The organism is Fructilactobacillus ixorae (genome assembly GCF_024029915.1).
Classification (GTDB): Bacteria; Bacillota; Bacilli; order Lactobacillales; family Lactobacillaceae; genus Fructilactobacillus; species Fructilactobacillus ixorae.
The window spans coordinates 115,343-230,685 of the sequence record NZ_CP097478.1 but is presented as its reverse complement, the minus strand read 5'-3'; the positions used below and the strand labels follow the sequence as shown (position 1 = coordinate 230,685).

General features: G+C 46.6%; 111 protein-coding genes, 2 tRNA genes and 1 CRISPR repeat array (2 of these 114 running past the window's edge). Of the genes, 19 read left to right on the top strand and 94 right to left on the bottom strand.

Annotated features, from left to right (window positions below; genetic code table 11):
- The 5 genes in view from pstB (M8332_RS01055) to M8332_RS01035 are tightly spaced (at most 15 nt apart) and all read right to left on the bottom strand, a layout consistent with a single transcriptional unit that may run on beyond the window.
- Positions 1–728: the 5' portion of a phosphate ABC transporter ATP-binding protein PstB gene (pstB, locus tag M8332_RS01055; RefSeq protein ID WP_252780335.1), read on the bottom strand. Its footprint begins 40 nt before the window's first position; only the first 728 of its 768 coding nucleotides appear in the window; the start codon lies at positions 726–728; its stop codon lies beyond the left edge, outside the window.
- A 10-nt stretch (positions 729–738) separates the two neighbouring features.
- Positions 739–1,527: a phosphate ABC transporter ATP-binding protein PstB gene (gene pstB / locus M8332_RS01050; protein ID WP_252780331.1), complete on the bottom strand. Its 789-nt coding sequence runs from the start codon at positions 1,525–1,527 to the stop codon at positions 739–741.
- A 15-nt stretch (positions 1,528–1,542) separates the two neighbouring features.
- Positions 1,543–2,448 (bottom strand): phosphate ABC transporter permease PstA, encoded by a 906-nt coding sequence (gene pstA, locus M8332_RS01045; protein ID WP_435370794.1) that lies wholly within the window; start codon positions 2,446–2,448, stop codon positions 1,543–1,545.
- A complete protein-coding gene (gene pstC / locus M8332_RS01040) occupies positions 2,445–3,368 on the bottom strand; it encodes a phosphate ABC transporter permease subunit PstC (RefSeq protein ID WP_252780330.1) in 924 nt (307 codons plus the stop codon). Before pstC ends, pstA begins: the two co-directional genes overlap by 4 nt.
- An 11-nt stretch (positions 3,369–3,379) precedes the next feature.
- On the bottom strand, positions 3,380–4,246 hold the full coding sequence (locus tag M8332_RS01035) for a phosphate ABC transporter substrate-binding protein (protein WP_252780329.1): 867 nt from the start codon (positions 4,244–4,246) through the stop codon (positions 3,380–3,382).
- 110 nt (positions 4,247–4,356) lie between these two features.
- On the opposite strand from M8332_RS01035, the gene M8332_RS01030 reads away from it, so the two are divergent.
- A complete protein-coding gene (locus M8332_RS01030) occupies positions 4,357–5,079 on the top strand; it encodes a winged helix-turn-helix transcriptional regulator (protein WP_252780328.1) in 723 nt (240 codons plus the stop codon).
- Between the two features lie 5 nt (positions 5,080–5,084).
- Here M8332_RS01030 and M8332_RS01025 read toward each other — a convergent pair whose 3' ends face one another.
- Entirely contained in the window at positions 5,085–5,549 is a 465-nt protein-coding gene (locus tag M8332_RS01025; RefSeq protein ID WP_252780327.1) for an NUDIX hydrolase, read from the bottom strand.
- A 138-nt stretch (positions 5,550–5,687) separates the two neighbouring features.
- Here M8332_RS01025 and M8332_RS01020 point away from each other — a divergent pair.
- Positions 5,688–5,761, top strand: a tRNA-Asn gene (locus tag M8332_RS01020).
- 93 nt (positions 5,762–5,854) lie between these two features.
- Here the strand turns inward: M8332_RS01020 and M8332_RS01015 are convergent.
- The 4 genes from M8332_RS01015 to M8332_RS01000 form a co-directional block, all read right to left on the bottom strand.
- Complete coding sequence (locus M8332_RS01015; protein ID WP_252780326.1) at positions 5,855–6,529, bottom strand: ABC transporter ATP-binding protein; 675 nt, start codon at positions 6,527–6,529, stop codon at positions 5,855–5,857.
- A gap of 2 nt (positions 6,530–6,531) precedes the next feature.
- Positions 6,532–7,593, bottom strand: a complete 1,062-nt coding sequence (locus tag M8332_RS01010) for an ABC transporter permease (protein ID WP_252780325.1) — start codon at positions 7,591–7,593, stop codon at positions 6,532–6,534.
- Positions 7,594–7,605: 12 nt separating this feature from the next.
- Positions 7,606–8,112, bottom strand: a complete 507-nt coding sequence (locus tag M8332_RS01005) for a TetR/AcrR family transcriptional regulator (RefSeq protein WP_252780324.1) — start codon at positions 8,110–8,112, stop codon at positions 7,606–7,608.
- A 677-nt stretch (positions 8,113–8,789) separates the two neighbouring features.
- On the bottom strand, positions 8,790–10,223 hold the full coding sequence (locus M8332_RS01000) for a CoA transferase (RefSeq protein WP_252780322.1): 1,434 nt from the start codon (positions 10,221–10,223) through the stop codon (positions 8,790–8,792).
- 325 nt (positions 10,224–10,548) lie between these two features.
- Between M8332_RS01000 and M8332_RS00995 the strand changes: the two genes are divergently transcribed.
- The gene (locus tag M8332_RS00995; RefSeq protein ID WP_252780320.1) at positions 10,549–11,409 is read left to right on the top strand and encodes a hypothetical protein; all 861 of its coding nucleotides are present in this window, start codon (positions 10,549–10,551) and stop codon (positions 11,407–11,409) included.
- A 34-nt stretch (positions 11,410–11,443) separates the two neighbouring features.
- Here the strand turns inward: M8332_RS00995 and M8332_RS00990 are convergent, their stop codons facing one another.
- From M8332_RS00990 to adhP, 17 genes are all read right to left on the bottom strand, one after another.
- A complete protein-coding gene (locus M8332_RS00990; protein WP_252780319.1) occupies positions 11,444–12,511 on the bottom strand; it encodes an acyltransferase family protein in 1,068 nt (355 codons plus the stop codon).
- 191 nt (positions 12,512–12,702) lie between these two features.
- The gene (locus M8332_RS00985) at positions 12,703–13,356 is read right to left on the bottom strand and encodes an NAD(P)-dependent oxidoreductase (protein ID WP_252780318.1); all 654 of its coding nucleotides are present in this window, start codon (positions 13,354–13,356) and stop codon (positions 12,703–12,705) included.
- Between the two features lie 87 nt (positions 13,357–13,443).
- Positions 13,444–13,692 (bottom strand): hypothetical protein, encoded by a 249-nt coding sequence (locus tag M8332_RS00980; protein WP_252780317.1) that lies wholly within the window; start codon positions 13,690–13,692, stop codon positions 13,444–13,446.
- A gap of 23 nt (positions 13,693–13,715) precedes the next feature.
- Positions 13,716–13,949 (bottom strand): hypothetical protein, encoded by a 234-nt coding sequence (locus tag M8332_RS00975; protein WP_252780316.1) that lies wholly within the window; start codon positions 13,947–13,949, stop codon positions 13,716–13,718.
- A 17-nt stretch (positions 13,950–13,966) separates the two neighbouring features.
- Positions 13,967–14,398, bottom strand: coding sequence for a hypothetical protein (locus M8332_RS00970; protein WP_252780315.1), 432 nt, complete (start codon positions 14,396–14,398; stop codon positions 13,967–13,969).
- Between the two features lie 2 nt (positions 14,399–14,400).
- Positions 14,401–14,841 carry a hypothetical protein gene (locus tag M8332_RS00965; protein ID WP_252780314.1) on the bottom strand — a complete coding sequence of 147 codons (441 nt, stop codon included), beginning with the start codon at positions 14,839–14,841 and terminating at the stop codon, positions 14,401–14,403.
- An 8-nt stretch (positions 14,842–14,849) separates the two neighbouring features.
- Positions 14,850–15,155: a hypothetical protein gene (locus tag M8332_RS00960; protein ID WP_252780313.1), complete on the bottom strand. Its 306-nt coding sequence runs from the start codon at positions 15,153–15,155 to the stop codon at positions 14,850–14,852.
- Between the two features lie 62 nt (positions 15,156–15,217).
- A CRISPR array of direct repeats spans positions 15,218–17,365; the repeat unit is 36 nt; unit sequence GTTCTTAATCTCATTGAAATGACATACTTCTAAAAC.
- A gap of 20 nt (positions 17,366–17,385) precedes the next feature.
- Complete coding sequence (csn2, locus tag M8332_RS00955) at positions 17,386–18,051, bottom strand: type II-A CRISPR-associated protein Csn2 (protein WP_252780312.1); 666 nt, start codon at positions 18,049–18,051, stop codon at positions 17,386–17,388.
- On the bottom strand, positions 18,048–18,353 hold the full coding sequence (cas2, locus tag M8332_RS00950) for a CRISPR-associated endonuclease Cas2 (protein WP_289847035.1): 306 nt from the start codon (positions 18,351–18,353) through the stop codon (positions 18,048–18,050). Before cas2 ends, csn2 begins: the two co-directional genes overlap by 4 nt.
- Positions 18,331–19,236 (bottom strand): type II CRISPR-associated endonuclease Cas1, encoded by a 906-nt coding sequence (gene cas1 / locus M8332_RS00945; RefSeq protein WP_252780311.1) that lies wholly within the window; start codon positions 19,234–19,236, stop codon positions 18,331–18,333. Before cas1 ends, cas2 begins: the two co-directional genes overlap by 23 nt.
- Positions 19,237–19,445: 209 nt before the next feature.
- Positions 19,446–23,477, bottom strand: a complete 4,032-nt coding sequence (cas9, locus tag M8332_RS00940) for a type II CRISPR RNA-guided endonuclease Cas9 (RefSeq protein WP_252780310.1) — start codon at positions 23,475–23,477, stop codon at positions 19,446–19,448.
- Positions 23,478–23,605: 128 nt separating this feature from the next.
- Positions 23,606–24,388, bottom strand: a complete 783-nt coding sequence (locus M8332_RS00935; RefSeq protein ID WP_252780309.1) for an alpha/beta fold hydrolase — start codon at positions 24,386–24,388, stop codon at positions 23,606–23,608.
- A gap of 15 nt (positions 24,389–24,403) precedes the next feature.
- Positions 24,404–24,661 carry a hypothetical protein gene (locus M8332_RS00930; protein ID WP_252780307.1) on the bottom strand — a complete coding sequence of 86 codons (258 nt, stop codon included), beginning with the start codon at positions 24,659–24,661 and terminating at the stop codon, positions 24,404–24,406.
- Positions 24,662–24,775: 114 nt separating this feature from the next.
- Complete coding sequence (locus M8332_RS00925) at positions 24,776–25,153, bottom strand: hypothetical protein (protein ID WP_252780306.1); 378 nt, start codon at positions 25,151–25,153, stop codon at positions 24,776–24,778.
- A gap of 10 nt (positions 25,154–25,163) precedes the next feature.
- The gene (locus M8332_RS00920; protein WP_252780305.1) at positions 25,164–25,601 is read right to left on the bottom strand and encodes an MFS transporter; all 438 of its coding nucleotides are present in this window, start codon (positions 25,599–25,601) and stop codon (positions 25,164–25,166) included.
- 134 nt (positions 25,602–25,735) lie between these two features.
- Positions 25,736–28,354, bottom strand: coding sequence for a bifunctional acetaldehyde-CoA/alcohol dehydrogenase (gene adhE / locus M8332_RS00915; RefSeq protein ID WP_252780303.1), 2,619 nt, complete (start codon positions 28,352–28,354; stop codon positions 25,736–25,738).
- An 81-nt stretch (positions 28,355–28,435) separates the two neighbouring features.
- Positions 28,436–29,464: an alcohol dehydrogenase AdhP gene (gene adhP / locus M8332_RS00910; protein WP_252780301.1), complete on the bottom strand. Its 1,029-nt coding sequence runs from the start codon at positions 29,462–29,464 to the stop codon at positions 28,436–28,438.
- Positions 29,465–29,860: 396 nt separating this feature from the next.
- On the opposite strand from adhP, the gene M8332_RS00905 reads away from it, so the two are divergent.
- Positions 29,861–32,710 (top strand): MucBP domain-containing protein, encoded by a 2,850-nt coding sequence (locus M8332_RS00905; RefSeq protein WP_252780299.1) that lies wholly within the window; start codon positions 29,861–29,863, stop codon positions 32,708–32,710.
- Between the two features lie 96 nt (positions 32,711–32,806).
- Here the strand turns inward: M8332_RS00905 and M8332_RS00900 are convergent.
- The 6 genes from M8332_RS00900 to M8332_RS00875 form a co-directional block, all read right to left on the bottom strand.
- Positions 32,807–32,880 (bottom strand) — tRNA-Pro (locus tag M8332_RS00900).
- Between the two features lie 111 nt (positions 32,881–32,991).
- Positions 32,992–33,627: a DNA-3-methyladenine glycosylase gene (locus M8332_RS00895; protein WP_252780297.1), complete on the bottom strand. Its 636-nt coding sequence runs from the start codon at positions 33,625–33,627 to the stop codon at positions 32,992–32,994.
- Positions 33,628–33,664: 37 nt separating this feature from the next.
- Positions 33,665–34,111: a universal stress protein gene (locus M8332_RS00890; RefSeq protein WP_252780295.1), complete on the bottom strand. Its 447-nt coding sequence runs from the start codon at positions 34,109–34,111 to the stop codon at positions 33,665–33,667.
- An 85-nt stretch (positions 34,112–34,196) separates the two neighbouring features.
- On the bottom strand, positions 34,197–35,786 hold the full coding sequence (locus tag M8332_RS00885) for a BCCT family transporter (protein WP_289847034.1): 1,590 nt from the start codon (positions 35,784–35,786) through the stop codon (positions 34,197–34,199).
- A gap of 155 nt (positions 35,787–35,941) precedes the next feature.
- Positions 35,942–36,514 carry a sugar O-acetyltransferase gene (locus tag M8332_RS00880; protein ID WP_252780293.1) on the bottom strand — a complete coding sequence of 191 codons (573 nt, stop codon included), beginning with the start codon at positions 36,512–36,514 and terminating at the stop codon, positions 35,942–35,944.
- Entirely contained in the window at positions 36,504–37,208 is a 705-nt protein-coding gene (locus M8332_RS00875; protein ID WP_252780291.1) for a ribonuclease H family protein, read from the bottom strand. Before M8332_RS00875 ends, M8332_RS00880 begins: the two co-directional genes overlap by 11 nt.
- A 101-nt stretch (positions 37,209–37,309) precedes the next feature.
- Between M8332_RS00875 and M8332_RS00870 the strand changes: the two genes are divergently transcribed.
- The gene (locus tag M8332_RS00870; RefSeq protein ID WP_252780290.1) at positions 37,310–37,765 is read left to right on the top strand and encodes a hypothetical protein; all 456 of its coding nucleotides are present in this window, start codon (positions 37,310–37,312) and stop codon (positions 37,763–37,765) included.
- 20 nt (positions 37,766–37,785) lie between these two features.
- Here the strand turns inward: M8332_RS00870 and M8332_RS07185 are convergent, their stop codons facing one another.
- The gene (locus M8332_RS07185; protein WP_274706348.1) at positions 37,786–37,911 is read right to left on the bottom strand and encodes a hypothetical protein; all 126 of its coding nucleotides are present in this window, start codon (positions 37,909–37,911) and stop codon (positions 37,786–37,788) included.
- Positions 37,912–38,011: 100 nt separating this feature from the next.
- On the opposite strand from M8332_RS07185, the gene thiD reads away from it, so the two are divergent.
- A complete protein-coding gene (thiD, locus tag M8332_RS00865; RefSeq protein ID WP_252780288.1) occupies positions 38,012–38,815 on the top strand; it encodes a bifunctional hydroxymethylpyrimidine kinase/phosphomethylpyrimidine kinase in 804 nt (267 codons plus the stop codon).
- A gap of 49 nt (positions 38,816–38,864) precedes the next feature.
- Here the strand turns inward: thiD and M8332_RS00860 are convergent, their stop codons facing one another.
- Both M8332_RS00860 and M8332_RS00855 read right to left on the bottom strand, forming a co-directional pair.
- A complete protein-coding gene (locus M8332_RS00860) occupies positions 38,865–39,047 on the bottom strand; it encodes a hypothetical protein (protein WP_252780287.1) in 183 nt (60 codons plus the stop codon).
- A 2-nt stretch (positions 39,048–39,049) separates the two neighbouring features.
- Positions 39,050–39,748: an NAD(P)H-dependent oxidoreductase gene (locus tag M8332_RS00855; RefSeq protein ID WP_252780285.1), complete on the bottom strand. Its 699-nt coding sequence runs from the start codon at positions 39,746–39,748 to the stop codon at positions 39,050–39,052.
- Between the two features lie 246 nt (positions 39,749–39,994).
- Here M8332_RS00855 and M8332_RS00850 point away from each other — a divergent pair, with 246 nt between their 5' ends.
- The gene (locus M8332_RS00850; protein ID WP_041817938.1) at positions 39,995–40,198 is read left to right on the top strand and encodes a cold-shock protein; all 204 of its coding nucleotides are present in this window, start codon (positions 39,995–39,997) and stop codon (positions 40,196–40,198) included.
- A 92-nt stretch (positions 40,199–40,290) separates the two neighbouring features.
- Here M8332_RS00850 and M8332_RS00845 read toward each other — a convergent pair whose 3' ends face one another.
- The 15 genes from M8332_RS00845 to M8332_RS00775 form a co-directional block, all read right to left on the bottom strand.
- The gene (locus tag M8332_RS00845) at positions 40,291–40,830 is read right to left on the bottom strand and encodes a TetR/AcrR family transcriptional regulator (protein WP_252780283.1); all 540 of its coding nucleotides are present in this window, start codon (positions 40,828–40,830) and stop codon (positions 40,291–40,293) included.
- Positions 40,831–40,851: 21 nt separating this feature from the next.
- Positions 40,852–41,607 carry a biotin--[acetyl-CoA-carboxylase] ligase gene (locus tag M8332_RS00840; RefSeq protein WP_252780282.1) on the bottom strand — a complete coding sequence of 252 codons (756 nt, stop codon included), beginning with the start codon at positions 41,605–41,607 and terminating at the stop codon, positions 40,852–40,854.
- A gap of 3 nt (positions 41,608–41,610) precedes the next feature.
- The gene (gene fabI, locus M8332_RS00835) at positions 41,611–42,378 is read right to left on the bottom strand and encodes an enoyl-ACP reductase FabI (protein ID WP_252780280.1); all 768 of its coding nucleotides are present in this window, start codon (positions 42,376–42,378) and stop codon (positions 41,611–41,613) included.
- A gap of 81 nt (positions 42,379–42,459) precedes the next feature.
- Positions 42,460–43,230 carry an acetyl-CoA carboxylase carboxyltransferase subunit alpha gene (gene accA, locus M8332_RS00830; RefSeq protein ID WP_252780279.1) on the bottom strand — a complete coding sequence of 257 codons (771 nt, stop codon included), beginning with the start codon at positions 43,228–43,230 and terminating at the stop codon, positions 42,460–42,462.
- Positions 43,223–44,062 (bottom strand): acetyl-CoA carboxylase carboxyltransferase subunit beta, encoded by an 840-nt coding sequence (locus M8332_RS00825; RefSeq protein ID WP_252780277.1) that lies wholly within the window; start codon positions 44,060–44,062, stop codon positions 43,223–43,225. Before M8332_RS00825 ends, accA begins: the two co-directional genes overlap by 8 nt.
- The gene (locus tag M8332_RS00820; protein WP_252780276.1) at positions 44,049–45,422 is read right to left on the bottom strand and encodes an acetyl-CoA carboxylase biotin carboxylase subunit; all 1,374 of its coding nucleotides are present in this window, start codon (positions 45,420–45,422) and stop codon (positions 44,049–44,051) included. Before M8332_RS00820 ends, M8332_RS00825 begins: the two co-directional genes overlap by 14 nt.
- 9 nt (positions 45,423–45,431) lie before the next feature.
- Positions 45,432–45,845: a 3-hydroxyacyl-ACP dehydratase FabZ family protein gene (locus tag M8332_RS00815; protein WP_252780274.1), complete on the bottom strand. Its 414-nt coding sequence runs from the start codon at positions 45,843–45,845 to the stop codon at positions 45,432–45,434.
- A gap of 1 nt (position 45,846) precedes the next feature.
- On the bottom strand, positions 45,847–46,275 hold the full coding sequence (locus M8332_RS00810) for an acetyl-CoA carboxylase biotin carboxyl carrier protein (RefSeq protein ID WP_252780272.1): 429 nt from the start codon (positions 46,273–46,275) through the stop codon (positions 45,847–45,849).
- Complete coding sequence (fabF, locus tag M8332_RS00805) at positions 46,275–47,516, bottom strand: beta-ketoacyl-ACP synthase II (protein WP_289847022.1); 1,242 nt, start codon at positions 47,514–47,516, stop codon at positions 46,275–46,277. The genes M8332_RS00810 and fabF overlap by 1 nt, the downstream gene beginning before the upstream one ends.
- 26 nt (positions 47,517–47,542) lie before the next feature.
- Positions 47,543–48,280, bottom strand: coding sequence for a 3-oxoacyl-ACP reductase family protein (locus M8332_RS00800; protein ID WP_252780271.1), 738 nt, complete (start codon positions 48,278–48,280; stop codon positions 47,543–47,545).
- Entirely contained in the window at positions 48,277–49,200 is a 924-nt protein-coding gene (locus M8332_RS00795; RefSeq protein WP_252780270.1) for an ACP S-malonyltransferase, read from the bottom strand. Before M8332_RS00795 ends, M8332_RS00800 begins: the two co-directional genes overlap by 4 nt.
- Before the next feature lie 24 nt (positions 49,201–49,224).
- Positions 49,225–49,482 carry an acyl carrier protein gene (locus tag M8332_RS00790; protein ID WP_252780269.1) on the bottom strand — a complete coding sequence of 86 codons (258 nt, stop codon included), beginning with the start codon at positions 49,480–49,482 and terminating at the stop codon, positions 49,225–49,227.
- A 29-nt stretch (positions 49,483–49,511) separates the two neighbouring features.
- Complete coding sequence (locus tag M8332_RS00785; protein ID WP_252780268.1) at positions 49,512–50,489, bottom strand: beta-ketoacyl-ACP synthase III; 978 nt, start codon at positions 50,487–50,489, stop codon at positions 49,512–49,514.
- Between the two features lies 1 nt (position 50,490).
- Complete coding sequence (fabZ, locus tag M8332_RS00780; protein ID WP_252780267.1) at positions 50,491–50,934, bottom strand: 3-hydroxyacyl-ACP dehydratase FabZ; 444 nt, start codon at positions 50,932–50,934, stop codon at positions 50,491–50,493.
- Positions 50,935–51,172: 238 nt separating this feature from the next.
- Complete coding sequence (locus M8332_RS00775) at positions 51,173–51,343, bottom strand: hypothetical protein (RefSeq protein ID WP_252780266.1); 171 nt, start codon at positions 51,341–51,343, stop codon at positions 51,173–51,175.
- Positions 51,344–51,539: 196 nt separating this feature from the next.
- Here M8332_RS00775 and M8332_RS00770 point away from each other — a divergent pair, with 196 nt between their 5' ends.
- Complete coding sequence (locus M8332_RS00770; RefSeq protein WP_252780265.1) at positions 51,540–52,553, top strand: YczE/YyaS/YitT family protein; 1,014 nt, start codon at positions 51,540–51,542, stop codon at positions 52,551–52,553.
- Positions 52,554–52,591: 38 nt separating this feature from the next.
- On the opposite strand, the gene M8332_RS00765 is transcribed toward M8332_RS00770, so the two are convergent.
- Complete coding sequence (locus M8332_RS00765) at positions 52,592–53,974, bottom strand: class II fumarate hydratase (RefSeq protein WP_252780264.1); 1,383 nt, start codon at positions 53,972–53,974, stop codon at positions 52,592–52,594.
- Positions 53,975–54,077: 103 nt separating this feature from the next.
- Entirely contained in the window at positions 54,078–55,376 is a 1,299-nt protein-coding gene (purB, locus tag M8332_RS00760) for an adenylosuccinate lyase (RefSeq protein WP_252780263.1), read from the bottom strand.
- A 320-nt stretch (positions 55,377–55,696) separates the two neighbouring features.
- Here purB and M8332_RS00755 point away from each other — a divergent pair, with 320 nt between their 5' ends.
- A complete protein-coding gene (locus M8332_RS00755) occupies positions 55,697–56,965 on the top strand; it encodes an adenylosuccinate synthase (protein ID WP_252780262.1) in 1,269 nt (422 codons plus the stop codon).
- Positions 56,966–57,013: 48 nt separating this feature from the next.
- Here the strand turns inward: M8332_RS00755 and M8332_RS00750 are convergent, their stop codons facing one another.
- The 9 genes from M8332_RS00750 to pyrF all read right to left on the bottom strand — a co-directional run bounded on the left by M8332_RS00750 (position 57,014) and on the right by pyrF (position 67,375).
- Positions 57,014–58,309: an MFS transporter gene (locus M8332_RS00750; protein ID WP_252780261.1), complete on the bottom strand. Its 1,296-nt coding sequence runs from the start codon at positions 58,307–58,309 to the stop codon at positions 57,014–57,016.
- 238 nt (positions 58,310–58,547) lie between these two features.
- The gene (locus M8332_RS00745; RefSeq protein WP_252780259.1) at positions 58,548–59,126 is read right to left on the bottom strand and encodes a 4'-phosphopantetheinyl transferase family protein; all 579 of its coding nucleotides are present in this window, start codon (positions 59,124–59,126) and stop codon (positions 58,548–58,550) included.
- Between the two features lie 20 nt (positions 59,127–59,146).
- Positions 59,147–59,404 carry an acyl carrier protein gene (locus tag M8332_RS00740; protein ID WP_252780258.1) on the bottom strand — a complete coding sequence of 86 codons (258 nt, stop codon included), beginning with the start codon at positions 59,402–59,404 and terminating at the stop codon, positions 59,147–59,149.
- Positions 59,405–59,483: 79 nt separating this feature from the next.
- Positions 59,484–60,368, bottom strand: a complete 885-nt coding sequence (locus M8332_RS00735; protein ID WP_252780257.1) for a hypothetical protein — start codon at positions 60,366–60,368, stop codon at positions 59,484–59,486.
- A 103-nt stretch (positions 60,369–60,471) separates the two neighbouring features.
- The gene (locus M8332_RS00730; RefSeq protein ID WP_252780256.1) at positions 60,472–61,356 is read right to left on the bottom strand and encodes an aldo/keto reductase; all 885 of its coding nucleotides are present in this window, start codon (positions 61,354–61,356) and stop codon (positions 60,472–60,474) included.
- A gap of 44 nt (positions 61,357–61,400) precedes the next feature.
- Entirely contained in the window at positions 61,401–62,591 is a 1,191-nt protein-coding gene (locus tag M8332_RS00725) for a DUF998 domain-containing protein (protein WP_252780255.1), read from the bottom strand.
- Positions 62,592–62,707: 116 nt separating this feature from the next.
- Positions 62,708–65,860 (bottom strand): SH3 domain-containing protein, encoded by a 3,153-nt coding sequence (locus tag M8332_RS07180; RefSeq protein ID WP_289847021.1) that lies wholly within the window; start codon positions 65,858–65,860, stop codon positions 62,708–62,710.
- Between the two features lie 134 nt (positions 65,861–65,994).
- On the bottom strand, positions 65,995–66,630 hold the full coding sequence (gene pyrE / locus M8332_RS00710) for an orotate phosphoribosyltransferase (RefSeq protein ID WP_252780765.1): 636 nt from the start codon (positions 66,628–66,630) through the stop codon (positions 65,995–65,997).
- Between the two features lie 16 nt (positions 66,631–66,646).
- A complete protein-coding gene (gene pyrF / locus M8332_RS00705) occupies positions 66,647–67,375 on the bottom strand; it encodes an orotidine-5'-phosphate decarboxylase (RefSeq protein WP_252780254.1) in 729 nt (242 codons plus the stop codon).
- Positions 67,376–67,611: 236 nt separating this feature from the next.
- Between pyrF and M8332_RS00700 the strand changes: the two genes are divergently transcribed.
- Positions 67,612–68,835, top strand: a complete 1,224-nt coding sequence (locus tag M8332_RS00700) for an MFS transporter (RefSeq protein ID WP_252780253.1) — start codon at positions 67,612–67,614, stop codon at positions 68,833–68,835.
- Between the two features lie 85 nt (positions 68,836–68,920).
- On the opposite strand, the gene M8332_RS00695 is transcribed toward M8332_RS00700, so the two are convergent.
- From M8332_RS00695 to M8332_RS00655, 9 genes are all read right to left on the bottom strand, one after another.
- The gene (locus M8332_RS00695; RefSeq protein WP_252780252.1) at positions 68,921–70,342 is read right to left on the bottom strand and encodes a basic amino acid/polyamine antiporter; all 1,422 of its coding nucleotides are present in this window, start codon (positions 70,340–70,342) and stop codon (positions 68,921–68,923) included.
- A gap of 206 nt (positions 70,343–70,548) precedes the next feature.
- Positions 70,549–71,478, bottom strand: coding sequence for a DMT family transporter (locus tag M8332_RS00690; protein WP_252780251.1), 930 nt, complete (start codon positions 71,476–71,478; stop codon positions 70,549–70,551).
- An 11-nt stretch (positions 71,479–71,489) separates the two neighbouring features.
- Positions 71,490–71,816 (bottom strand): DUF7671 family protein, encoded by a 327-nt coding sequence (locus M8332_RS00685; RefSeq protein ID WP_252780250.1) that lies wholly within the window; start codon positions 71,814–71,816, stop codon positions 71,490–71,492.
- A 3-nt stretch (positions 71,817–71,819) separates the two neighbouring features.
- The gene (locus M8332_RS00680; RefSeq protein WP_252780249.1) at positions 71,820–72,761 is read right to left on the bottom strand and encodes a DMT family transporter; all 942 of its coding nucleotides are present in this window, start codon (positions 72,759–72,761) and stop codon (positions 71,820–71,822) included.
- Positions 72,762–72,878: 117 nt separating this feature from the next.
- Entirely contained in the window at positions 72,879–75,566 is a 2,688-nt protein-coding gene (locus tag M8332_RS00675; RefSeq protein WP_252780248.1) for an MMPL family transporter, read from the bottom strand.
- On the bottom strand, positions 75,559–76,188 hold the full coding sequence (locus M8332_RS00670; RefSeq protein WP_252780247.1) for a TetR/AcrR family transcriptional regulator: 630 nt from the start codon (positions 76,186–76,188) through the stop codon (positions 75,559–75,561). The genes M8332_RS00675 and M8332_RS00670 overlap by 8 nt, the downstream gene beginning before the upstream one ends.
- A 102-nt stretch (positions 76,189–76,290) precedes the next feature.
- Positions 76,291–77,205, bottom strand: coding sequence for a DMT family transporter (locus M8332_RS00665; RefSeq protein WP_252780246.1), 915 nt, complete (start codon positions 77,203–77,205; stop codon positions 76,291–76,293).
- Positions 77,205–78,200: a UDP-glucose 4-epimerase GalE gene (gene galE, locus M8332_RS00660; protein WP_252780245.1), complete on the bottom strand. Its 996-nt coding sequence runs from the start codon at positions 78,198–78,200 to the stop codon at positions 77,205–77,207. Before galE ends, M8332_RS00665 begins: the two co-directional genes overlap by 1 nt.
- A gap of 6 nt (positions 78,201–78,206) precedes the next feature.
- Positions 78,207–78,479 (bottom strand): GNAT family N-acetyltransferase, encoded by a 273-nt coding sequence (locus M8332_RS00655; protein ID WP_252780244.1) that lies wholly within the window; start codon positions 78,477–78,479, stop codon positions 78,207–78,209.
- A gap of 169 nt (positions 78,480–78,648) precedes the next feature.
- Between M8332_RS00655 and M8332_RS00650 the strand changes: the two genes are divergently transcribed.
- From M8332_RS00650 to M8332_RS00630, 5 genes are all read left to right on the top strand, one after another.
- Positions 78,649–80,397, top strand: a complete 1,749-nt coding sequence (locus M8332_RS00650) for a phospho-sugar mutase (protein ID WP_252780243.1) — start codon at positions 78,649–78,651, stop codon at positions 80,395–80,397.
- Positions 80,398–80,621: 224 nt separating this feature from the next.
- On the top strand, positions 80,622–82,004 hold the full coding sequence (locus tag M8332_RS00645; protein ID WP_252780242.1) for an AAA family ATPase: 1,383 nt from the start codon (positions 80,622–80,624) through the stop codon (positions 82,002–82,004).
- 53 nt (positions 82,005–82,057) lie between these two features.
- On the top strand, positions 82,058–82,825 hold the full coding sequence (gene proC / locus M8332_RS00640; protein WP_252780241.1) for a pyrroline-5-carboxylate reductase: 768 nt from the start codon (positions 82,058–82,060) through the stop codon (positions 82,823–82,825).
- Positions 82,826–82,875: 50 nt separating this feature from the next.
- Positions 82,876–84,294 (top strand): MFS transporter, encoded by a 1,419-nt coding sequence (locus M8332_RS00635; RefSeq protein ID WP_252780240.1) that lies wholly within the window; start codon positions 82,876–82,878, stop codon positions 84,292–84,294.
- Entirely contained in the window at positions 84,287–84,424 is a 138-nt protein-coding gene (locus M8332_RS00630; RefSeq protein WP_252780238.1) for a hypothetical protein, read from the top strand. The genes M8332_RS00635 and M8332_RS00630 overlap by 8 nt, the downstream gene beginning before the upstream one ends.
- A gap of 189 nt (positions 84,425–84,613) precedes the next feature.
- Here M8332_RS00630 and M8332_RS00625 read toward each other — a convergent pair whose 3' ends face one another.
- The 4 genes from M8332_RS00625 to M8332_RS00610 form a co-directional block, all read right to left on the bottom strand.
- Positions 84,614–85,654: a GbpC/Spa domain-containing protein gene (locus tag M8332_RS00625; protein WP_289847032.1), complete on the bottom strand. Its 1,041-nt coding sequence runs from the start codon at positions 85,652–85,654 to the stop codon at positions 84,614–84,616.
- Positions 85,655–85,669: 15 nt separating this feature from the next.
- Positions 85,670–86,653 (bottom strand): hypothetical protein, encoded by a 984-nt coding sequence (locus tag M8332_RS00620; RefSeq protein ID WP_252780236.1) that lies wholly within the window; start codon positions 86,651–86,653, stop codon positions 85,670–85,672.
- 299 nt (positions 86,654–86,952) lie between these two features.
- Positions 86,953–87,612 (bottom strand): histidine phosphatase family protein, encoded by a 660-nt coding sequence (locus M8332_RS00615; protein WP_252780235.1) that lies wholly within the window; start codon positions 87,610–87,612, stop codon positions 86,953–86,955.
- Entirely contained in the window at positions 87,606–90,203 is a 2,598-nt protein-coding gene (locus M8332_RS00610; protein ID WP_252780234.1) for a YfhO family protein, read from the bottom strand. The genes M8332_RS00615 and M8332_RS00610 overlap by 7 nt, the downstream gene beginning before the upstream one ends.
- A 132-nt stretch (positions 90,204–90,335) precedes the next feature.
- On the opposite strand from M8332_RS00610, the gene M8332_RS00605 reads away from it, so the two are divergent.
- Positions 90,336–90,857, top strand: coding sequence for an HdeD family acid-resistance protein (locus M8332_RS00605; RefSeq protein WP_252780233.1), 522 nt, complete (start codon positions 90,336–90,338; stop codon positions 90,855–90,857).
- Positions 90,858–91,080: 223 nt separating this feature from the next.
- Here M8332_RS00605 and yjeM read toward each other — a convergent pair whose 3' ends face one another.
- The 7 genes from yjeM to M8332_RS00570 form a co-directional block, all read right to left on the bottom strand.
- A complete protein-coding gene (gene yjeM, locus M8332_RS00600) occupies positions 91,081–92,547 on the bottom strand; it encodes a glutamate/gamma-aminobutyrate family transporter YjeM (RefSeq protein ID WP_252780232.1) in 1,467 nt (488 codons plus the stop codon).
- Positions 92,548–92,578: 31 nt separating this feature from the next.
- Positions 92,579–93,094, bottom strand: coding sequence for a methylated-DNA--[protein]-cysteine S-methyltransferase (locus tag M8332_RS00595; protein WP_252780231.1), 516 nt, complete (start codon positions 93,092–93,094; stop codon positions 92,579–92,581).
- 58 nt (positions 93,095–93,152) lie between these two features.
- Positions 93,153–94,952 carry a putative glycosyltransferase family protein gene (locus tag M8332_RS00590; protein WP_252780229.1) on the bottom strand — a complete coding sequence of 600 codons (1,800 nt, stop codon included), beginning with the start codon at positions 94,950–94,952 and terminating at the stop codon, positions 93,153–93,155.
- An 85-nt stretch (positions 94,953–95,037) separates the two neighbouring features.
- Entirely contained in the window at positions 95,038–95,250 is a 213-nt protein-coding gene (locus M8332_RS00585) for a hypothetical protein (RefSeq protein WP_252780228.1), read from the bottom strand.
- Positions 95,251–95,268: 18 nt separating this feature from the next.
- Positions 95,269–95,874 carry a nitroreductase family protein gene (locus M8332_RS00580; protein WP_252780227.1) on the bottom strand — a complete coding sequence of 202 codons (606 nt, stop codon included), beginning with the start codon at positions 95,872–95,874 and terminating at the stop codon, positions 95,269–95,271.
- 11 nt (positions 95,875–95,885) lie between these two features.
- Positions 95,886–96,878 (bottom strand): NAD(P)-dependent oxidoreductase, encoded by a 993-nt coding sequence (locus M8332_RS00575; protein ID WP_252780226.1) that lies wholly within the window; start codon positions 96,876–96,878, stop codon positions 95,886–95,888.
- Between the two features lie 13 nt (positions 96,879–96,891).
- Complete coding sequence (locus M8332_RS00570) at positions 96,892–97,890, bottom strand: NAD(P)-dependent oxidoreductase (protein WP_252780225.1); 999 nt, start codon at positions 97,888–97,890, stop codon at positions 96,892–96,894.
- Between the two features lie 162 nt (positions 97,891–98,052).
- Here M8332_RS00570 and M8332_RS00565 point away from each other — a divergent pair, with 162 nt between their 5' ends.
- Positions 98,053–99,072: an acyltransferase gene (locus M8332_RS00565; protein ID WP_252780224.1), complete on the top strand. Its 1,020-nt coding sequence runs from the start codon at positions 98,053–98,055 to the stop codon at positions 99,070–99,072.
- Positions 99,073–99,133: 61 nt separating this feature from the next.
- Here the strand turns inward: M8332_RS00565 and M8332_RS00560 are convergent, their stop codons facing one another.
- The 12 genes from M8332_RS00560 to M8332_RS00505 all read right to left on the bottom strand — a co-directional run bounded on the left by M8332_RS00560 (position 99,134) and on the right by M8332_RS00505 (position 111,397).
- Entirely contained in the window at positions 99,134–100,165 is a 1,032-nt protein-coding gene (locus M8332_RS00560) for a glycosyltransferase (RefSeq protein ID WP_252780223.1), read from the bottom strand.
- Positions 100,166–100,176: 11 nt separating this feature from the next.
- Positions 100,177–101,166 (bottom strand): glycosyltransferase family A protein, encoded by a 990-nt coding sequence (locus M8332_RS00555; RefSeq protein ID WP_252780222.1) that lies wholly within the window; start codon positions 101,164–101,166, stop codon positions 100,177–100,179.
- Positions 101,167–101,184: 18 nt separating this feature from the next.
- Positions 101,185–102,234 carry a glycosyltransferase gene (locus M8332_RS00550; protein ID WP_252780221.1) on the bottom strand — a complete coding sequence of 350 codons (1,050 nt, stop codon included), beginning with the start codon at positions 102,232–102,234 and terminating at the stop codon, positions 101,185–101,187.
- A gap of 23 nt (positions 102,235–102,257) precedes the next feature.
- Positions 102,258–103,220, bottom strand: a complete 963-nt coding sequence (locus M8332_RS00545; protein ID WP_252780220.1) for a glycosyltransferase family 2 protein — start codon at positions 103,218–103,220, stop codon at positions 102,258–102,260.
- Between the two features lie 11 nt (positions 103,221–103,231).
- Positions 103,232–104,017 carry a DUF4422 domain-containing protein gene (locus M8332_RS00540; protein WP_252780219.1) on the bottom strand — a complete coding sequence of 262 codons (786 nt, stop codon included), beginning with the start codon at positions 104,015–104,017 and terminating at the stop codon, positions 103,232–103,234.
- Between the two features lie 62 nt (positions 104,018–104,079).
- Entirely contained in the window at positions 104,080–104,733 is a 654-nt protein-coding gene (locus M8332_RS00535; protein WP_252780218.1) for a sugar transferase, read from the bottom strand.
- 216 nt (positions 104,734–104,949) lie between these two features.
- On the bottom strand, positions 104,950–105,783 hold the full coding sequence (locus M8332_RS00530; RefSeq protein WP_252780217.1) for a GT-D fold domain-containing glycosyltransferase: 834 nt from the start codon (positions 105,781–105,783) through the stop codon (positions 104,950–104,952).
- Positions 105,784–105,869: 86 nt separating this feature from the next.
- Positions 105,870–107,303, bottom strand: a complete 1,434-nt coding sequence (locus M8332_RS00525; RefSeq protein WP_252780216.1) for a flippase — start codon at positions 107,301–107,303, stop codon at positions 105,870–105,872.
- A 5-nt stretch (positions 107,304–107,308) separates the two neighbouring features.
- Entirely contained in the window at positions 107,309–108,427 is a 1,119-nt protein-coding gene (gene glf, locus M8332_RS00520) for a UDP-galactopyranose mutase (RefSeq protein ID WP_252780215.1), read from the bottom strand.
- Positions 108,420–109,589, bottom strand: coding sequence for a hypothetical protein (locus tag M8332_RS00515; RefSeq protein ID WP_252780214.1), 1,170 nt, complete (start codon positions 109,587–109,589; stop codon positions 108,420–108,422). The genes glf and M8332_RS00515 overlap by 8 nt, the downstream gene beginning before the upstream one ends.
- Before the next feature lie 45 nt (positions 109,590–109,634).
- On the bottom strand, positions 109,635–110,390 hold the full coding sequence (locus tag M8332_RS00510) for a hypothetical protein (protein WP_252780213.1): 756 nt from the start codon (positions 110,388–110,390) through the stop codon (positions 109,635–109,637).
- 17 nt (positions 110,391–110,407) lie between these two features.
- Positions 110,408–111,397, bottom strand: a complete 990-nt coding sequence (locus tag M8332_RS00505) for an LCP family protein (protein ID WP_252780212.1) — start codon at positions 111,395–111,397, stop codon at positions 110,408–110,410.
- A 281-nt stretch (positions 111,398–111,678) separates the two neighbouring features.
- Between M8332_RS00505 and M8332_RS00500 the strand changes: the two genes are divergently transcribed.
- The gene (locus M8332_RS00500) at positions 111,679–113,826 is read left to right on the top strand and encodes an ATP-dependent Clp protease ATP-binding subunit (RefSeq protein ID WP_289847020.1); all 2,148 of its coding nucleotides are present in this window, start codon (positions 111,679–111,681) and stop codon (positions 113,824–113,826) included.
- A 143-nt stretch (positions 113,827–113,969) separates the two neighbouring features.
- Positions 113,970–115,343, top strand: the 5' portion of a protein-coding gene (locus M8332_RS00495; RefSeq protein WP_252780211.1) for an acyltransferase family protein. It continues 504 nt past the right edge of the window; the window shows 1,374 of its 1,878 coding nt (coding positions 1–1,374); it begins with the start codon at positions 113,970–113,972; its stop codon lies beyond the right edge, outside the window.

Genomic DNA, 115,343 nt, shown 5'->3' with positions numbered 1-115,343 from the left:
TTTTCCGGATTCAAAAAGATGTGCTTAGTGGCGCCCACTTCGACTAAATCCCCGTTGAGCATAAAGGCCGTCCGATCAGAAATCCGCGAGGCCTGTTGCATACTGTGCGTCACAATGATGATGGTGTACTGATCCTTGATTTTTAACAGGGTTTCTTCAATTTTGGCACTAGAAATTGGGTCCAGGGCACTCGTCGGTTCGTCGAGCAAAATCACTTCTGGTCGTACCGCTAACAAGCGGGCAATGCAAATCCGTTGCTGCTGACCGCCGGAAAAAGCCAGGGCGTTTTTGTGTAAATCGTCTTTGACTTCATCCCAGACCGCGGCTTGGCGCAGACTCGCTTCCACCCGCTCATCGAGGACGTGCTGGTCTTTGATGCCCTGCACCCGAAGTCCGTAGGCCACGTTATCGTAAACCGAGAACGGAAAGGGATTCGGCTGTTGAAAAACCATGCCCACTCGTTTGCGCAATGCAACCACATCCTGTTTGGGGCTGTAAATGTCTTGCCCGTCTAAGCGAAAGCTCCCCGTGATTGCTACTCCGTCCACCAGATCATTCATCCGGTTTAGACACCGCAGGTAGGTTGATTTTCCACATCCCGACGGACCAATTAAAGCAGTAATTTCGTGTTGAGCAAAATCAAGGTTAATCCCGTGTAACGCCTCGTGTTCTCCATAGTAAAGGCGCACATCATTTGTTGTTAAGAGCGGTGTTTTGGTGCTTGTCATGCGTTCCTCCTTAACCAAAGTGCCCGGAAATGTAAGCTTCCGTTGCCTGCATGCGGGGGTTAGTAAACAGTTCCGTCGTTTTATTAAACTCAATCACATGCCCAAGGTGAAAGAAGGCCGTGAGATCACTGGCCCGAGCCGCCTGTTGCATGTTATGAGTCACAATGATAATCGTATAGTGGGTTTTGAGCGTTTGCATCATGGTTTCAATTTTTCGACTCGAGATCGGGTCTAGGGCACTGGTGGGTTCGTCCATCAGTAAAATATCGGGCTTCACGGCAATCGCGCGGGCGATGCACAACCGTTGTTGCTGACCTCCCGACAGGGATAGCGCGCTCTGGTGCAGCTTATCCTTAACCTCGTCCCACAGGGCCGCGTCCTTGAGGCTCGTTTCCACCTGTTCATCAATGTGTTCCGTCATCCCGTTTTCTCGGAGCGCAAAGGCAATGTTTTCGTAAATGGACTTTGCAAACGGATTCGGGTGTTGAAAGACCATTCCAATGTTTTTCCGCACCTCGTAAACGTTAATCTGGGGTTGGTTAATGTCTAAACCCTGGTATTCGATTGCTCCTTGAACGGTGGCGACGTTATCATTTAACCGGTTCAAGCTGCGTAAAAAGGTCGATTTCCCCGAACCAGATGCCCCGATGAGAGCGGTAATCTTATTCTTTGGAAACTGCAGGTTGGCGTCAAAGGTCGCCTGCTTGGCGCCGTAAAAGACATCCAAATGTTTGGTTGCAAGCGCCACGGGACCGTGAACCGGCAGTAAGTAGTGCTCCTCTAAATTATAAGTTGCCACAAGCGTTCCTTTCTCCTACTTGGTTCCACTTAGTTTCCGGTAGCAGTAGTTGCCGAGGTACCGGGATAACAAGATGATTAACAGAATAACAATGATTAAGACGGCCGAGGCCCCACTCGAGATCTGGTCGGCATCCGGCGTAATCCCATCCGTATTGAGCTTCCAGATGTGGACTGCCAGGGTTTCAGCCGGGCGCATCGGGTTTAAAAAGCTTGTGGGACTAAGGGGATTCCAATCACTATAACTCACCACTGGGGTACTTTGACCCGCGGTAAAGATCAGAGCGGCAGCTTCTCCAAAAATCCGGCCGGCACTTAAAATGACTCCCGTTATTAACCCGGGCACCGCGGCCGGTAAAATAATCTTGGTAATCGTGCGCCACTGGGATAACCCCAGAGCCCACCCGGCTTCCCGCTGGGCGTGAGGCACGGCGGTGAGGGCTGCTTCCGTGTTCCGCGTAAGTAAGGGCAGGTTTACAAACATTAACGCACAGGCCCCCGAGATAATCGAGAAATCAAATTGAAACTTGACCACTAGGACAAGGTACCCAAACAATCCGATTACAATCGATGGCAACGAACTCAACACCTCGATCAGCGTCCGGACCGTACGGGTTAACCACGACGGTTCAGCAAATTCAGACAGATAAATCCCCGCGCCGAGCGCCAACGGACAGGAAATCACCAGGGTGAGGAGTAAAATGTAAATCGAATTAAATAACTCATTTGCAATCCCCCCGCCGGACCCAAACTCCTTAGAAGCGGACGTTAAGAAGTGCCAGGACACGTGGGGCAACCCCGTGATCAGAATGTAACCCAATAGAGCAATCAGGATTAATACCACGATTGCGACCATACCCTGTATGCCTAACAGGGCGAACCGGTTGTTACGGTTGGCTTTGGTCGTCGTTGTTTCGTTCATTTTTTCAGCTCCCCTCGACTTCCGATGAGTTTCACTAGGACGTTAAAGATGACAGACATGAGTAACAGCACGAGGGCTAGGGACCACAAGGCGTTGTTGGGCAAGGTTCCCATGATGGTGTCCCCCATTTGAGACGTTAACTGACTGGTTAAGGTCGCCGTTGGTGAGACCAAGTTGGTAGGTGTAATAGCCGCGTTGCCAATTACCATTTGCACAGCTAAGGCCTCGCCAAAGGCCCGCGCCATCCCAAAGACCACGGCCGTCATAATTCCCGGCAGGGCCGCCCGTAAAATCACCTTATAGATCGTCTGCCATTTAGTCGCACCAAGCGCGAGCGACGCATCCCGGTAATCGCTGGGCACCTGCTTCAAACTGTCAATCGTCAGCGACGTAATCGTCGGCAGAATCATGACAAAGAGGACGATGGCCCCAGCTAATACACCAAACCCGGTTCCGCCAAAGACGGACCGAATGGCCGGAACCACCACGACTAAACCGATAAACCCGTAGACGACCGACGGAATTCCGACTAACAATTCGATGACGGGTTGTAACATCCGGGCCCCGCGCTTAGGCGCCAACTCGGTCATATACACGGCGACCGCCACCGCAAACGGCGTGGCAAACAACGCCGCCAGCAGCGTGACTGCGAAGGACGCAACAATCATTGCCAGGGCACCCACTTCTGGCTTGCCATTCGGTCCCACTTGTCCCGGATTCCAATCACTTTTAGTTAAAAAGTCCCACACGGAGATGTGGTTCTGGGTAAAAGTGGCTAGCCCGTGAATGGCGATAAACCCAATGATGGAAACCGTTAAAACCATGATAAAACTCACGCAGATAAAACTGATGAGGCGCCCCCGCCGGTCCTGATGGGTCGCCGCACTCGGTTGCACTAATTTCTTTTGAATGTTATTCATCTGTTCCTCCTTTATTGGTTCCCAGGAAGTACCCGATTATCGGGAGTCATGTGCACCTGCATATCATGAATGCTGACATAGCCAGCTTCCTTGACTAATTTAGCCTGAACCGGTTTCGACATGAGGTACGCCAGAAACGCTTGGGTTGCTTTGCTAGGGTGCTTATTAGTATACATGTGTTCATACGACCAAATTTTCCACTTGTTCGTCGTAATGTTGTGCGGGGTGGGGGCGATTCCATCCACCTTGACCGTTTGCAGCTCACGGTTTAAGTAGGGCAGCGATAGGTAACTAATCGTGCCCGGCGTGTTTTGGACAATCTTTTTAACCGTTCCGTTGGAATCCTGTTCCTGACTTTTAACCGGTTGTTGCCCCTGCAAAACCTTAGCTTCAAAGGTTTTACGGGTTCCACTCCCCTGGGCCCGGTTAATCACAATGATGGGCAGGTCTTTACCGCCCACTTCCTTCCAGTTTTTAATCTTGCCCGTAAAGATGCCCGTCAGCTGGCGTTGCGTCAGGTTGTTGACCCCGTTTTGTTCGTTACTAACGGGTGCGATCCCCACGACAGCCACCCGGTGATCCTTGAGTCGATCCGCGCGAATCCCGTCCTTTTGCTCCGCAAAGATGTCTGAATTACCAATGTTAACCGCGCCAGTTTCCGCCTGGCTCAGTCCGGTTCCAGAGCCGCCCCCCTGGACGGTCACCGTATACTGTTTATGTTGCTGTTGAAAATCACTCCCCGCCTTTTGTACCAACGGTTGCATGGCCGTCGAGCCCACGGCAGTCACAGCGTGCTCCTGATTTTTGGTGCCACAACCACTTAACAACAACATGCCTAGCGCCGTTAATCCGACGACGAGTCCCTTTCTCAATCGCATCCGTGCCTCCACCTCGTTTCTGCATTTCGTTACAAAACCAAGTATAATATCCTTATGTAAAGGTGTTGTGTGCTTTATGTAAAGATTAGGTAAATAATTGAGGTGAGTCTGTGCAACACATCACGTTAGTAACCAACCAACTCCGGTTAGCCATTGAACTAAGTCAGGCCTTTAATGACCAGCAGTACTTTGTCGATACCACTGACGACCCCCGGCAGGTTTATTCGGTCATGCACCAAAAACAAAGCGTTGGGTTGTTGTGGGATCTGACGGCCTTCCCCTTTACCCAATACCAGGCCGTACTTAGGGACCTGCGGCACCACTACCAAGTCCCCATCCTCAGCCTAGCCGACGGACTGGTCGACCCTACCCCAATTTTTCAAGCTGGGTTAGACGACTACGTCCCCGCTCCCTGGCCGGTACCGGAGCTCGTCGCCCGGTTTGAACAAAAACAACACCTTTACGAACGCCTGACACCCCTACACTCAACCCAGCCGCCAACCAAAGACCGCGTGCAGTTTGCGGACGTAGTGATTGACCGCCAAAAATACAAAGCCTTTCGCAACGACCAGGACTTAGGCTTGACTCCCAAAGAATTGAAACTCTTGCTCTACCTGATTGAACATGCGCCCCAGGTTTTAAGCCGTTCACAACTCCTCGCCGGAGTTTGGGGTGATCAATACGACATTTCCGAAACCTCCCGGATGGTCGACATCCACATCAGTCACCTCCGCGATAAAATTGAAGCTGATCCTAAGCACCCCGATTACATTCAAACGGTCCGGGGCTTTGGGTATCACTTTGTCGCTGATGCCTCCCCTTCTACGGATTGAGCGCCTCACCCCAAACGGTGGTTCACGTAGCCCTGGACGGCCTGCGCCATCTTCTCGGATTGCTGGTTAAAAAACGGGGGCAACGCGGTTAAGGGAAAATACCGCAAGGCGCTGGTTTCTGCGGTCTGATGGCGTAGTAAATGCCCGCCGGTCTGCCGAACTAAGTAAAAGTGCGTAATGCACTGAACTTCATCACCATTGGGATATTTAAAACAATCGCCATCAAAAATGTGCAACAACCGCACCGGGGCAACCGCAAGCCCGGCATCTTCTTTAAATTCTCGTTGCAGGGTCGCCACGATTCGTTCGCCATCTTCCATGTAACCACCCGGAAAACACCAATCATTGTGCCCCGTTCGTTCCTGCAGTAAGACTTCCTGCCGTGCATTTAATAAGGTGCCAGTCGCGGTTGTCAAAATCAACGGTCGGTGCCCCACCAGTTGCCGTAGTTCGTGAATGTAATCTGCCATTGCAATCCTCCTTCAAATAATCACTAACATTTTTAATTAAGATGGCACTAAAAACCCTAATTGACGAATAATTACACATTTTTACCATTTAGATGTTGCAAAAACCGAAATAAATTGTTAAACTAAGAAAAACTTTCTTGCTGTGTAGTTCAGTTGGTAGAAACACCTGACTGTTAATCAGGATGTCGCTGGTTCGAGCCCAGCCACAGCAGTCCTCACCAAGTCCTGCTTTAGCAGGACTTGTTTGCTTTAAAAATCAAAAAGGATTTACACCCATTACGGTGTAAATCCTTAATCAACGTTAACTATCGTTGCTTGGTCAACTGGCCATCCACCAGTTCATAAATATGATCTGCATACTGGTGCATTCGTTCATCATGAGTAACCACTACTACCGCTTGGTGTTGTTCTTTAGCGGCCGCAGCCAACAGTTCGCAGACCCGAAAGACCCGTTTTTCATCTAATGAAGCCGTCGGTTCATCCGCTAAGATAATCGCCGGCTGCGTATACAGCCCCCGCGCAATAGCCACCCGTTGACTCTGCCCCCCAGATAGTTCTGCTGGATACTGGTTTAGCAGTTGACTCACGTCTAGGGTCGCTAACAACTGCTGGAACTGCTGGCCTTTTAGGTTGCCCTGCGGTTTTACTTGATCAACCAATTGAAACTGATCGTTAACCGTCAAAAACGGAACCAGTGTGTGGGCCTGTAAAATAAAGCCAATTTTTTCTAACCGAAAATGATCTTGTTCCTGGCTACTTAATTGATCAACTTGAGTACCATCGAGCCAGACTTCTCCCGCATCCGGATTGCGCAGGGCGCCCATAATCGTTAACAGGGTACTCTTGCCAGAACCAGAAGGACCAGTAATAATCGTTACTTCACCGGAGTTGCTAGTAAAGTTCACGTCATCTAAAACTCGATCACGGTTATCTTTTGTGCCGAAACTTTTGGTAATCTGCTTTAATTCAATCTTTGCCATCGTTATCCTCCAATCGCATCTGCGGGATTAATGCGTACAATTAGCAATGCTGGTAACAATGATCCGAGCATCGATGTCAGTAAGAGACCGATAACCGTCCCCAACATAATGGGGAAGCTAAAGGCCACCGGCACCGCACTAGGTAGCACTACGAAGGTCAGTCCCATTAAGACGAACCCAGCAATGATGCCACTGGCTACTAAAATCAGTGTTTGTGCTAACGTCGCTTTAACTAACTTAGTCGCTGGAATTCCTTGTGCCCGTAAAACGGCATAATTGGGTAATTTTTGCATCGTTAGGATGTACAGGAACACCGCAATAATAATTAAGGAAATCATCATCAAGAATCCAATCATCAGGGTAAAGGTCAGATTTTGCGCCGTGTAGCCAGGAAGGTTATTAATCACCGTTTGGGTCGCATATGAATGCAACTGGTGGTTGGTAATTTTAAAGTGCGCCCGTTTACTCAAAATGGCGCTCCCGGCAAACCGCTGATCAAGGTTCCGCAAGGTATGCCAAGTTGGTAGTGATCCGTACACCACTGGAGCAATATTAAACTTAGCGTTCTTCACAAACCCAACGATTTCGTATTGCTCATTGGATGAATTAAACCGCAGTTGGTCGCCCAAATGATAGCCCGATTGCTGAAACTTTTGGTCAACAACCACTTGGTGTTGATTCCGCGCTTTATGGCCACTGGTTAGCTGTAAATTTTTAGCCACGTACTGATTCGGATCCAAGCCAATAAACTGGGACGAAACCTTTTCGTGCTTACCGGTTGCGACCACCGGTGTTGCGCCAATCAGGGCTTCCTGGTTGGGATTCAACTGCACCTTGTTTAGATCGCTCTGCATAATTAGCGACTGACTAACATTAACATTCGCATTCTGGTTCAAAACAATCCGCGTGGGATTCCAGCTCTTAATTGCTTGGGTGTTTTGGGACGCAAGCCCCACCGCCAAACTAGTCAAAATAAAGATTAAATAACTAATCAAGAGAATCATCGTGATAATCAGACCATAGCGTAGTTTCGAATACTTGATTTCTCTTAGTGCCAAAAACATCGGTGCCCCTCCTTAGTGAAATAATTGTTGCAGCACCCGTTGTAAGCGGGCTAAATTCTGTTTCTGAGTTGCGGGGTTTAGCAAAATTTCTTTTATGCTTTGGTGAATCAAAACTGAGCTAGCCCACTCTAGTTCCGTAGGTGTTTGTGGTGAAATATTCGTTGGTAACAAATACTGATTCCGTTGGTAATAGAGCCGCATAAATTCTCGATATTCACTGTGATTACTCTCCGAAACAAACCGATCAACCATCGCAACCATGTCGGCAACGTTAACAGGCGAAGCTCCCTGTTTAAACGGTGCATGTAGGTCAGCCATAACCTGGCTAAACTCATACCGATACGCGTCAGAGATGTCGTTGAAATACTTATAAAATGACCCTCGTGAAATTTCTGCATCAACAACAATTCGAGCCACTTGGGCTTCTGCCAATGAATAAGCGGAAAACTCCTTTAACAAGGCCGCGTTAATTCGGGCTTGTTTTTCCTTAGTTAATTTTTCAAATGTCTTGGTTGGCATTTAAGTTCCTCCTTTGGCTACCTTGGTTTATAGGTAATTTGTAGTAGTGACATCGTGTCAACATCTTTAATTTAACATGCCAGTGACATCGTGTCAACATATTAGTAAAAGAAAAAGGCTCAGCCATTTTGGGTCCTGATGAACTCAGCCCCACACCAACTAATCGATCCAATTCCCAGCAGAAATGGGAGCTTATTGGCGGATTATTTTCTAAGCTCTTCGGCTTTCGCTAGCACCATCGTTAAAACCGTAGTTTTATTCTCTTCCGACCATGGCACAATCAAACGGGGCTTGCTCCAAGTTCAGATTTCCGGGTGTTAACCAGATCCCACATGGCCTTAAATACAGAACGAATTAAAATTATACAACCGGATGGCCGTAATCCCCCTGAACATCGCCAATTAAAAAATTTATCCAAGTTGCTTTTCAAACAACTATTTCTCAAAGAATTATAAAAAAAGGCGACAGAATCCGTTAAGGATCCCATCGCCTAGGGTCAGACGCATTGATTAAATGATCTTCTCATCCGTACCGTTTGACAAAAAACCAAGAAAAAGCAGCCGGGTTTCCCCAGGCTGATTTTCAGTTTGTGTTAGTGCACTTTCTCAACGGTCAATGGTACCAGCAAAGTTAGACCCCTTATGCGGTAAGTTAATCAGAGTCGGCGCATTTCAAAATTATAATGTAAAACGCGATGATCCACGAGGAATCAATGCTGTTTCACTCCAATAAGGCTGGGTTTCTGACAGATTAATCTCAGCCTTGAGTCGCTTATACATTCCTAATGGGGTCTGTAAAATTAATGGATCTGGAATGCCTAGGGTATGTTGTGCATCTGAGTTAACCATCTTGTTCACATAGTCTTTGTCAAAAAATCCTAAGCTATTATAATACTCTGTACAACGTGATAGTGACACTTCAACCTTATAACTTCCACCTTCCGTTGCTCGGCGCAATAAAGCTGCTTGTGCACCAGCCGCCGCTAAAAATCCAGCGGTAAAATCATTAAACACCTCTGTATATGGGAGTTTAGGTTCCTCCGCGGTCCCCTCTACGTAGCAATATCCCGAGTTAGATACCGCATGCATATCAAATCCAGGTAAATCAGCTTTGGGGCCATCATGGCCGTAACAGCGAATTGAAACATTCACGATTCCTCTACTACTGTTTTTAACCAAATCCTCAGGCGTGATTGCTAGTTCTTTTAACAGTTTACCGTGAACATTTTCAACAAAAACATCTGCTTCTTTTAGTAAGTTAAATGTTTTCTTTCTATCCACGTCATTTTTTAAATCTGTGAATCCAGAACGGACCCCGGCATTTGCAAGATAATAAGTTAGTTCCTCTTCGGTACTTTCTTTCCCCCATAAGTTAAAACAGTCGGCTCCTTGTTCAGCCAGAGTCCGCAACACCGTGGGACCAGCCAATACATGCGTTAGCCCCATTGCTTTAATCCCAGCTAGTGGCCGATCAAAGTTTGGCAGTGGTACTGGATTCCCATCTGCAATTTTAGTAATTTTAACTAATGGAGCTCTTTTTATATACGGAGTTTGGGGGTCATTATCGTATTCTTCCTGTGTTTTAACAATCGTTCCAGGGAGGTCAAGTTTATCAAAAGCGGCTTGTAAATCATCTGCGTTCCATTTACTAATCGCTGCTTGAACCGAGTCATGATCAAATGAGCAACCTAATAATTTTGTTAGCTTCTCAATGGCTTTAGGATAGATTGCGGTGGGTAAGAACCAGCGAGAATCTTTTGTCTTGTACATGGTCATACTGATATTTTGAGTCAGGGGGTCTGACTCAACTTTTCGTCCATTCATCTCTACCCCTAAACTTCCAGGGAAAAAGGGGCTCATATCAAACAAAGTTTTTCTCAAATCTACGGTAATATCTTGTCCCCGACCCGTCTTTTTTTGCCAAATTAATGCTGACAGATATGCGGGCAAGGCACGAGTTAGCGCACTAATGGCGCCGGCATGTGCCACCGTGGGTAAAATTGGGTCTTGACCTAAAAAGGTGACTTTGCCATTTAACGCACGGGGGTCAATCCCAATCCCATCAAGTAACTTATTGAATTCATTATTTAAATTTAAAGCAGCATCACTCATAAGATCATTCCCCTATATATAAAAAGACATTTACAGGGTAATTATAAAATTAAAAGGAGCCACTTACAATCTATTTAAGCTAAAAAATATATTTAAACAGTTTCCTGCTAAAAATTAGTTCCTTTTTCATAAAATAAACTCCCATCCTGACCGAATTATTGCACAAGGAGGCTAACTTTTCTGGTCCCATTTATCAGCATAGAAGCAAACGTTGCTTGCACATCTGATTCAAATGATCTGTCTAATCTCCAAGCAACGTTTCTCGCCCCCAACCGTGCGCCATTCGGTATAATAAATGTACTATCAATGAAAGTGAGAAGTTTCCATGTCCCAATCATTTTTCCTCACCTGGGCCTTACAAACTGGCAAGTTAACGGTCTTTTTAAGCCTTATTTTAATCGGCTGGCCCCTACTGGTGGGCTGGCTCACCGCCCACTTGGCCCGCCGGGTGCAACGAACCCTCGTCACAAACTTTAGTGAACACGCACAATACTGGGTTGGCGGGCTCGGCGTGATTATCCACGAACTGGGGCACCTGCTCTTGGCGCTCGTCTTCATGCATCACATCAGTTCTTTGAACCTCTTAAACCTCTCGGGAAATCGAGATGGATCCTTAGGAAGCGTTGCCTCTAGTTATAACCCCCGAAATTGGTACCAGGCGGTGGGTAATTTTTTCATCGGGCTGGCCCCGATGTTCAGTGGCATCTTTGTCCTTGGCTGGTTGGTTAAGGTGCTTTGCCACCCAAACTGGTCCCCCATTCAAGCGCCCGCATTTATTAACCAAGCCCATCCCGTTACAGACTACGCAAGCTTTGCCTGGCAGACCTGTCTCACTTGGCTTAGCGAAACGGCGCAGGCCGTTTTAGCCAGTGCTGGCTGGCAACAAGTCGTGCTCATCCTGTTAATCGGCATGATTAGCACAACCACCTTTAGCCTCTCTTCTGCCGACCTAACGAGTTCGTTACAGGGCGCTAAAACTTACCTAGTGCTCGTCATGATCCTCAGCCTAATCATCATGGGAATCGCCATCATCAGACCGCAACTGACCAATCAGCTGGACCAATTGGTATTAAGGAGCGCCGCCGGATGGCTAGTTTTATTGATTCTCATCAGTCTGTGTCTCGTAATTAGTTGGCTAGAAATCACGCTGGTCGCAGTACTGTTGAAAATCCTGCAGCTAAAATAAGCCTGCTCATCTAATTAGAATGAGCAGACTTATTTTAGTTAGTGGTAATTTTAAAGCCAAACTGCCGGTGTAAATAAACATTTCGTAACCCTGGAATTTGGGGGATTACAATAATCATTAGCGCGATGACCACTAAATGAAGTGCGACAACTGCGACTACCCCCACGAGACTAAATCCAGCCGTACTTAAAAGGGCAAAAACCCGATTAGGTAGACTAAAATTATCTAAATCAACATCGTGAAAACACATGGCAATTAACGAATACTTACCTAACTTCGTTAACATTGTCAGTCTGGTTACATGAGCTACTGTCCACTTGGCAATCACAATCAAAGCGTAACTTCCGCCCATGCCTCCCAGCACTGCCAACAAAGGATTTGTTGCAAAGGCAACGTTCATAAAGAAAAAACCAGCACAGGTTGAAATTACCCACAGGACAATTCCAACAATAAAATAGTAGCTAGTTCCATTTTCAACTAAATCATAGTGGCGCAATGCATAGCCAAACCAATAAAAAATTGGACTAATTAGTGCCGCATTAATGGACCATGGTAAGATCAGTGCTTTTGCCGTCGTAAAACCAAGCAGGGCTGTGATCATACTTAGAACCAACGTCAAAATCATTGAGTATCGGGTCAGCTCCGCCAGCCTTACAATGCCATTGAACAGCAGATTACCGATTAACATTGCTAACAAGAACCAAATGGCACCAATTGCAGGAATAAACAACTGAAAAGCACCTAGATTAAGCGTGGTCGGACTACCAATTCCATATCCGGCCGCTAGTAACATTTGTTTACCACTGCCCGGAGATTGTAAACCCTTTAAGTGCGGAAAGTGCACGGCAATTATCGAGAGTATGACAATGATAAGGGCGGTTCCAATGTAGGGTAACAAAAGATTATCGAGACCCCCACGGGCAACCTTCCCCAACGGTTTGACCTTGAATAGGTATCCCGATAAAACAAAGAAGATGGGAACGTTGACGGCAAAAACTGCCTTCGAAAAATCAGAATTAGTATAGTTCATTAGGGAATGTCCAATAACAATTAGCAACATTCCAATTCCTCTCGTCACATCAATCCATTCAATTCTTTTCATGATTGGACCTCTCCCTTGTTAAATTAATCGCTTGTCTACCTCTAAGCATACCAAAAATGGTAGGTTAAAACATTGGAAACTTGATTTTTTCGGATCAGCACAACCGCAACCTAGGATTTAAATAACTAAAAACCACTTAAATGGAAATCTCCATTTAAGTGGTTTTTTGGCTAAATCAAGCAGCTAAAGCATTATCCGTTAATCACCGTAAACCGCTGGTTCACATGTTCTGGGTGAAGTACTTCTTTAATCACACTGGCGGCCATTGTTCCCGCCGTGGTTGCTGAAACATGATCGTTATTAAACAGCAAATCGTCGGTCCCTTCCAGGATCTGCGCTGCTTTAGGTCCCGGTCCAAAGTTAAAGCCAGGCGAAACCCCAAACCAGTTCACGTTTTTCACATTTTGTAAGAACTCCAACTCATAAAGTTGATTTTCGGGAATTGCCCGCCAGGAGGCCGTCGCTGGATCAGCTTTGATATCATCATAAGCCACGCGCTGATGTGTTTGATCAGTGTATAAACTTCCGGCGCCTAAAATGAAGCCTAGGCGCTTGTTACTGTTTCGAAACATCGCGATTAGTTTCGTTGCTAAATCAACGTGTAAATACGCCTGCTTTGGCGTGGTGGCAAACGCATCAATAATTACATCCACGTCGGCAAAGTCAGCTGGTTCCAACGCGAACGCATCCTTGGTCAAAACTGTAATTTCTGGAAAGTCCGCTTGTAAGTCCGCTAACTTGTCGGCCTTGCGTGCATTAGCGACGACCTGAATCTGCTTGGACACGGCTGCTGCAACTAGTTCTTTACCAGTCATTCCAGTGGCCCCAATAATCATCATTTTCATTGCTTGACCTGCTTTCTATTTACTCAGCATTAATACTAACGATTACATGATCATCGTAACACTCATCATTAAAATCACCTAGGGATTCTACTGATGATGGTCGTTAAAAAAGGTGCCGATGAATAGAATCTCAAGGATATTGGGAATCGCCGCTAGGCACCCCACAAAGATTAAGCCTAACGCTAACCAGAGGGAACCCATGATGATCGATAAGAACCCTAGGACGACAATAACGATTAAAACCGTCTTAATCAGCTTAGAACGTTTGGCTCGTTGCACTGACTGCTTTTTTTCCAATTCTGCCCGTTTTTGCGCTTGCCATTTTTCATAATCCATCGTAGTGCTACCTCGTCCACATTTTAAAACTTACTGCCAAATATCAAAATAACAATCCCAGAAATAAAAATATATGGATTAAATAGGGTTACCAATAATTCAAATGTAAAAATTGGATGGATTAGGAAAACTAATCCGACTACTGCTAATATTACTTGCCAGCCCCGCTTTTTATACCAAGGTTTATTCCGCTCCAGGTTAATTGCTCGTTGCTTAGCATCTTTAGCTTTCTTATTCTGATAATCTTGATAGTTCATTTTTCATTCTCATCTACTTATAAATATTTAATTCCATCATCAATACTTTCAATCAGTTTTCTCCCGTCCAGTAATACCGGTTCATTAAGCACGTGGGAATCGTTCCCTGCCTTATTCCCTAGGTACACCGGTAATTGTCTCCAATTAACTCCCTTAAATAACCTCAATAGTTCATCTAAATAACTAAAGGAAATCCCCCAACTTTTAAAGCTACGCTCTCCACTGTAATCAAGCAGGAAGTCACTTAACAGTTGTTGGCGAGCCCGTTCAAGGGTATAAAACTTATCCCAGTAACTAGGATCTAACTCGTTGTAAATCGCATATAAATTCAACCAGGCCGCCCCAAGCTGTGGTTTATATTTTTGTTCCAACGACCAAACATCCACGTCTACCAAACCATTTGAATGCTTTCGTAGTTGGCGTAATTGATTTAACTGTGTCTGCTCCATCGTTAGTACTCCGTTTTAATTTCCGTAATTACCTTTGTGAGTAATGCTGCTAAATGCTGATTATCTAAAGCTGCTCCATTTAGAGTATTAAACAGCATTTTGCAATGATCATATTTACTACAATATTTAATATAATCTAACCCAAAATTAGCGATTGCATGAATCAAGTCATTCTGTAATTTTTCCATTTCTTGTTGCGATTCGTTTTTGTCATTTACCATAAAATAATTATGAGTTAATTTATCTACACTTTCTCTAATTTGCAGAAAGCCAACATAGCCATAATTAGCAAAATCAATCTCAACTCCAGCGTCCTGCAAAGCTTGAGTGACATTCGCAATAATTTCTTCAATTTCCTGGCTGTTTTTCGCTTGTTGTGCTTGGTTAATAAAAACCGAACAGGTGTCTAATAATTTGTTTTTTTCAATCTTAGATAGTTGCATCGTTTTCCCTACTGTATAATTTTCCCGCTAATATCAATTGGAAGTCCTAATTGATTAGAAACATTATAATCATCATCTTCTAAAAAATAAAATTCAAAATTATCCTTATATTTTGATTTTACACTCCAATTAATTTGGCTGGCTAGCAGCGGATTATTTGTGTCAATCGTATAATTATTGACAAAATAAATGTTAATTTGAAATTTACCTTGGGGATTTTCCATTGTATTAAATATCCAATCTTCAAAGGATAAATTATTCTTATCTAAGAATTGTTTACTTAGTTGGATTGTTGGATTAAATAATCGTTCCACTCCAGTCGATCCTTTCCAAATTGTTTCATTGGTTTAGTTCCAGTTATTTGTTTAAATGCTAAGTTTTTAGTGTCATTGAAATGACATACTTCTAAAACAAAAAAGATTTAAGAATGGTCCTAAGCGTTGTTCTTAATCTCATTGAAATGACATACTTCTAAAACTCGGTGAATAGTCGGTGGTTTTCACGGGTCGTTCTTAATCTCATTGAAATGACATACTTCTAAAACGACGTTGACTTGATGAAAAACATTGTGTCAGTTCTTAATCTCATTGAAATGACATACTTCTAAAACTCAATATCAATTTTCAATTTGGCAAACATTGTTCTTAATCTCATTGAAATGACATACTTCTAAAACAGTAATTCACGTTCCTTTCCTTTGATTGAAGTTCTTAATCTCATTGAAATGACATACTTCTAAAACGAGGCTAGCAAACAATACGCAAAGCTGATTGTTCTTAATCTCATTGAAATGACATACTTCTAAAACTATCCGTGGAACTAATTTCTTATTTATGGCGTTCTTAATCTCATTGAAATGACATACTTCTAAAACGACTGTGCCCCTTTTTCGTCCTGAATTTTTGTTCTTAATCTCATTGAAATGACATACTTCTAAAACTCAAGTCTAAGTTATACGGTAGCATGTCAGGTTCTTAATCTCATTGAAATGACATACTTCTAAAACCAAGACAAGCTGGAACAAAAATACGTAGATGTTCTTAATCTCATTGAAATGACATACTTCTAAAACTTCAAATCTTGAGCGTTGTCAATATTAGTAGTTCTTAATCTCATTGAAATGACATACTTCTAAAACTAGTCTGTGCGTTGTAGATGTCGGCTAGCTGTTCTTAATCTCATTGAAATGACATACTTCTAAAACTTCTGGGTCGGTTGATTTTTCCGAATTTTTGTTCTTAATCTCATTGAAATGACATACTTCTAAAACTGCCACCTAAGTCCGATTTTCCTACGTCGGGTTCTTAATCTCATTGAAATGACATACTTCTAAAACCAAAAAATCCCGGTTCGCTTTTTCATATTAGTTCTTAATCTCATTGAAATGACATACTTCTAAAACTTCACTTTTTTTGTTGAACAGCAAGAACAGGTTCTTAATCTCATTGAAATGACATACTTCTAAAACTGCATAACTGCTGTTAAACTCAATGATTCAGTTCTTAATCTCATTGAAATGACATACTTCTAAAACTGATTGCGATCCTTGGTCGGACTGTGCTTTGTTCTTAATCTCATTGAAATGACATACTTCTAAAACGGATCGTAAGCGTCGGCTTTTTCAATTCCGGTTCTTAATCTCATTGAAATGACATACTTCTAAAACGGTCTGACAATCCTAGTTGCACAACCTCACGTTCTTAATCTCATTGAAATGACATACTTCTAAAACCGACTGGCGACGAAACTGATGGGTCCCGTAGTTCTTAATCTCATTGAAATGACATACTTCTAAAACGCGTCCGTGTCTAGTTTTTCACTGCTCATTGTTCTTAATCTCATTGAAATGACATACTTCTAAAACCTTTGTAGCAGAACTCACTGTAAAGTGGGTGTTCTTAATCTCATTGAAATGACATACTTCTAAAACTGGCAGGTTGAGCTTGGTTCACCTTAACGAGTTCTTAATCTCATTGAAATGACATACTTCTAAAACTAGGAAAGTCTAATGAAAATACATCAAAAAGTTCTTAATCTCATTGAAATGACATACTTCTAAAACCTTATATTCATTGAAAGACCTGAATCCATCGTTCTTAATCTCATTGAAATGACATACTTCTAAAACTGCTGGCAATACTTTAAAGCCTGCTTTAGCGTTCTTAATCTCATTGAAATGACATACTTCTAAAACTACAAGCTGCTAAAGATGACGTCACTAACGGTTCTTAATCTCATTGAAATGACATACTTCTAAAACCGGGGTTTCAATTGTGTTAAGCTAAGGTTGGTTCTTAATCTCATTGAAATGACATACTTCTAAAACAATAGGCCTTGTTAGGAGCCCGTAGTGGGCGTTCTTAATCTCATTGAAATGACATACTTCTAAAACTAAAATAATCAATTTCCTTATTAGGTCTAAGTTCTTAATCTCATTGAAATGACATACTTCTAAAACTTACCAACGTTTAAGCCGCGCAAACCAGTTGTTCTTAATCTCATTGAAATGACATACTTCTAAAACCGTCTGTAATATTTCACTAACTAGCGCTCAAAGATCACAAAATCCTTGTCAACGCTGTAATAACGGCATTCTTCTAGCAATTGGGAATATGGTTGCCCAGAAAAATCTAATAGTAAGACCTGCAATTCCAACTGTTTAATTAATTGAAATAGCTGAAGCTGTTGGGCTTCTTCCAAATAATTAAAGAGAGCATCAAGAACCAGTAGTTTTTTAGCATTAAATTGATAGTATAAGTTAAGAACTTCCCTAATTATATCATAAGGAGTTGCTTGCGTGTCATGCAAAAAGTTAATCCCACAGTACTTATACTGCTTCTTCACATCCCATTCGTCATTAACCGTTAAGGGAAAATCCTCTAAATAAGCAGAACCTAAGAAAATGCTTTTAAGCTCGCAATCCAATTGATATAAGCGTTGTCGTTCCTTTTCATTTAAATTCTCTAGAATTTCCCGTTCGATTTTCAGTTTAAACGGGCTAAAGGGATCGGGATTGGTCACCACATTCCCCACGAATTCTAAATAATCGTTCGTTTCAAGCACTTCCTCATTGGAGCTCAAAATGATAGTTTGGTTGGTTTGAAACCCCTGAATCAGACTAGTGTAAAAGGACTGATTATTCGTGCGAATAATGGTAGGAACCCCTGCATTAATCTCAAACGGTGCATTCGGATACAAAGTTAGCTTCATAATACTACCGTCCGATCCGAGGTGTTTCGCACATCATCTTTTTGTTCTCCCACCAAAAAGTGCATACTATTATACTGTTTTTCGGTTACCATTAACGTCTGAATCAAGCCGCGGGTTGGTAAAAATGTTTTAATCCGATTTTCCGTAAACTGGGCGGATTGCTTGGTAACACAAACCCGGGCATAAACCGAATACTGAATCATTAAAAAACCCTCGTTAATTAATTCCTTGCGAAACTTCCGGTAATTCCGCTTATCTTCACTAGTATCCATTGGTAAATCAAACATTACGATTAAGCGCATAATCCGATATCTCATCTCCTAATTCCACCTCAACTTTAGCTGTCTCTCGTTCCTCATTTAAGTAGTTAATACAGTTCGTCACGTGTGTTTTTAACGCATTTCTTAAAATTGTATTCTTGCCGTTAAACTTTAACTCTAGGTTCAACAAGTCCACGAGCTTAATCTTAATTTCCGGCGTTAGTTCCTTAATCTCCTGTTCACTTACCCACCAGTCGATAATGGGACGAAAGGGTTCCATCAAGTCTGAGCCGAGGTTAAATTGATTCTCATCGTTATGATGATGAATCCCCAGCTGAGTCAAGCATCCCGTGGCGACAATATTGCGGTTCACCAATGATAATAAAATGGAATAACCGTAGTTCAAAGCCGCGTTTGCGGGTTGGAAATTGCGCCGTTCAAACCCGGTTTCAAACAGTAACGGAAAATACTTACGCGCGACTACCGCTTCTCGATTACTAGTATCATTAATCTCAATTTTACGAAATTCATAGTCTAACTCACTCGCATCAATGTGACGCCGCTGTAAAACCGCGATTTGCATCTGAACCTTAGCGGTGACTAACCAAGTCCATAGTAGTTCTTTACGAGCTTCATCCCACTCAAACTGCCGTTGTAAAACTGACATACTGCGATTATTCGGTAAGTAATCAACGGTTTCACAGACCGGTTCTCCGGTCTCATCGGAAAAAATCACTTTAACTGCTGCCCGGGCTAGTTCGCTAATGGCCCGCGCCGTCAGTACGGCCTTCGTGGTACTAATCAGCAATACCTCGATATCATCGATTGGCACTTCGGCCACCGTTTGGTTAGTCTGGACAATGATGCGTCGTCCGGAATATGATACTTTCGCGTGTTGGGTGATCACAACGCTTCTCCACCCCATCTTTCTACCTCCTTGACTTTCCTAAAAAAAGTTGTTATATTAACGTTGTTGGTTGGGATGCCAACGATTTTTAATCTCATTGAAATGACATACTGAGTTAAAATCAAACAATGCCGCTGGCGGAGTTTATCCTTGTGAGCCCTTAAGGGCCATACATAGTAGAAAAGGGACGCTATCATCTGATAGCGTCCCTTTTTGATGCTTCGGTGTTACAAATCAGAAATTTTAACTTGACGCGAAAATAACCCGGTGGGAGATTGGTAAATGAATTTAGTTTCTGGCTTTAATTTTATTCCTGCTTTTAAAGAAAACAATCCTAAATATTTCGGTAATCCAACCTTTGAAACATCAGTATATGGCGCATTAGCATGCAATCCAATTAACAAATTATTAATGATGGTTCTCATATCATCAACATCATCTAACTCACTGAATTGAACCTTTGCCACTTCACTATTACTAAAATCATATGCTTTAAAATAGCGTTGTCCCTTATCAACAATTTCATTGAACGCAAACATCAGATCATCACGAGTAAGATCAGTTGGCTTACTGCTTAAAATTTTCATTGCTTGGTCAGATAACACCAACTGTTGCGCATTATGGCGATATTGTTTACTTGCTAACGTAAACAACGCTCCATCCTCATTAACTAGTTGATTAATATATACCTTGCTCTTAAAAATCTGATAATCATTGACCTTACCGTTCTTACCGGTAAATTGCGGACGAACCGATTTTTCGACCATTTCCTCAAATGACATCCCCTGTTGTTGCCAAACTAAATTAGCTAACGGAACACTTGCGAGACGATACTCAACTTTCGAACCTTTTTTAACCCGAACTAATGTCATGAAGGCTGCCGTCTTACTGGTGTAACCACCATAAATATCACTCGAACGATTAGCTTTGGGATTAATCAACTTTCGTGGCTTCTTCATTTTTTTGTCATGCGCTGGTGCCGGAAAAACCGTTTGTTTAAATAAATTACCATGATTAGTTTCCAATTCTTTGGTAACCAGCATCAGCTTTAATTGATACAACTTGCGCATGTAACCCAGTAACTGATCTGAATCAGTTTTAATCTGCCCATCTTCAGCTAATTCATGGTACTTTTCAAAGCGGTATAAGAAGTTAAACTGTTTCAAATCCTTAATCCCAACCTTCGCGTAGTCCCCATACACAAAGTAAGGTTTCAAATTAGGATACTGCTGTAACAACCAATTCCCTACAAAGGCTGATAAGTAAGCATCAAAAGAATGGTGATAATCATTCACATTTCGGTTTTTATAAAAATTAAATTTCGTCCGCATGTGGTGGGTTAAGTTTGCTTTGACCGTCACAATCTCAGTCTGACCTTCAGTGGCATACCGGTTGTGGAGAATCTCTGCAATCAGTTTAATGACCTGGCGGGTTTCAACCAGTTGCCGATTAATGAACCGCCCCTGATTGTCAAACTTACTAATTTTATCTGGGGTTAACATGAGATTATTGTACTTCTTCCAGGTCATCAGTCCGTGCTCACGCAGGCTGGTCCAATAACCTTTCATCTGCGCCCCAAAGAGTTCTCCGGGGAGGCGATCGGCCTTAGTTTGGTTATTCGCTTTTGCCGTTAACACCCGGTTATCCAACGAGTTATCCAAAATAAAGGACTGCGGTAGGATATGATCAATTTCATAGTTTGAAAGCCGGTCAATATCGATTGGCTTTCCCGTGTATAAGTCCTTGCCACCCTGCACGAAGTACAGGTACAACCGGTCATTAAATTGCGCCTTATCCTTGATTTTCGCTTTTAATTCCGCTTGCACGTCGTCGCTAATCTCGGCTTTCGCCTTTTGATACGTTTGTTCTAGCTGTTTTGCCCGTGAATTAACCAAGCGATGATCGTTTCGATCTTCGCGGGCAAATTCAATCATAATATTGGCGGGGGCATACCCCATGGCCTTTTCAATGTCATCGATCACTAATAAAACCTGGCGCATGGCCTTTTTATTTTGTGGCGATGTATACAAATCATCAATCACGTTGGAAACGTTCTGCTGTGCTAACCGGTCCCCGTTAAATTCTTGAATCGCCGCCTTGAAGCTATCATCAGCTAGGGTTTCCATCAAGTTTTGATCCGTGTTCCACAACACATCAATGACCCGTTCCCCGTTTGCATTGGTAATTCCAGCCAGCAACTGTTTTGATAACCGACCCCAACCCTGGTACCGGTGTTTGACTAATTGCGTTTTTTGCTCCGGCGTCAGCCAGGTAACCGTATCCAGTTTTAATTTAAAAATGTGTTCATCTTCAAAGATGGTGGACCACTCAATGATGCGTTCTAAGTCCGCCTGGCGGTCCGGATCATCCAGTTGGGAGTCAAAAATCGACTTAAAATCATTATACGTGCCCAAGGTATTATTAACGTTCTTTTGGTCGGTCGTTCCCGAGAGATAAGCATCCGTACCAATCCAGCCCTGGGCTTGCATAAACTCCGTGATTCGTTTCAAGGAAACGCGTTTGTGGTTCTTATAAATCTGATTGAAGATCGCTTGTTTATGCGCCGGCTCTAACATAAATTTCTTGCCATTCACATTCACTTTTAGCTTATTTAACTCGTTTAAAACGGTGAATTCTTGGTACAACAAACTATCTTTGGGCAATACCGGTTCCCCGATTAGGTAGGTATCGGTAGCGGTCATCCGTTTAATAAAGTTCGTTGCCGAAGCCGTTTTATCAACTTTTTCTGCAAAGTTCCACGGCGTGATTTTCCCCTGTTCTTTGCGTTTCATCCACGCAAATTTCCCGTTTTCCGCACTGACTTCTTCTGGATCAACCATCGGACCGACGTAGTAAGGCACGCGGAAGGAAATCAATGCATCCAGATGTTCTTTAGCTTCACGGAGCCAAGGATAATACTGCCCCTGATTCTCAATAATGGCATCGAGTTCTTGTTGTTGCAGTTGATATGGAATCGCCCCGTTTTCCTTGGAACGTTGTTTGGGCATAAATTGACCTGTCTCAAGCGCTGCTTTAATTTCAGTCGCCACTGCAGAATCATCTAGTTGCTTTTCCACCCGCTTCATAAATTCATCGCGCGGGAGTTTCTTATAGCTACTAACTTCTCCATCAACGTAGTCCGCATACGCCTGTTTCAGGGCCGTAGCTTGTTCCGTTTTCCCGGCTGCCTTCAACTGTGCCGCTAAGCGTTTTAATCGCTTTAGGTCATCGTGATGCCGATCATACCGATCAATCATGGCCGCTGAGATGCTCGAGAACAGCTTCCCTGTGACTGGATTCTGGAGGAGACCCGCTAAATCAACGGCGAAATAGAGCTTTTGCAAGATTGCCACGATTTCCTGATCATCATCCGTCACTTGAGAGCCTAAATCAGCTAATTTTTGATCAAAATCATCACTATTGAAGGTTAACGAAAACTCCTTCGCATTCGGAACGTCCTGTAGCCCAAAAATCACGTCAAACTTGGCTTTTAAACCGACAATTGCTTTCACAATTTCCGTGGCAAGCTTTTTATTAACCTGATTCTGGTCCTTATCCCCTTTCACAAAAATTTCACTTGCAATTTGCTTTTGGCGATCACTCTTACTCTGGTTGGTATCTGTCAAAATTTTCACTAGGTGATTGACGTCCGTGGTTTTTAACTGCACATCATCGCGTTGTTGCTGGGTGAAAATATCATTTAACTGCTGAAAGTCCGTGCTTAAATCGATTTCGCCCGCCTTGAACTTGTTGGCAGCCCCTTTGTTTAGAAAATGGCCTCGGTATTTAAGCAAGTGGTGCACCGCTAAATAGATTAACCGGACATCAAACTGGTGCTGTTCCGTAGCCAGGGCATGCCGCAAATGATAAATCGTTGGATAGTCATGGTGATAATCTTGATCGGTAAAATCAGGATCCGCAAACAGAATCTTGTCGGCAAACTCCTGCTTTTTCTGTGGATCACGGGGCGACACGCTGGATTGCCGTAACCGCGCATAGAAACTCTGATCTACCTCCGCAATCGGCGCATCAAAAATTTCTGCTAACAGGCGCAACCGCCACTTTCTACGCGATAAGCGGCGGCGCGTGGTCCGAAAGCCACGCCGCTCGGCCGCGGCTTGGCCCTCCTTAAACAAGCGTGTCCCGATTCCATAGTGACCCTTAACCGAAATTAACCGGTTATTTTCGTCCGTGATGGCCCAACCAATCGAGCTGGTCCCAATATCCAGCCCCACGTTATACGGTACCTCTGTTTTCATGATTACCTCCTAATTAGTTAATATCATTATTATATCATGTACAAATCATTATTATAAAATTCATTTAAAATTAAATTGTCATCACTTAGGATCATTACGACCAGTACTCGTTTGAAAATCCACTCCAATTATGATGCAGAAGCTTCGGAATACTTTTTAACAAACTGAACTAAATCAGCAGTAAACCGGTCAGTTTCGTCGATCATCAGGTTATGGCCTGAATTTCCGTACTGTTTAATTTCTAGCTCCGGATACTTGGGGGTTAATAACTTAACTGGGTCTCTGTGTCCAACAATATTATCGTAGCGTCCCACTAACACTGTTGTAGCAACTGGCTCAATCGCATTTAACCAGTTTGGCAATGCGTAAAGGTCCGAATTCATTATCTTAGTCAAATTTACACTTTGATTATAGGTTAACGGTTTCTCAATAAATAGTTGATATAATGCAAATTTTAGGTGGTTCAAAATTACATTTACCGCTTTAAAATCATCCGTAAATTGGGCTGGATTAGGTCCAACGTACGGGTGGTCTAAGTTATCCAAGGTCCGCTCTGCTAGTTTGGGAACCACCATTGGCACTACCAACAACTGGGCCTTCATTGCGTGGGGAAAATCCTTCTTTAATCCCGTCGCTAAATATCCGCCGTATGATTGCCCCACCACTAGAAACCGTGATAATTTTAACCAGCGTAATGTTTGAACAAGTTCTTGAAGCGTCGTTGTGGCATCAATAAATTCAAGTTCACGAGAACACCCCATTCCCGGTAAATCAATATAAATCCGTTGATAACCTAAAAGGAGCTTTTTAAACACTGGTTCGGTTAGTTGCATTAGGCTAGTATGATCTAGTTCATATCCATGTAAAAAAATAATTGGCATTCCGGTACCAATTTTAGTGAATTTCAGCATCAGATTCCTCCCTCCCTACTCATTCATCCTCCGACTCCACCACGCAAACCAGGCATAGCCACCCCCGGACAACAGCACAAACAGCCCCATGGCTTCCACCGCCACGACCGGAAACGATTGGAAGTGGTCCAGAGCCCCGACGCCCCACAGTAGTAACAACGACACCACGCTCCCCAGCGTCCCGGAAACCGCCGTCACCGACGCCAGGGAGCGCGCCGGGGCCTGGCGTTGGAGATTCACCAGTAACTGGGTACTGTAAATATTAAAGGGCACGAGGAAGAGGCAGGTTAAACTAACCATCCCGAACTGCCAATGCTGACAGGCCAAGGCGCTTAGAAACAGGCCCACCATCAGTAAGACTAGGATTAGTTCGCCCCGGCGAAAGTTTTAGCGGGCAAACACCCAGTTACTACCTAACGCGATTAGCTGAAACCCAACGTAAAACAAGCCAAACTGGGCTTGCTTAACTCCGGCGCCGAGAAACAACACCTGCCAGAACTGAAAAAAGAGTTGGGCCACGATTTGTAACACGGCTAACTGCCCGATTGTCAACCATAACTGGGCCGTTAAGCCCGTTCTCAGTAAAGCTACTAACTCGCGCAAGGTCTTTCGCTGTTCTGCGGCTTGGATGGCAGTCCCGTGAAAGCCGAATAAGATTAAGCAGAGGGCCACGCCAATCAACCCAATCGAGATAATGTACAGGGCGTTCTCTAAGTAAGCATAGATAAAGGAGCCCAGTCCCCCACCGAGCAGGCTACTCAGCAAATTGGTATTGTTAAAGCTTGGTATTGTTAAAGCGCACGTTAAACTGCTTGATCAGCGACTCGTTGTGTTGGTACTGCCGTAGAAAATAGGTTTCTAGCGAACTACCGATGGCCGCACTACTAATCCCGTAGATAAACCAGGACCCGCTCAGGATCCAAAAGGAATGGGACCACATGATTAAGCCGTACGAAAGTGCTAGCAACAGCAGTGACAATTCGTACACCCGTTGCTCTGACCAGGAATCCGTCAGTAGTCCCGATGGCAGTTCAAATCCCAATACCGCGATCATGAAAAAGCTCTGAATCACCGCGATTTGCCCGACACTCATCCCCTTATTAAGCAGGATTACGGTTAACACAGCATGCGGGAGCACCCGCGCAAAGTTATACAAAAAGAACGACGTTAAGTAGACGATTAAATTGGTTTGGGAACGTGAGAATGCTGGCATTAGTTGGCCCTCCGTCGGTTAATTAAGCGCATTATACCATTTTCCCCAGTGGTTCCCGCGCCAATTTCAGTCCCTCGGCCACAAAAAAACCACCGGTTCAACGAACCAGTGGTTTTTAAGCAGTTCTGTGGGACTTAGACTTCGCGGTTAGTTTCCGTTTCGACGCCAATCCCATCGTATTCATCGAGAATAATTTGTTTCAAATCCGCAATCAACGGTTCCTTCGGGTTAGCCGTGGTACATTGATCCCCATAAGCCAGTTCTGCTAACCGTTGTGCTTTATCTTCCAGTTCCTGGCGCTCAACGCCCTGGGCTTGCAGGCTCAAGGTTACGCCAACGGAGTGCGCCAGCTCGATCACTTTGTGAACCAACGCTTCCTTCAGTTCTTCGTTCGTGTTCCCTGGTAAGCCAATGTAGCGAGCAATTTCAGCATAATCTTGATCAGCCCGGAAAGATTCGTACTTCGGCCACGTTGCCAGCTTCTTCGGTTGCTTGAAGTTGTACCGAATCACGTGTGGCAGGGTAATGGCAATCGCCACTCCATGGGTAATCCCGAATTGACCCCCAAGTTTGTGGGCAATTGAGTGGGTAATCCCAAGGAAAGCATTTGCAAAGGCCATTCCGGCAATCGTGGAAGCCGTATGCATCTGGTCGCGCGCTTCGGAGTCCCCGTTGTAAGAAGCCGTCAGGTTCGCAAAAATCATCTTAATGGCTTGCAGTGACAACGGCCGGGTGTAATCAGAGGCCATCACAGAAACGTAGGATTCAATCGCGTGCGTTAAGGCATCTAATCCCGACGCAGCGATTGTACTCTTGGGCACCGTTTTAACAAATTGCGGATCAATGATGGCCACGTCTGGAGTCAAAGCGTAGTCTGCCAGTGGGTACTTAATGTGGAGCTTAGCATCCGTAATCACGGAGAACGGCGTTACTTCAGAACCAGTTCCAGAGGTACTAGGGATGGCCACCATCTTCGACTTACTTGGTTTTTCGAAGCGGTAGGCCCGTTTCCGGATGTCCAAGAACTTCTGTTTAGCCCCAAAGAAGTCCGTTTCAGAGTTTTCGTAGATTAACCACATCATCTTAGCGGCATCTAGTGGTGAACCACCGCCAAGCGCAATGATGGTATCGGGTTGGAAGCCCCGCATTTGCATTACACCGGCATCAACCGTTTCGGTGGTTGGTTCGCCATGAATGTCATCAAAGATGTAGTATTGCACGCCATCATCGCGGGCGTTTAATTCATCGAGCACCTTGTCAACGTAGTGGTATTTAACCATGGAAGGACTCGTCACGATGAAAGCCTTTTGGATGTTTGGCATGTCCTTCAGGTAACGCACGGAATTCTTTTCGAAGTAAATCTTTGGTAGTTTAATCCATTGCATATTATTTCTTCTCTTTGCGATTGTTTTGATGTTCAACAGGTCATAGTCCGTCACGTTATGTGAGATTGAGTTTTGTCCCCATGATCCGGTCCCGAGCGTGAGGGACGGCGTCATGTTGTTGTAGAGGTTTCCGACTCCACCAAGTCCAGAGGGAGAGTTCACGATTACCCGCGACGCCTTCACGAACACGCCGAACTGCGTTGCGAGTTCTTCGTTCGTCGTTTGAATGGCTGCGGTGTGCCCTAACCCACCGTATTCCAACAGTTGGTTGACGATTTCAAAGGCCGCGTGATGATCCTTAGCGTGGTAAACCGAGATCACGGGCGACAGCTTTTCACCAGACATCGGGTACTTTGGCCCAATGCCTGTCATTTCGACGGCCAGCACTTGGGTGTCTTCTGGAACCTTAATACCGGCCATTTCAGCAATTTGCTTTGCAGTTGCCCCAGCAATGGGACCTTTCACACTCAACCGGGTGCTATCAAACATGGCATCGGTGAGTTGTTGGTGCTCAGCTTCCGGCACAAAGTACACGTTGTTGCGTTCGAGTTGTTCTTTCACATCGGTATAAATCTGGTCGTCAATGACCGCACTATTTTCCGTGGCACAAATCATCCCGTTATCAAAGGTCTTTGACAACACAATGTCGTTGACGGCTTCTGGAATCTTAGCCGTGGCTTCGATGTAAACGGGACCGTTTCCAGGTCCAACCCCCAAGGCTGGTTTCCCAGTTGAGTAAGCGGCTTTCACTAAGCCAGGCCCCCCGGTTGCTAAGGTACATGCTACTCCCGGGTTCTTGATCAAGGCGTTGGTGGCTTCCCGACTTGGTTCGGCGATCCATTGGATACAATCCTGGGGCGCTCCAGCAGCCACGGCGGCATCCCGCATGATCCGCGCGGCTTCAATCGAGGATTGTAAGGCCTGCGGGTGCAAACTAAAGATGATGGCATTGCGAGTTTTCATGGAAATGATTGCCTTAAACAGGGTGGTTGAGGTCGGGTTGGTCACTGGTGTAATCCCGGCTAACACCCCAAGGGGTTCGGCTACCTTAATCAAATCTTCTTCTGAATTCTCGTCGATAACCCCGACCGTCTTGTCGTTGCGAATGTCGTGCCAAATTTCTTCGGTGGCGAACAGGTTCTTGATGGCCTTGTCTTCAGCGACCCCCCGTCCGGTTTCTTCGTACGCCATTTTGCCTAACCGTTGGTGGGCATCCACCCCGGCAATTACCATGGCGTGGGTGATTGCATCGACTTTAGCCTGGTCAAAGTGACTCATTTCATCTAAGGCGACGTGCGCCTTTTTAACCATTTCATTAATCTTCGCATCAATTGCTTGGTTTTCTTGTACTTCTTTTTTGTCAGACATGTTTTTCCCTCCGGATGTTCTTCTGGGTTACAGGGGTGCGTGCGTGCTTACAAAGCGCCTGGTTGCCGGTTGATGCTTTTTCTAGGCTGGGGCGCCCGTGAAATCAAAGACGACCCGGCCCACGATCTTACCGGCCTTCATTTCGTCAATGACGTGATTAATGTTTTCCAGCTTATCGGTCTTAACGATTGGTTTAACTTCACCAGCGGCGCCAAACTGGAAGGTTTCACGCAGGTCTTCGCGCGTTCCGACCAAGGACCCAGCGACTTTAATGCCATCTAAAACGGTTTTGTCAATGTTTAAGGCCATGTCACCCTTCGGCAGGGCCACCGCCACTAACGTTCCGTTGGGAGCCAAGGCGTTCACAGCGTTCGTAAAGGCCGGGGCACTAACGGCCGTCACAATGGCAGCATCAACGCCCCCATCCGTGGCCTTGATGATTTGCTCCGTGGCATCATCATCGTGCCGGTTAATCACCACGTCAGCACCGTTTTCTTGCGCCGCTTGGAGTTTAGCAGGATCACCATCGGTAACTACCACCCGCGCGCCAAAGACGTGTTTCGCCAGTTGAACGGCAAGGTTTCCGAGACCCCCGGCTCCAACGATTTCAACCCAATCACCGGGCTTCGTGTTGCCTTCTTTTAGCGCCTTGTAGGTCGTTACTCCCGCACAAGTTAGTGACGTAGCCTGAATTGGATCCAGTTCATCGGGAACTTTAACCGCATACTTAGCATCTACAATACATTCTTCCGCCATGGCCCCGTCTACGCTAAAGCCAGCGTTTTTAGCGTTTCGGCAGAGCGTCTCGTTTCCGGTAATACAGTAGCGACAGGTTCCATCGGCCGAGTAGAACCAGGCAATTGAGACCCGGTCGCCAACCTTTAAGTTGTCAACGGCTTTCCCAACTTGGGTAACCTTACCCACGCCTTCGTGACCGATGATCCGCCCGGGAACTGGACCAAAATCACCAGCGGCCACGTGTAAATCGGTGTGACACAGCCCACAGTATTCAATCTTAACTAGTGCTTCATGCTCATCAATCGGACGGAGATTAACATCCTTAATGTCAACGTACCCATCTGAATTGGACCGAACAACAGCTGCTTTCATCTTTTATTCCCCTTTCCAAACCTTTACTTTACGGTTCTATTATATTGTTCAAAAGTTCACATGTCAACGCTAAAAAGTTATTTTAATTATTAAAAAATAGTAAAGCAGACCGCAAAAAGACTACAATAACGCATTCTGACGGTTCCAAACCCGTGAAACATAATTTTGTGTTAAGTTACACAAAATTACGGTTATATTAAGAAAATGAGCTTTCATTTGCGCCTTTCGTTAATCAACTACTACCCGATTAGTTAGCTTCCAATTAATGTTTAATCAGTTATTTTTATTGCTTATTTAGAATCTGACTATGTTACAATTATACTTATGAGCAATGTGATCTTTTTATTTTTCACCAATTTAAATCAAATACATACAAACAAAGAAAGGATGGATTACGTGAAAAAAGTAAATAAAAATGTAAGTTGTCACTATAAGATGTATAAAGCTGGTAAAAAATGGGTTGTCGCTTCATTAGCAAGCGCCACCATCATGTCCTTTACATATTTAACCGCCCAGGCTAATCTCGATTCCCCCGCCGAAAATGCAACTGCGGTCACCACGGCTGTAACCGGTGAGACACCCCAGCAATTAGCTCCCAGTTCGCAACCAACTCCACCTAATCAACCGGTGGTTACAACTACACCTCAAGTTACTAACCCAGAATCGCAGCCCGCACCATCCTTAACCACCGATACAACTACAGGCAAACCAGCTACTGCTAGTCCCTCAACCAGTGAACTAACTTCGAATCCTACTCCTAGTGACCAAGCTGTAGCTGTTAACCAACCTCATGAACCGGGCCAGGCAAGTGGTAGCCAGGCTAAGTTATCCCTAGTTAACGAATCCCAGCCAGTCACAACCGCTACTCCATCTAATGAGTCCGTTTCTAATGGTGCTCAACCGACTGAAAGCACTGCTCCAGAGACAGTTACACCTACTGCAGCTCCACAAAATTATCAAGCGCCACAATCTCAATTTGATCACGGTGCATTAGTTAAGCTAGCCGTTACTGCTGACCCAACAATGATGACATCCGTTGTCCCAGATCCGACGTTACAAAAGGCAATTACCGATGCTTATAATCAAAGCTTTTATCCCAGCACAACGAAAACAATTGAAGAAATAACGTTAGAAGATATGAAGGCAATTCAAACAATTAATCTTCCCTCCTTTGGTAGTTCGGGAAATCGCGCTTTGCCCCAAACTTTTGCCGGCATTCAATACTGTACTAACTTAAAATATCTTTTTATTAATGGAGCCGGCAGTACAGATATCCCCGCTAAAATTGATTTTTCTGCCATCGGAGAATTAACTGGATTAGAACGCTTAGATTTTTCGGCCGTGCCGTTTACAACTGATCAATTCCCCGACCTAAGCAAGTTGACATCGTTAAAAATATTATCAATCAACCAAAATACCGGTGGTGACATTTGGGCCACCCATCCTGACCGCATTGATAATTCAATTTTTAACGTCTTAAAACAATGTCATAATTTAACTTCCCTAAACATCATCGGCACCAATGTTGATTCCCTGGCAGATTTTGCAGCGGTTAAACTTGCCCATCCGAACCTTACTTCAATTGATTTTAGTAGAAATCGAATTAAAAATCTCAATGTTTTACGGCAAAATATAAATTTAGATAACGTCACTAAAATTAATGTCACTGGGCAAGTCGTTACGTCAGCATATTCTCTAACGCGCGATGACTTTGATTATAATTCTGAAACAAACCAATTAACCTTACCCTTTAGCAAGCTAAAGGATTTGATAATTAACCCGGATGGATCCCTCGCTTATCCAACCAAAGAAATTCAAGTTAATTATAATGGCAAGTGGGTCACAGCAACTTTGAAAAATAATGCCTTCGTAATCAACGGTGTGTCTCAAAGTGATTTTGCTAACTTAACGCTCTTTAAATGGCGACCAGCCTTCTTAAGCGATGATTATAAGACGGATGGAATTTGGAATTTTGGTGGTAACGCCATTGGTCAAGATATCACTGTTGCAACTACGCTTCCGGTCAATGGAGCTGAAGTCACGGTTAAGTATGTTGATGAAAACGGAGTTGACCTCGTCCCAGCGGAACGGTTAACAGGGGATCTCAATACTCCCTATACCACGACGGCTAAAGACCTTCCGGGTTATTCGCTAAAACAAGTGGTCGGTAACCCGACGGGAACCTTTACAGATAATGCTCAAACTGTGACCTACGTCTACCAAAAAGTGGTCGATCACAGTTCCATCGCCGGCCATGACGTTACCATTCATGTGAATGACGCCATCCCTTTGGCAGCTGATTTTGGTGCAACTGCGACTGCTATGGATGGTAGTGCCCTATCGGTTACCCTTGATACTAGCGCGGTTGACGTAACCAAGCCCGGTAGTTATCCGGTTACTATCACCGCGGCAAACGGGCTTAGTAAAACGGTTTATGTTCACGTATTAGCAAATCAACCAGTAGCAGGAGCTGAGGTCACGGTTAAGTACGTCGATGAAAATGGAAATGAAATCGCGCCTGCCGATCGTTTAAGTGGAACTATTAATACGCCCTATACCACGACGGCTAAAGACCTTCCGGGTTATTCGCTAAAACAAGTGGTCGGCAATCCGACGGGAACCTTTACAGATACCGCTCAAGCTGTAACCTACGTCTACCAAAAAGTGGTCGATCACAGTTCCATCGCCGGCCATGACGTTACCATTCATGTGAATGACGCCATCCCTTCGGCAGCTGATTTTGGCGCAACTGCGACTGCTATGGATGGTAGTGCCCTACCGGTTACCCTTGATACTAGCGCGGTTGACGTAACCAAGCCCGGTAGTTATCCGGTTACTATCACCGCGGCAAACGGGCTTAGTAAAACGGTTTATGTTCACGTTTTGGCGCAAACTGTTACTGAAAAGCCTAATCCCAAGCAACCAGAGCAGCCAACTAATGACCCCCTTACCGAAGGTGCCCAAGACAAGCATATTGACATTGATGTTATCCCTAGGCACGAAGATGAACAATCTCAATCCAAAGCTAATAATGGCATCAACCGATCAGCTTCCAATCCTGAAATTTTTGCCGGTAAGGCATCTACGCTTCCAACCGTTTCAACAGCTAAGCAACAAACACAGCATCACTTACCGGCAACTGGGCAAGCCCAAAATCGACGGTTGTTAGTGCTTGCACAGACCTTAGTTGGATTGTCATTGTTACTATTTGTCGGTTTGAAAGTAATCGACAGAAGAAAACGATAATCCCTTAATCGGAGTTACTCGTGCTCCCCTCAAATTCAGAAAAACCAAAAAGGTTGCTAGCCGATGGCTAGCAACCTTTTTTAATTATCCTTCTAATCGGGATAACAGGAATTGAACCTGCGACCTCATACTCCCGAAGCATGCGCTCTACCAAGCTGAGCTATATCCCGGTAATTTTTACTACTAGTTCATCATACCACAAATCTTACCGCAGGACCAAATGACCTTAGCAACAACAAAGCGTAATTCCAACTGGAATTACGCTTGTCATTTTCTAGAGTTTAGTCTGGTAACCACCCGTGCTTCTGCAGGTCAAAATCTCGTTTTGGGAGCTTCGAAACATACGGATTTCCGGCCACGTAAAAACGATACGGCTGATTCGTCCAACTGCCCCGGTCACTAACGCCGATTCGACCACTCGCCATGATTTTCTGTGGCGTTTTGCCGTGCTCTAAATCAATGTCTAGAGCCGTCTCGCCAAACTCACGCTCGTTCAGTTGCTTATCGGTAATTCCGAGGGCTTCCATCAGTTTGCCTGGTCCGTTAGTTAGTTCATAACCATGCTTGGCCCGGTGCTGTTCCATAACCGCCCGTCCCGCGACTGGTTCTAACCCCCGAATCAAGATTCCCTCAGGGACCTCCTCCGCCTGCGTGGCGACATCCAGACAGAGGCGAGAGTGGATCGAATAAATGTAAATGGTCCCTGGAACTCCATAGAGCGCTTCATTTGCCGGCGTTCGTTTCCCTTGATAGGCATGGGCGGCGGAGTCCCGTTGGCCCAAATAGGCTTCTGCTTCCGTGATGTAGCCACTCATCAACCCATGCGGTGAGTGGTACACCAACAGCTTGCCTAACAAGCGTTGCGTAATCTCATCCGTAGTTCCCGTTGCAAAAAACCGCCGTAGCCGCTCTGTCACCGTGTTTACCTACCTTCAAACTCCCATGTAGTCTTCATTACCGGACCACAATCACCGAAATCTTCGCCTTCTTCGCTAACTTAACACTGATGCTGTAAAAATGATGTTCGCCATCCTTATCGGCCCCACACACTAACAAATCCGGTTTAAAGTTCGGAATGATCGTGTCGAGAATCTCATCATCAATGTCGCCACCTTCACTGGCAATCGCGGTCACATCGCTAACGCCAAAGTCCTCAGCCATCGTGACATAGTGATCGATCACCTGGTTTAAGGCGGCCCGCTTCTCGTCTAATTTCTTCGGTGTCAGAGAATCATAAATGTTGATGTCATCACCCTCTAATACCGAACAAATCCCGAGTTCAGCGTGAAACGTCTTGGCCTGGGTCACCGCGTAGCGTAATGCGGCTTCGTTCGCACTAGGATCGTCAGCATCAATTGTCAATAAGATGCGTTTGAACGCCAATGGTTCTACTTCCGTCATTTTCTTCACCTCCCTTCGCTAATATCATAGCATGAAACTGGCCTTTAAGCTCGGCAAATTGCAACTCCAAGTAACATGCCCGTGATCAGTCGACATCATCATGCGTGTTTAACTTGGAAATCATGTGTTGGGCCCGCACACGGCGCATTTTTTCCTTTTTCTTTTCGACCCGCAGGTCTTCCATCCCCTTGGCCTTAAGCACGATTCCCTCATCCGTTTTGACCATGTGATAAATCGAGACCAGGATCATGAGACAGACAAACATCAACGGGAACCCGGCAATAGCACAGAAGGTTTGAATGGTGGTAAAGCCCCCTACAACCACGATTCCGACTGCAAAGAGGACAAAGACGACGACCCACGTCATCCGGTTGACCTGACTGGGATCCTGATTATCCTTCAACTGCAAACTCGTAAACGACGAAACGATGTAGGCCGACGAAGAGATCGTGGTCGCCAGAAAGATAAAGCACGATAAGCAGTAGACGGCAAACACAATCCCTTTAACAGGTAACGTCCCGAGGACCGCGGTAATCACCGCTGCTTGCCCGTGGACATTCAAGATGTGCACCAGGTTCACGGTGCCGGTTTTTTGCAGCCACAGAGAGTAGCCTCCAAGGATGGCGTAGAAACTCAAACAACCAGCGGAGCCGTACATGAGCATCCCAAGTAAGACCTGGCGAATCGTCCGCCCTTTAGAAATGCGGGCGATAAACAGTCCCATCACCGGCATGTACGATAACCACCACCCCCAGTAAAAAATCGTTTCGGAGTTAGCAATGTCTGGAGTTCCATTGGGCACCGTGTTAGTACTCAACCGCACAAAATTACTGGTTAAGAGCCCCAGACTGTTAGTTTCTGAACTTAAAATGTAAATCGTTGGTCCGACCAACAGAACGAACGCTAAGAAGATGATTGCCGTCCAGATGTGCATGTCGCTTAAGCGGTCAATCCCACCGTTTAAGCCGTGCCAGACGGTCCAAGCAAAGATCACAAACAACATGGCAAACAGCCCGAGTTTGAGTGCCATGTTATCCGGTAAGCCGGTAAGCCCACTTAAGACATTTGAGATGATTGGAAGCTCCATCCCGACGGAGGAGCCCACGCCCCCCATAATCCCAAAGACAACTAAAAAATCGACCAGTTGCCGCCCGACATACTGCCACTTAGCATTCCCCTGCAAAAAATTAATTGCCGTACTCAGACGTTGGACCTTGGTGTGCTTCACGAACAAAATATAGCCAATTGCAACGGCCGCCGGGGCAAACATCATCCAAGCCATCGGCCCCCAGTCAAACTGACCGAGCATGTGGGCATAATTATAGGCTTCTGTTGAAAAGGGCTGAATGCCAAAGGCGGGATGGGAGACGTAGCGAATCGGATCCACCATACTCAACATCAAAATACTAGCGTCAATTGCGGTGGCAAACACCATGCTTCCCCACTGCAAACTACTGTACTGGGGTTTAGTGGTGGCCTCTCCTAGTTTAATCGAACCGTACTTACTAAAAATCAACCACAAAAAGAACACGAAATTAATGATGTAAACCATCATATAAGCCCACCCCATCTGCTTGGTAATCCAGGTCAATGCAGTAGCTAACTCACCCTGCAGTGGCTGACCACCGGCAATTAAAATGACTGCCGCCACCACAAAAATAACCATGGTGGGAATAAATACGAACTTATTAATGTTGAAATGGTTAAAAATGGTGTTCCTCCAGAAAGCGGTTCGGCTTTTATTTCACAAAAAATACCGCTAGCGTGATCGAAAAGCGAACCTCATAGCGGTATCCATCATCTGAATGATTTTATTTGATTATAACACTTTTAACGTTCAGTTAAATCATGATTATCAATTGTTTTGAGCACCCGCGCCGGATTACCCGCGAGGACTACGTCATCACCAAACGATTTAGTGACCACCGCGCCGGCCCCCACCACGACGTTTTGGCCGAGCGTGACCCCAGGAAGAATCGTGACGCCGCCCCCTAGCCAGGCGTTATCCCCGATCGTAATCGGCGCCCCGAGCTCCACGTCGTGAATCCGGTCACGGGCGTTTAAAGGATGGATGTTCGTGTACAAGCCGCAGTTCGGCCCGATGTAACAGTTTTGCCCTATCCGAATGGGACACGAATCTAGGAGGGTCAGGTGATAGTTGCCAAAAAAGTTATTTCCAATGTAGATATTGAACCCGTAGTCAAACTGAAGGTCAGTTTCTACAAAAAATTCCGGTCCCGTCGCGGCCAGTAACTCCTTTACCAGCGCATTTCGCTTTTCATTATCTGGAGTATTATTAATGGTTTGTAACTGCTGGCGGACCAGAAGCCGCCGTTTGATTAGTTCCGGGTCAAACTGATTGAAGGCTTCTCCCGCCGTCATCTTAGCTCGTTCAGTCGTCATGTGCCCGCTCCCTTTCCATTTGGTCCATCGTTTGGTTCAAGCGCTCGTCAACGTACACGTTTCCCTGGTTCGTCGCATGGCCCTTGGTCCACGCCAATTGCAGGTGCGGGAACTCAGTGAGTAAAGCGGCAAGCTGTTGCCACAACTCCTTGTTTTTCAGTTCCCCGGCTGCTCGCCTCCAACCACGCCGTTGCCAGCCCGCTAACCAGCCCTTTTGAATCGCATTCAACACGTACCGGGAGTCCGAAACAACGCCCACCTGTTCGCGTTGAAAATCATGCGCTCGCAACCATTGTAACGCTTTTACCAGGGCGGTGATTTCCATCTTGTTGTTAGTCACCCCCCACTCACCAGCGGAGGCGGCGTGTTGCCGGCCCGCATAGTCGATTAGATAGGCCCAGGCGGCTGGATCACTGGCCTGCACGTGCCCGCCGGCGACGTTGCCGTGATTGCGCGAACCGCCGTCCGTAAAGACCACGATGGTCGGCCGAGCGGAACTGGTTGTTGCTGTTGGTGTCGTAGGATGGGGCGCCTCAGCGTCATTTAGATACTGGTGAGCCGCTGCCTGGTCCGCAAACCCCCGATACTGAGCTCCCGAAAATCCCTCTACTTGGGCCTTCGCAGCCGCCCAAGTGGAATAAATCCCTGGTTGGCGCCCTCGTTTTACAGCGTAATATTTTTTTGCTTTAGTCATCACGAGACTCCTTTGTGGTAATTTATAATTAATCAGTCTAAATCCTTTGCAGGACGTGCTTTTTATGTAAAAATAATAGTATAAGTGGGAGGAGAATAATAATGTCTGAGCTTAATATCGAACTAATCACGGCTGATCAAGCCATGAAAATGTTGCGCGATCGACACGCCAAACGCAATGAACGTTTTCCTCAATTAATTTCCGCTGGAAGCTTTATTTTACCTGATTACTATTTAACCAGAAAAAGAGAAGCTTTTAAAATTAGACGGCACACGTTTCTGAAAAAGAAGCCCCGTTCCTACGTTGCCTTTGATTCTGAAAACGGCCAAACGCTCTGGTTACGGAATTTTAACAGCCTTTCAGAAGCAATGTTTTGGTTAAATACCGGGCTAAAACCGGCGGATACGGACTCAAGTAATTCCTTTGCGAAGTGGAAAGAGAGTCACGCCGCAGAAATTAACGAGTTGAAAGACCAACTGCGGGCCATGTCAAAATTGAAGAAAAAAGAAATTGTGAAGGCTACGAAAGCCAAAAAAGAAAAGGGAGCTACGCGTTAAGGCGTAACTCCCTTTTTTACTTACTTTTCAGCAGGTTTTTGTTTCAAGAACTTTTGTAAATCTGCTACTCTTTTTTGTTCTTTTTTGCGTTTTTTCTGGTCAATTGGTCGCCGACCTTGGACACCATTTGGATGACAAATTCTCATGATGAACACTCCTTTACTTTAGACTTACAAATAACAGCTCCTTGTATTATAATACACCCAACGTGAAAAAATCAAATTTCTTCAAGGAGGCGGAGCCTTTATGCTCAACGATTATCCCCAGGTCGTCACCATCGCCGGTAGCGATAGTGATGGTAGTGCCGGCATGCAAGCCGACCTGTTAACCTTTTTTGCCAAGCACGTGTACGGGGCAACCATCATCACGGCCTGTGTTGCAGGGAACTCCTTTGGGATTCACGCTGGAGTTAACATGAGCGCTGACTTCATTAGTCAGGAGTTCCACGACCTCGCGACTGATTTCCACATTCGGGCCGCTAAAACCGGAATGTTAGCGGACGCTACCATTATTAACACGGTGGCCGATAACTACGAAAAGTACGACTTTGGTCCCCTCGTGGTGGATCCGGTCATCATCACCAAGCACGGGGACCAGTTGTTAGAACAGGTTGCCTTTGAAACGTTAGTCAAGCGCCTCTTACCGCTGGCTGAAGTCCTCACGCCCAATTTCTTTGAGGCCGTGAAACTAACTGGGATCGATCCAAAGACCCCGGACTTTCAAGCCCAAGCAGCCCATCAGCTCCAACAACTGGGCGCTCGCAACGTAATGGTGAAGGGCCGCCATGATCAAGCTGACCAGACGACCGTTACCGACTACGTCCTCCTTGAAAACGGAACTAGTTTTGAACTCACAGAACCATACTACAAAACCACCCATAAAAACGGGACGGGGGACACCCTGTCGGCCGCCATCACGGCTGAACTTGGACTCGGTCACTCCGTTGAAACTGCCATTCGAAACGCGAAGGCCTACGTGGATGCCTGCATTAAGAACGGAATTAACGTGGGCCATCAGTTTGGACCCATTAATCACTGGGCGACTTCTTAACCATCCCACGAAAGCAGAGCTACGCAGCTCACTTTCGTGGGATTTTTATTTACCACTGCGCTGGACTCCAGATGCGTCCATCCAGTTCCGCTTCGGCTTGGTCAATTCGTTGCGCCTGCTGTGTTACGGCCGCCCGGGTCGCTGCCAGTAAGGCACTGGTCGTCACAGGCAGTGGTCCCGCCTCCGCCTCTAACTCAGTTAGGGTTTCTAATAACCACCGTTCGGTTTCCATTGCTAGCCCTCCTCTGCTTGACGAATCAATTTAATCTGATCCTTAAGGTCATCTAAATGCTCCTGATTTGCGCTTAGTTGGTTAATCACCAACGCTAAGCGTTGCTGTCGTTCTGCTGGTTGTGTCGTCTGCCACCGTTTGAGCTGCTGAATTAACCAGGCCACGCGTTGCTCAAAGGACAATGGTTGCGGAGCAGTTAGATACTGCTGGTACTTGATCAATAATTCGGCCTGTTCCGCCTCTGACTGGTAGCCAAACTGGTCAATCACCAATGGCTTTAAAAACTGCATCCCAGCGCGGTGTGCGATGGCCCGATAGGGTGTCAGAATTTCCGACAGGCTAAAGTCCTCGGTCCCACCTGCCTGAAACTCCTGTTCAGCCGAGCCCAACGAGGTAACGATTCCAAGCTGTTTGGCGGCTAAACAACCCCGTTCACCAGCAAAGGTGAAGGCCCGGGTTAACACGTCGTCTTCCCACTGTTTCAGTAGCGCCGGTGCGCTATACCAGTATAGAGGAAATTGGAAAATCACCCGGTCCGCTGCAATCAGTGCCTGTTGTTCCGCAGCAACTGTTAACGGCCACTGACTGGAGTCTAACCGTTTCCACGTTACGTTTTCTAACCCTGCCTGCCCCCGCTTTAAAAAAGCTTGGGTGCTCGAATCTGCGTATTCGGGATGAGCCACAATTACTAAGGTTTTCACTTTGTTCCCTCCGTTTCGTTAGCTTTTATTGTACTTTTTTCGCGTAAGCCGGTAAAGCACCCTGCTCGGTTCTCCAAAAAATGTGGAATAGTGGTTGACATTCCCAGGTGCCATGTTATACTTATACCAATGTGTGATAGGTTTCGAGTTTTTAAGGTTTCTTGTTTTGTTTTATATAGAATGACTTCCTTATTAGATTCAAACTAGAGCAACATTAAATATATTTTTTTATGGAGGTTTCATATTATGAAGCAAGGTACTGTTAAATGGTTTAACGCTGACAAGGGTTACGGTTTTATTACAACTGACGATGGTGACGTATTCGTTCACTTCTCAGCTATCAACAAGGACGGTTTCAAAACCCTTGACGAAGGCGAAAAAGTTACTTTAGACGTTGAAGATGGCGACCGTGGCCCACAAGCTGCTAACGTTACTCCCGTTGAAGGTTAATTAACTTTTAAAAACACTCACACTTGTGAGTGTTTTTTTGTAGCTTCTTTTTCACAGAGCAATTAAAAAAGGCACCCGTTATGGGTGCCTTTTTAATTAGTCTTTAAATGCATGTACTTCGATGCAAACAGAACCAGCTCTTCCACCGGTTCCTGCATCCCATTCTTCGTCCACACCACGATCACTTCGGTTAATCCTCCAGAAATCATGGCCACTAAAAAATGAGAGGACTGTTCCCGAGTAATCAAAATTTGCTGTTCAATCAACGTTTTTACGTAGTTAGTCAGAGCGTCTAAGAGGAGGTTCGTCAGGTTGTTTTGCACCAGGGCCTCCATCATCAGTTGGTTTTCCTTAATGAGGGTAAAGAAGGTCGTCGCTACGTCGTAAAAGGCAAACCGTTTTTGGGCCACCAGGCGTTGGATGAAAGTTGCGTAGACCATCGCAAATTGCCCCTCAATCACCTCTTCCTTCGTATGAAAATTCCGGTAAAAGGTCATCCGAGAGACCTTGGCCTGCTTGCAGAGTTCCTTCACGGTGATTTCCGCGTAGGGTTTTTCGAGCATTAACTCTAACAGTCCCGAAATAATTTGCTGCCGGGTTTGTTCCCGCTTTTTTTCTCGTTTTGGATGCAAAATCCCTTCCTCCTCCGGCGATTACCGAACTGGACGTAAGTGGCTCGCGGCCTCAGCCGTGAGCTGGTGCAAGTCCCCATCTTGATCAACCAGTTCTAACCTTAGTTGCTGGTCGAGACCCTGAATTAAGCCCTGATACAGGTGGTGATTTACGGTCACCTGAACCACTTGATTCCGCCACAACAAGTGTTGGTTATATAGGGTTTGCACCGTCTGAACCTTGGGCTGACACAGAAACGCCACAACCCGGCGGTAGACTTCCGCAATTAACTGATCACGGGCGTGCAGATCAGTTGTTAGCGCTGTAGCTTGAACCGTCGCTAACGACCGGTGGGGCGCCAAATTCAAGCCAATCCCAATCAGATAATTTTCGGGCTGATTGTGGGAATTATTTTTCACCTCGACTAGAATCCCCCCCACCTTGTGGTCATGATAGTACAAATCATTAACCCACTTTAACTGGGTGGTCACGTGTAAGACCCGGGCAATGGCCTGGTGGGTAGCCACTGCCACTCCCATGGTTAGTAATCCCGGTTGCGTTAAAAACGGGGGTAACACGGGCGTGACAATGGTGACGTACATCCCCGTCTGAGGGGCTGTAAACGAATGTCCCCGTTGCCCGCGACCCGCCGTCATCCGCTCCGCCACGATTAAATGAAACCCCGTCATTTTAGTTTGTTCCGCCACGGTCATCGTCGAATCAACTTGGGTAAACAGATGCAGATGACTGACCGGCAACCCGGTTGTCGCTGCTAACAGTTGCTTATTTAGTGTCATGAGCTAAGTGTTAAACAGGTGCACTCCCTTATCAACGTAAATCACGTCACCGGTGATTCCAGTTGCTAGGTCACTAACCAAGAAGGCCACCGTATTCCCGATTTCGGCCTTCGACACACTCTTGCCGTCCGTGGTAAGAGCCTCTGATTCTTTCAGCAGTTCCCCGTGTCCTTTCACTCCCGTTACGGCTAAGGTCCGAACGGCCCCAGCCGAAACAGCGTTGACCCGAATCCCTTGGTCACCCAGTTCAACGGCTAGGTACCGCATGGATGATTCCAAGGAAGCCTTCGCAATTCCCATCATGTTGTAGTTCCGAATCGCGTAAGTGGAACCCATGTAAGTCATCGTCACGATACTCCCCGGATTGTTCATAATCTTTGAGGCGTAACGGGTTACCGAGATTAAGGAGTAAGCACTCACATCCTGGGCAAGATTAAAACCAGCTTCTTTGGTGTTAATCACACCGTTTTGAAGCGTTTCTTTGTCGGCGTAAGCAATCGCGTGGATTACCCCGTCAATGTTGCCAAACTGATCGTGAATGGCAGAAAAAGTTTGTTCAACGTTCTGATCTTCTGCAACATCACACTCAAACATCGGCGTCTCTGGAGCCACAAAGCGGGATAAGCTCTGTTTCATCCGTTCGTTTTGATAGGTCAAGATTACTTGACCACCGAGCGCAGCAACCGCTTGGGCACAACCCCACGCAATGCTTTTTTTGTTTGCCACTCCCATGATGACAATCTTTTTACCTTCTAATAAGTTAGCAGCCATGGTTCTTGGTCATCCTTTCAATTTCTAATTAAAAAAACACAAAACTAACTAACAGGTAGATCCCATTAGTTAGCCCCTCAATTAAAAGTTACGATACCGAGCGAACCGCTTTTGGAGCATTTCGGTTGTCGACATTGCACTTATCTCTTCTATTTTACCAAATAATTTGGTTTTTAACTGCTCGATTTGCGAATCAGTCCGAACTTCTGGAATAATCTGATCGATAATCCCCTGTTGCAATAAATCCTCTGGGGTGAGCTTCATAACCTCGGCAGCTTCCTGCACCCGGCTCGAATCTTTCCAAAGAATCGTGGCGTAACCTTCCGGCGATAAGACCGAATAAATACTTTCTTCAAACGCCCACACGGTATCTCCTACCGCGAGGGCAAGGGCGCCCCCACTACCCCCTTCGCCGACAATGATTGAAACGTAGGGCACCCGCAGCTGCATCCCCTGCAGGATTAGTTGCGAAATCAGGTAGCCCTGCCCGTGGTATTCAGCTTCCACATCGGGATAGGCTCCGGGGGTGTTCACCAACGTGATGATCGGGCGGTGAAATTTTTCCGCCTGCTTCATCAGACGGAGCGCCTTGAGATAGCCGTCTGGTTCCGCAGAACCAAAGTGGACGTCAGCGGCACTCTTTTGGTCATCACCCTTCCGAATCCCCACGATGGTAACCGGACGACCCTGCAGTTGGCCAATCCCGCCGTAGACGGCCGGATCATCACCATAGGCGCGATCACCGTGTAACTCCAAAAAATTATCCGTGAGTCCAGCGACGAGATCCCGGATACTAATTTTATCCTGTGACCGAGCCTGTAACACCCGGTCAAAGGCTGTTGTCTTAGCCACGCCAATCACCACCTTCGTGAATCGCTAAAATTTGTCCGAGCGTTGTTACCATTTCCCGCCGGGGCACGATGGCATCTAAGAAGCCGTGCTTTAACAATGTTTCTGCTCGTTGAAAGTCTCGGGGAGGGATTTGTTGAATTGTATGTTCAATAACTCGCCGACCCGCAAACCCAATTAAGGCATGCGGTTCTGCCAGGAGCAAATCCCCTTCCATCGCAAAACTAGCGGTCACGCCCCCAGTTGTCGGATCACAGAGGTAACTAATGTAGACCAAGCCGGCCCGACTGTGTTCAGCGACCGCTTCTGAGACCTTCGCCATCTGCATCAAGGATTCAATTCCCTCCTGCATGCGGGCGCCCCCCGAGGCGGTAAAAATCACCACCGGGAGGTTATCCTTCGTTGCTAATTCAAAGAGCCGGGCGAGTAACTCCCCAGTCGTGGTGCCGAGGCTCCCCATGATGAACCGCCAGTCCATCACTCCGATTGCCGCGCGCTGCCCCGCAATCGTGCCCGTTCCAGTTAAGACCGCTTCATTTAGTTTCGTTGTGGCGCGGGCTTGCTGTAATTTTTGTTGGTATTTTGGATCTTGAAATTTACTGGGCGCCTGTAACTGGTCGTTAACCGGTTGAAAATCATCACACAGTAACGCAATTCGCGCTTGCGCCCCTAACCGGAACCCGTAATGACAGTTAGGACACTCCTTGAATTGATCCAAGTGTTTCTTATAAATCATTTCCCCACAAATGGGACACTTCGTCCACACGTCTGGAATTTGTTCCATGCGTTTTTGTAACTCCGCGGGACTTGGCTGCTTTGCGTTATTTTGCTCCATGTTGTTTCATCCAATCTTTCAAAAAGACATTTTCAATGTAGAGGTTGTTAAAATCCCCCGTTTGAAAGTGCTGATCGTGCAGCAAATCAAGTAAAAACTGACGGTTCGTTTCAACTCCGTCAATGCGAAATTCTTGTAGCACACGAATGAGCTTGCGTACCGCTTGGGTCTTCGTTGGCATGTGCACGATGATTTTAGCAATCATCGAATCGTAAAACGGAGAAATCACACTCCCAGCTTCGACCCCCGCGTCAATGCGCACTCCGTACGTCCCCACGGGGAAGTGGAGCGCCGTAATCTTTCCAGCACAGGGTTGAAAATTACGGGCTGGGGCCTCGGCATTAATGCGGCACTCGAGGGCATAGCCATGTACCCCACAGTCAGCCTGTTGAAACGGCAAATTCTCTCCGTCAGCGACCTGAATCATCGCTTTAATCAGTTCCACGCCGGCCACTTCTTCGGTAATGGTATGTTCGACCTGCAGGCGGGTATTCATTTCCATGAAGTAAAACTGGTGGTCACGATCCATCAGGAACTCAAAGGTCCCCGTGTTTTCGTAATTAATCCCCTTCATAGCCCTCGTGACCACAGCCCCCATTGTTGCCCGTTCCTGGTCGCTTAGTTGCAAACAGGGCGATTCTTCAATGATTTTTTGGTGGTTGCGTTGCAAGGAACAATCCCGTTCGGGGAAATAAACCACGTGCCCATGTTGATCGGCAATCGCCTGCATTTCGATGTGTTTGGCATCGGATAAATCTTTTTCTAAGTATAAGCGATCATCGCCATACGAAAGCTGACTTTCCCGCTTGGTTTCGGTAAAGGAGGTCGCCAGTTCGGCTTGGTTATTAACCTGGCGAATCCCCTTGCCACCACCACCAGCCGCGGCTTTTAGCATCACCGGGTACCCAATGCGGGCTGCCACTTGTTGGGCCTGGTCCAGGGAAGCCACGAAGCCATCAGAGCCTGGAATCGTCGGTACGCCGAGGTGTTGCATGGTGGCCTTAGCATTCGCCTTGTTCCCCATCAACTCAATCACGTGGGCACTTGGTCCGATGAACTTGATACCATAATCCTGGCACAACTCGGCAAACTCACTATTTTCAGCCAAAAAACCATACCCAGGAAAGATGGCATCTGCCCCGGTTAGGACGGCGGCATCGAGGACGGCGCCCATGTTCAAATAAGAATCCTGGGGTAGACCACTCCCGATGCAAACCGCTTGGTCCGCGAGTTCGACAAATAAGCTGTCCCGGTCCGCGGTGGAATAGACCGCCACGGCCTGTAAATCAAGCTCATGGAGGGCTCGAATCGTCTGGACGGCGATCTCACCCCGGTTGGCAATTAAAACCTTTTTTATCATCTCGTCACCCTATGCTTCAATAGCAAACATCAAATCGGCCGCCACAATCACTGTTCCATCACGCAGAACTACTCCATGGCCAACTCCTACGTTCCGTTTTAACTTTGTCAGAGATACCTTAAGTTGTAACACGTCGCCCGGCCGCATTTCGGAGTAAAATTCGGCTTGTTTAATGCCCCCAAAAAAGACGTTGTGGCCACGATGCTCAGGCATCGCCAAAATGGCCACGACGCCAGTTTGAGCTAGTGATTCAATGATGATTGGATGCGGAAGGGTGAACTGATTCCCGTTTGCGAAGTACCACTCGTTGGTCGTGAGATTCTTTTGGGCTTCCGCCTTTTCCCCGGGCGTCACCGCCACGATTTTATCAATCATTTCAAAGGGATAGCGTTGGGGGATAAAATCATTTACATTCAATTCCATCTTAATCCTCCTCGATCTCAAACAGCGGTTGGTCATATTCCACCATTTCACCATCCGTGAATAAGCACTTCTTAAGCGTTCCGGTTACAGGACTTTTCACTTCATTAATCAACTTCATGGCTTCAATGGCACAGATTGTTTCGCCCTTTTTAACGTGATCACCAATTGCTTTATACGCCGGTTTATCTGGACTTGGAGCAACATAAATGATGCCCACCATTGGGGCTTTCAATCGGTAGGGAGCATTGGCTGCCTGCGAATTAGACGCCTGTTCCGGTGCAGCCGGTGTTTTCGTCGTGGGTGCCGCTTGCTGCTGCGGAGTTGCTTGTTTACTAAAGTAGACGTTCAGCCCGTCCCCATCAATTTTCAGTTCTTGAAGGCTTGATTGATCAAATTTGGCTAATAACCGTTCAATATCAGCTTCATTCATTAATCTTCTTCCCACTTTCTCATTGCAATTACAGCGTTGTGCCCCCCAAAACCAAACGAATTACTAATGGCCGTTTTAATGGGCGCTTGTTTGTTATCGTCGTTGACTAGATCAATGTGGATTTCTGGATCTTGTTCGTACAGTCCCACGTTCACGGGCATTTGACCGCGTTGCAAGGCACCCACTAAGATGGCTGCTTCTAGACCTCCAGCGGCTCCCAACGAGTGCCCGACCATTCCCTTGATCGAACTCGTTTTAACGTGATCGTTGTCCTTAAATAACTTTTCAATGTCAGAACCTTCGGCCACATCATTGGCATGCGTGGCCGTTCCGTGAGCATTAACATAATCCAGTTCTTCTGGCGTAATCCCACCTTCGTTAAGCGCCTGCTTCATGGCCATGATGGCCCCCTTACCATCCGGATCAGGGGCAGTCAAATGGTATGCATCACTGGTAGTCCCATATCCTACTACTTCAGCCAGAATGTGGGCACCGCGTTGTTTGGCATGTTCGTAGTCTTCTAAAACTAGAGAAGCTGCTCCTTCGCCGAGCACAAACCCGCTCCGGTTAACATCAAACGGCAACGAGGCTTTATCCGGATCAGCAACTGTTGATAACGCCGTGAGGGCTGCGAAACCAGCAATTCCCATCATACTAACAGCTGCTTCCGTGCCCCCTGCAATCATGATTTGGGCTTTCCCGTTTTTAATGTGTTCAAATGCATCTCCCACGGCATTCGTTCCCGAAGCACACGCGGTGACAACCGTTTCTGAGGTGTTTTGCGCATCAAAGTACATCGAAACGTTTCCAGCTGCCATGTTAGAAATGGCCTTCGGAACAAATAATGGCGATACCCGCCGAGGCCCCTTCTGATAAGCCTTTTGGAGTTGTTCTTCAATGGTTTGAATCCCACCGATTCCAGTTCCGTAAATCACGCCGAGCTCTTCTGGTTGGTAGCTTTCGTTTACTACTAATCCAGCTTGATCCATGGCTTCCTTTGCAGTATAAAGGGCATACTGCGCGTATGGATCTAACCGCTTATAGTCTCTTTTACTCAACCGGTTGCCAGGATCAAAATCCTTAACTTCAGCGGCCAGTGAAATTCCCGTTTCACTCGCATCAAACTTCGTGATCGGTCCAATTCCATTTTTAGACGCTAAAATGTTATCCACAAATTCCGTGGCGGTATTTCCAACGGGAGAAACAACCCCCATTCCTGTTACAACTACTCGATTACTCACAAACTTCCTCCTTTAAAAATGCAGAACTACATCGTTAGTCCACCATCAACGGTGATTACTTGCCCCGTAATGTAGTCATTTTGAACCAAAAAAGCAACCGTTTCGGCAATCTCCTGCACTGCTCCAAACCGCTTGAGCGGAATTTCATTTTCAAATTGTTTTACGATTTTATCACTTAATTTTGCCGTCATATCCGTCTTGATCATCCCTGGCGCCACGGCATTGCACCGAATTCCGCGTAAAGCTCCTTCACGAGCCGTGGTCTTAGTCAAACCAACAATCCCGGCTTTGCTAGCAGCATAGTTAGCTTGACCTAGGTTCCCGTGCAGTCCAGCAATGCTTGACAGGTTAATGATGACCCCGGCACGTTGCTTTTGCATCACTTTCAACGCAAATTTGGACATGTTAAACGTCCCCACAAGGTTCGTATTGATGACATCTTTAAAGGACGCTTCCGTCATCCGCGTCATTAATTTGTCCTGAGTTTGCCCCGCGTTGTTAACTAAGACCGCTAACGAACCATATTGAGCCACGACGGTTTGAATCATTCGGTCTGCATCCTCTGCCTGCGCAACATCACCGGTCACAATGCCAACTTCGTTAGAAAATTCGGCTTGCAACGCGCGAACAGCGTCAGCATCTAATTCTCGGTGGGAATTAATCACCACTTGGTATTGACCGTTGTTAGCCAAATCCTTGGCAATCGCTAACCCAATTCCCTTGGTTCCACCGGTAATCAAAGCTACTTGTTTAGGTGTCGTCATTTGCTAACCTCCGTCGTGCTTAATTCTGCTCGCACCTTTGCCAGCGTCGCCAAACTATCGACATGGTAGGTCGTAAGGGCTGGCACCGTCTTTTTCGCAAACCGAGTGAGCGTGTCACCTGGCCCAATTTCAATCAACGTATCAACGTCGGTGTGGGCGTGTAAATACTCTAAATCAGCCTGAAAGTGCGTCGGGCGGACTAGTTGTTGCGCTAACGTTGCTTTTAAGCTCGCCGAGTTAAACGGTGCCTGGGTCGTATTACTGATCACTGGAACCGTCCACTCATGTACCGCCATCGTCAGCAAGCGTTGTTGTAATTGCTCACTAGCCGGTTGCATCAACGGCGTATGGGAGGCAACGGAGACCGGCAGGGGTACCACCCGTTTTGCCCCCACCGCTTGAAGGGCACCAGTTGCCTGCTCAACCCCGGCAATCGTCCCTCCAATCACAGTTTGACTAGCCGTATTATAGTTGGCTGGGTACACGTCTGGTAGCTCGGCAATAACATCTGTAACCATAGCTGGGGCTAGTTTTAACACGGCCGCCATGGCGCCGGGGTTGCGTGCCCCAGCTTCTTCCATGTAGCGGGAACGATCGTTCACCAATGCTAACGCATCTGAATACTGAAATGCGCCACTTGCAACTAAAGCACTGTATTCCCCTAAGCTGAGACCCATCATGGCCTGGGGGGTGATCCCGTCCGCGGCTAAGATTTGACTAATTCCATAGCTCATCGCCAAAATTGCTACCTGAACGTTGTTTGGTTGATTTAGTTGTTCTGGATCGGTTAAGTCAATTCCCAGCGTAGTGTAAACCTGATCAAGTGCAGCCCGGTACTCAGGTTCTTGTGCATAGAGGTCCAGACCCATGTTGGTGAACTGACTTCCTTGTCCGCTAAATAAATAACCTATCTTCGTCATAAAGCCCTCAATCTAATTCAATGCCTAATTAGCGTCGTTAACTTGTTTGGCAACGTAATCAACCAGTTGTTGCACGGTTTCAAGACCTTCGTCGCCATCAATTTCAATGTCATATTCGTCTTCGAGGGCATCCACAATTTCAAAGACATCGAGACTATCGAGATCTAGGCCCTCCTTAAAGTTAGTTTCTAAGGTGATATCCTCAGCCTTAACATCATCGGTTTGATCCGCAACAATTTCCTTAATTTTAGCTAAAATTTGTTCTTTACTAGTTTCACTCATTGATTTTCTCCTTTTAAATACAGCTTAATCTAATATCTAATAATAACAGTTCCGACCGTCAGTCCGCCACCAAAACCGGTTAACGCAATGTAATCGCCCCGGCGTAACTTGTGTTGTGCAATTAGTTCCGCTAATAATAGTGGTTCACTAGCCGCCGCCGTGTTCCCATACTCAGCAATGTTAATGGGAAACCGGTCTTGGGGTAGCCTCAATTTGTCGGCAACCCGTTTCACAATCCGGGCGTTGGCTTGATGCATCACAAAGTACTTGATGGCATCTAGATCAATCCCTGCCTGCGCTGTTGCCCGCCGAATTGAAGCAGGAGCTTGTCGCGTGGCAAAGTTATACACTTCGTGACCATCCATGGCAAAGTAGCGCTGATCCGTCGCGGGCGTGCCGGTTCCAAAGGGAGTCTGCGCTGCGAGTTGCCCAGCTGTCAGAGCTGAGCCCAGCTCTCCAACCGTGTGTAAGTCCGTTGCAAGCACCTGGGAAGGCGTCCCATCGTTTTTAACCAACACTCCCGCTGCTCCGTCACCAAACAGAACGGCAGTTGTCCGATCCGACCAGTCCACCAACTTACTCAGCCGTTCCCCCCCAATTACGATTCCCGTGCCCCCGGGTAGCTTGGCCAAGAGGGAATTCATCACCTGGGTCGCATACACAAACCCCGAGCAGGCAGCATTAACATCAAAGGCAACGGCATTCGTTGCCCCCAATCCTCCCTGCACTTCGGCCGCCACTGCCGGGGTTAGGTAGTCAGGGGACATAGTGGCTACAATGATATAGTCCAGTTCATCCACGGCAACCTCGGCTTGGTGAACTAGTTGGCGAGCAACCTGCAGACACAGCGAGGCATTGGTCTCCTGCGTCGCAATGTGGCGTTGCTTAATCCCAGTTCGACGTCGAATCCAAGCATCAGAAGTATCCATAATTTGCGCTAACTCCTGATTAGTAACAACCCGGTCAGGAACCGCGCGGGCCGCCGCCTTAATCGCGTAACTTGCCATGTTAAGCTCTTTCTTGCCGATCGACGATGAAGGTTAACTTCGTTTCACAAGCCTTTTCGTCACCAACATAGGCCACACAAGAAACGGAACCGGTCCGATCACGGACCTTATCCATCGTAACGTGGAAGGTTAAGACATCACCCGGTTCAACCATCCGCCGGAACTTAGCGTTCTTAATGCTCCCGAGGTAGGCCGTTTTGTGTTCAAACTGGGGCGAACTCAGGATTAAAATCGAAGCAACCTGCGCCATTGACTCAATGATTAGGACTCCGGGCATTACCGGATTGCCAGGAAAATGTCCTTGGAAGTATTCTTCGTTAATGGTGACGTTTTTGGTGGCCACAATCGACTCTCCGGGCGTCATTTCCTCTACCCGATCAATGAAGAGGATCGGATATCGGTTCGGGATTAATTCCATAATTTCTTTTGCATTCATGATTGCCATCGTTATTACTCCTCAATTCCTAAAATGTTGGTTGGCTACTCCACCTATTCTCAAGAAAACGGAACCGAGTTGCAATTAACTCTAAATTCCGTAACTAGAAAGGAGCGCTAAAACCCCGCGCTTCTGGTTATTTCCGCCCCTTGTTACTCTAGTTACACATTAAATAATCAGTAACAGAACAACAATCAGAACCCAGCAGACCACGGCAAAAAAGACAAAGTGAGCCGGGACTTTGTCCTTAGTATTTTAATTGAGCTAGCAAAAACAAAGCCAGTTGTTGGGCATTCAGATTAAAGGACCGGGGGCGACCCTTGCGCACCAACCGATGGACGTTTAGTAGTGTCTGTTCACGCTTATGCCAATTTCCCAACGCCGTAAAATCCTGCTTCGTTAACTTCATTAGTCGCATGCGGATCCTCCGTCCTTCTCTAACCCTCGTTAGTTACCGTTACCCTTTGTTATCTCGATTATAATATAAATTGGAAAGGAGCGCACGGTTCGCCCGGATTGGTCTTTTTTCACAATTAAATTGACCATCACTACTTGATTTGCGTTATGGTATAATTGGTGCAATTAAAATTTTTTGAAAGGATTTAACTGAACTTATGAATACTGAAAATAATGGGAGCGAGGGTACAACAACCGCGCCGCAACAAAACTTTTCCTTCTTTGGAAAGGTCATTAACATTTCGTTACGGACGTTAATGTCCTTTGTCGGGATTGCGATTTTGTCAATGGGGGCTGCGCTGTTAAAGTCCTCGCCAATCCTCGGACTTGATCCCTTCACGGCCGTGAATACCGGGATGGCAACCATTCTGCACACTTCGCTCGGGGTTTACCAACTCTGTGCAAACTTCGTCATCTTCATCTTCGTGCTGTTGCTCGACCGCAAGAAGATTGGAATCGGAACCATCATGAACATGGTCCTCGTTGGATTTGAAATTCAATGGTTCTCATCGATTTATCACCAACTATTCCCCGGCCACGTTAACTTCCTTGTGCTGGTCGCCGACTTAATCCTCGGATTATTGCTCTTTACTGCCGGAAGTTCGTTATACATGGCTCCCGACTTGGGGGTGGCCCCATATGATGCAATCGCCCCGATTGCTTCGGCCCGGCTTCATTGTAAGTACAAGACGGCCCGGGTGGTTCAAGATATTTGTTTCTTGATTGCCGCCGTGCTGGTCCACGGACCAGTTGGATTTGCTTCCATCATCGTGGCCTTCTTCGCCGGTCCCCTAATCTCCTTCTGGGACCGGAGTATTAGTACGCCTACGATGGATTACATCGATGAGCTTAGTGGGCACCCAACCGTTAAGAACTTGGCAAGCGGAGTTACCAAGGCTACCAAATCTGGTTACAACTCCCTCTCGAAAGCTTATAACTCGACGCTGGACATGCAAATGCACCTCGCGGGTTACACGAACCGGGAATTAATTAAGCAGATTCAAGACACGGAACACAACATGCAAGCTTCCCAAAAAGCCTACAACGATTACCGGTCGCAATACCGGATGTTAATCGCCGAAATGGTAAAGCGGGACAAACGTGGTGACTTAAAGAACTCCCCCGTTAACAACACCAGCGCTAAGAACAACCAAAACGCGGGTCAAAAATAAAGTCCACTAAAAAAGACGATGCCTAGGCATCGTCTTTTTTAGTTCCGTTGATAATTAGTCATTTGTAACGGTTGCACCCACTGGTCAAACTGAGCTGCCGTCACCAATCCGGAAGCAAGTGCCGCATCCCGTAACCGTTCGTGCTTTGCTAGGGCTTGGTTCGCAATTGCAGCCGCCTCGTGATACCCGATGTGCGGAGCTAAAGCCGTCACCGTCATTAACGAATCGTCCACGAACTGCTTCATGCGGGCTTGGTTAACTTGAATCCCCGCAACCATTTTATCCGTAAAGTTCGGGAGCAAGCCCGTGAGCAAGTCCACCGATTCTAAGAAACTTGCAATCATCACCGGTTTGTACACATTCATTTCAAAGTTACCCTGACTATTGGCCACCGTGAGCGTAGTATCGTTACCCATGATCCGCGTGGCCGCCATCGTCATAGCTTCGGCCTGGGTCGGGTTCACCTTTCCGGGCATGATTGAAGAACCAGGCTCATTGGCTGGAATGGTCAGTTCTCCATACCCGGCCCGTGGCCCACTGGCTAAAAAGCGGATGTCATTGGCAATCTTTAAGAGATCCGAAGCGAGGGTTCGCACTACGCCGTGGGTCGTCAGTAAGTCAGAATGGGCCGTTAACCCGGCAAACTTATTCGTCACCTGATACGGAACGTCCCGAGCCGCGCTTAATTCCGCCGCCATTTCCACATCAAAGTGCGGTGGCGTATTCAAGCCCGTTCCGACTGCCGTCCCCCCGATGGGAAGCTTTAAAAGTCCTTGGGCAGCTTGGTGGAGAGCCTCCGTATCGCGCTCTAGCGTACTCAGCCACCCTGAGATTTCCTGGCCAAAGGTCAACGGAGTGGCATCTTGCAGGTGAGTGCGGCCAATCTTAACCACCTGCCAGTACTTCGTTTCCAACCGTTTTAACGTGGTCATTAAATGCTCTAACTGGGGCAGTAATGCTTGCACTGCCTGGTAGGCCGCCATGTTCATCGCCGTTGGAAAGGTATCGTTAGAGCTCTGCGACGCGTTTACATCATCGTTCGGTTGCACGCGGAGCTCCGGTTGCTGATTGGCTACCACGTGGGTCAGCACTTCATTCACGTTCATGTTGGTCTGCGTTCCGGACCCCGTTTGGTAAACATGGAGGGGAAAGGAGTGCATTAGTTCCTGATCCGGTAACGCTAGCAAATAATCACTGGCAGCTTCAAGCGCCCTTGCCTTCGCGGCACTAATTTTTTCAGCATGGGCATTAACCCGCGCTGCTGCCCGTTTGATTTCAATGAGGGCCCGAATCACCTGCACGGGCATTAACGGTCCAACCGGGAAATTCTCCCGACTGCGTTCCGTTTGCGCTCCCCACAGCGCCGTTTTAGGTACCGCAACGGGGCCAAGCGTATCATATTCTGTTCGTTTTTCTGCCATAAAAGTAACCTCTTTTCGTTAGTTCAAGCTGGGCGCTTCGCGCTGCTGGCCACGTAGCAAAAATTCCATTCACGTTACCACGTCAATGGAATCTAATTACAACTTATTCTTCTAATCCCACCCGCCGGTAGATGTCATCCACATGACGAAGGTGGTAGTGATAGTCAAATGCATCCTCAATCGCAGCAGGACTCAAGCGGGCCGTAATTTCTGGACTGGCTTCCACGAGCTGTTTAAAGGAGGTTTGCTGCTCCCAGGACTGCGCCGTTAGGGGTTGTACTAAATCATAAGCTGCTTCCCGACTCAAGCCGGTCTTAATCAACTTTAACATCACCCGTTGACTGTAAATTAAGCCGTGGGTGATGTTCATGTTAGCCTTCATCCGGTCCGGAAAGACATCCAGATTTTGAAGGATGTTGTTAAACCGATTCAACATGTAATCAAGCAACGTCGTACTTTCGGGCAAAATGATTCGTTCAGCGGAGGAGTGGGAAATGTCTCGTTCGTGCCACAGGGTGACATTTTCGTAGGCCGGGGTGATTAAGCCCCGCATCGTGCGGGCTAACCCACAAATGTTTTCCGAACCAATCGGATTCCGTTTATGTGGCATGGCCGATGAGCCCTTCTGGCCGGCATTAAAGTGCTCCTCAACCTCGTGGATCTCAGACCTTTGCAAGCTCCGGATTTCCGTAGCAAAGTTTTCTAAACTAGTGGCAATGAGAGCCAGCGTTGCCAGGTACTCAGCGTGTAAATCACGCGGTAACACCTGACTAGCAACTTCTTGGGCGCGTAACCCCAGTTTGTGACAAACGTATTCTTCCACCGCGGGATCAATGTTGGCAAAGGTCCCCACCGCGCCCGAAATTTTCCCAGCTTCGACCCCAGCGGCCGCGTGGTTAAACCGGTCAAGGTCACGCTTGAGTTCTGAATACCACCGGGCAAGTTTCAGTCCAAAGGTAGTGGGCTCTGCTTGAACTCCGTGGGTCCGGCCCATCATGACCGTATTTTTATACTTGAGCGCCTGCGCTTTAATGGTGGCTAACAGCGTGTTTAGATCCTCGCGTAACACGGCATCCGCCTCTTTTAAGCGGAGTCCCTGCGCGGTATCCACCACGTCCGTACTGGTGACGCCGTAGTGAATCCAGCGCTTTTCTGGTCCTAACGATTCCGACACATCGCGGGTAAAGGCCACCACATCATGGTGCGTAATTGCTTCCAGGCGGGCAATTTCGTCTGGATCAAACTTGGCCTTTTGCTGAATCGCAGCGAGGTCCGCATCCGGAATTAAGCCCAGTTTGTTCCAGGCTTCGTCAATCGCAATCTCAACGTCTAACCACGATTGATACTGATTCTGCATGCTCCAAATTTGCTTCATTGGTGCCCGGGTATACCGCTCAATCATTGTTCCATCCTCCACTTTTAAATACCTCAATTCTAACGATTTCTAGCCATTTGTCAATTTCCGTCCCGCTTGATTCGCCGGCTCACGCTCCGGGGGGATTCATTCTTAAACAGTCGGGCTGTCCTTAGTTAACTAAGGGGGAAAAATCAAACAAACGAGCTAATCAATGCTTCCGCCGACTAAAAATGGGAGTTACCCGGTTGAGCGTTAATCGAAATAAAATCCGAACTTTAGAACATTAAAAATCAGTTAAGTTCTTGATTTAACTAGGTAAGATTGGTAAACTTGCTACTGGTAAAAAAATTTAACGAGGTGCTTATATGTCAGTAACTGTGGTTGTTGGTAGTCAATGGGGCGATGAAGGTAAAGGAAAAATCGTCGATTATCTCAGTAAAGATTCCGATGCAATTGCGCGGTACCAGGGTGGCGATAACGCTGGTCACACGATTGTCTTTAACGGGCACAAGTTTAGCTTGCAACTGTTGCCATCGGGGATCTTTTACGCCGATAAACTGGCTGTCATTGGGAACGGGGTCGTATTAAACCCGAAGTCCCTCTTTCAAGAAATTAATTATCTCAACGAAAATGGCGTTTCGACTGATAACCTGCGGATTTCTTCACGCGCACAAGTTATCATGCCATACCACATTCTGCTTGACGAACTAAGCGAACAACACCGTACGAATAAAATCGGAACTACGCACAAAGGAATCGGCCCTGCTTACATGGACAAAATCGCACGGGTGGGAATTCGCGTGGCCGATTTAGTGAACCCGGAAACGTTGAAACGGGAACTACAAGAAACACTGCGGCAAAAAAACGAATTATTAACTAAACTGTACGAAGTAGCACCATTGGACTTTGATTCCATCTACGCTGAGTATAAAGAATACGGAGAACGGATGAAGCCGTATGTCACTGATACTTCCGTCCTCTTAAACGAGGCCGTTACCAAGCACCAAAATGTTCTCTTTGAAGGGGCACAAGGAATCATGCTAGACATCGATCACGGAACTTATCCGTACGTTACTTCTTCGAATCCCGTTGCTGGTGGAGCGTCCGTAGGTGCCGGTTTAGGTCCAACTAAAGTAACTGATGTAATTGGAGTCTGCAAAGCCTACACGTCGCGGGTTGGTGAAGGTCCCTTCCCTACGGAATTATTAAATGAAATTGGGGATCACATTAGAGACACTGCCCATGAATACGGAACGGTCACGAAACGCCCTCGCCGGATTGGCTGGCTTGATACAGTGGGACTGCGCCACGCCGCTCGGGTTTCTGGTTTAACAGCCTTGGCCATGAACTGTGTTGACGTTTTAGATGAACTAGACGTCATCAAGGTCTGCACGGGCTACCGGCTTAACGGAAAAATCATTGATTACTATCCTGCGAACCTTGATGAATTGGAAAACTGCGAACCAGTTTACCAAGACCTTCCGGGTTGGAAGGAAAGTACCACGAATTGCACCACCTTTGACCAATTACCGGCCAACGCCCAAAACTACATCCAGACGGTGGAAAAGCTCGTTCAGGTTCCCATTGAATGGTATTCAGTTGGTCCGGATCGGGAACAAACCCACCGGCGCTAATTAAACTAAAAAGTCGGTTTCAAATTATTTAATTTGGAACCGACTTTTTTAATCATGATCTTTAACTTGTTGTTCCTGTTTGGACACCAATTTTGGCCATTGCCAAGCACAAAGAAAGGCTCCAAGTGCGACTAAAACAGCAGCTCCTCCAAACATAATCCAGGCTAACTGTGGATTAAATAGGTTCGCAATGCCCAGAAAAATCACATTGCCTAGTGGTGCCCCCAGCAACACGACGGTGGAAATTACCGACATGGTTGCCGTGAGATGCTGGGCATCGGTTAGGGTAAAAATCTCACTCTGAACCCGGGGATTGATTTTTCCAATTGGATAACTAGCAATCGCCATTGTCACCAACATCAAAATCGAATTTTGCCACCAAAACATGTTAATTGCAAAAATAGCTAAAAAGGCCATACTAACGGTGGTCAGACTCGGAAGCGAAAAATGTTGTAACCCGTCTTTGGTCCACAGCGCTGCAATGGTAATTGATAATGAACCAAAGATGCTAACCGCTGCGACCGTGGTCGCAAAATTCCCCAACCACAGGGTCCGTACGTTAGCCAATAAAACCGCTGTTAAACCCTCTAATGAAGCGCCCAGCGAGTTACAAGCAAGAGCTAAGAGTAACATGATGAATAACGGGTGGTTCGCATAAATCGTCCTTAGTGACTTACCTAAACTAACTCGCATCCCCTCTTTGGATGCTTGATTATCAAGTTCGGCTGCTGCTGCTCGATCCAACTTTCGAAATAAACGACGATCGTGAACTAAAACAATTCCGGCGATAAAAAAGGAAAGCGAATTAATTATTGCAAACAGGGAAAAATTATTGTGAAGCAGGACAATCAGACTGGCACCAGCGGCCTGAAATACCATCGAAATCACATTCCGCATTCCAGCGGAAAAACCAAGGGCGGACTGCAGCTCCTCTTGCCCATGCAGAATCATCTTTTCATAGTGCATGATGAGATTAATGGTGTAGTCCGATAATAAATCGGAAACCACGTTAATAACGACTAACGTGGCAAATAAGCCCATAGTTCCCGGATAATGCAATAAAATTGCTAACCCCAGATACAAACATCCTTGAATCCCACGCAGACCAATCACATAGCGAAACCGATGCTTCGGATTCGTGTGGTCGGCCCAGTACCCGTTAAAAATCATGAAAAAGGTGGGAACTAAATTAGCAACCGAAACAATGGAGACGGCCAGCGTTTTAAACGGTAACGTCTGCGCATACACCAAAAATACCAAGTTAAACAACGTCGAACCAATGGCACTCAAAAAGCTCGAATTAGCTAAGGCCCGGAAGGTAGAGTTTTTCCAATATACGTTCATAACAGCTTCTCCTTATGGGTTGACTGGACCATTGTTGGACGTGCTCTTACCAGCCAGTGGATTATTAACCGAGATTACTTGTTATCATAACATTAATTATTAGGCTGTCCACCACCTAATAATTAATGTTATTTAAAACTAATTGCCACTTCCGGTAATTCACGAGTTTTTCCTACCAAAAACAGCACGGAATGAATTCATTCCGTGCTGTTTGACTAGTTTTTAACCACAAGTGGTCTTATGCTTTTTTCTGAGCTACCGTGCCCAGGTAATCTTCGTGAATCGCTAGGAAATTGATTGCAAACGGCTGTCCGTGTTGCTCGGCGACATCCATGCGGGGGACGTTGACACTCACCGTCCGGGGTTTTCCCGGCAAGCCGACCCCGGTTTCCTTCAGAACTGCTTCCTTCACGGTCCACAGCCGCAACATGGTCAGTGACTGCCGCGCCGGTGGTAGCTGCTCTAAGTAAGCCAGTTCTGCAACTGTAAACGCTCGCTTGAGCCGGTTCAGCTGGACCGGTTTCACCTTCTCCACATCAACCCCTAACGGCCGGTCGGAAATGGCCACCAGGACCAGATCCGCAGAGTGCGAAACATTAAAAGCCGTCGTTCGCTTGGCAAACAACGGCTTCCCGTTCGCAATCGTCGTAAACTCATCGTCAGCTAATAACGCGTCGTCCGGAAGTTCCATCAGTTTAGCTAGTAAAATCCGCCCGACAACTTCCTGCTGTTGGCGTTGCTTATTTTCGATGTGAAACTGACGATAATACGGTTGATATTGTAAGTCGGTGAGCCGTCCGGTTTTGAATTTCAACACACGAACCGCCTCCTACCAGCTTATTTTTGTTCGTCTAGTTGCTTAGCTACGTAATCAACTAAATCTTGGACCGTTTCCATGCCTTCGTCACCATCAATTTCGATGTCGTACTTATCTTCTAAGGCATCCACGATTTCAAAGATATCCAAACTATCTAAGTCCAAGTTATCTTTGAAGTTCGCGTCTAACGTGATTTTTGCGGGATCAAGATCCGTTTGATCCACCACGATATCCTTGATTTCTGTTAAAATTTGATCTTTATTTGCTTGTTCAGCCATCTTCACCACTCCATTAGTTCATCTAAAATTAATTGAAACAGTTTTATTTTACCATATTCTGCGGCAATTTCCGGAAAAATTATTTGGCTCCATCCGTCACGGCGTCTTGATTGCGTAGTTTTAAGAAAAATTGGGCGTGCGCCATCGAACACCATAACCCGTAGAACAGGTACACGGCAATAAAGAGAACGACCGCAATAATGATTAGGATGGCGGCAACCACTAACCGTAGGCCCGGATTACCAATGACCCCGAGAATAACGAAAATAAACTTTGCGATAATCGCAACTGCTAAGACCATGACTAACCCAATGAGCACTTGCATTAGGATCAAGCCTAATAATTGCCACCGGTGCCCCTTCATCATTTTCCAATTAGCGACAAAGGCCGCAAAGAAGCTCATGTCATCCTGTGCTTTAGCCACGAAGTACGTAAAGAATACATACCGGAGCCCTAACATTACGTAGGCAATCACGACCACCCCGATTACGGCGACTACAAATGCTAGGACGCCGAAAAAGACACTTTGATTAGCTGCGATTGCAAACCCAATTACAACCAAGAGGAAGAACAGGCTTAACAGCGTCATAATGGCAGCAAAAACCACATAAATCCCAAGCATTACTAGCCACGTTAAGCCGTGAAAAACCACAAAGGCATTTTTAAACTTAAAGTGACCGGATTGTAGGCTCACGATCAACCCTAATTCAAAGGATAGCATTAATAGGAACGAAACCAATTCCACAATTAATAGCACAACAAAGGAACCACCCAAGTCAACTGGGGACGTGGTCGGAATCCCGCTCATCATGTCCCAATTTACCACAGAATTAAAACTACTGACCGCTGACGATAATCCGCCACCAATAAACGAAACTAACAGGGCTGGTAACACCATGGCCAGCAAAGTCCAGAAGTTTTGCTTCACCGTGGTGTAAGCCTTACTCATTACATCTGAAATCATAGCAACCTCCATCAATTTTAATTATTCTTAGTATAGCAAAGTTTAAGAAATGATTAAATAAAAAAAGGACCCGACTAAAGTCGAGTCCCTTGTTAATCGTGGTTTAGTGATCCCATTCATCAACGGCATCTACAATTCCGGCTGGGTTACCATTCCAACTGAAGGCGCCATACCAGAGTGAACGTTGATCAACGTCTAAGCTATTGATTAACGCCACGTCCGCATCACTCAATTCGAAGTCATACAGGTCTGCATTTTGCTTGATGTATTCTTCATGAGTGGACTTTGGAATCGTGATTACTTTGCGCTGTAATTCCCACCGTAAGATTACTTGGGCGGTGGATTTGTTGTATTTAGCAGCAATTTCTTTGACAGCTGGATTGTTCAATGCTTCTCCGTGTCCGAGGGGAGACCAAGCTTCAATCCAGATGTGGTGCCGATCACAGTAGTCCTTAATGTCTTTTTCTTGTTCCACGGGATTGAATTCCATTTGGTTCAAAACGGGCTTAACCGAAGCGTGTTCCAGTAAGTCTGACAACCGGTCAAGGTTAAAGTTTGAAACTCCAATCGACCGAACCTTGCCCTCGTGGTACAGTTTTTCCATAGCTTTCCAAGTTTCGTTGTATTTGCCATTCACTGGCCAGTGAATCAACAGTAAATCAACGTAACTAGTTTGAAGCCGTTCCAATTGACCTTCAAAGGCTTTCAGGGTGCTTTCGTAACCCTGATCCCCATTAAAAATCTTGGTGGTCAAAAAGACGTCTTCCCGGTTTAAACCATTGTCAGCCAGACCCTGCTTGAGTCCTTCACCAACTCCAGCTTCGTTGCCATATTGTTTGGCCGTATCAATGGCCCGGTAGCCATTTGCCAAGGCCCACTTTACTGATTGAGCAGCCGTTTGGTTATCACTCTTCCAAACTCCGAGTCCCAATAAAGGCATTTCAATTCCGTTGTTTAGGGTAATGGTTGAATCTAAGTTTAATTTCATTATCAGCACCTCCACTTTCATTATAGGCGGGTCCGAGTGAAATTTCACTTATTTGGTTTCTGCAACTGTAACTGCACGGTCACCTGTTTGGTTTGTTGGTTCACTTCATCCAACAGGTACTGAAACAGCATCACAATCCACGAAAAGGCGAGCGCCGAAGCAAAAATCTCAAACGCGGTCAACGAGAAATAGTGAACCACGCCAAACAGAATGCTCACGATAATGATCAAACTCCCCATCAGGTACGAATTCCAGACAAAACGGTTGGGAAGCCCGGGCCACAACCACTTGATCCCCCCAATTAAAATGATGATGGTCACCGCCATGGCCCAGGCAAACCGATCATGCCAGTAGTGCATCCAGGGGATCTGCCGGTTATTCGCAATCAACCCAACCCCTAAAGCTTCGAGCGCCAATAACGTTAACAAGCTCCGCAGGATGAAGGTTGGTAGCTTCGGGCGCTGGAGGGGCTTGATTGAGACAAACAAATAATCCACGAGGGCCAGCATCAAAAGCGCCGAGAAGATAAAGGTCAGATTAAACTGCCAGCTATCAATTGCCTTGGCCGTTCCCAAAAAACTAATGTTATGTTTCCACCACTGCTTATTCCCATTGGCTAGCATTGAAATTAAGAGACCGCCGATGATGGTCAGAATTAACAGGTCTACCAACACAGTTGGGGTAATGTTATCCGCCACGTTAATCATAATCGTGTTAATGATCAGTCCAAACATTAAAAGAATCAGTGCGGCCGTGTACTGGTCAAACGCCGCCCCGTAAAACACCCGGGCAAAGATCCAAAAGATCCCCAGTAACGCTCCCAGTAAGATTAGAGAGACAGCAATGACAATGGTGGGCAGATTCCGCCAGTAAATGTTGCGATAGACCGAATTAACCGAATCATTACGCGTTTTTATGAAAAAAATGGTAAACAGGAGCGACCCCATCATGGTACCTAACACAATCGTCCCCGTCGCAATTGAAAAACTACCGGTCAAAGGAATTAATTTTTGCCCCTTTTCCGCACAGTAGGCAAAGAATAACAGGGCCATTGCCACGGCTGGAATAATGTTCCACCAGTACGACACGTCCCACAACGAGGCTCGTTTGACGTCCTGCTTTTCCAACTGCATCCCATTTTTATCAAGTTGGAGCGCAAATTTCTCGCCAGCGGTTACCTTTAATTCCTGCACCACCTGAGTGGGGATTTCAATGTAATATTTGGGGCTTTTCATGCTTTCCCTTTCTTAAATGCGGTCATAACGTCAGGTTAAATTATACCTTACCTGTGCGCTAACTAAAAATCACGGATTATCAAGTAGATAATCCGTGATTTTATTCCTGAAGTCGATTAGTAAATTCGACCAAAGTAAACGTTACCTGAGAAGTAGACAAGCAGGTCATTGTAGATCACACCATTGTTTTGGGCATCTAACATCCGACCATTCCCAAGGTAGATTCCGTTGTGGTAAATCCCACCATCATCAAAGAACACTAGGTCTCCGGCTTGCGCCTGACTCTTACTAATTGGTTGTGTAGCACCGTACTGAGCAGCTGCTGTCCGTGGTAACGTTTTCCCAGCTTGTTGGTAAGCGTAGTAAATCAAACCAGAACAATCAAAGCCGGTTTGGGGATTAGTCCCACCGTAAACGTATGGCCGGCCGGCTTGGGCACTTGCAATTTGGAGCGCCCGTTGGCTCAGGTTCGAAGTTACTTCCAAGTTAACGTTTGGAACCTGAGCAAAGTCCAACTGGGCCACCCACCGATCTTGACCAGCGTAATTCGTGTAGTGTAACCACTTGTAACCGTCAGCATCCCGAGTCCGATCGTAGTAAATCGTGTCCCCGTTTTGCAGTTGTCCGGTAACCCCGGCATTCAAGCTAGCGTCGTTACGAACGTTTTGCCACCCGTTAATTGTATAGCTACCACTCACCGTTGCTTCGGTGCTTGGTGCTGGAGCGGAGGTGCTTTGCCCACCATTGTTCAAGTCTGCGACCCAGCGATCTTGACCGGCATAGTTGGTATAGTGTAACCACTTGTAACCATCAGCTTCCCGGGTTTCGTCATAGTAAATCGTGTCACCATTTTGTAGTTGACCAGTGACCCCGGCACTCAAACTGGAGCCGTTGCGGACGTTTTGCCACCCGCTCACTGTGTAAGTTCCAGCTTCCCGGTTACTCGTTTGGTTCCCTTGCTCTGGTGCTGGAGTGGGAGTACTTTGACCACCGTTGTTCAAATCTGCGACCCAGCGATCTTGACCAGCATAGTTCGTGTAGTGTAACCACTTGTAGCCATCGGCATCCCGGGTGCCATCGTAGTAAATCGTATCTCCGTTTTGCAATTGACCCGTAACTCCGGCACTCAAACTAGCCCCGTTACGAACGTTTTGCCACCCATTGACCGTGTAAACCCCTACTTCGTTGTTCGTTGCTTGGTCATTGTGGTTTTGGTCAGGAGCCGGCGTGGTTTGTCCACCGTTGTTCAGGTTGGCTAACCACCGGTCTTGCCCCGCGTAGTTCTTGTAGTGTAACCACTGGTACCCATCGGCATCCCGAGTACCATCGTAGTAAATCGTATCGCCATCTTGCAATTGACCCGTAATTCCGGCACTCAGACTAGCCCCGTTACGAACGTTTTGCCACCCACTAACGGTGTAAACCCCAGTAGTTTGGTTGGTTCCATCTTGATCCGGAGTTGACGCCGGAACATCGGCATTAGCCCCGATTTGGGCTGCATAGCGGTACGCCCCATTGCTGTCCTTAAACCGCATCCACGTGTAACCATCGTTATCAGCTAACCCATCATAGGTAATTTGTTGACCGGTGTACTTGGCTCCGGTAACACTAGCTGAAAGGCTGGGCGCCGTTCGCACGTTTACGTCCGAACTAAAGGTCCACGTTCCGTTGGCCTGCACCACGTTTGTAGAATTATTATCTGAGTTATTAGGAACACCCGGGTTATCCAAGTTTTGGTCAAACCGACTCAAGTTATTGGATTGGATGACACTAATCAAAGTGTTGGCGTAAGTTGGTGAGGTCGCATAACCATCGTTTTGGAGCATCCAAGCGGTTTGAGCGTAATCCCGGTTTCCTAATAAGTTGGCGTACCGTGAGTTTTGGTATAAAAAGGCCCCGTGGTCTTGAATACTTTCTGCAAAACTTGGGTAAGCCCGGAACTTGTCATAGATGGTAATGTAGCGCCCGTTGACCCATTCTTGGGTTTGCACGGTCACTGATTGCCCGTTGTAGGAACCTTTAATTCCGAACAAGTTATTCCCAGGTGCTGCTTGCCCCCAGGCACTTTCAACAATGGCTTGAGCAATCGAAATACTTGGTAAAACACCGTACTTCTTCCAAGTTTCAATTGCTCCAGCAGACAGCGAGTCAATGAATTGTTGGTGACTCGTTGTGGCGCTGGCTAACTGAGCCACCCAGCGGTCCTTGTTTTCATAGTTGTAATAGTGCAACCACGTGTAACCGTCAGCTTGAACTTTTCCATCGTAATTGATGCTATCCCCACTTTGGAGTTGACCGGTAATTCCAGCGGACAAACTAGCACCATCCCGGACGTTTTGCGTCCACGAAGCGGTGTACGTTCCCGTTTGTGGCGTCATGTTAGCGGTTGACAAGTTCAGGTTAGCGGACGTTTGCATTGCGAAGCGCACCGTTGGTGTAGCAACCTTCACGTCAGAAGTTTGAGTGGTAGTTGCTTGGTGTTCATCTGCAGTAGGGGTCGTTGTGCTAGCGTCCGTAGCCTTAGTCTCCGTTGCAGCCTTAGCGACCACGGCATCCTGCGGAGTGGTATCGGCTTGCTTGGTTGCAGTAGTGACCGAGTGATCGGAATCAGAAGTTGCATCCGCCTTCTGACTGGTTACAGCATCCGTACTCGTTTTGGTATCAGTGGCTGTTTGCTCATTAACCTTCGTGGTTTCATCAGTCGTCGTTGTGCCCGCATCAGTTTTACTACTGGTAGCGGCTGGTTGGTCAACCGTGGTAGTAGCCTTACTATCCGAGTTCGTTCCCGAAGCAGTAGTCTCCGCTTGGACCTTGTCAGGAGCATCCTGGGAGTTAACCTTGGCTTGGTCCGGCTGTCCTTGAGTAGTTGAATCAGTTCCTTTGGCTGTCGCTTGCTCAGTTTGCGGCGTCGTGACCGTCTGAGCCGCTGGTGCATCAGTAGCAGTAGTTGACTGGTCACTTTCAGTTGCCGACGTTGCCACTGGTTTCACATCAGAATTAGTTTCTGGTGCTTGTTTAGCATTGGCACTCGGAGTCGCCGTCTGCTCAGCAGTAGCACTCGTTGTTTGGTCAGCTGGAACACTTGCTTGGACCGGCGTTTGTACTTCAGCGTGAACTTGATGCGTAACCGCAAACATTGAGGTTGAGGCAAAGGTTAAGCCCATGGCAATTTTTAGCCAACCGTGCTTAGACTTCGTAAGCTTTGCTCTAGTTTTTGTTTCTCCCGTTGCTAGAGCCATTCGATTATGGGCTTTAGTGTATCTCTCCATGTTATCGGTCCTTTCGTAAATCAATTTATTATTTTTAAGTTTATTTTAAGCGGGTTTCAACCCACATTCTAGCATAAAAAAGGATTCGCCTGTATTACGAATCCTTTACAAAAGTTTAGTCAATTGGGGTTTGCTTAGCCTTGGGACCAATTCCAAGGATCCTGATGCCACTGATTGAAGCGCTGATATTGCTCGGGAGTGATGACTTGTTGTGCTCGCAACTGTTGAATTAATTGGGCATAGGTAAGCAGGGGCGTAAAGGGAATTCCGGCCGCTTGAAAGTTCGCTTCTGCGTCGGGAAAGCCGTAGGAAAAGATTGAAACTACTCCGGCAACGTGATCACCAGCTTGTTGCACTGCTTGAGCCGCTTGAAGCACACTGCCACCAGTTGAAATCAAATCATCAATTAACACGACCTGATCCTGCTTAGTCAGCCGACCTTCAATCTGCTTCCCCGTCCCGTGATCTTTCGGTTGGGAACGAACGTAGACCATGGGGAAGTTCAACGCATTCGCCACCAAGGCGGCGTGGGGAATGCCAGCCGTCGCCACCCCACCAATCACTGTGGCGTTCGGATACTGGGTTTGAATCAACTCCGTTAACGCCGTGGCTAAGTTCGTTCGCAACTCCGGATACGAAATCGTTAAGCGAAGATCCGTGTAGATGGGGGATTGAATCCCACTGGCAAACTGAAAGGGTTGTTGGGCATTGAGTTGGACAATTCCATCGGCGACCATCTGTGTCAAAATTTGTGTTGCAAGTTTTTCCATCATTTATCTGCTCCTTTTAGGCGTTCCAAGCGGTTTGATACTGTGCGTACGCCGAACTCGGCGTCTTACTCTGATTGATGGGTCGACCCACCACAATGGCCGTGGCCCCGGCCTGCCGGGCGGTTTGGGGCGTTGCAACCCGTTGCTGGTCTCCGGCCGCATCACTAGCTAAGCGAATCCCCGGCACCACGTATTCAAACTCAGGACCGACAGCGGCAACTAGCGCTGGTAGTTCCAGTGCAGACGTAATCACCCCATCACAGCCAGATTGCTGGGCAAGCTTTGCAAGGGCGACCACCTGCTCTGTCATGGTCAGCCGACAGTTTTGTTCTTCCCGTAGTCCGACTGGCGAAATCGAGGTCAGTTCCGTTACCCCTAACAAATGGGGAACCGCGACGTGGGCACGATTAGCACCAGCAACCAAGCCCCGGTGCGCCGCTTGTAACATGGCCGAGCCCCCGAGGGTATGCACCGTCACGTACTGCACCCCGAGTTCTCCGAGTTGGGTCAACGCCCGCTCGACGGTATTGGGAATGTCAAACAGTTTTAGGTCTAGAAAAATGGCACAGCCCCTGGCTTGAATTTCTTTGACAATCGCAGGACCGTAACGGTCAAACAGCTCCATGCCAATTTTAACCGTCAGGTGGGATTGATCAGGAAACTGGGCTAAGAAAGTCTGCACTGCTTCCTTAGTGTGAAAATCTAAGGCAATCATTAGTGGGTGCGTCGCTTGTGAATCTGTCATTGGTACCTCCCGGGGTTCGGGTTCAAAAGAAGCCAAAAAAAGCCTTCTCTACGGTCGAGAAGGCCCACTAATCGCTGGTTAATTAACTTGTGCTTTAATCTGGCTTCTCTGAACCATTTAATTAATTTCTCGCATTATAATATAAAAATGAAGATTGTACAAACGAAGTCTTTATGGCACACTGATTAAAGGAACAAATAACCGGGGTCTGTGAACCCCCATTTGGAGGAATCAACATGTCAAAAGTACCCGAACAGCAAGTCCCGATGACAGCCAACCAAAAACTAGTTTTGTTTTCCGCTAGTTCTGGGTTTGGACTCGAAAACATGGACGTGCTGTTTCTTTCGTTTACGCTCAGTTCCATCATCACCACTCTGCACGTCTCCCCTAGCGCAGCGGGGTTGATCGGCACCATTACCAACTGGGGGATGCTCATCGGTGCCATCCTCTTTGGAATGCTGGGCGATCGGTACGGTCGCGTCCGGGTGTTTACCCACACCATCTTTGTTTTTGCGCTTGCCACCGCACTCATGAGCATTGCCACGAACATCTACTGGATTTACCTCTTTCGCTTGCTAGCCGGAATTGGAGCCGGCGGTGAGTACGGCATTGGGATCACCCTCATTGCGGAGGCCTTTCCTAAACGCAACCTCGGGAAGTTGGCTTCCATTGCCGCAATCGGTGGCCAATTCGGAGCCGTGGCCGCCGCCATTCTGGCAGCCTTAGTGATCCCTAGCCTCGGATGGCACGCCCTTTACCTGTTTGGTCTGCTCCCCATCGCCCTCGTTTTTCTCGTGCGCCGGAACTTAAAGGAATCACCCACGTTTGTCGCAGCGCGGCACCGAGAAACCCTGCCACCATTTTCCGCCATTCGCCGGTACATGTTTACAAACGCCCGGGTAACCTGGACGACGGTTGGCCTCATGATTATGACCACGGTTCAGATTGCCGGTTACTTTGGTCTTATGAACTGGCTCCCAACGATCGTACAAAAGCAAAGCCATTTAAACGTGGCCGGTTCCTCGCTGTGGATGCTTGCCACCATCGGCGGGATGAGCGTTGGCATGTTAACCTTTGGGACCATCTTGGATTGTCTCGGACCTCGATTAGCCTTTGAAATCTTTTTACTAGCCTCGGCCGTTCTGGTCTACAGCATTGCTCTCGCCCACTCGACCGGCCTCTTACTAGTGATTGGGGCCATCGTCGGGTTCTTTTCCAACGGAATGTACGGTGGTTACGGAGCTGTAGTGAGTCAACTGTATCCCACGTCCGTTCGGTCGAGTGCTAACAACATCATCGTTGGAGTGGGGCGCGCCGTGGGGGGCATGTCATCCCTAGTCATCGGATTGTTAATGGAGCACTTTAACTTACTGATCGTCATGTTGTTCCTCTCGGTGCTCTACCTGATTAGTTTTGTCACGATGTTAACCCTGCCGGGCTTTCGACGCTCCGCTCGATAACCTAAAAAAATCCTGCTAACTTACTAGTTAGTAGGATTTTTTAGTAGCTTTAATTATTTGCCGGATTAAGCCCTAGCCCGAAGGCTTAACTGAGGGACAGCTTCCCGGTACTGATGGCAATGATGGCAGCAACGGCTGCTAGCGTAATCAGAATCATCAGCCCAATTTCCAGCCGAGTAAGTCGCCGATGTTGCTCGTGTGCTGCGCGAATGTAGAACACAAAGCCTAACACGTACGCAATGGTACACAACCACACGTACTGCAGCCCAGCAAAGGAAATGCCGACGAGTTCAAAGGCAAGGGCCAAAATCCCTGGCAAGATTAATCCAAACGACTGCCGGTGCCACCCAACCTTGATTTGATAAGCCGCAACCAGGGAATAACACACCACAATCGCAGCCGTACACAGCGAGATGGCAAAGTTGTAAGCTTGACTGGAAAACAAGAGGGAGATCAAAAACAACTGCAGCAAAATTTGGGTCATCCACAGTGAGTGCGACGGTGATTTGCGCCGGTTTAAATGTCCAAACCATCGGGGCAATAACCCCTTCTCGGCCATCTGCGTGGTTGCTTCTACGGGCAGCATCGTCCAGGAGAGCCAGGCCCCTGTGATCGTGATAATCAGTGAAATGCTAACTAACGCTCCCCCAACAGGACCAATCATATCTTGCACAACGTAGGTGAGTGCCGGATTACTTACGTGCGCTAGCTGAGCTTGAGTCAGATAACCGTAGGGTAACATCGAAATGACCACGTTGATGGTCAAGAGCGCTAGAAACCCGATAATGGTGGCCTTACTAGCATCCGACCGCTTTTGGGCCCGGTCCGTCATCATGGTAGCGCCTTCGATTCCGACAAACACCCACATCATCGTAATGATGCAGCCTTTCATCTGGGCAAAAATCCCCTTTGGCGTTGCTTGGTAGTACTGAAAATTACTCGTGAAGTTGGCCCAGAAGTGGGCGGTGAACACGTTGGCTTTAAATAAAACAATCCCAAGCAAAATGAAAGCCACTAAGGGGATTAGTTTTAACACCGTGATGATAACGTTAATCGAGGCCGCCAACTCAATCCCGTTAATCACCAGGAAGGTTAACAGCCATGAAATGACCGAGGCGGTCAAAACGGCAATCGGTGAGTTCCCACTGCGAAAACTCGGCAAATAATACCCCACCGCAGACATCATCATCGTCGCAAAGGCGACACTGCCGACCCAGGAGGATAACCAGTACCCCCACCCGGACAAAAAACCGGCAAAGTTGCCAAAACCAGTTTGAGCGTATTCCACCATCCCGTTTAGCTCTGGATGGGTTTCACTAAGCGTTTTGAAACTCAACGTGAGTCCTAAAATCCCAATTCCGGTAATCAACCAGGCCACGAGCGCCGGTCCGGGAGTAGCTACCATGGCCAGTTGTTCGCTCGCATTATAAATTCCCGCGCCAATGGAGGCACTGATGACCAGCATGATTAAGCCCATTAGGGAAACTCCGTGCTGCTTACTCTTCAAACGATTCGCTTCCTTCCGCGTACTAAAAATTCAAAATCCCATTTATTATACCGAACTCGGCCATAATTTTAAATGAACGGTAGTAACTTACTTTAAATTCAATTGTTAATCATTCAGCTGACAAATGGTCAATCCGGTTACCAGTCAATTGATCCGGATTGATACCAAAATTAAACCCCGCTTTCCATTAGGAAAGCGGGGTTTAATTAACTATCGAGGAGGTGATTATTCCGTTGCGTATACTGCAACAGGTAAATGGCAATAATGACCATGATGGCACCAATTACTTCCGCCAAGCTCAGTGATTCCTTAAAGAAGATGACACTTAAAATGAACGTGGAAACCGGTTGGAGGGCATCCATCAAACTAATGTTTTCAGATGAAGTAAAGCGGGACGCGTAAATCAAAGTTGAAAACGTTAGTAACGTCCCAAAGAAGATAATCCCTAACACGCCCAGGATTGCCCCCGTGCTCAACGGGGGGACGTCCCGCCACACTGGGTGGTTCAAGTTAAAGGCCAAACTGGCAATCAACGTCCCCCAACCCATCACCACAATCGGTGGGTTAGTTTTTCCCAAGGGCCGGGGTAGCACCACGTACAAAGCGGCCGTGATCCCCGTTACCAACCCCCAGAGAAACGAATCTAAGGGAATGGATAATTGACTCAAGTCACCCTTGGTAATCGAGAGCACCACTCCCACAATGGCAATCACAAAAATAACTAAATCCATTTTCACCGGTTTGCGGTGCTCAAAGATGAAGGCCCCAATGACAATGAACAGTGGCGCTAAATATTGCAAAATCGTAGTCGCAGCTGCGTTCCCGGTTTGAATACTAACGTAAAAGCTACCCATGTTGGCTGCTAATCCAAATAGCCCGTAGCAAACGAGAATCGCAATTGACTTCCAACTTTTAAAAATATCAAAGATGCGGCCGCGATAAATGATGGCGCTCGCCAGAATTAGAATGAGACCCGCTCCCGTCGTCCGGGCCGATAAGAACCACGACGCTGGGATGGATTCATTTTGCGATACAAACTGGGTAATCACCCCAGCAATCCCCCACGAAACAGAAGCCAGACCGGCTAACAAAATTCCCTTCGTGTTGTTATTTAACTTTCGATACCATGCAAACATGTGCGCTCCTTTTAGATTAAGTGTTGTTGTGCTCCCTGTGCTTGGGCTTCAGCAATGACCTCAGCGGAAACACCGTCCGTTAAAAAACGAGCCATTGGCTGATACCGATGGCGTTTTTTAAAAGATACCTCAAACGCTGCCACAATTGCAACTCGCATTTGTTGTTCCGTCAAAAAAAGCTGGCCCGGTCCTTGATAATGACCCTTGGTATGCTTACCAATCCGCCACTCGTGCAGTTTAAAGTGCTGGTTGTGATCCCGCTTAATGGCATACTGTCCGTTCACAGTTTGCACCACCGGTACTCCTACCAACCGTAACACCCGATATTGTGCTCCCATCAGCTACTCCATCCGGGTGGCCGCTTGGTCGGCCTTACGCCGGTAACTTTGCAGAATGTAAATGGCAATGATCACCAAGACGGAGCCGACAATCTCCATGACACTAATTTGCGTGTGCAAGAAGATAATGCTCAGAGCAAAGGTCATGACTGGTTGAACGGCATCGACCAGGCTAACATCTTCGGAACTAGCAAAGTGCATACTGTACAAGAGGCAGGCAAACGGCAAGACCGTCCCAAAGACCACGATGGCGGCAATTCCCACGACACTCCCCGTGGTTAGGGGCGGAACGTTTTCCCACACGGGTTGGTGGAGGTTAAAGAAGAACCCCGCAATTAAGGTTCCCCAGCCTAACACCGTCAATGGCGAGTTTTGCGCCATCAACGGCCGCGGGATGACTACGTAACACGCAGCCGTGATCCCCGAAATCACTCCCCAAAAGAGGGAAACTGGTGGGATGGACAGCTGACTAAGATCACCCTTGGTAATCGAGAGGACAACTCCCACTAGGGCAATCACAAACACCAGCACGTCAATCTTACTAGGAATCCGGTGTTTAAACACTAGGCCCCCTAACAAAATAAAGAGCGGGGCCAGATACTGCAAAATGGTGGCCGAAGCCGCGTTCCCCGTCTGCACACTCAGAAAGAATGAGAGTAAGTTGGCCCCCAATCCAAAGATCGCATAGCCAAAGATGAGCAGGATTGAATGAACATCCCGAAACACTCCAAAGATTTTTCCCCGGTATAAAATGGCACTAATAAAGAGCAAAATTATCCCGGAAAAAAGGGTGCGGACGGATAAAAACCAGGCCGCTGGAATGTTGGCGTTCTGGGACACAAACTGCAGAATCGTCCCCGAAATTCCCCAAAAGGCCGAGGCTAAGGTCGCCCAAAAAATCCCTTTTGTAATGTTTTTATGTTGCACTACCGGTTGTTTTTCCATGATTATTCCCCTTCAACCTTAAATTTTCCAATAGGTCTATCATACGCTTTTTACTGGCCAGTTGTCCCCCCAGGTAACCAAAAAAACAAGCCCCGCATTTGCGTGACTTGTTTGGTCTTATTCTGTTTCCTGGTCGTTAGCTTGTGGGGTTTCCGGATAGGTCAGTTTAACGGTGGCTGCCATAACAACTGGCAAAATAATTACCAGGATGACGAGCCCGGTGATGACCGCAATCGCCACTTGAATCAACGTTAAGACCCCCGATGGAATCAAGGCGGCAAAGGTTCCCCCTAAAATCAAGGCGGCTGAGAGCACGACCACGCCAATAAACTTCGAGGCGGCCACAATTCGGTGCGCTGGGCTCTCAGTTGGTGCAATGGTTTGGTACTTGCGCATCAAGAAGATACTGTAATCCACTCCGAGCGCAATGATCATGATGAACGCGAAGAACGGTGTGTTCCACGTTAACATGGCTTGCCCCAGAATGAGGCTACTAATCCAGTGGGTCAGCGTTAGCGCTCCAAAGTAGGCTAACAATAACGTTCCTTCGATGTACAGCGGTTGTAAAATGGAACGCGTTACAAAGATTAATGCGATTAAGATTCCACCCAACATGATCACGGACGTCCGGAAGAAGTCGCCTGAGGCAATCGTTTGGGTATCAGAAATCAAAGCACTTTGGCCATTCACAGCGACCTTGGCATGGGCTAAGTTACTTCCCGTTAGATTTTGTTGAACTTGATCCTGAATGTCATTAACCGCCTTCATGGCCTTGGCGCTCGACGGGTTTTGTTTCAAGACCACCATAATCTTTGTGGTCCGCTCGTTTTCAGATAGGTAGTTCTGCGTGGCTTGCTTAAATTCGCTACTCTGACGGACCTGTTCTGGGATAAAGAAGGTGTGACCGGCGGCAGAGCCCTGAACTGATGTTAAGTAGCCGTTAGCTTGGCCTAAGCCACCTGAGAGCTGTCCGAGTCCTTGCTGGGCTTGTTGCGCTTGGGTCTGTAGGGCTTGTAACTGTTGGCCGAGGGCTTGGGCATTATTCCCAATTTGTTGCGTATCACTTGCAATGCCATTTAATTGGCCTGCAACGTTACTTTGCCCGGCCTGGGCCGGTTGCAAGGCGCCCGCAATCACCTGGAGCTGAGCTTGGTTCAGAGGCGACCCTAACGCAGTCGCGCGTTGTTGCATGGCCGCTACGGCTTGCTCTCCGCTTGGTTGGTTTCCTGCGCTCGCCTGAATGGTCTGTAACTTTTGCCCAATTGCCTGTGCCGATTCGCCAATTGCTCGGAGTTGGTCGCCGTTAAAGCTCTGAGTGTTCCCACTGTTTTGCAATTGTTGAACCCCCTGGTCGGCCTGGTTCAGCTTTCCAGTCAGCGTTTGTAACTGATCCTTTAGGTATAGTTGTTTAATCGGTTGGCCCCCTGGTTGGGTAACCGAGGCCACCGTCGCAACGTCCTTTCGGCTCCGTAACTGGTTCGTAACCTCATCAATCTTCATTAAATCGGCTTGATTATTCAACGAATGATCGGCTTGAATGTACACGGTTGATGGTTCTGCCGTTCCCTTCGAGAAGTGTTTCTCCACCACATTCAACCCTTGTTTTGACGGAACCTGATTACTAAGTTCGACCGCACTGTCGTAACTCAAATTACCATGACCGAAAGAAATCAGGGGCAGTAGAATTGCTAACACGATTACGAGTGCCGGAACTGCAAACTGAACGGCTTTACTAGAAAGCCAACCCCAGAGTCGGCTAGTTTGGCTTTGTTCGGCCAAGTTTTGGTTGGGCCAGTACAGCTTCGGCCCCAAAATGGCCATCAAGAAGGGATTCAACGTTAGCAGCACGAGGAGCAGGACCACCACTCCAACGGCCACGGCAAAGCCGGACTTATAAATGGAGAAGTTAGCTAATCCTAGCGCTGCAAACCCAATTAAAACCGAAATTCCGCTGTCAAGAATCGTCCGTCCCGCTTGTTTCCGAGCCGCCACGGTTGCTTGAATCCGCTCCATGCCGGCCGCAAGGTTTTCCTTAAACTGATCGTACAGGAGGATGTTGTAATCCGTTCCAATCCCAAACAGGACTACCACCATGAACACCTGGGTAAAGTTCGAGAGGGGGAAGTTAAAGCACCGCACGAGGTTCATCACCACGCTCAAAGAAACAATGAACGAAACTCCCACCGTTAATAACGAGATCAGCGGCACGATGGGGGAGCGAAAGACTAGAATCAACACAATTAAAATGAAGATTGTAGCGATGATCTCGGTCTTCTTAATGCCAGACACCATCGATAACCGCATGTCATCGTTTAAAACGTCCGCACCAGTAACGTAGGAATGTAAGCCCCTAACCTTGGAACCAGTTTGTAATTTCTGGTTCATCGTTTCCACGGGATCCCGTTTTGAAACGTTCAGTTGCACGATTTCCGTCGTTCGATCCTTTGACAGCAACTGCTGCTTAGCGGCAGGCGTGTTGGCAATTGAGGTCACGCCCTTAATCCCATAGTGCTGGGCATGGTCCTCTAATTTTTGCACCTGATGGTTAATGCGTTGTTGCTGGTCCTTGGTCAGTGGCTTTTCACCATTGTTATAGACCAACACCACCTGGCGGGTATTACTAATGTGATGACCCCAGTGTTTTTGCATGTTATCCGCTACCTGGCTTTGCATGGTCGCTGGAATCTTAGTCTGTCCCTTTTGGGCTTCGAGGTTTCCAATGTTAGGTAAAAAAAGAACCGCCGCGACCACCGCGACTAACCAGAGGAGGGCTACGCCACTATATTTCTTGATAAATTTATTCATCTTTGGTTGCTCCTTTTTCCTTTGTTTTCCTTAATAGCTGTGCGGGGGCCGTGCGTTGGAGTTCGGTAATGATTTGGGCCACTTCCGCGGGTTGCTCTGGCTGGGGTTTCTTAATCCAGTACAAGATCACGCCCATAATTTCATCAATGATAAATTCTCTGACATAGTCGGCCGGCAGGTCGCTCCGACTCTGAAATTGATCCCCCAGCTGTGCCATGGCGGTATCTAAATCGGCAAACACCACCTGCTTAATCCGGTTCAAAAAATACGGATCCCCCTGTTCACTGAGCAAGGCCGCAATGAGACGCTGATTTTCATAAAAATTATTTAACGTCTCCGTAATAAAAGGGGCCGGTTCGGTAGTGGAACTAATCAACCACTTCATCGCATCCGGCATGATGTGGGCTAAATCAGCCTGTAACCGTTGCAATAAATCAGTTTCTACCTGCTCAACCAGGTCCGCTTTATCGGTGTAATGGGTATAAAACGTCCCCCGGCCAATTCCTGCGGCCCGGGTCAAATCGGTGACGTTCAAATTCGGCAGTCCCTTTTCGTTAATTAACTGAATCAGGGCTGTTTGAATATCAGCCACCGTGCTGGTTTTTCGCGTTTGTTTTGTCATCGAGGCCCCTCCCTTACTTTTTAAATCAAATTCTATTGTACTCATTTTGCTTATTAAGTCAACACGGTGTTCAATTAATTGTAAAAAAAAGAAGCCTCCTTCTCATGAAGGACGCTTCCTAGTTGGGATTGCCAAAATAAAAACCGTACTTAGAATTAACAAGCCACCGAGCACTTCAGATCCATTGAAACTGGTATTAAAGCACACGACCGTTCCCAGCGTAGCTGACAGGGGCTCGAACGTATCTAACAGCCCCGCGGTGGTCGGTGAAATGTATTGCAAACTGGAAATAAAACAAATAAACGCCAGCATCGTGCCAAAAATCACGATGAAGCCGACGCCCAGCACAACCCCGACGCTGAGGTGGGGCGGATTCACCCAGACGGGATGAATCAGGCTAAAGATCACGCCCCCAATCAGCATCGCCCAGCCAACCACGACCAGCGTGTTGTTGTGCTGAATCAAGCGGACTGGTAGCATCGTTTGTAACGCTCCGGCTAGGGCGACGGTCAGACCCAGTCCAAAAGCCGTGGGACTGATCGCCAACTGGGTCAGATCCCCCTTGGTAACCAGTAACCACGTTCCAATTAAAGCCACGAGCACCGCACTGGCCTCCGGTCGACTTGGCAACTGGTGATAAATCAGGGCCGTCAGGATCACAATCATCACGGTTCCCAAGCTTTGCATAATTGTCGCGGTCGCCGGATTACTGGCGCGCACGGTTAGTAAGAAAAAATACTGTACGCCGGTTAATCCCAAGAGCGCATATAGAACCAAACTTAACCAATTGGATCGGTTCCAAATCGCTAGAATTGGTTGCCGCTGGCCAAACCGGACAAAGAGCAGAATCAAAACGCCCGAAACGAGCATTTTCACGCCCATGAGCCACTCCGTGGAAAAGCTATGATCCTGATATAAAAACTGAGAAACGGGACCCTGAATCCCCCACATTAAGGCTCCTGCAATTGCAAGGAACACCCCCAGGTAGGTTCGGGATTGCTGCATTCGTACTGTCATTAGGATCGGTCTGCGTAACCGTGCGGATGGGTTTGTTTCCACGTCCAGGCGGTTTTAATAATCTCTTCCACGTCATCATACTGCGGCTTCCAGCCCAATACCTCGCGGGCTTTGTGGCTATCCGCAATGAGCGTATCCGGATCCCCACCCCGCCGGGGGGCAATTTCTGCTGGGATTGCTCGGCCCGTTACCCGTCGGGCTGCCTCTAAAATCTCGCGGTTCGAAAAACCGGTCGAGGAGCCGAGATTAAAGACTTCGCTCGGATTTCCCTGTTTCAGGTATTCCATGGCTAAAATGTGGGCATCCGCTAAATCTAAGATGTGAATGTAATCCCGGACGTTCGTGCCATCCGGGGTGTCATAATCATCCCCAAAAATCTTCAACTGTTCCTGTTGCCCCGCTGCGACCTTCAAAACCATCGGAATTAAGTGGGTTTCTGGTTGGTGATCTTCTCCAATTGAACCATCCGCCTTGGCACCCGCCGCGTTAAAGTAGCGCAGGGCCACGGAGTGAATCCCGTCGGCTTGTTCGACCCACTTCATAATGTGTTCCATCATTAACTTGCTTTCCCCGTAAGGATTAATGGGATCCTTACGATCGGCTTCGTGAATCGGAATCCGTTCGGGGTTACCATAGGTGGCCGCCGTTGATGAAAAGACCACGTATTTAACCCCGGCGCGTTGCATGGCTTCTAAGAGTACAATCATCCCGATCACATTGTTATCAAAATACTTCAACGGTTTCTGCATTGATTCCGAAACTAACGAAAAAGCATCCATGTGAATCACAGCCTCGATGTCTTCTTGCGCAAATAAAGCGTCTAAAAAGTGGGCGTCGCGGGTGTCCCCTTCATAAAACCGGGCCTGTGGATGAATTGCAGCCCGGTGGCCCGTTGACAAGTTATCAGCGACCACTACGTCATAACCCTCGTTAATCAAGCGATCAACCATGTGTGAGCCGATGTAACCGGCTCCTCCAGCAACTAAAACTGCCATTGTCTCTTACTCCTTTATTAAATCGTGGTATTGGTCAGCTCGTTGAAAAAACCGTTGTGAATAGGAACAAACTGGTTTAATCCAATCATGCTGCTCGCGGGCATACTCAGCCACTGCAACCATTAATTGACTAGCAATCCCCTGACCCCGCAAACTGGGAGCGACAAAGGTATGGTTAACCGCTAACACATCGTCAGTAACGGTGAACGTTACCTCCGCCACTAACTGGCCGGCCGCGTCATTTTGATAGAACCGACCAGGTTCAAATAAAAACGACATAGTTTCTTCCCCCTCTAATTCGTTTACCGTATTATAGCATATCTAGTTTAGGACCCGAGCTAGCTGGTCAGCCTTGCAACGACGGCTCTCATTGACTATTAACGGCTGAATAACTATAATTTGGTTTGAATTAATGCTCATCAACAGGCTTTATTTAGGAGATTACTCAATGAACAAAACTGAAATTAACCAACGTTATTCCGAATGGTTGCACGCTAGTGACCTGCCAGCCGAATTACGTACCGAACTCCACCAGCTCACTGGTGACGAAGCCGCCATTGCCGATGCCTTTGGTACTTCCTTATCGTTTGGAACGGCCGGAATGCGGGGGGTTCTGGGCGCGGGAACCAACCGGATGAACATCTATACGGTGCGCCAAGCCACCGAGGGCTTAGCTAAATTAATGGAAACCCTCCCTACGACTGAACGGGAACGCGGCGTGGTCATTAGTTTTGATCCCCGCTACAACTCCCAGTTGTTTGCTCACGAAGCTGCCCGCGTCTTAGGGGCTCACGGGATTAAATCCTTTGTCTTTGACGAAATCCGGCCAACTCCAGAATTATCCTTTGCAGTTCGCCACTTACATACGTACGCGGGAATTATGATTACGGCTAGTCACAATCCCAAACAATACAATGGTTACAAAATTTACGGAGCCGATGGGGGGCAGATGCCCCCACGCGAATCAGATTTAATGACATCGTACGTGCGCCAGGTTACCGATTTATTTACAATTCCCGTGGCTGAAGAACCAGAACTCCGCCAAAAAGGCTTACTTAACATGGTGGGAGAAGACGTCGACGTCGCTTACCTGAACCAACTAAAAACCGTCAACGTGAACCACGAATTAATTCAAACGGTGGGAAAAGACCTTAAATTCGTTTATACCCCCCTTCATGGAACCGGAAAAATCATTGCCCGGCGTGCCCTTTCGGATGCCGGATTTCAAAATTACGACGTGGTGGTCGAACAAACCATTGCGGATCCCGAATTCCCAACCACGCCGTTTCCCAATCCTGAATTCCCCCAAACCTTTGACCTAGCAATTGAACTAGGGCAGCGGGAAAACGCTGACGTCCTCATCGCCACCGACCCCGACGCCGACCGACTGGGGGCAGCGGTTCGCCAACCGGATGGCACCTACCAACTTATGACCGGGAATCAAATTGCCAGCGTCTTGTTAAACTACATCCTCCAAGCCAAGCAGGCCGCTCATGACCTCCCGGCGGATGGAATGGTAGTTAAATCAATTGTTTCCACTGAATTGGCTACTGACATTGCTAAGCACTACAGCGTTACCATGAAAAACGTGTTGACTGGGTTTAAATTCATTGCCGAACAGATTCAAGTCGCTGAAGCTAACCACGATCACACCTTCCTGTTTGGATTCGAAGAAAGCTTTGGCTACCTAATTAAATCGTTTGTCAGAGACAAAGATGCCATCCAATCAACGCTGTTGCTGGCAGAAGTGGCAGCCTTCTACAAACAACAGGGAATGACGCTGTACGACGGGTTACAATCTCTGTATCAAAAGTACGGCTACTTTGAAGAAGAAACGGTCTCCAAGGAATTTGTCGGCTTAGATGGTCAAGCAACCATGAAAACCTTAATGACCGACTTCAGAGATCACCCGCTGACCACCTTTAACGGGGTTGACGTAGTGGCCAAAGAAGACTTCCAGACCTCCCTTCGTACTGATAAAGACGGAACCCAAACGCCAATTGATTTACCCCAATCCAACGTTTTGAAGTATTGGTTCGCAGACGGCACGTGGCTGGCCATTCGCCCGTCCGGAACTGAACCAAAGATTAAGTTTTACGTGGGGGTAAAAGCTGATTCCCAAGCCGTTGCTTCCCGCCGCTTAGCCAGCTACGTGACCGCTATCCATCAAAAATTACTTCACGAAGCAACAGCTTAACCGACGTTAAAACCACCTGACCAGCCTGCGCTGGTGGGTGGTTTTTAGTTTGGCCTGTGGTAGCTGCCCGGTGTAGAAACCCTGAACATGCCCGTTGCTTATCTCTACGCCTAGCAATCCCGAAATAATCCGGTTTTTTGGAGGTTCCTTGTTTACAATTACTATTGTTACTTATAAAATAAACAAGTTAGAACCAAATCTGCCAACGGAAAGGGAGTGTAGCCATGACTTTTGAAGAGTTAAAGGAATATGGTCAGCTATTCTACCGCGAAAATTACAAATTAGATCGCAATCTAGAAACCAAAGTGTTTAAGATTAACAACATTAAAGCCTACCAACGCGAACCCAATGACGCGGGCGGAACCACCGATTGGACCGACAATCTAATTTTGCTATATAACCTGTTGCATCAACTTCTCGGGAGCAAATTTAGTTTTCAACTAAACTTTAAGAAACGGACCATGTCGCTTTATTTCGCCATCAAAAAACCGGTGACGGTGGCGGCCTTACAAACGCAATTGCCCTTAGTTGAAGTCGTTAGCGTCGAAACCGATGAGGTCTCTTCAATTGCCACCGTTGACATTAGCAAGTTTCAAGCCAATTATGGCCACGCTACCCAGCTCTTTGAGCAGGATCCATACGCAGACTTAGACCTCAGTGACCTAGCGAGGCTGGATGCCAAAGCACCCAGCAAACAATCGACGGGCAATCAGCACTCCGATGCGGATGCAGAATCCAGTCCCAACGACGATTTAAGTCTAAACGTTGCAACCCTCGATACCGAGCGAGATGCCCTCACCGAACTCACTAACCTAACCGGGCTGGAGGAAGCCAAGCACCAAATTACCGACATGGTGGCCATCGCTAAGATGAATCAACTCCGCAAGGAACAGGGCTTAAAAGTGCCTGCGGGCCTGAGTAATCACATGATTTTCACCGGAAACCCCGGGACGGGAAAAACCACCGTCGCCAAGTTGTTTGCCACTATCCTCTACCAAAACCACATTATTCCGGCAAATAAGCTCGTCCTAACCGATCGTTCCGATCTTGTTGGTCATTACACCGGAACCACCGCTGACCGGACCAAAAAGGTGATTCAAGCGGCTCTCGGGGGCGTGTTATTCATTGACGAGGCCTATCAGCTCTCCCATCCAGACAGTCCTACTGATTTTGGTCACGAAGCGATCGACCAACTAATCATCGGAATGGAGAACCACCGTTCCGATTTAATCGTGATTCTAGCGGGCTACACTAAGCAAATGGAAACCTTTCTAAACGATAATCCTGGATTGCGGTCAAGGATTCCCAACCGGGTCCACTTTGAGGACTACACCACGGGCGAATTAACCCAGATCATCCTGAACATGATTAAGCAAGAACAAGTGGTTAACCTGCAGGATCAGAGCTATTTTACTGAGGTGGTTACCGCGTTTATTAACCAACACCATCCCAGTGGAAACGCCCGGTGGGGCCGAAATGTTTACCAAGCGATGCTCCAAGCGCAGGCGCGCCGGGTCGCCTTTCAAGCCCACCCAACCAAAACAGCGTTACAAACAATCACCAATGACGATGTTGATGCGGCGCTCATGACCACCCCCACTAACTAAGCGCAGATAACCACACTCAGCCAAACTACTATCATATCCAAAGGAGCAAGCTAATGAAAATTGGAATTTTAGGCATCGGCCACATGGGAACTGCCATTCTCAAGGGCCTCTGCAATTGTTACGACTCCAGTGAGCTTTATGTCAAAGCTCACCATGTTAACGACCAACTGCTCGCGTTACAACGTGAGCTGGGCTTTCAGATCTTAACTGACGAGCAGTTACAGGAGGTAGACGTCCTGTTCATTACAACCCCGGCAGCGGTCACCATCAACATCTTAAACGGGATCCAACTTAATCCACAGACAACCTTAATTTCCGCGGTTCAGGGGGTGACTCCAACGCAACTTAAGACGATTTTTCCCGAAAACTCCGTAGTCTGCATTATTCCTAACATTCCCGTGGCCGTAAACGCCGGGTGCATCGCCATGGCTACCACTGAGACCGCCACGAGTGATGATCAGCACCGCGTCACCACCATTTTGCACCAACTAGGCACGATAATTCCCGTTCCTGAAGCTAACCTTGGGATTGTGGGGACGGTGGCTGGCTGTGGCCCCGCCTTCGTTGATATCTTTTTAAGTGCCCTTTCGGATGCCGCCGTGCAAAATGGCTTGGATCGTCCCACCGCGACTAAAGTGGCGGCGAGCATGGTCTATGGCAGCGGTAAGTTAGCCCTTGAAACGGGCGCCGCTCCCGACGCCTTAAAAGATCAGGTCACTTCTCCTGGTGGTTCAACCATTAAAGGAGTCGTGGGCCTCGATGAAAAGGGCTTTCGGGCTGCCATTAACTATGCCGTTAATCAAGCTAACGGAACTAATTAACACGACCAAAGACGCTCAGCGTCTTTTTTCTTTGAAAGGGAGGCTTTGCCATGTCAAATACCAATCATTCGACCATTTCACTCAAGACCAACTTAGCCATTCTAGCGACGGCGTTCCTTTCGTTTGCGGGGGTTCTAATTGAAACCTCTATGAACGTCACGTTTCCAGAACTGGCACGCGAAATGCACGTTTCCTTGAATCTCATCCAGTGGATTACCACGGGGTACCTCCTCGTGGTTACCATGACGATGTCAACCACGGCCTTTTTACTAAAACGGTATCCGGTGAAACGGATTTTCATCGCTGCCAGTACCCTGTTTATTCTCGGTGATGTCTTGTCACTGTTCGCCCCAGCTTTTCCCATTTTACTGCTCGGCCGTTTAATTCAAGCCGGTTCCACGGGATTGGCAATGCCAATGATGTATCAGGTCATCTTTGCTTTGATTCCCAAACGGCGCATCGGAACCTACGTTGGAATTGCTTCGATGGTAATCTCCCTCGCTCCAGCACTCGGACCAACGTACGGAGGAGCCCTTTCCTCGCTCCTTTCGTGGCGCTATATCTTTATCGTTATTTTGCCATTTGTCATTCTCACCCTGTTGCTCGGGACTCGAACCCTCACCTTACAGCCTCAGGGCGTAACCAAGCGCTTCGACTTTCTGGCCCTCGGGTTATTAGCAGTCACCCTCTTTGCCTTTGTGTGGGCCACTAACCAACTGGGAAGTGCCCACGGTCAATTGTTGCCCTGGTTGCTCCCCTGCTTAATCGGGCTGGTGAGCTTGGCCCTCTTTGTGTGGACCAACAACCACGGCAACACCCAGCTACTTTCCCTCCATCCCCTTAAAGTTCCAAGCATCTCCATGAACGCCATCGTTTACATGATGCTGATGTTCGTCAACATTGGTATTTCCTTTGTGATTCCCATTTACGCTGAGGTCGTCTTTCACGTCACCCCGCTCGTGGCTGGGTTGATTTTACTTCCCGGATCCATTATCGGGGGCGCCATCTCTCCGGTGGCTGGATTCGCTTACGACCGCTACGGTGCCTTTAAACCCATTCTCACGGGAATGATCATCTTCACAACGGCAACCTTTTTATTCAGTATCTCAAGCGCCTGGGCAACTCCCGTATACTTTATGCTCCTCTTCACCCTACTCCGCATTGGGATGAATCTGGCGTTTGCAAACCTCCTCTCCAACGCGCAAGCGCTGGCCCCAGTGACCCAATCAGCTGACGTTAACTCATTGTTCAACATGCTGCAACAGTACGCTGGTTCGGTGGGAACCAGTCTCTTGGCCTCTGGGTTAGCACTGTACCAGCATCAAGCTCATGGTGCTGCTGCTCAGATCACGGCGACCATCAGGGGTGGCCATTTGGACTACACGCTGTTATTCGTGATTGCCGTGCTAATTACGATTTTGGCCTTTACTAACTGGCACCTCCAGAGCAAGTCGGCGCCCCATGCCTAACAACACTGCCTCAGCTAAACTAGCTCCTAACCAGCACCAGTTGACCCCGGACCAGCGCTACTTGGTCGCCCGAATTCTCGCCTTCACCAAGCACCACCGAACCGGGGGTTCACCTGCCGAGCGGATGTAACTGATCCTGCCGTTTTTAACCGCATGAAACAACAGATCATCCTGAACACCGTCAATGTCCTTTTAAACCGAGGCCTTCCAGTCCGCCCTGTTGCGTGACTACCAGCGCCTCCTCCAATCATCAACTCCATAAACTAAAAAAGCTGTCCGAGTAATCATCGGACAGCTTTTTGGCTGCTTTAGCTTTGGATTATTTGGGGCGCCGGGTTCTGCTAACCGTCACAAGCAACAGTAAAACCCCACTTAGCAACAGCATTCCAAGCCGTTGAAGCCAATTCGTTGCCTTCGTCCCGGTGGCTGGTAACACAGCAGAGCGTGGCCGCGATTGCTCAGGCGCTCCTTTCAAAACAACCGGGGTTGGTTGGGAAGTTTGCTGAACCGGAGGCTGGGTCCGCCCTTTCGGCGTCCCGGTCAGCGGCTGCGGTTGAGACGGAGTGGCCGGTTGCATTGGGCGTGCGGGACCATTTGGTTGCACCGGTTGCGGTGGGTTTCCGGGCATTGCAGGTTCGTGTGGTTGCACTGGCGTAGCTGGAACCTGCGGTGGAACCACGGTCGGAGTTGGTTTTACCGGTGGAACTGGGGCAACGGGTGGAATCGGGGCAATCGGCGCCTGAGGTTTGGTTAAATGGGACTGCTTCGTATTCGTCGTTGAGATTTCCCAACAACCATATTCCGGATTATTCGTTGCAGCATACGTAACGTCAAACACACTCCCACTAAATTGGATTAACCCCGCGCCAAAGTAGTTGTATGGCGACGTGGTTTTATCCCAATTATATTGATCATAATATTGCTGAATCCATGCTTCACACCCGCTCGCATCTCCAGTCTGATTATACTGATCAAGGGCCTGTTTCAACTGATCCATCACGGTACCCGGTAGGTAGTTCCAGGTTAAAGCGCCCTTTAGAACCGAGGGCCACGGTAATCCCGAATTAAAGTTGGGAATCAACATTGATTGCTTCGCTTTTACTGAGGACCCAGCGATTGTAATCGCGCTACCTCCCGAGTTAACGGTTGCGGTCTCTGGTTCTGAACCATCACTAGCGAAGTTATTTAGTGATTCAATCTCTGCGTAAGCGGTTCCGGGAACAAAGTTAATTGGTTGACCGTTGGCATCAAAATACGTCATTTGCATTCTAATTGATTTATTTTTGATCCCGGACTGCAATCCCCCGTTTCCAAAGACAAAGCCCTGCGTGGGATCAAAGTAAACGTCTAACGTTTGCAGTCCATCTGAAGGGGCTTAAAAGGTCTCCATTGCCCCCACCACCGGAGTCCGGACCCCCGTTTCAGAATTTAGATAGTACCCGTTTAAGTTTGAAAACTTAATCGTTGCGATCAAATCATGATAACCATTAACATCATGCAGTTGCCCGCTCGTCCACACAATCTGAAAGTGGGGAGTGGGCTGGTGGTTGGTATTGGAATTCGGGATCGCTTCTGAAACCACTTTAATTAAAACCCCATTGCCTTGATAAATAATTTGACCCTGGGCGGCTGGTGAATGACTCATGACAAAGTTATTGACCAACGTGGTTGGATCCACCTCACCGTGTTGCTTGGCATAATCAATTTTGGCATCGTAGTTCTGTAAATCGCGTTGGTACTCCACCTTCTGCGCTTGGTAACGTTGCTCCGCCTCCTGATAAGCGCGTTCCTTGGCTTGGTACGCTTGTAAGTCACGTTGATACTGCTCGGCTTGCGCTTGATATGTTTGCTCAGAAGTAGTTACAGCCGTAGTTTGCACTAGGTACTTTTGCAGTGGTTGTGCGGAATCGGTCGTGGAGGCCGGTGTTGCCGTCTTTTCAGCAGATCCGGCTGGAGTTGCACTCGTCGGTTGAGCTGCCGTGAGCTGGGCTGGGGACGGAGCTGGAGCTGGAGCCTGAGTTGGCGTTATTTCCGAAGTAGCCACTTTCGGTTGACCAGTTGCGGAGGCGTTAGCTGGTTGAGACGCCGTCGGCGTGGACGGAACAGCCTGGTTCACTTCTGCAGTCGAAGCCGTTGGCTTTGTCGCCTGCTCCGCTTCCTTTGGTTGCACTGGCTGGGCTGCAGCTTGCACTGGTGCGTCCGCTTGCACTGGCTTGGTGCCGACCGTGGTCGCATCAGTGGCCGCATAAACGCGATTCCCAACTAACGGAACTACTCCCGCAAGCGTCGCCGTGGTAAGGGCAGTAAAGAACCATGTCTTTCCAACTCGATCAATTTTGTAGTGTACTTTTTTCTGCATGTGCATTCGCTCCCTCATTCGAAAAATCAACGTTCGGAATATTTGAATTGTAACAAACTAAGGGAAAATCCTAAATCAGAAATAGACTGCCATATGTCAAAATCATTACAATATCATATTAATTAATTTATTAAAATCTAAGAACCAGTAAATTAATAATTTTATAATAAATTTACGCAAAAATGTGACATTTTGATAACTATGTCACATTTAACCGTAATTTTAATCAAACTAAAAAGTTCCCAGGATGACCTAGGAACTTTTCTCTGTCTAATCGCTAATTAACTACGGTGACTTATTTACACATCACGATCTAATTTATTATAGTACTCAACTTCAATCGTCTCTGGATGGATTAGGAGCTTGGTAATACTCCCATTTTTAGCTGCTTGCCCATCGTCAAGTTCCGGAGCATACCGATCAACAATCGACCGAATCGTCATCCCGTGTGACACAATCAGGATAGTTTGTCCGTCCGTCGTATTTTCGCGAATCTGGTTAAAGCCCCGGTCTAACCGGTCCCAAAATTGCTGGTTGTTTTCGGCATTGTTATACAAATCGGCCTTCGCAATCAAATCCCGCGCCCGTTCTAGCCCATAGTGATCTAGAACTCCTGCTTCGTTCGTGATATCGACCTGCTCGCCGACAAACTGCCACATCTGATCGAGATTTTCTCCTTCAAAGTAGCCGTGGAATTGTTCCCGCAGTTCTGGATACTGGTAGGTAATGATGTCCATCCCCCGGGGGTTTTGTTGTAAAATTTCCCGCCCCGTCGCAACCGCACGGCCAGAGTCACTGGTAAAGGCGGCGTCAAAGCCCACCTTAGCTAACCGCGCACCCGCAGCTTGGGCATCCTGAATCCCCTTGGATGTAAGGGGAGAGTCAATCCAGCCCTGCACCTTGTTGTACAGGTTTAAATAAGTTTGTCCGTGTCTCACTAAATATGCTGTTACTACCATTTTTTATCTCTCCTAACCGTCCGGGGCGTTTTCCACCACCAACTAGCCAGTAACACTCCTAGAAGGCCAAATCCGGAAATAAGTAACCCGACTTTAAGTCCCGGAGTTTGATAATGAAACGCTAAGCGATGGTGCCCGGGCGTTAAGGTAACTTGTGACAACCCGTTTAGCGCCTTCTTCATTTTAACAGGTTTCCCATCGGCTGTAATCGTCCAACCCCGGTCGTATGGAATGCTAATCAGGACTACCGGGCGGGCCCTGGTCGTGCGAACTTGCGCGGTCAACCGGTCCCCGTGCAGTGCCAACTGTTGCGGCTTATCAACCTGGAGCAGGTAGGGTTTGGTTGCCTGTTCAAACCGTTGCACTGGTTCTGGTTGATAACTAGCAAAGGTCGTCCGCCAATCCTGGGCGGTTAACTGCCGATTACTCATCAAGGTCACCACAAATGGCTTAGACTGCTTCCCTAACGAAATGAGTTCTGCACCGTTTTGTGGATAGCGACTCGCCACGCGTTTTCCATGAACCGCTAACTGGAGTTGCTGGTTGGGACTAACCCGTTGCAAATCAAGGTACTGAGGGCCTGGCAAGGCCGGCGTGACCCGAACCCGATACTTAAATTGCCTCCCCTGCCGGTGTCCTTGTAATGTTTGAACTTGATTAGGGTGAAAGACGGTTTGCTTCGTGTTACTTTCCGCCTGGAAAAGGCGATTTAAGTTTCCGTACACGTCCTGGTTAATCAAGCGGACGTGGGCACTGCGGGCTGCAACGGCATAGCCCAGTCCCGTATTTTGCGCATTTTCCGTAATGGTGCGGTGCCCCTGCCGATCAATCTCAACCTGCCGTCCCACGCTTAACAGCTGTGCCGTAACCGGCGTTAGCCCCCGAACACTAACCCGCCGTTCGTTACGACTGTACAAGCCGAGTTTCGTGAGTGCATCGTGGGTGTGCACATTTAATGATGAGGTGTAACTGTTAACCCCATAAAAGTTAAATAAGAGCGAGTCATTGTACTGGTTATAATTAATGTTAAAACTATGCGTATAGAGCTGATTATTAACGTCTAGCCGGGTAAAGCGCTTGGTCCGTCGGGCGGTTTCAACTAGCCGAGCGGATTGCTGAAAGTGGCGGGCAAACCGGGGTTGATTGCCATATTCGTTGGTCCCCCCGAGGGCTAACCAAAAGTTCGTGCCCATTTCCACGGCCACAACCACGAGGATCAACGGCCACCATCGGGGGTGCTTTTGGCTCAACAAAATTACCCCGACCGTCACTCCCAGAAAGATGAGCGCGACAATCCAGTTCCAGTAACTAGTAACGTAAAACGGGGTGGCCCAGTGCAAGGCGCGGGCAATCCGGATTTCTAACCAGGCCGCTCCGTACCCCAGCGTCAAGAGTCCAGCTAAAATGATGGCTGCTTTGATCACCACGGCGCGTGATCGCAACGCCCCCCGCTGCCAGGCCTGGTACCCCAACCAGATCATCACAAAGCTCAACATGTAAACTTCCCGGAAGGGGAACCCCGCGGGCATTTGGAACATGTGCCAAATGGTATCAAAGGTGGCAATCAACATGCCGATAAAAATGGCGCCGACTAACCAGACGGACGCCCGTTTTTCGTGCCGAGTAATCCGGGGACTCAGCCAAAAGACCAGCATCCCCAACGCAAAAAAACTACCTACGAATAACGAGGGCTCGTGGTTTAAGCGACCCACAAAGTTAGTAGCTCCCACACCGAGACTCAAAAAGTCCGATGGGAGGAAGCGAACGACGGGCAGGAAACTAACGAAGTTTAAACTCCCCTTACCAGTGGACAGCATCCCCACGAGGGTCGGAACTAAGAGGACTGCTGACAAGGCGCCACCAAGGAGCGAACTAACGATGTATTTAGCTAGGATAGTTCCCTGCGTCTTGACGTACGCCCAAAACTTCATGGACTGCGGCTGATGTAAGAGCAGGAGGTAAATAAAGTAAATCACGGAGTAGACGCACAGCATGTAGCCCATGTAATAATTCAAAAGAATTCCGACCAGTAAGGTAAAGGTGTACCACCCCCATTTACCTTTCGTAAAGAGCCGGTCAAGCGCAAGGGTTAAGAACGGTAGGACCATCAGCGCTTCGAGCCACATAAAATCGTAAAAATACATGGCCACGAATCCGCAAAGTCCGTACGCCGTTCCCGCTACTAGTTGGCGCCACTCAAATCGGTGTTCATGCACACGGAGAAAAATCACCATGCTGAGGCTAATCAAGCCAATTTTAATCATGATTAGCGCTTCCATGAGTAAGGGAATCTGGGCGCCCTTTACCAGTCCGACCAGTAGATTTAAGGGACTCATCAGGTAGTAGGTATAGACCGGAATGGTATTATCTCCGAGGGAGAATAAAAAGGAATAGGTACTAATCGTCCCATGCTGTAACTGCGTGCGCAAAAAATTAAAAAAGGGAAAGTACTGGGTGGCTAAGTCACTTACCAAGAGGTTGTGATTCCCCACGGGAGCAATCCCACGACCCGCAAACGCCACGATCACAATGGCGATAGGCATGAGAAAAGCCACTACGTAGCCCAGAAGGGGCTTCAATTGCTTATTCATTAACTTCAACACTTTCTGTGATTATCGGTTCGGATAAATTGCCGTCAATTTTATTTTACTATAAAACCGAGCTCGCCTACCAAATATGATATAATTAAGATTGTATTAAGGACACCATAAGGAGGAAACACTATGTTTAGTTCAGAAAGAAAATTTGATCCATTTACGTTAGTCGTAGGGATTTTGTTTGCGATTCTGTCGTTAGTAATTTTGAAATACCCCAACGGTTCTTTGATGGTCGTTGCTTACATCATTGCCTTTGCTTTGATTATGGAAGGGATCTTCAAGTTAGCTGATTTAAGTGCCATTGATAAGACACTGGGGATCAGCAATACTTGGATGATTATCAGTGCCATCCTTGACTTGATCCTTGGGGTTTTGATTATCTTCATGCCTGGTTTGGGTGGCATCTACCTCTGGGTAGTTCTATCCATTTCGTTCATTGTTGATTCACTCTTTGAACTCTGGGCAAGCCGGTACATCAGCAAAAACCACAAGGGTTACTTCTGGTTTACGGTTATCTTAGGAGTAATCGGCTTAATCTTAGGAATTGTGCTGTTATTCAATCCGATATTAGGGGTCAGTACCAGCCTCTTCTTAATTGCTTTTTACCTCATGTTCTTCGGAATTTTGTTGGTCGTTCGTTCATTCTAAACAACGATTTAACGGGAGTGGTCTCAGACCACTCCTTTTTTATTGAGCCACCGGAGCTTCCTCATTATGAAATATGCCGGGACGGCCACTGGTTGGGGCTATCGGTTGTAATAACCCCATCACTGAAATCATTACCTCCCGTCAGGACCATTTTATTTGTATAGGAAAGAAGCTTGTCAGTAATCCACCTGACAAGCTTCTTTTGTTCTGTAATTTAAATAAGTTAGTCGGTTTTTCGCGACCACAGTAGCGCCACCGTAATAAAAAGGCCGGGACCAAGAATCATCCATAACGTAGTGGACCACTGTCCGCTCATCACTGGTGCAATCAACGTAAACAAGATGGCCGCCCCTACGGTTACTAAGACCACGATCGACGCTAAGCGCGCCACGGGATAGCTCTTAAAGAACACGAATGGATGGGCAACCCGTTTCTTGCGAAACTGCCAGAACGCAAAGGCCACAAACAGGTATGGGAGTGACATCGACACGTTGGTCATAGAAACGACAATCTGGAAGAACATTTTAGCATCTTTGCCACCAAAGGAGACCAGTAAAATGAACGCCATCACAATGAGGGCTTGTATCTTCATGGCGTTCACCGGTAAGTCCTGTTTCACTTTTCGTAACCATGCTGGCCACATGTGGGCCGGCGTTCCTTCGACCAGTTGTTTAATTGGCGAAAAGACCACCGTTGTAAAGGCACCCATTAAGGCCAAGAACATGGACAAGCCGATGTAGCGAGCCACCCAGAGGCCCATTTGGACGGCAACAGCGTGGGGATAGTGCAACGCGAGGCCTAGTTGGTAACCAAAGTTATTCATGGCAATAAAGGCTTCGTTGCCAATGTTGACGTGCTGACCTCCATTAGCATTAAAGACCTGGTTCCAGTTCGTAAACATCCCCGTCACAAAGATCCCGAGGGCGTAGACAATCGTAATTAAACTAGCACTAATCGCAATACCCCGGGGAAAGGTCTTTTGGGGCTGCTTGGTTTGATCAACCAGCCCACTTATAATTTCAATCCCCCCAAAGGCAAAAATTGCGTAAACGGAAAAACCAAGCACGGCAATTCCCGTCTGGTAATCCGGATTGGGGGATTTAAAGAAGCTCAGCAAACTCAACGGCTGAAGGGGATGTCCGTTCAAGAGCAGGATAATACTTCCCCCCACAATCAAAATGAAGCTGGCCAGTAGCATGGCCGTTCCCCCAATGGAGGTAATCAGTTTAAACTGCTTTAACCCCCGGCTAGCCACAAAGGTCACGAGGGCCACCAGGGACACTGCTAAGATCCCTAGCGTCTGAACATCGTTAAGGCCAAACAGATGCCAGCTCTGGGTTTTATCCACCCCAAAGATGGCCGTAGAAATCGGAATCCAGATAATGGAACTGGTATTCAGCATCCACGTAATGAAGGAGGTATACCACATCACAATCCCCACAAAGGCATACCGGGGGTTAACGGACGCCGCCATCCACGTATAAATTCCCCCTTTGGCGCTGGGATATGCAGACCCAAACTCCGCCACCATAAACGCAAATGGTAAGAAAAAACAAACGGCTGCAATCAGATAAAAAATAATGGAGGCATAGCCCATTAAGTAAAAGGCCCGTGGAATGTTAACAAAGTTAAAAATCGAAGTAAAGATAATCAATACTAACGAAATTAAAGTTAATTTTCGGTTATTCATCTGTTTAAATTCCTCTCAAAGTTAATGACGGTTATAATAACTCCCTTAACTCTGATTTTGGACTTTGCTCCAGATTACGCAGATAGGTGCGCATGGCTGCGTTAGTACGATAGCCACAATCATCGCCTAGTTCCACCACCCGATGGAGGGGAACCACTAACCACAGCGGACAGGCCTGCATGGCCGCCCGCACGGTGGCTGGGTCAACGCGTAATTGTGCTGCAAGGTCAGCCAGCTTCAGAGTTTTTCCATAGGGAATTGCACTAATCAGCTGCCAGACCTCTTCTTGTTGAGGAGTCCCATCCACCAAGTAATCCAGGGGAAAGCCAAAGGACTCACTCTTCCCCTTCAAATACCGTTTCAGGGCTTTTCGGTACCCATCCGTCTGTTGGTGATCATGGCTGTATTCAAACGGGGCTGCATAAAACCGCAATACCTGTGAAACCCCACAATCAGGCGAACTAACAAAATTGAGTCCCGCATCGGTAACCGTATAAAAGACCTTTTGGTCATTGATGTTAATTGCATCCCAGTATAACCGTTGCATTTAAATAACTCCTCGTTTCGTTCCAATGATATGCTTGCTATTTTAGCACATTTAGCAATTAAAACCTAGTTAACCCGCACCAGCAGCGCTTGAACAGATAACGAAAACACAAGCACCATCCCCAGCCAAACACTAGGAACCAGGCTCCTAGTGAAATTAATCTCGCTCCCGTAATCCACGAAGCCGGTTGGTAGGAAACCGTTACTTGATTGGCACCTGACCGGGTAAGCACCTGAATGGCGCCAATTTCGGTTACGGAAAAGTGGTTAGCATCCGCGTGTTGCCCGCGCTGTAACGTTTGCCCGTTCAGCCGGACCCGCGTATCATGATAGGCCACCACCGGAATGGTAGTCACCGCAGCTTGGGATTCACGCCAGGCCACATGTAACTGTCCCTGCCGATCAACGTGTTTAGTAAAGCGGGACGACCGCGACATAATCTGAGTTTGATACTGCGTTTGTAAGTGGCGAACGTTAACACGACCACTGTTATTAGGCAAATAGTCAGTAATCCCCCGCCGTTCGTCTAACAACGGCCTATTCAGATCAGAACTGGCAAAGTCCGCTTTGAGACGGGCGTTGGTAACCCCCGGTTGGTAATAATCATGACGATGTTTGACCGGAGTATAAACCCCAACTTGGGGTGGTTCGGTCTGTCCGTGCCAGTTATTATCGGCCTGAAATTTCACATTACGCATCCCTAACATCACGGTCATGACGGTTAGTAACCCCACCAGGGCATACAAGGACCCATGCACCCAATGCAACTTGGGCATGTCCAGCACGGTTGTGAGTGACATTAAAAAGCCCGCCAGAATTAATAAGGCTGCAAAGGAAAAAAAGCGGGAAGGAAACTGGAGAAAGTGGTTTAGAAACGGCAAGTACCGCCCCACCAACCGCCAGGGAAAGAGATTTGAGGAAATGTAGAAAAAGACGAGCCCAATTCCAGTTAGAAAGTAATTTAAGCGCCGTTGCGGGCGCACTAACCATAACAAGGCAATTTGTCCACTAATAATTACGATAAACACAATTCCGAGATCGGTCTGCATCCAATTCGGGCTTAAAAAATGCATGGCTCCCTGGGCTAAACTCTTCACGGCAAACGGCGCCACCAAGTGGTTATGCAGCATTACGTTCACAAATACCACTAGGTAATTAGCAGTTAGTACGAGCGCGCCAAGTGCATTTAACCCTAAACGTCCAAGGTACCGCCCCTTCGTTTTCGACCGCCACCAACCGACGAGGGCAAAGGGAACCAGCATTAAGCAGGTCATCACTGCACTCAAGGTGTGCATTTCGATTAAAAGCGCGATGACCAACCCAAGGCCCCATGATATTTTCGTCGGGCGCCCGTCCAGTAACCCCAACCCCATTAGAACTGCTAGGGGCAGTATCATCGCTCCCCAATCCAGAAAGGCCGCACTCGTGATCCAATATGTAATAAAATTCTGGCCTAAATAAATGAGGGCCCCTAGAATTGCTAAGGACCGATGAACATGTAACCGACAAAATAGCACCCACGCACTAACTCCCGCACCCACTAAAATCAGGGTGCCGGTCACTAGTTGGAAACTAAACCAACTACCGGTCAGCCACAAAACCAGCCCTAATACATACGCAAAGTACGGTCCATAGAGCGCATTAATCATTTGACCTGATTGTTGGTACCCATAGTTACTCATGAAGTAGTTAAACCGCCCCGTTTGCAATTGCTGAGCAGCATCATAAATTCGATTGAAATGAAAGAACGTATCGTATCCGAGGATGACGGTGTGTTTTTGCCACTGCATTAACATGATCAAGCCCGCTGCCACAATAATCAGCAACATTGCTAGGCCCCATTCACGGAACTTTCGCATGTCGTCATCCCTCCTTTCGTATTTCCGACTTTTCCATTTTACACCAAAAAAACACCCCTCACCATTATGAGCGAGGGGCGTTATTTTAACGTTGGCGGCGTTTGAAAACGTAGTAGAGCGTCACAAGTCCGTACGGTAAATAGGTACAAACCACTAGTACAGCTAACAAGATCACTAATGGCGTCACCGTTTTTTGCACTAAATAGGTGATGATTAGCGCTAAGCAGAGTGGCGTAATCGTAATGTTCGCCAAGTGACGCAGTTTTAACAAGCGCTGCTCAATTTGTGCTTGCGTCATGTGAACCTCCTACAGAAACTATTGAAAGAGCTTAAAGCGGTCCGCATCATCCATAAATTCCTTTGCGTCCGCTGGTTTTTCAATCGAACCAAAGTTCATTTCGGCGCGGAGTTGCCAACTAGCGGGAAGCTCAAATCGGGAAGCTACCGCTGCGTTGATCAACGGATCGTAGTGTTGAATGTTTACTCCCAACCCGTTTTCTTCGAGTCCCGTCCACACGGCAAATTGGGCGTTTCCCTGCGCTTCTTCCGACCAGTTGTATTCTTGATATTGATAGGTAGCTAACGCTGGATTATCCGTATAGTCCTTAACAACATCCATATCAGTGTAAAACAAAATCGAGGCGTAGGCATCCCGAAAGCTACTAATCTTTGCCTTTGTCCGTAAGAAAGCATCCGGGGCGACCTGTTCTTCAAGCGTGGTTTCCACGATGTCCCACAGCGCTGCGTGGTGTTCGTTAAACAACACAACGGCCCGTACCGGTTGACTGTTAAATGCCGACGGGGTGTTGCGGACAATTTCCTTAATGTAGCGATAAAGCTCCGCTTGGTCGAACTGGACGTTTTTCCCCAAATGATAAATCGTCCGCCGTTGCTTCATTAAATCTAATAATTGGGTGTTCACGAAGGTTCCTCCTACTTAATTTGGTTTTCAGTTGCACCAGTATCAATGGCATCTTGAAAGTTTTGTAAACTAACTTTAATCATGTCCTTGGTAGCTGGTTCCGTATCATAACCCATGTGCGGGGTAATAATTACGTTCGGGTAGTGTTTCATCAAACTCAGTAATTCTGGATCCGGAATGTCATCTAAACTATCGAACTGCTGGCCATCAATGGCATTTTCATCTGGAATAACGTCAGCCGCATAGCCAGCTAGATTACCATCAGCAAGGGCATCGGCCACGGCAGCCGTGTCGACCAGTTCACCCCGGGCGGTGTTCACTAAGACGGCCTGATTCTTCATATTTCCAATCTCAATCGCCCCAATCATAAGGTCGTTTTCCCCTGGGATATAGGGAACGTGGATCGAGACGATGTCTGATTGCAGCAACAATTCGTTTAAGGAAACAAAATCAACGTCAGGATTATCGTTGGGGGTGCGTTGGTATCCCAACACTTCGGCACCTAAGTTGTGCCACAATTTTGCTTCGGCTGCTCCCATGTGCCCAACTCCAATGATGCCCACCGTTAGATGGTCAATTTCATTGGCAAAGTAGCCTTGATGCAGTAAGAAATCACCTTGGTTGGTATTGTCGGTTGCTTCCGTAACGTGGCGCACCAGGTCCAAGCCCAGGGTCAACGCTAATTCTGCTACTGAGTATGGTGAGTAACTTGGAACCCGAGCCACCATAATGTCACGAGCACTCGCAGCATCTAAATCAATGTTGTTGTACCCCACAAAGCGAGTGAAACAGTACTTAATCCCTAAGCTTTTGAGCGCTGCTAATAATTCTGCGTCCGCGTTAGTCGTCCCATCAATTAAAACGCCGACGGCCCCGTTAGCAGTTTCAACGTTGTCCGTCGTTAAGGGTTCTTCAATTAATTTTAATTCAAAGCGATCGTGGTTGAGTTCTTGATACAGCGGTTTTTCCAAGTCACGAACATTATAAACCGTAATTTTAGCCATGCTTAATCCCCTTCTATTCGCTTACTGGGTACAATGGAGCACCCTTTGTTAATGTGTTAGCAACATTTTCAAAACTAATCCGAATCGTGTCTTCAACCGCTGGCTCCGTAAAGAAGCCCATGTGCGGAGTTACTAAAACGTTAGGATAGTTTTTCATTAACTCTAGATTAAGCGGGTTGGGCAAGTCATCCAGTGAATCAAATTGTTTCCCGATGATGGCATCTTCATCCAAAATTACGTCCGTTCCATAACCACCGAGGTGCGAATTACGCACCGCATCCGCCACCGCCTGGTTATCAACGACTTGCCCCCGGGCAGTGTTCACCAAAATAGCCTGGTCCTTCATCTTCGCGATTTCAGGATCACCAATTAACTTTCCAGTTTGCCCCGGAATGTACGGAATGTGGAGTGACACAATGTCAGAAGTCCGCAGCAGTGTATCTAAATCCACAAAGGAAACCACGTCATTGTCTGGAGTGGGGTTCCGTTTGTAAGCCACGACCTTAGCGCCTAAGCCACGATACAGTTTCGCTTCGGTCATCCCAATCTTGCCGGCCCCAATGATGCCCACCGTTGCGCTGTGAATTTCATTGGCATAGTAAGTTGGCAGCAACCGAAAATCCCCATCATGCGTGTTTACAGTGGACTTGGACACGTTCCGGAATAACGTTAGGCCAAGCGTCAAGGACAATTCTGCCACGGCCCGCGGGGAATAGTTAGGCACATTGGCAACCTGAATCCCCAGGTTTCTGGCCGCCTTAACGTTAATGTTATTTACACCCACGACCCGGGTGTAGATGTATTTCACCCCTGCACTGGCTAACCGTTCTACCACTTCGGCATCACAATCGTCAAAGGCCGTAATCATAACCGCATTAGCCCCTTCGGCCCGATCCACGTTATCAAGTGTGAGCCGTTCCGCTACCAACGTTAGGTCATAATTATCCTTATTAATTTTTTCAAACAGTGGGGTTTCGACCTCACGTACGTTATACACAGTTATTTTAAACATATTCATTCTCCTCAGTCGGTCTATGCTTAATTATAAGGTACTTGGAAATTAGATAGCAAGAAATTAAGGAAATCTCCCCTAGCAATCTTTTTAAAAATGACATTTATCACAATCAATGGCATAATTATAACTATGATTACTCAGTTACAAGGAAGTGTGATTATGAAAAAAAGAATTATTTACATTGATCTCATCAATATGCTTGCCATTTTTTCCGTTTTAATGCTGCATTCTTCCCAATTCATTAACAACAAGGGGATTATCGTCAAGAATGACCTGATTCAAGCAATTTTTATTCCGGCTGTTTACCTGTTCATTATGAATTCAGGGGCGACCTTATTAAACTATCGGGAAAAATATTCAACTAAAACTTTTCTCATAAAACGAATGAAACGGGTTGGCATTCCCCTAGTCGTTTGGAGCGTTATTTACTATCTTTATGATATAAAATTCACTGCTTTTCCAGGACCAATTCCCCATCCCAATCCGGGCATCAAAGACTTCCTGTTTAGCTTTTTAAACAATAACATTAATAATATCTTTTGGTTTTTCTACGCCATCATTTTACTGTATTTGTTAACTCCGGTGCTGGCAATTCTAGCCAAGCACCATAAAGAATTGCTGCTTTATCTAGTAATTTTAAGTTTCATCGGAACCTACGTATATTTATACTTTGCTAAAGCTTTGAATCTCCCCATTATTGGTGGGGCCACTGGGGTTCAGATTAATCCAATTGCCTCTGAATTTGTAGGCTTCTTCATCATGGGTTACCTGCTTAAAACTGATTACTTTTCAGTTAAACTGCAAAACATCCTGATGGCGCTCGGTGGAGTGGCTCTGGTCATTTCTTTGCTCCTTTGTCTCGTAAAGTTAGACCGCTTTGCGCTCGGTGGGCCCCTGCTCTGTTTCTACTCCGTCGGTCTCTACTTATTGGTCAAGCGAGTTAGCGAAAGTACTGCTTTCTTCTCTAATCACGAAAAGTTGATTGCAGCCACGGCCTCAACTAGTCTAGGCATTTATATCCTTCACCCCCTCTTCTTTAAACTGTTTGAAATTAGTTTCAAACCCTTTCCAAATAGTTTCAGCTATGTTTGGCTAATGCCAATTGTAACTTATGTGGTGGGTGCCGCTATCATTTACTGGGTTCGTAAAGTTAAACTGATTAAGCAAATCCTCCCTTAGGAACTTAAAGAAAAAACTGCTCTCGACCAAGCTTCGCCAAGAGCAGTTTTTTCTTTTTACATTAATTTGGTTTTAAACACTGTTTTACAGCTGCGTAGAGATAATCGCCATTGCGGACCTTCGCCCCAATTGATTGGGCATTAGCAACCATCTGCTGAAACTTAGCATCATCAAGCTGGGATAAAACATCCGTCAAATCATCAATTCGGGCAACGGAAATTCCAATTTGATGGCGGTTAACGAAATCGCTAATGGCTGCTTTTTCCCACACAATCACAGGCATATCTGCACTGAGGTAAGCAGACAGTTTGTAAGGATTATTGTATCGTAAATAATTTCCAACGGAGCCAGTTACGCCGTTAACTGAGGTTCCATCCCAAACCAGGCCAAATCCACGGCCCATTTCCTTTGCCAACTGCGTAGGCGAAACACTCCCGTGGTAATGTAACGATGGATTAAGTTGACTAGCATCATCAATGTTACCGTATAATTCAAACTTAACTGGATTGTGAACCTGCAAATTAATTAAAAAAGGTGCTTTATTCAGATTCCCAGCAAAGGTGACCTGATTTTTAGTTTGGCTCGAATTTGCAACTTCGTTCCGTTTCGCAAGGTAGTCAAAAATCCTTAAATTAACAACCTTGGTCGTCAGTCCCGTCTGTCGGAGCAGTTCGGTCATTTTAGGATTGTGCGCAATCACAAAATCATACCCGTTCAAATAGTTCACTTCGTTTTGGAGGTCACCAAAAATACTCCAGTTAAACCGCAACGAGTCAAGATCATGCACTAATGCAATGGTTGTTACCCCGTGTTTTTGCAAATATTCTAGTAAATAAGTTTCAAACTTTGCGCCCGTATAGATTGGGTAGTGCACCAAAACAACGTCATCAGCAGTCAAATGGAGGGGACCTAATTTGTGCTTAATTCGACTGTGGATTAGCCAATTTTGATCAATCCGACTATGCTTATACTGCTTAATGTTTACGGGCTGAAATGCGAGTCGATCGGCTAAAATCCGTCCTGCATCTGCTTTGGGCTTATTATCACCAGAACTGCCGTCAGCACGAACCATATTAATTATGTATCTACTCATAAACTACCTCATTACTTAGTTTTTAAATCCCGTTGGTTTTGGCGGGTTTTTTTGAAAATTCCAATTTTTCTTCTGGACGAAAAATACTTACTGCACAAGACTCGAATAAAATCATGGGTTACGAAGTGCTGGAACTCGGGCTTTAATTGCACAGCATCTTTATGATCGTTAACCTTAAATAAATCATACATAAAATCGTTAATGGACCCATAATACTGCAGGTCTAATAGCTTAAACACCTTATTATTGGCGTGCGGATCAAGATTTTTAGCTGCAATGGTCTGTAACTCGTGGTACGTTTTTAACCAATTCTGTCCCTTTTTCAACACCCCGGCGACACTCCGATTTTTTCGCATGGCGCTATCCTGGTTGGGGCGATAATAATAAGTGACTCGTGGTCCATAAACTAACTTGGTTCGAGTTTCAACTGCGAGCTTAAACACGAACAACAGATCTTCACCCATAAAAATGTTAGGAACAAAGTTCAGCTGGTATTGTTTAATATCACTCGTATAAAATAGCTTATTCCACAGGTAGCCCTCTACCCCCCGCGAACCAAGCAATTCACACAAGGAATCGTTAAACGAGTACACCCGGGGCCACTTGAAATTCTTCGGGTTGAGCTTTAAATGGCTGCCACCCCCGGTAACCGCAATCCGGACATCATTGGCTTCAATGAGTTTTACTAGTTTTTGCACGTGCTTTTCCAACAACAAATCATCGGCATCCGCAAAGGTTACGTATGTTCCCTGGAGCTGCTCAAGCGCTCGATTTCTAGAGTACGAAACCCCCTTATTTTCCTCATTCACCAACACCGTGACCTCAAACTTAGACCGATGTTGATAGTCACGAAGGATTGCAACTGAACCATCACTAGAATGATCATCAACCAGGATGGGATGCAAATTGGGATATGTCTGTTGCTCCAATGAATTTAAACACTTTTGTAAGAATTGCTCCCCGTTATAAACCGGAACAATCACGTCCACCATGGGTACCATTAGCAAATTCCTCTCCAATTACACAATTTTTTCAAGCGTTGTTAACAAGCGATGATCATACTCATCAGTATACATGAACTGAATTGAATTTTTGATGGCCTGGGGATCAAAGTTCGTGGTTCCGGCAACAAACTGGCGTAAATTCGTAGTTAATGCCTGGTAGTCCCCTAACTGATATAGAAAGCCGTTTTGTCCCTGCTGAATAATATCACTAGGGCCCACGGGACAATCAGAGGAAATGCAGGGAATCCCATAGCTCATTGCTTCCGCTAAGACCATTCCAAACCCCTCATAATTAGAGTTTAGAACTAGGGCATTGGCTGTCTCAATTGTTTGTAGTGGATTCTCAACCCAACCATGGAGCTGAACATTCGCCCGTAAGCGGGAATCCTGAGCAATCAACGTCGCCACGCCTTCAGCATCTGGACCATTGCCAAAGATTTCTAACTTCCAATTACCATCTAAGGCTGCAAAACAACGTAGTAATTGCCGCAAATTTTTCTGACCATCTAAAAGAAGCCGGCCAATGTAAATAAATTTACATGGCGTAGTAGCTTTAATTACTTTGGTTTGCCGGTCAACGGGATTATAAATGACGTCGATGCGTTGCTCGGCAACTCCCAATTGTTCCAATTCTTGTTTAATCCCCGTAGAAATTGCCAGGTGATAGTCCGCATACTTTAGCGCAAAAAATTTCTTGGCAATCCCCGGATCCTTTTGCGAAACCTGAATCCACGAAATAATGGTGTACTTTTTCCTAAACAGGACCTTTACCATCCGGGCCAACATTACTTGGAGCGGTCCCAGAATAATTAACGCAGCCCCCTCATAGTGCACTAAGAAGTTAAATAGCGCCACTAGGTTTCGGCGCTTAGATGTACTAGCTGAGTTCGTAATTGGGACGTGCTGGCCGATTTGTTGAAGTGCTTCTGTGTAGTGAGAGTGCTGGAATACATATAGAGATAAATCAAACGTTTGCAAAAATGCTGGGCTAGTCAGCAAGTGCTTAACCACGGTGGTAATTCCGCCCGGCTCAATATTACAAATGACATCAATTTTTTTTTTCACAAAAAAGCTCCTCTTCTCCCTAGTCACTCATTTTTTTGTCGATACATTTTGATATAGAGTTTAGGCCAAAATCGGGCTAACCCAAGTGCTAAGCGATACTTATTATCTAAAGCTAGAAACGATTGCCAATTAATTCGAGTGCGTAAAAACTGCCATTGCTCATTACTGGTCCACGCCGCATTCGTCAAAATATTTCTGTGCACATAGTACAAATAAATGCGGGCTTTAAAACTAGCAAAGTACCTCGGTAAGCCCTGCTTCGTTTTGACAAGTTTTGCGACCGCGGCAATGTAATCATCACAGCGACTTAACAGCTGCTGCTCATATGAATTAGTGATCGAACCATTTCGTTTGTATAGCAGATACTCAGATCGGTGCACAAAACCAATTTCATTATAGTTAATTAGCTTTAAGTACTTCAGAATAAACAGGCTATCCTCAAAGATTTTATTGGCAAAATACAGCTGATGTTTTCTGATTAAACTTACGCGGAATAATTTATTCCATGGTCCAACATCTAACTCCTGATTATTAACTAAATAGGTTTGAATCAGTTGTTCGTTACTCCGCGCCGTTTCAAGTGCTGAATGGGTTTCAGTCAGCACCTCACCGTTTTGGAGATGCTTCTCAATTCCAACAATGACCAATTGCTGGTTAGGGCTTTGTTGCATTGCATTTTCGATGTAATCGGGGCGATATTCGTCATCGTCATCAGAAAAGAGCAGAAATTCTCCCTGCGCATGATCAATCCCCGTGTTCCGAGCTGCCGATGGTCCGCCATTGGCCTGCAACACATAGCGAACGTTGCGATATTGACTCGCATACTTTTTTATCATTGGAACGGTCTTATCAGTCGATCCATCGTCCACCACAATGACTTCAAACGAGTGCCCCGTTTGTTGTTGAATGATTGAAGTAAACGCGCGCGCTAGCGTTTGTTCTGCATTATAAGTCGTTAAGATCACACTAACATCATATTCAGCCATTCATCAATCTCCTAATAATGGGTATTATCACTACCAACGTTACTGAATAGTTTCCGCTTCAAAAAACCATAGGCCTTTTTCACTAACTGACGGTCCCCAATCTGAATCCAATTACACTCCACATATTTCACTTGATTAGTGTTAATCCATACGTCCATCAACAATTCTGAAAGGTAGCCAAATACCCGGGCTTCCTGCGTCGAATAGTTCGTGATGTCAATGTGCTTTTCCACCTCAAACAAGACGCCAAACATCCACTTACAGTAAGCATCAAAATAGTTCTTTTGCATAATAAACATGTTAAACATATGGGCAGAGCGACTTGCCATCACCGCATCGAATGCCGCTAAGTAATCTGGATCGTGTTGTGCGATTACCGCACGAGTTACATCCAGTGGTTCTTGATAATGCGAATGAAGGTAATGCGATTGAATCGTTTCGATGTAATAATGTCTTTTTTTGGGCAACACAACGGGCGCTTGCTTCAGTAAATCATCAGCTTGCGACGCAGTTAACACTGCATCTAAACTGCGCCGGTGGCTTTCACTAAAAAACCGTCGGTAATGAACTAATCCAATGGCATCAACCGCTTGCAAATTTTTCCATGCCCAGTAAACCGCCGTTAGTTCGTTATAGTTGGGGTTTTTCGCAGAAAGATTGTCACCCTGATTATCCAACTGAAAGCCCGTTTGTCCGGTGTCGTTAAAGGTGGCACCCACAAGGACTGGTAAGTATAATTGTTGGTCGGCTGGCATCGGAGCGGCCTTATGGGTAGCAACTAAAATTTTGGTTTTCATGGGAAGGTCTCCTTACAATCACGTTGACAAAACAAAAGTGAATCAAAACTGATTCACTTCGATTAGTATGCAGCGTTCGGCTTTATCATAATTTTGACAGTGTCAAACATCATCTTTAAATCAAACGAAAAGGAACTTTTTTGAATATAATCTAAATCTAAATTGACCATTTCATTAAAGTCAGAACTATTACGCGCCGTGGTTTGCCAGAGTCCCGTACAACCAGGGACTACCAGCAACCGCTGTTTATCGTAATCAGTATATTCCTCTACCTCACTCGGAATCGGGGGGCGTGGTCCAACTAACGACATACTCCCACTAATTACATTAAATAACTGGGGAAGTTCGTCCAAACTGTATTTCCGAATAAATTTCCCAATTTTCGTAATCCGGGGATCATCCTTAATTTTGAACATGGCCCCTTCAACTTCATTTTTATTTTTTAATTCTGCTAGTTTTTGATCCGCATTGGGAACCATTGACCGAAATTTAAGCATCTTAAAATGAATGCCATTTTTGCCAACTCGTTCCTGGACATACAACACTTTTCCGTGCGAGCCATCAAATTTAACTAGCAAACAAATCACTAATAACAGTGGACTGATTAAAATTAAACCTAAAACACTTAAAAGTACATCCATCATCCGTTTCACAGAAAAATAAACTGGTCGATTTTGTACTTTTGCTGGATTAAGCCAGATCTGTTCATCAGTCAAATCTAATCACCTTTTTCTTAAAAATCAGTCCTCAGTAACCTAATAATTACCGATGTAAAGCGCTCTAATTATATCATACAAAATCGGTAAAAGAAAAAACAGTTAAAAATTACGGTTGTTGCTTCGTCCTTGTTTAACCCACTTTACTCCAAAATAAAAACCTAATGTAGTGTTTTTTAGCTAGCTCATCGCATTACATTAAGTTCTTTTTAACGCTTATTCAACTTCATTAACCGCTTTGCCAGCAACCGGAACCCGCTTGGTGTCACCATTTAAATACCAACTATACTCAATATCCATGTGACCAACGTCTAAAACTTGTTGGGTGGTGGATCGGGCTAGATCGTACGTGAGGATGGTAGCAGTCGGTCCCAACGCGACCAGTACCAAGTCAATGCCCTCCGTTTTCATTTTCTGAACAGCCGTAGAAAAAATGGTGGCGTAGGATTCAAAGGCATTGCGGTCCGGACAGGTAAGCCGAACCACTCGTTTAGCTTGACTTAATAAATCATTATTTTCGCCAAACTTGGTTGCGCTTCCTTCAATCATTAGGACCGTTTTGTGCTTTAGGTATCCCTTGAATTTAGCAAAAACATAATCTGCCACAGACTTATCAATTAAGTCCATGTACGGTCGGGTTACCGAAGTGTTCAAGTACTGCTTGTTGGGATCCGGATCACTCGTCCACTGCTTTCCATACTTTCCCATTTCTCGTTCCCAGTACTTTTTCGCCGTTAAAACGGTGGGATCACGAAAGGCTTGGGGAAGTCCAACCTGCACTCGTGGGTCCTTGGTATTCATCACTTCCAGCAATCGTTTACTAAGCTCTGGGGATTCCTTTTCATAGGAATTTTGTTCGATCATGTGAATCCATTTAAATTCACCGTCGCCAAACCGACTTAACGAAACTTGCTTATCCACAATTGCATCAATTGTTTGTTGGATGGTTGCAATCGCAAACTCTTTATATTTACGCTTATATTTAACCTGATAAATGGGGATATACACGATATCGTTAACCGCTTTATCAATAAAAACGCTGGCTTTCATCGCAAAACCTCTTCTTTATTCTTCCTTAGATCTGGCAAAAGTACTCATTCCAGCACCCAGCCGGACTAGTTAGTAACTTTGCTCGCTTAATGGCGCTGACTTAATTTATGGGTTACTTGTGCTAACGTAGTTTTGATCAACCGTGGTCGTAAACATAACAACATGATGGCGTAACATACCATCCCAATGAAAATTTCTTCAATTAAGACCAACCAAGTATCCTGGGATTTTATGTCAATCACAAACACGATTATAAACATTACCAACCCGGCGATAAAATATTTGAAGTACCCTGTAAACAAATCGGTTAAACTAACCTGATTGCGGATGGAATAAACTTGGTAGACCGTTACACAAACTTCAGAAAGCACCGTAGCTAACGTGGCGCCCACCGTTCCAATCGTTAAAATCAGGGGCACGTTTGCAATGATGTTCACAATTGCTCCAATAATTACCGAATAGTTATACGCTTTATTTTGTCCCGTGGGGACTAGGTACTGCACTCCAATGGCATTACTCCAAGCAATTAGAACGATAACCACCGATTCCAACATCATTAGCGGAATCACCGGCGTGAACTTAGGAGAAAAGAACAACGGAACTAGAGTGTGTGCCACTGCGGCAATTCCAAACATTAACGGAATTGAAATGGCCGTTACAAACTCAAACGTGGTGTATAGATACCGACGTACTTTCTCGTATTCACCCTTTTGAAAGGCATTCGCAACGTGCGGTAACATTACCATTCCGGTTGCGGTAACAACCGCTAACGACATCTTCACAATTTTGTCAGACTGGCCGAAGTACCCTGACTGGGTCACGTTAGTCATGATTCCCAGCATGTACTTATTCACATACAGGTAAATCTGCGTGGCAATTTCGGGAATAAAAAGCGCAAACGTGGGATAAAAATGCTTGAACAAATTGAAATGCTTCCAATCTGGCAAGCCGATATACTTGCGTAAACTTGGAAATAACGTCAGATTCCCGATTAATGCAGATAGTGACAAAATTAAAATATAGGTCGCTAAATCACTATATGATTTTACCAGGGTGAAAATACTAATCAGGGTGATAATTTTAACCAACAGGTTCCGTAAAACCGTAATCGAAAAATTCTCCACTCCTTGGAAAAACCACGAAATATCAAAGGCGGCTGCTAACAGCGAAAACGACTGAGCCAGGTAATATACCTGAAAGCGGTGCACCAGGGATAGAAAAATGAAGAACGCAATGTAGGCTACCCCGATGGTGATTAACCGCATGAAAAAGATTTCATAAAACGTATTGGTCAGCTTCGCCCGGTTATTGCGCACATAGGCAATTTGGCGATTCCCATAGAGGGCCACCCCCACGCTTCCGAAAATAATGAAAAATTGAATGACGGCATTCGTAAAATCATTGATTCCGACCCCTTTTGGTCCTAAAACCCGGGCTAGATAAGGGGAAGTGACCAATGGTACCAGTAAGATAAAAATTTGATAAAAAGCATTATATAAGTAATTTTTAATTACTTTCATCCTAATTACTCACCAAATTCCGTTTTGACCAAGCGTAAGGCTGACATAATCGTTTGGTCCATGTTGTAGTACCGGTATTGCCCTAAGCGACCCCCAAAGACCACGTTCTCAGCTGCCTGATTGGCTAAATCTGTATACTGCTTGTATAAAGAGCGATTCTGTTTGTTATCAATTGGGTAGTATGGTTCGTCACCCCGACTCCAGTCTTTCGGGTATTCATGGGTAACCACCGTTTTGCCCTTGTTCCCTTTGCCAAATTCAAAGTGCTTGTGTTCAATCACCCGCGTAAAGGGCGTTTCTGCATCCGTATAGTTAACGACCGCGTTCCCTTGGTAGTTATCGACTTCCTTCACTTCGGTTTCAAACCGTAAACTCCGGTACTCTAATTCACCGAGGGCATATTCAAAGAATTGATCAATCATGCCTGTGAAAATAATCCGTTTCCCGGACTGCAGATACTCATCTTTGTGGTCAAAGAAATCCGTGTTAACCTTTACGTCAATTAGATCACTGGCTAACATTTTTTCAATGATTTGCGTGTACCCACCCTTGGGAATTCCCTGGTAAGGATCGCTAAAGTAATTATTGTCATAAATAAACCGGACGGGAATCCGCCGAATAATGAACGACGGCAGGTCAACTGCCCTGCGTCCCCACTGCTTTTCGGTGTACCCCTTGATCAACTTTTCGTAGATATCCGTTCCCACTAAGGAGAGCGCTTGTTCTTCGAGGTTAGTCGGTTTCTCCGGTACGTTAGCGCTCTGCTTTTGTTCTTCGATTTTAGCCTGGGCTTCGGCGGGCGTCCGGACCCCCCACAGTTTGTTAAAGGTGTTCATATTAAAAGGTAGGTTGTAAATTTCGCCATGATAGTTGGCCACTGGACTGTTGATGTAGTTATTAAATTCCGCAAACTGCTGCACGTATTCCCAGATATCTTTCATTTTAGTGTGGAAAATGTGAGCCCCAAACTGGTGGACCTGGATTCCTTCTACTTCTTTGGTGTAAATGTTGCCGGCCACGTGATCCCGTTTTTCAATCACTTCCACGTGGTTGCCGCGTTTTGCTGCTTCGTATGCAAATGTTGAGCCGAATAATCCCGAACCAACTACTAGATAATCAGTCATAACCAAATTTCTCCTTACTAGGTAATAAAACTTTCAAAGCAAACAGGGTAACGTTAAATGCCACCGTCATAAATAATGTGGAAAATGTTCCTTCAATCATGGTAACGACAAAAATCAACAGAAAGGCCGTTAAAAAGACTTGTTTTTTACTGATGATTAAATAAAAAGCCACTTGAATCGCTAAATAAACGATGATAAATGCGATTACTCCATTTAATAGCATGACCCTTGAAAAGGATGAATCAATAAAAAAATAATGTCGGACGGGCTTTAAACTGTACCCATTTCCATGTTCGACCAAGCTTTGACCTAACAATTGCACCGAATACCGGTTGGCTGCATAAGCAACCAACGACAAGCGATTACTAAAGAGTTGGTTAAAAAAGTTCCAGAGCATGCTGCTGGGATTAAAGAAAAAGGCCGAAACTGCCGTCCATAAAAAGACCACGGTAGGCATGATTAAGATAATCATTCTAACCAGATTAAATTTAAGCGCCTTTCCGTAGTAACGCCACAGCGTTACCAGCGCCAACAATTCAATACAGATAAAGTCATTCCGCGTATCAGTGATGATGTACACAATTAATCCTACCAAGGCCATCGCCCCAAAGCCAGCCATAATCACCTTTTTATTGGTCGTTTTAAACTGCCAACAGAGGTAAGCCACCATGGTGAAAAAGACCATTGAAGCAAAAATGGTGGGGTAGATGGTCCCCGCCGCAATTCGAAAGTTTCCGTCTCGTAGGTAAATTAAATCCGGAATCAAACCTAGTAGTGACCCTAACACGGTCAGGACTAGGACGCTTAACATTGTAAAAAATGAGGTTTTAAAAATTCTTTTCAAACTGACCCCTAGGGACCCCCAAATCATGAAATAGGAGTTCGTCAAATCATGATATTTAGAGACATAGGAGGAGTACAACAAGATTAACCCGAGTAGCACAAAGACCATTTTTTTGCGATTAGCGAGCTTATCTAACAGTAAAACCTTTGCGGTTACCAGCAGTAATGGTAAGTAATCAAATAAGGTACACATTCTGGCAATCATACGATATTGTGGCACAAACATGGTCATGCGCAGGGTTCCACTTAAAATCAACATCACGAACGCCACTAAAAAGATTAGGCTACTATAATTAATGGAACGTTTAAAGTTAATCAAAAATCAACCATCTCCCTACAATTAATCTTCCGTCGGAAGTTATCGTTATTCTGCTCTATTAACACTCATTCCGGCACTTCTGGGCGTCCGTAATTCGGGTTCGGTCGCGCGTTGTTTCTGTTTAACCTTAAAAACTTCACCATTAACATCAGCTTTGTTCAACAACGCTTTTTTACTACTCATGTTGGTTGGATCTGGGTACTGGTCGTGATTTTGGTACTTCCAGTTAAATTTATCGGTTTTAATTTCAACTGAATCGCCAACGTGTAAATCCAACAGATTGTTATTGCTAATGTGCGTTCCTTCGTACATTGTAATCAAGTTATCGTTTGGACCAACTGTGCGTGCATTGACTCCGGCTACAATTGGATTACTAGGGTCAAGATCAGAAGTTGTAATTCCTACTTTCCCATTTTCATTATTAATCCAAATTACTTTCCCAGTGGCTACTTTCACCGGTTTTCCACTTGTAACCAGTTGGTTCGGTGCATCAACGTTACTTAATTTCCCTTTAAAGATAAACAGTAGTAACAATAGTACCAACGGAATCAGTGCTAAGATAACTTCCGTCACTTTACTATTTTTCCACTCTTTTTTAGCGTGCTTGCCAGTTAATCCCGGTCGTTTTTGGTCATTATCAACGTCAGAACTAGCTAAAATTGGTCCGTTAGTTTTGTAATCATAGAACAAAAAGAGCAGAAAACCAGCAATGATAACTAAAAAGACGGCCGCGATGAACAGCTTATTATTAAGCAGTCCACCCAATCGAAACAATAAATACTGAAATTTTGAATATTCCATTTGTTACTAACCTCTCTTTAATTCAAAGCAATCTTTCCAGTGGTTGCGTATGGCAAATCAAGGCTGTTACGGATCCGGTCGGTAGTTTTTTGCAACTCATTTTGGGGGGTAACTTCCATATCCTGCCCATCAATCATTTCACCTGATTGACCGCTTAAATAAGTATTCTCAATGTTTTTCCGTCCGGATAAGTAACCGGTCGCAATTGCCGATAAATCAGAAAACTGTAAATCAGTTTGGGTGTTTTTCGCGATTGAATCAATGAAACCTTGGTTTAACAATGATGTAACCGAACCACTCTTGGTAACGACTGCCTCCAGCAACTGGCGTTGGCGTTGTTCCCGGCCAAAGTCTCCCCGGGGATCATCGTACCGCATCCGGGAGTAAGCGAGCGCCTTTTTCCCGTTCATCTTGGTTGGTTGGCCCTTCGTGAAGTGATAGCCTTCGTAATCAAAGGTTAATTCCGGTTCGATGGTTACGCCCCCAACTTGATCAACGATTTGGACCAAGCCTCTCATGTTAATCATGGCGTAGTAATCAATCGGCACGTTTAACATTTGCTGCACCGTTTGAATGGCAGTTTTGGTGCTTCCGTATGCGTAAGCCGCGTTAATTTTAGCGGGTGATTGATCAGCAAAGCCGGGGATGTTAACGGCCGTATCCCGGGGAATACTGGTAATTAACGTCTTGTGTTGCTGCGGGTTAATGGTTACCACCATCATGGTATCCGTTCGCCCTTTGTACGTCCGGCCTAGTTCACCGGTATCCGTTCCCATCAATAAAATTGAAATGGGTTGCTTGTTCTTAAGGAGGGCCTTTGTGTCCCGTTCTTTTTTCATTCCTGCACTGGTATAAGATTTGTCAACGGCGTTCTTAACGGCGAAATATTTGTAGGATCCAAATGCTACTATCCCTAACAACAGGACCAGAATAATTGTCAAAATAATATTTCTAGTATGATGCGATTCCTTCGGCTGTTGATCTCGCTGTAACCGACTTTCTTCCATCCTGAAAATCTCCTTTATCTACTTATCTGTAAACGACAATACTTACAGTTTACCAAACTACGGCACTTTTTAAAACATTCAATTCCCGCGGGTCTTGCGAGCCTCATCAACTTGTGTTATTTTTACCATTCCAAAAAAATTGACCTTTTTTGACCTTTTTGAGCTAAATCCTGTTCTTTTTGGTTAAAATTGGTTAAAATTATATCAGAGGTTGAGATAAACCTCAGACGGCAGTGCTTAAAAGCTGCCTGGCAACTAACTTAGGAAAGAAGGATTTTTCTATGGCAAGCAATTTTGGAAACGATCCATTTGGAAACAGTGGAATGGATGACTTATTTAACAGCTTCTTTAACAACATGGGTAACAACCCGAACGCACGTTACGTGGTTAACGGGCACGAGCTTACCCCTGAACAAGTTGCCGAAATGCGCCGGACGGGCCGGATTCCCGGCCAAACTGGTCAGCATAACGCTACTACTAACCAAGCCAATCAAACAAATCAAAAACAAGAAAGTTACCTTGATAAAATCGGTCGTAACTTGACTGATGAAGCTAAGCAGGGCTTATTAGATCCTGTTATTGGCCGTGATCAAGAAATTCAAGAAACGGCAGAAATTCTAAGTCGTCGGATTAAAAACAACCCGATTTTAGTTGGTGATGCCGGAGTTGGTAAGACCGCGATTGTCGAAGGCTTAGCCCAAAAGATTGTGAAGGGTGAAGTTCCTGCTACGATTAAGGACAAGGACATCATTTCGATTGATTTATCTTCGTTAGAAGCGGGCACTCAATACCGGGGTGCTTACGAAGAAAACATTCAAAAGTTAGTCAAAGAAGTTGAACAACGTAAAAACGTCATCCTCTTCTTTGACGAAATTCACCAAATCGTTGGGGCTGGTGCTTCTGGCGATGAAAACGGAGGCAAGGGCCTGTCAGATATTCTGAAGCCAGCATTGTCGCGTGGTGATATCTCCGTAATCGGTGCTACTACCCAAGACGAATACCGAAACACCATCATGAAGGACGCTGCTTTAGCGCGGCGGTTCAACGATGTTACGGTGAACGCGCCTAGCAAAGAAACTACCTTTGAAATCTTGCAAGGCATCCGTAAGTCTTACGAAGATCACCACCAGGTTAAATTACCCGATGACGCTCTAAAGGCTGCGATTGATTACTCCGAACAATACATTCCCCAGCGTTCGTTACCAGATAAGGCCATTGACCTAGTTGATATGACGGCTGCTCACCTAGCTGCTAAGCACCCGGTTACTGACAAGGTTAGTCTTGAAAAAGAACTCAAGGCCGCTAAAGAACAAAAAGACGCTGATGCTAAGGCTGAAAACTACGAAGCTGCGGCTAAGGATAAGGAAAAGATTGAAGAGTTAGAAAAACAACTCAATAATCAATCTGACAACTCCGAAACTCCCGTTGCTAAACCAGCTGACATCGCTGAATCAGTAGAACGATTAACTGGAATTCCAGTTTCACAAATGACTTCTGATGATATGGAACGGCTGAAAGGCATGGGTTCCCGGCTCAAATCACACATCATTGGTCAAGATGAAGCCGTTGATGCTGTAGTTAACGCTATTCGTCGGAACCGGGCGGGCTTTGACGAAGGCAACCGTCCAATTGGTTCCTTCCTCTTCGTTGGACCGACTGGAGTTGGTAAAACGGAATTGGTTAAGCAATTAGCTAAGGACATGTTTAACAACCAAGACTCCATCATCCGCCTTGATATGTCAGAATACCAAGACGAAACTGCGGTATCTAAGATGATTGGAGCAACCGCTGGATACGTTGGTTACAACGATAACGGTAACACATTAACGGAACGGGTTCGTCGGAATCCATACTCAATCGTGTTACTGGACGAAATTGAAAAAGCGAACCCACAAGTAATCACACTCCTCCTCCAAGTAATGGATGATGGTCGGTTAACTGATGGGCAAGGAAACGTGGTGGACTTTAAGAACACCGTGATTATTGCTACTTCCAACGCCGGCTTTGGTAACAACGCCATGTCAAATGACGAAGCTAAGAACCAAAGCATCATGGATCGCTTAGCTCCCTTCTTCCGTCCTGAATTCCTAAACCGGTTTAACGCCATTGTTGAGTTCTCGCACCTATCTAAGGAAGACTTGAGTCAAATTGTCGACTTGATGATTGAAGACCTTAACAACACGTTAGCACGTAAGGGTATGAAGCTTTCTATCTCCCAAGACGTGAAGGATTGGTTGATGGAACAAGGCTACGATGAAGCCATGGGTGCTCGTCCCATGCGGCGTGTCATTGAACAACAACTCCGTGACAAGATTGCCATGTACTACCTTGATCACCAAGATGTGAAAGACATCAAGGCCGTTCTTGATAAGGAAAACAATACGTTACGAATTGAAGCAGACCACGTTGCTGAAAAAGCAACTAAATAATGATTAAAATTACTTGAAAAAGAACTCGTCTCGCGACGGGTTCTTTTTTTCCTTAATTTTCCGTTTGCTATTGTAACGGCGTTCGTACGGTTATATCATTAAAGGCGTGTCGAATAAATTTTGCAAAAGAGGTTCCCCCAATTATGCCAACCGAGCGTCCTAACTATCGCTTTATTACTGGATTTACCGGCCTGCGGGCACTAGCAGTAATTTGCGTGCTTCTGTATCACTTTAATCCCACCATTTTTAGTGGTGGTTATCTAGGGGTCCCGGTCTTTTTAACCCTGTCCGGTTACCTAGTTACCGATCACCTTTTAAATGAATACCACACCACGGGGCAATTTCATTACGGTCATTTTTGGTATAAACGTCTGAAACGGCTCTATCCCACTTTGATCGTCATGTTATTGGCAACTGCCAGTTACATTACGTTCTTTCAACGGAATCTACTTGCCAACCTGTGGCAGAGTATCTTAACCAACTTAACTTACGTTTACAACTGGTTTGAGATCGCCAACGGGCAATCCTACTTTCAAAAATTCGCTGGTTCCGAGTCTCCGTTTACGCACCTCTGGACGCTCTCAATCGAAGGTCAATTTTATCTAATCTGGCCCCTGATCGTCTTATTCCTGCTCCGCTGGTTTAAAAACCGGCGCCAAAGCAATCGGAGTGTCCTCATAATGGCGCTCCTGCTTTCTCTCGGATCCAGCCTGTTAATGGCGCTCCTGTTCCACCCGGGCGTGGACCCTAGTCGGGTTTATTACGGAACGGATACCCGAATGTTCTCGCTGCTACTCGGAGCCGGGTTCGCCGTGCTCTGGCCTAGTAAGCACGTGCTTGCGCACCCCAACCGCCACCAACGCCGCTTCTTTGCCCTGGTTGGTGGCCTTGGAATCGGTGGGATGGCGCTCATCATCCTCACGGTCGGCGCTCAGTCGGCGTTCCTCTACCGGAGTGGGATGTTTCTCTTCTCGGTTTTAACGCTGCTCGCGATGTGGGCCATGATTGCCATCACTGGCATGTGGAACCGCGCTTTAACTAATCCGGTCTTTAACTGGATTGGGTCACGCAGCTATGAAATCTACGTCTACCAGCTCCCCGTCTTTGTCTTTTTCGGTGATAAGGTGCCAAACCTCGCCGCTCACCAGTGGCTGTACGCCGGAATTGAAGTAGCGCTTATCCTCGTTATCTCAGAACTATCATATCGGTACGTGGAGGTGCCCTTCAGTCACTATGACTACCGTAGTGCCCTCCGTCGCTTATCCGCTTTCTTTACCCAAATCACCTTCAGACGGGCTCTCCTAGCGTTCATTCTGGTGTGTGGAAGCGTGGGTGTCATCCAATCAACCACTGTGGATCCAAAGGTTGCCAACCACTCCCCCCTTGCCAAGCACATTCAGAAGAATAGCAAACAGGAACAGCAGTATAACCAAAAGCTGGCCCAGCAAATTAAAAGCGGGAAAAAGGTTCAACGGACCTCAACTGACGCAGCCAAGATTCAAAAAGACGGCCTGACT

Coding starts and splice junctions, on each gene's coding strand:
- M8332_RS00870 (WP_252780290.1), top strand. CDS start 37,310: ATGTCTGAGCTTAATATCGAACTAATCACGGCTGATCAAGCCATGAAA.
- cas1 (WP_252780311.1), bottom strand. CDS start 19,236: ATGGGGTGGAGAAGCGTTGTGATCACCCAACACGCGAAAGTATCATAT.
- M8332_RS00725 (WP_252780255.1), bottom strand. CDS start 62,591: ATGAAAAGCCCCAAATATTACATTGAAATCCCCACTCAGGTGGTGCAG.
- M8332_RS00980 (WP_252780317.1), bottom strand. CDS start 13,692: ATGGATTATGAAAAATGGCAAGCGCAAAAACGGGCAGAATTGGAAAAA.
- M8332_RS00680 (WP_252780249.1), bottom strand. CDS start 72,761: ATGGAAAAACAACCGGTAGTGCAACATAAAAACATTACAAAAGGGATT.
- M8332_RS00605 (WP_252780233.1), top strand. CDS start 90,336: ATGTTTAGTTCAGAAAGAAAATTTGATCCATTTACGTTAGTCGTAGGG.
- cas2 (WP_289847035.1), bottom strand. CDS start 18,353: ATGCGCTTAATCGTAATGTTTGATTTACCAATGGATACTAGTGAAGAT.
- fabZ (WP_252780267.1), bottom strand. CDS start 50,934: ATGGCAATCATGAATGCAAAAGAAATTATGGAATTAATCCCGAACCGA.
- M8332_RS00795 (WP_252780270.1), bottom strand. CDS start 49,200: ATGACGAAGATAGGTTATTTATTTAGCGGACAAGGAAGTCAGTTCACC.
- M8332_RS00590 (WP_252780229.1), bottom strand. CDS start 94,952: ATGCGAAAGTTCCGTGAATGGGGCCTAGCAATGTTGCTGATTATTGTG.
- M8332_RS00995 (WP_252780320.1), top strand. CDS start 10,549: ATGTCCCAATCATTTTTCCTCACCTGGGCCTTACAAACTGGCAAGTTA.
- M8332_RS01000 (WP_252780322.1), bottom strand. CDS start 10,223: ATGAGTGATGCTGCTTTAAATTTAAATAATGAATTCAATAAGTTACTT.
- M8332_RS00810 (WP_252780272.1), bottom strand. CDS start 46,275: ATGAATGAAGCTGATATTGAACGGTTATTAGCCAAATTTGATCAATCA.
- M8332_RS00965 (WP_252780314.1), bottom strand. CDS start 14,841: ATGCAACTATCTAAGATTGAAAAAAACAAATTATTAGACACCTGTTCG.
- M8332_RS00510 (WP_252780213.1), bottom strand. CDS start 110,390: ATGGAATATTCAAAATTTCAGTATTTATTGTTTCGATTGGGTGGACTG.
- M8332_RS00970 (WP_252780315.1), bottom strand. CDS start 14,398: ATGGAGCAGACACAGTTAAATCAATTACGCCAACTACGAAAGCATTCA.
- M8332_RS00595 (WP_252780231.1), bottom strand. CDS start 93,094: ATGCAACGGTTATACTGGGATGCAATTAACATCAATGACCAAAAGGTC.
- M8332_RS00840 (WP_252780282.1), bottom strand. CDS start 41,607: ATGACACTAAATAAGCAACTGTTAGCAGCGACAACCGGGTTGCCGGTC.
- M8332_RS07180 (WP_289847021.1), bottom strand. CDS start 65,860: ATGGAGAGATACACTAAAGCCCATAATCGAATGGCTCTAGCAACGGGA.
- M8332_RS00645 (WP_252780242.1), top strand. CDS start 80,622: ATGACTTTTGAAGAGTTAAAGGAATATGGTCAGCTATTCTACCGCGAA.
- M8332_RS00770 (WP_252780265.1), top strand. CDS start 51,540: ATGAATACTGAAAATAATGGGAGCGAGGGTACAACAACCGCGCCGCAA.
- M8332_RS01035 (WP_252780329.1), bottom strand. CDS start 4,246: ATGCGATTGAGAAAGGGACTCGTCGTCGGATTAACGGCGCTAGGCATG.
- M8332_RS00985 (WP_252780318.1), bottom strand. CDS start 13,356: ATGAAAATGATGATTATTGGGGCCACTGGAATGACTGGTAAAGAACTA.
- M8332_RS00750 (WP_252780261.1), bottom strand. CDS start 58,309: ATGAACGTATATTGGAAAAACTCTACCTTCCGGGCCTTAGCTAATTCG.
- M8332_RS00555 (WP_252780222.1), bottom strand. CDS start 101,166: ATGGTACCCATGGTGGACGTGATTGTTCCGGTTTATAACGGGGAGCAA.
- M8332_RS00860 (WP_252780287.1), bottom strand. CDS start 39,047: ATGGAAACCGAACGGTGGTTATTAGAAACCCTAACTGAGTTAGAGGCG.
- M8332_RS00735 (WP_252780257.1), bottom strand. CDS start 60,368: ATGATTTCAGATGTAATGAGTAAGGCTTACACCACGGTGAAGCAAAAC.
- M8332_RS00740 (WP_252780258.1), bottom strand. CDS start 59,404: ATGGCTGAACAAGCAAATAAAGATCAAATTTTAACAGAAATCAAGGAT.
- M8332_RS00800 (WP_252780271.1), bottom strand. CDS start 48,280: ATGACGACACCTAAACAAGTAGCTTTGATTACCGGTGGAACCAAGGGA.
- M8332_RS00655 (WP_252780244.1), bottom strand. CDS start 78,479: ATGTCGTTTTTATTTGAACCTGGTCGGTTCTATCAAAATGACGCGGCC.
- M8332_RS00610 (WP_252780234.1), bottom strand. CDS start 90,203: ATGAATAAGCAATTGAAGCCCCTTCTGGGCTACGTAGTGGCTTTTCTC.
- M8332_RS00755 (WP_252780262.1), top strand. CDS start 55,697: ATGTCAGTAACTGTGGTTGTTGGTAGTCAATGGGGCGATGAAGGTAAA.
- M8332_RS00560 (WP_252780223.1), bottom strand. CDS start 100,165: ATGAGTAGATACATAATTAATATGGTTCGTGCTGACGGCAGTTCTGGT.
- csn2 (WP_252780312.1), bottom strand. CDS start 18,051: ATGAAGCTAACTTTGTATCCGAATGCACCGTTTGAGATTAATGCAGGG.
- M8332_RS00785 (WP_252780268.1), bottom strand. CDS start 50,489: ATGGCAAGTTACGCGATTAAGGCGGCGGCCCGCGCGGTTCCTGACCGG.
- M8332_RS00675 (WP_252780248.1), bottom strand. CDS start 75,566: ATGAATAAATTTATCAAGAAATATAGTGGCGTAGCCCTCCTCTGGTTA.
- M8332_RS00730 (WP_252780256.1), bottom strand. CDS start 61,356: ATGAAATTAAACTTAGATTCAACCATTACCCTAAACAACGGAATTGAA.
- M8332_RS00765 (WP_252780264.1), bottom strand. CDS start 53,974: ATGGCAGAAAAACGAACAGAATATGATACGCTTGGCCCCGTTGCGGTA.
- M8332_RS00890 (WP_252780295.1), bottom strand. CDS start 34,111: ATGACGGAAGTAGAACCATTGGCGTTCAAACGCATCTTATTGACAATT.
- M8332_RS00850 (WP_041817938.1), top strand. CDS start 39,995: ATGAAGCAAGGTACTGTTAAATGGTTTAACGCTGACAAGGGTTACGGT.
- pyrF (WP_252780254.1), bottom strand. CDS start 67,375: ATGACAGATTCACAAGCGACGCACCCACTAATGATTGCCTTAGATTTT.
- M8332_RS00505 (WP_252780212.1), bottom strand. CDS start 111,397: ATGGAAGAAAGTCGGTTACAGCGAGATCAACAGCCGAAGGAATCGCAT.
- M8332_RS00530 (WP_252780217.1), bottom strand. CDS start 105,783: ATGAAAGCCAGCGTTTTTATTGATAAAGCGGTTAACGATATCGTGTAT.
- M8332_RS00525 (WP_252780216.1), bottom strand. CDS start 107,303: ATGAAAGTAATTAAAAATTACTTATATAATGCTTTTTATCAAATTTTT.
- M8332_RS00815 (WP_252780274.1), bottom strand. CDS start 45,845: ATGGAATTGAATGTAAATGATTTTATCCCCCAACGCTATCCCTTTGAA.
- M8332_RS00500 (WP_289847020.1), top strand. CDS start 111,679: ATGGCAAGCAATTTTGGAAACGATCCATTTGGAAACAGTGGAATGGAT.
- M8332_RS00575 (WP_252780226.1), bottom strand. CDS start 96,878: ATGGCTAAAATTACGGTTTATAATGTTCGTGACTTGGAAAAACCGCTG.
- M8332_RS00690 (WP_252780251.1), bottom strand. CDS start 71,478: ATGTTTGCATGGTATCGAAAGTTAAATAACAACACGAAGGGAATTTTG.
- M8332_RS00630 (WP_252780238.1), top strand. CDS start 84,287: ATGCCTAACAACACTGCCTCAGCTAAACTAGCTCCTAACCAGCACCAG.
- fabI (WP_252780280.1), bottom strand. CDS start 42,378: ATGGCTGCTAACTTATTAGAAGGTAAAAAGATTGTCATCATGGGAGTG.
- M8332_RS00635 (WP_252780240.1), top strand. CDS start 82,876: ATGTCAAATACCAATCATTCGACCATTTCACTCAAGACCAACTTAGCC.
- M8332_RS00620 (WP_252780236.1), bottom strand. CDS start 86,653: ATGCAGAAAAAAGTACACTACAAAATTGATCGAGTTGGAAAGACATGG.
- M8332_RS00565 (WP_252780224.1), top strand. CDS start 98,053: ATGAAAAAAAGAATTATTTACATTGATCTCATCAATATGCTTGCCATT.
- pstC (WP_252780330.1), bottom strand. CDS start 3,368: ATGAATAACATTCAAAAGAAATTAGTGCAACCGAGTGCGGCGACCCAT.
- M8332_RS00545 (WP_252780220.1), bottom strand. CDS start 103,220: ATGGCTGAATATGATGTTAGTGTGATCTTAACGACTTATAATGCAGAA.
- pstA (WP_435370794.1), bottom strand. CDS start 2,448: ATGAACGAAACAACGACGACCAAAGCCAACCGTAACAACCGGTTCGCC.
- pyrE (WP_252780765.1), bottom strand. CDS start 66,630: ATGGAAAAACTTGCAACACAAATTTTGACACAGATGGTCGCCGATGGA.
- M8332_RS00775 (WP_252780266.1), bottom strand. CDS start 51,343: ATGCGACTAATGAAGTTAACGAAGCAGGATTTTACGGCGTTGGGAAAT.
- M8332_RS07185 (WP_274706348.1), bottom strand. CDS start 37,911: ATGAGAATTTGTCATCCAAATGGTGTCCAAGGTCGGCGACCAATTGAC.
- M8332_RS00585 (WP_252780228.1), bottom strand. CDS start 95,250: ATGACGCAAGCACAAATTGAGCAGCGCTTGTTAAAACTGCGTCACTTG.
- M8332_RS00650 (WP_252780243.1), top strand. CDS start 78,649: ATGAACAAAACTGAAATTAACCAACGTTATTCCGAATGGTTGCACGCT.
- M8332_RS01025 (WP_252780327.1), bottom strand. CDS start 5,549: ATGGCAGATTACATTCACGAACTACGGCAACTGGTGGGGCACCGACCG.
- M8332_RS00540 (WP_252780219.1), bottom strand. CDS start 104,017: ATGAAAACCAAAATTTTAGTTGCTACCCATAAGGCCGCTCCGATGCCA.
- M8332_RS00975 (WP_252780316.1), bottom strand. CDS start 13,949: ATGAACTATCAAGATTATCAGAATAAGAAAGCTAAAGATGCTAAGCAA.
- adhE (WP_252780303.1), bottom strand. CDS start 28,354: ATGTCTGACAAAAAAGAAGTACAAGAAAACCAAGCAATTGATGCGAAG.
- M8332_RS00670 (WP_252780247.1), bottom strand. CDS start 76,188: ATGACAAAACAAACGCGAAAAACCAGCACGGTGGCTGATATTCAAACA.
- glf (WP_252780215.1), bottom strand. CDS start 108,427: ATGACTGATTATCTAGTAGTTGGTTCGGGATTATTCGGCTCAACATTT.
- M8332_RS01015 (WP_252780326.1), bottom strand. CDS start 6,529: ATGGCAAAGATTGAATTAAAGCAGATTACCAAAAGTTTCGGCACAAAA.
- M8332_RS00825 (WP_252780277.1), bottom strand. CDS start 44,062: ATGGAGCAAAATAACGCAAAGCAGCCAAGTCCCGCGGAGTTACAAAAA.
- adhP (WP_252780301.1), bottom strand. CDS start 29,464: ATGAAAGCAGCTGTTGTTCGGTCCAATTCAGATGGGTACGTTGACATT.
- M8332_RS00935 (WP_252780309.1), bottom strand. CDS start 24,388: ATGCTGAAATTCACTAAAATTGGTACCGGAATGCCAATTATTTTTTTA.
- M8332_RS00790 (WP_252780269.1), bottom strand. CDS start 49,482: ATGAGTGAAACTAGTAAAGAACAAATTTTAGCTAAAATTAAGGAAATT.
- M8332_RS00685 (WP_252780250.1), bottom strand. CDS start 71,816: ATGGGAGCACAATATCGGGTGTTACGGTTGGTAGGAGTACCGGTGGTG.
- galE (WP_252780245.1), bottom strand. CDS start 78,200: ATGGCAGTTTTAGTTGCTGGAGGAGCCGGTTACATCGGCTCACACATG.
- yjeM (WP_252780232.1), bottom strand. CDS start 92,547: ATGAATAACCGAAAATTAACTTTAATTTCGTTAGTATTGATTATCTTT.
- M8332_RS00820 (WP_252780276.1), bottom strand. CDS start 45,422: ATGATAAAAAAGGTTTTAATTGCCAACCGGGGTGAGATCGCCGTCCAG.
- M8332_RS00615 (WP_252780235.1), bottom strand. CDS start 87,612: ATGGTAGTAACAGCATATTTAGTGAGACACGGACAAACTTATTTAAAC.
- M8332_RS00990 (WP_252780319.1), bottom strand. CDS start 12,511: ATGAAAAGAATTGAATGGATTGATGTGACGAGAGGAATTGGAATGTTG.
- proC (WP_252780241.1), top strand. CDS start 82,058: ATGAAAATTGGAATTTTAGGCATCGGCCACATGGGAACTGCCATTCTC.
- purB (WP_252780263.1), bottom strand. CDS start 55,376: ATGATTGAGCGGTATACCCGGGCACCAATGAAGCAAATTTGGAGCATG.
- M8332_RS00920 (WP_252780305.1), bottom strand. CDS start 25,601: ATGCCAGCATTCTCACGTTCCCAAACCAATTTAATCGTCTACTTAACG.
- M8332_RS01005 (WP_252780324.1), bottom strand. CDS start 8,112: ATGCCAACCAAGACATTTGAAAAATTAACTAAGGAAAAACAAGCCCGA.
- M8332_RS01010 (WP_252780325.1), bottom strand. CDS start 7,593: ATGTTTTTGGCACTAAGAGAAATCAAGTATTCGAAACTACGCTATGGT.
- M8332_RS00570 (WP_252780225.1), bottom strand. CDS start 97,890: ATGTTTAAAATAACTGTGTATAACGTACGTGAGGTCGAAACCCCACTG.
- M8332_RS00665 (WP_252780246.1), bottom strand. CDS start 77,205: ATGACAGTACGAATGCAGCAATCCCGAACCTACCTGGGGGTGTTCCTT.
- thiD (WP_252780288.1), top strand. CDS start 38,012: ATGCTCAACGATTATCCCCAGGTCGTCACCATCGCCGGTAGCGATAGT.
- M8332_RS00700 (WP_252780253.1), top strand. CDS start 67,612: ATGTCAAAAGTACCCGAACAGCAAGTCCCGATGACAGCCAACCAAAAA.
- cas9 (WP_252780310.1), bottom strand. CDS start 23,477: ATGAAAACAGAGGTACCGTATAACGTGGGGCTGGATATTGGGACCAGC.
- M8332_RS00875 (WP_252780291.1), bottom strand. CDS start 37,208: ATGACTAAAGCAAAAAAATATTACGCTGTAAAACGAGGGCGCCAACCA.
- M8332_RS00880 (WP_252780293.1), bottom strand. CDS start 36,514: ATGACGACTGAACGAGCTAAGATGACGGCGGGAGAAGCCTTCAATCAG.